The organism is Achromobacter sp. ACM03 (assembly GCF_014851665.1).
In the GTDB taxonomy this organism is placed as follows: domain Bacteria; phylum Pseudomonadota; class Gammaproteobacteria; order Burkholderiales; family Burkholderiaceae_B; genus Achromobacter; species Achromobacter aegrifaciens.
Genome location: NZ_JACVAD010000009.1, coordinates 111,291 through 206,141, shown reverse-complemented (window position 1 = coordinate 206,141; position 94,851 = coordinate 111,291). Strand labels below are relative to the sequence as shown.

The window sequence follows — 94,851 nt, the reverse complement described above, 5'->3', positions numbered from 1 at the left end:
TTGGCGCCGCCGGTTGCACCGCCCACGGCTCCGGTCACGTTGCCGAGCAGGCCCGTCACCGGCGCCAGCAGTCCGCCATTGGCGCCGCCGGTTGCGCCGCCCACGGCTCCGGTCACGTTGCCGAGCAGGCCCGTCACCGGCGCCAGCAGTCCGCCATTGGCGCCGCCGGTTGCGCCGCCCACGGCTCCGGTCACGTTGCCGAGCAAGCCCGTCACCGGCGCCAGCAGTCCGCCCGTACCACTCGCGCCGCCCGTCAGGCCACCGGTCACTCCGCCCAGGCCCAGGGTGCCGGTCAGCGAAGCTACGGCAGCCGTGGCGTTGTGTAGTGTCGAACCCAAGGGGTTGGGATTGGATGGCGAGGCATGGAGCAAGCCGCCCGCAGTGTTGAGCGCGCCGCCGAGGTTCCGTACGACATCGTTAAGCCCAGTCGCGTTTCCCGGCAAGGCGCTGCCCAGATTGGTGACGGTGCCGCCCAGGCTGCTTAGCAGCCCCGCCACCGGTGCGCCCAACTTGGCGCCATCGCCCACTTGCTGCGTCAGACCAGTAACCTTGGCGACCAGCGGACTGGCGGTCGAATCGAGTGCGTGGCCTACGCCGCCCAGCACGGGTTGGAGGCCCAGCGGCAACACGTTATCGACGGCCTGACCTGTGTTGCCCAATGAGGGTTCCAGCACTCCCAACGCGGGGCCGCTCAAGACCTCTCCCGTCAGGCTGCCAACCACCTGGGTCAGGGGCTGCAGCAGGCCGCCCTGGCCCGATAGCGCCCCAGTCAGGGCGCCTATAGCGCCTGTGGTGTTGCCCAGCACTGTGGTCAGAGGATTCGGGTTGTTCGGGTTCGCACTCAGCAGGCCGCCGGTGCTGGCCACGGTTTTGCCCAGGCCATCCACCAGGCCTCCGACGCCGGTGCTCAGACCTCCAGGCAGTCCCGTGCCCTTGACGCTTGCGCCCAGGTCGCTGACCAGGCCGCCCACCTGCTTGACGACGCCGTCGGCGGGCTGGCCCAAGCCGGTCGTGGCGCCGATCTGCTGGGTCAGGCCGACGACGGTGTCGGCGACCGGCTTGATCGTGGGATCCAGCGCCTTGCCCACGCCGCTCAAGGTCGTGTCCAGATTGAGGGGCAGGGTGTTGTCGAGCGCCGCGCCGGTATTGCCCAACGTGGTTTCCAGCAGGCCGCTCACGCGCGGCGGGTTGGTGCCGCCGCCAGGATCGGTGCCGCCTCCGGGGTCAGTGCCGCCGGGGTTGGTCCCGCCGCCGGGGTTGGTCCCGCCACCGGGATTGGTACCACCGCCCGGGTCGGTGCCGCCGCCAGGGTTGGTACCGCCGCCGGGGTTCAGACCGCCGCCGGGATCCAGGCCGCCACCGCCAGGATTGGTCGGAATGTCCGTCCCGGGCAGGCCCGCGGTTTTCTTTCCGCCGCCGCCACCGCCGCAGGCGGCCAGGGCGCTTACCAGCGCGGTGGCAAGGACGGTGGCGGTCAGGACGCGTTGCAGGCGGCGCGTGTCGGAATGGGTATGCATGGCGAGCTCCTTTGGTTGGAAGAGTCAGGCGTCGAAACAACCCGATACGCTTCCTCATGCACAAACCATGCCAAGATTTTTCAGGCCCGCTTCAAGACGCCTGCTTCGGTAAACTCTGAGGAAATAAATCGCTTCATTATCAATGGGATATGGCGGTGATTAAGGGTTTTCCTTAAATCTGGAAAATCCTCACTTTTGCGATCGCCAGGAGCCTGCGAATGTTACGGAAAGCCGCCCATCCGACGTAACGTTACGGCGGGCGTTACGTAACGCCGGTGGCGTCGCCCAAGGAAAAACGCCCGTCATGGCGGGCGTTCATCGGCTTGTCGGGCGCGCTGTTCAGGACGGCTAGAACGCGTCGTAAAACAGCGAATAGTTGGCGTTGAAGCGCACGTCGCGGTTGTCGTTCACGGTGGCCGATCCCACCGGCTTGGCCACGTTGAAATCGAACAGATAGTATTTGTCGTCGGTAAAGCGCAAGCCGAGAGCCACGGAAGACAGGTGCCGCTGGTTCAAAGTCTGCAGGTCCTTGTTGTTGTACCAAGTGCGTGCGTAGTCGACCAGGGCGTAGGGCTGCACGCTGGAAAGGTATTCCCAGCCCACGCCGAAGCGGCGATTGATTTCCGCCGATACGCCGACGCCCTTGTCGCCGCTTTGGTCGCCCTGCGGATAGCCCATGGCGTAGCGCCAGCTACCGTACGAGATCTGTTCGGACGACGGCAGGATATTGCTGGAGTACTGCGCCGCACCCGAGAAAACCAGGCCGATCTGGGCGGGCAGCACGAAGGTCTGCCTGGCGTTGAGGTTGTAGCGGGTGAAGTCCAGGTCCAGCAGCGGGGTGGCGGAATAACCGTAGTTGGTCGCGATGTCCTTCTTTGCCCCCGCCGCGTCGAACCCCTTGGCCACGCTCAACGTGACGTCGGTGGCCTTGGTCTCGGACACCTGGATGTAGCGCATTTCGGCGGTCGCCGCACGCACCTGCGCATCCTGCTGCAGCCACCGGTCGGTGCTGTGTGCCTCGTACCGGTCCTTCGAATTGGCCGCGTATACGCCCAGCGTTCCCGTCAGCGATCGGGTGTTGTTCAACAGGAATGGATAGCTCACGCCAACCCCGATGCGGTCGTTCTTCACGCGGCGTTCGAAGCCCAGCATTTCGATCGCGTCGTCCTGGGGCCGGGCGTCGTAGTGGTAGCCGTCGATCTTGATCGCCAGGCCGTCCGCACCAATCGGCACGCGGATTTCACCCGACACGTACTTCACGTCATCGGTATTGAAGGGCACCGAGGCTGTCAGCTTCACTTGCTCGCCCAGGGGCGTCAGGCTGTTGGTCGCCAGGTTCACGATGGGCTGCATGCCGGTGCCCAGGTCTGCGATGCCGCCGGTCAGGCTGACGGGCTGGCGGCTGGCCGCCAGCACCAGTTCGGTCGCGCCGTCCGCGCGGCGCGGCAAATCCAGGCTGGGCGTGAACTTGACGCCGGGCACGGTGCGCATCAGGTTCAACTGACGTTCCAGCGTGGCCTGCTTGAGCGGCCTTTCTTCCTGCATCGGCGCGGCCAGCGCTTCAAGCCGGTCCTGCGCATTGCCGATGTCGCCTTCGATCCGCACGTTGGCGATGTAGCCCTCGACCACTGTCACTACCACCAGGCCGTTGGCGAAGGTCTGGTTCTGCAGTAGTGCGAAGGAAAGCGGAAAGCCCTTGTCGCGGTAGAGCTGCGTGATCTTGTCGACTTCCTGGACCAGCTCGCCCAGGCTGATTTCCTTGCCAGCCAGAGGGCTGAGCAATCCGGACACTTCCTCGAATGGAATGGCGCGCACGCCGCTGACGTCGAAATTGCGCGGCACGATGCGTTGAGCCAGCCGGGCCTGCAAGGCCAGTTGTTCTGGCGTTGCGGTCTGGACGTAGGGCGGGGGTTGCGTTGCCGACGGCGGACGCTCCAGCCGCGGCATGGCGTCCACCGGGTTGCCGCGTAGCGGGCCTTCCGCCCTGGCCTGAGAGCTGGCCGCCAATATGCACAAGAGGGCGAGGCAAATCGGACTCGCCGGAAACATGCGTCTCTTGCCTTTTTCGTCTCTCATTTCCGCTGGCGCTTCTGAACGGATAGCTGATCCCGATCGAGTATCGGATGGAAAAGGGCTGCAACAGTGTTAGGAAAAAGTTGCATTTGCCGGTGCGCATATGGTGCCAGCAATCCCGGCAGAATGACAATTAATTTCAAATTCCGCCTCCCTCGGCTCATCGCGTCGACATTATTTCGGAATATTCTTCCGTTGCGGAAACTATTTTCGGGCCAAGATAACCGCCGTTCAGCCGGATTTAATAATGTTTTCGAAAACTTAGGAGCGTTCGTTACACATCTTATGTCGCAATATAGCGAAATTCAGTGAAAACCCTGATGTGTATGATTTGGCAATATATAAACTAAAGATACGTATCAAAAATACGCAAAATGTGTGGCCCGCCCGGAGGTCAAGATGGCTGGGGATTACCGCAAGAATTGCTGCAACTGCCTGACGGCCGCGTATTGCCGTCATGGCTCGCCACAAGCGGGGCATTCATGAGCCCGGGCGATATCGTTCCGCTTTCATTCAATGGCGGTCTGGTGGCGCTTTCGTTCCTGATCGCCGCCTTGGGTTCGTATGTGGCCCTGCTGGCCGCAGCCGGTATTCGGGCAGAAACCCAGGACGGCGAAATCCGCATCGGCTATATCGTCATCGGCGCGGTGGCGATGGGCGGCGTGGGTATCTGGAGCATGCATTTCATCGGCATGCTGGCGCAGAACCTGCCGTTTGAAGTGGGTTACCAGGTCGGCCTGACGATACTCAGTTTCGTGGTCGCCGCAGGATTTTCCGGCTGGGCGTTTTGGTATGTCGGCCGCGAACGTTTCAGCTTTCTCCGATGCCTGGTCGGTGGCTGTGCCGCAGGGTTTGGCGTGGCCTCCATGCATTATGTCGGCATGAGCGCGGCGCGCATGCCGGCGGTATTGCTCTGGAACCTGCCGCTGGTGGTTTTGTCGGTGCTGATCGCCGTCATCGCGGCTACCGCGGCCTTGTGGCTTGCCTTCAATACCCAGAATGAACGCCAGCGCATCGGCGCGGCCGTTTTGATGGCCATCGCGGTTTGCGGCATGCACTACACCGGCGCGGCCGCCGGCGCCGTCATCTGCACGACCCAGAATGACGCCGTCGGCCTGCATATCGGCGGCGCCAAGCTGCCATACATCGCTTTCGCGCTCTCGATCGTCACCTTGTTCCTCATGCGTTGGCATTTGCAGCGCGCTTCCGAACGCTTTCGCGCGCGCACGGCGCAGCGCATCGACTCGATCATTGAATCGGCACCTGGCGCGGCTCCGGACAGATTGCCCGGAGCCACGCCAGGGCCGGGTTAGCTGGACCCTGGACGCGCGCCGCGGGAATCACGGCGGCGCGCAGGCAGTTCCAGGCTTTAGGGGGCCCTGCTTCTTGAAGAATGTTGAAGAACGGCCCCGGTCATCAATCGAGACCCATGGAGCTCGACATGAAAGCAACACTCTCGCAGTTCTGGAATGACGAAGAGGGCATCACTGCCCTGGAGTACGGGCTGATCGCGGGCATGGTGGCGGTAGCCCTCATTGTCGCGGTGGGGGCGTTTACCGGCGCTTTGCAATCGATGTTCTCGGACCTCGGGACCAAGCTCGACACTGCCCGGACCACGCCTCCCGCGGAGTGAGCCGCAAGCCGATCCGCGCCGCGGCGGCAGCGTATCCATAGCCGCCGCGGCGCGTGCCCGCAACATCGCATCACTTGATTGAAGGAGTCCGCGCCGATCCGGCGCGCCCGTTGTCGCATTCGTTTTTTCAGAAGGTCTTAGCCTTGTATCCAGGGGTAGTGCTGTGGTGGCTGTTGTTCACATGCTGGATTCTGGCGCTGATCCACGCCGATCTGCGCTATCGCCGCGTCCCCAACCGGCTGATCATCGCGGGACTTGCGGGCCAATTGCTATGGCTGCTGGCGGCCTTGCTGGCGCCTGGCTGGGCCTATCCGCCGCGATGGTCGGGATGGTGGATGGCGCTGGCCGGCTTTTTGGTCGCGGCGCCATTCCTGCCCTTGTGGCGCAGGCGTCTCATGGGAGCAGGGGATATCAAGGCCATCGCCGTGCTCGGACTGCTGCTGGGCTTCGCGCCGCTGATGGTGACGCTGGCGCTGGCCAGCGTGCTGGCCGGCCTGCATGGCTTGCTGTATCTGGCGGTGTCCCGGGTCTGGGCGCTGAGCAACCGGGCGCGGCAGATCCCCTATGCCGCGTATCTGGGCCTCGCCGCCGGCATCGCGGTTCTTATTCCGTGGAGTTCGCCTTGGTATTCGTGGTGTTCTTCCTGGTGTTTTACGGGATCCTGACATATTCCCTGGTGGTCGCCGCGCAGCATTCCGTGACCTTGGCCGCGCAGGATGGCGCGCGCAAGGTCTTGCAGTGGCAGGCGGGTTCCGCGTCGCTGACGGCGCGAGCCGACGCCGGCCGCGATTCCGCGCTGTACCAGGCGGAGTGGATCAGCACGATGTCCGCCGCGCCGGTCCAGGTGGCGGTTTGCGGCAGCGCGGGCGCGCTCAGCAGCGCGGCCGGCGGCGCCTGCAGCGGCATGCCGTTGGCGCAGGACCAGATCGAAGTCACCGTGTCCTACGCCTATGGGGCCCATCCGCTCATCCCCTCGGTGCCGCTGCTGCAGGCGGCGTTGATGCCGGCCTCCAGCGTGCTGAGTGCGCGCGCCACGGTGCATCTGGGCAATGCCCTGGGCGGGGGAGGCTGAGATGCGAGCCTGCGTGCAACTCCCTGCCGGCCAGACTTCACGCAAGCGCCAGCGCGGCATCGCGGCGTTGGAGTTTTCGCTGACGCTCACCTTGCTGCTGCTCTTCATCTGCGGCGTGGTCGGATTCGGCGCGCTGTTCTGGATGCAGCAGCAGTTGGCCGCCGCCGCGGCCGACGGCGCGCGCGCCGCGGTCTACGCCCGCTTCAGTGGTCAGGCCGATGTGCCTGCGGCGGCCTGCCTGGCGGCGATGGGCACCTTTTCCGCCGGCTCGGCGGTGCTGTGCAGCACCACGCGCGCGCCGTGTGCATGGACTGGGGCGGGCGGCAGGCCAGCCGATTGCGCCACCGTCGCCATGACCTACAACACGCAGTCCTGGCCGCTATTGGAGACCGTGCGAGGGCTGATCACGGCGTTGCCGGGCACGAACCGGAACTGGATACCCAACAGATTGCATTCGCAGGCCGTCGTGCAGATATCGCAGGGGACACCATGAGCAGTCTGAGCAAGATCATCGCGGGCATGTTGCTGGTGGCGGGCCTGGTGCTGGCCTTCGTGGCCTGGCGGCTGGCCTCGGCGCCCGCGAGTCCCCCGACCAGCGTGGCGCCTGCGCCTGTCGCGGCGACGCCGGCGGAACCGCTCAAACTCCATCCGGTGGTGGTGGCGCGAGAGCCGATTCCGGCCGGTTCGCGCATCGACAGCGCAAGAATGCTGACGGTGGCGCAGTGGCAGGTTGCACTGTCCGGCGGGTTTGCCGACGTCGCTCCGCTGGAGGGCGCGGTGACGAAGGTCGACATCGCCGCAGGCGATCCGATAGTACCCAGCCTGCTGACGCAGGGCCTGGCGCGCCAGCTCAAACCGGGCGAACGCGCGGTCGCCATCGCGGTGGACGAAGTGATCGGCGGCGGCAATCGCATCGTTCCCGGCGACATGGTGGACGTGTTCTTCATGATCGAGAAAAGCGCCGAAGTGGCCGTCGGCCAGGCCCGCCTGCTGCAGTCGCAGGTGCGCGTGCTGGCGTATGGCAAGGCGACGGTGGAAGGGCCGGACGAAAAGTCGGCGCTGCAACAGGGCGGTCCCGGCCAGCCGGCGCGTACCGCGGTGCTGGCCGTGCCGGTCGATCGCGTCAACGAGCTGATGCTGGCCAGCCGCGCCGGGCGCCTGCAGTTGGCTTTGCGCCCGGTGGGCGATGACAGCATGCCCGACGCGCAGTTGTTCGCCCAGCGCGGCACGGTGCTGCCGGTGCGGGCCGACTTGACCCCTGCGCAGCGCGAATCGCTGCTGACGGGACCGAACCGCGCCTATGCCGGCGAGAGCCTGGTGCAACTGGACGGCACGACGGCCGCGGCGCTGGCGCCCGCCGCCCGCGCCGCCGGCCGGCCCCAGGGTTCCGGCGGCGGCAGGACTGTGGAAATCATCCGAGGAGAGAAATCCGAGCGCGTGCGCTATTGAACGGGGCTGCGGGCGGACCAGGCGCTGGCCGCAGCCGGACTTATTCCATCATCGGGTCCAGCACTATGAAGAAACATCAGCGCACCACCATGATTTGCCTGCTGTCGGGCGCGGCAGCGATGATGCATGGCGCCCTAGGCCTGGCACAGACCGCAGCGCCCGCGGCAGGCGCGAATGCGCCGGCCCGCGACATCTCGATGGCGGTGAAGGGACAGCAGACCCTCATGCTGGATGGCGGCGCGCCCACGCGCATCGCCATCGGCGACCCGGATGTGGCGGACGTGAAGGTATTGCCCGCTTCCGGCAAGCGCGCGGGCTCAGTACTACTCTATGGCAAGAAGCCCGGCACCACGCAATTGCAGGTCTGGACCGGCAACAATGCGGCGCCGCAGATATGGAACGTCCGCGTCGGCGGCAGCGTGCAGGGCGCATTGGCGAGCCGCGGCCTGGGAGGCGGCGCCAACGTGGACATCGCCGACGGCCATGCCGTGGTGTCGGGCCACGCCGAATCGCAGCTGGGGCAGATCGCGTCAGCCACCATGGCAGCATCCGCCGTGGGCGGGGAAAAGAACGTGGTGGACATGTCCACCGCAGGCGCCGGCGGCGTGGTGCAGGTGGAAGTGAAGGTCGTGGAAGTGTCGCGCTCGGTGATGAAGGCGGCCGGCATCAGCTTCACGGCCAGCAACGGCCCCTGGAGCGGCGGCAGCTCCACGATGCCCGCCAGTCTGGGCGGCGCGCTGGCTTCGGGTTTCTCGCTGTTCTACGACTCCAACAACTTTGCGGCGCGGCTGCGCCTGCTGCAGACCAATGGCATGGCGCGCGTCCTGGCCGAGCCGACCCTGGTGGCCCTGACAGGGCAGAGCGCCAGTTTCCTGGCCGGCGGCGAGCTGCCGATTCCGCAGGCCGGCGGCCTGGGCACGGTCAATGTGACCTTCAAGCCCTTCGGCATCGGCCTGACCGTCACGCCGACCGTGCTCTCGCGCGACCGCATCTCGCTGAAGGTCGCGCCCGAGGCCAGCGAACTCGACTACACCAACGGCATCGCCATCAATACCAGCGCGGACACCAGCACCATCATTCCCGCGTTGCGTACGCGCCGCGCTGATACCACGGTGGAACTGGGCGATGGCGAAAGCTTCGTGATCAGCGGCCTGGTATCGCGCCAGACCAAGGCCATGGTCAACAAGGTGCCCATGCTGGGCGACCTGCCCATCATCGGCGCGTTCTTTCGCAGCGTTGATTACTCCCAGGAGGACACCGAGCTGGTCATCGTCGTGACGCCGCGCCTGGTGCGCCCCATCGCGCGCGGCGTGGCCCTGCCGCTGCCGGGAGCCAAGCAGGAACAGACGGACACGGCATTCAACGCTTGGGGCTATTACCTGACCGGCCCGGTGGGCGGCCAGCAGATGCCGGGCTTTTCACGGTGAGCAATATGAAGACACATGCCAGCGAATGGGTGGGCCTGCAAAACGGCACGCGGTTCCTGTTCTGCTCCCAGGGCAACGCGGTTGCGGCGCAGTTGGGACAGGCTTTGGGCGACCTGGGGATGCTGACCCAGGAATCGCCGCGCATAGAGGAACTGGCGCGGCGCCTGACGGAGATCGCGCCGCAGGTGGTGTTCCTGGACTTCACCCTGAGCGACGACGAGCCCGGCAAACTGTTCAAGTCCGCCGAACTGGCGCGCTTGCTGGCCCGCATTGCGCCGACGTTGCCGCGCGTGGCGGTGGGCTTCCTGAGCCAGCCGGAAGGGGCGATCGCCGCCTTGCGGGCAGGCGTCAGCGATTTTGTCGATCCCTCGGTTGCGCCGCAGGAAATCAAGGAAGTGGTGCAGCGCCTGCTCGACCGGCCGTCCGATGGCCGCATGGACGGCACGCGCCGCAGCGTCGTGCTGCTGGGCGCGCGTCCGGGCGTGGGCGCCAGCACCCTGGCCGTGCATCTGGCGGGCATGGTGCAGGACCGCCTGAAGCTTGCGCACGGCCAGCGCGCCGCTGCCTTGGGAGCCAAGGCGGCCAAGCCTTCCGGCGAACCGCTGCCCTTGTCCAGCCGCGTGGCGCTGATGGACCTGGGCTGGCCCGTGGGCGATTGCCAGCTCTATCTGAATATCGGCGGCGACTTCGATTTCGCCGAGGCGGCCCGCAACCTGCGCCGCCTCGACTCGACGCTGCTGGGATCGGCCATGGCGCATACGGCAAACGGCTTGAGCGTGCTGTCGCTGCCGCGAGACCTGGGCCAGATGCGTGACGTGTCGCAGTCGGATTCGCTGCTGGTGTTCGAGCGCATGCGCCAGCACTTCTCGGTCGTGGTGGCCGATGCGGGCGGTTTCAGCAATCCCGAATTCGTGTCGGGGTTGGCGCGCGCCTCGCAGCTGAACTGGATCGTGACCGACCAGAGCGTCGGCGCGCTGGTGTCGCTGGCCGGCGTACTGCAGGAGCTGGAGCAGCAGCACGTGGACCGGCGCAGCCTGGGCCTGATCGTCAACCGCTATGACGAACGCTACGGCATGACGGCGCAGCAGATCGCCGAACGCTTCCAGCTGGAACTGGTGGGCACGCTGCCGGACCGCACGCTGCCCTTGATGGTGTGCACGAACCGGGGCCATCTGCTGCACGAAGAGGCCGAACGCGATGTCTACGTGCGCGCGGTGCAGGCGCTGGCGGAACGCCTGTGCGCCGAAGAGAACTCGCCTGGCGGGCGTGCAGGCTGGCTGGCCACCTGGCTGCCCGGCGTGCACCGCCGCATGGTGGTCGGTTGACGGACAGACAGACGGACGGCTACGGGATCCGACATGATCATGACAGCGACGATAGAGTTCGGCGGCGATGGCGACAAAGGCTTTTCGGCGTCGGACCGCTACCAGGAAGTGAAGACGGCGGCGTACGAGCACCTGCTGTCCCGCATCGAGGAGCTGGGTGCGGAGTTCGGCCGCTGGGCCAGGTCGGCGATCCAGGAATTCGTGGACATCGAGGTCGCGAGCTTCGTACGCCTGCGCCGGGTGCCGATCAACGAAGGGGAAATGCGCGCCATTGCCGAAGCGCTGACCAAGGAACTGGCCGGCCTGGGGCCCCTGGAGGATCTGCTGGCGGACCCGGCCGTGGAGGACATCCTGATCAACGGCTATGACAATGTCTTCGTCTCGCGCCGCGGCGTGCTGGCCCGCGAGACGCTGCGCTTCACCGACAATCAGCATGTGCTGCGCATCGTGCGCCGCATCCTGGCGCCGATCGGCCGGCGGCTCGACGAGTCCAGCCCCATGGTGGACGCGCGCCTGCCCGACGGCGGCCGCCTGAACGTGGTGATCGAACCATTGGCGGTCGACGGCCCCATGGTGTCGATCCGCAAGTTCCGCCAGGACCCGCTCAAGCCGGCGGACCTGCTGACCTTGGGCAGCTTCGATGAAGAGATCTACCGGCTGCTGAACGAGGCCGTGAAGAACCGTTGCAACATCCTGGTGTCCGGCGGCACCAGTTCGGGCAAGACTTCGCTGCTGAACGCGCTGGCGTTCTTCATTCCGGAAACGGAACGCGTGGTGACGGTGGAGGACACCGCCGAACTGTCGCTCAACCATCCCCACGTGGTGCGGCTGGAGTCGCGTCAGGGCGGCTTTGACGGCAGCGGCGCCGTCAGCATCCGCGAGCTGATCCGCAACAGCCTGCGCATGCGGCCGGACCGCGTGGTGGTGGGCGAAGTGCGCGGCGCCGAGGTCATGGACATGCTGCAGGCCATGAACACCGGACACGAGGGATCCATGGCGACCATCCATGCGAACTCCCCGCGCGAATGCCTGTACCGGATCGAGATGCTGGCCGGTTTCGCCGGATTCCAGGGCAGCGAGGACAGCCTGCGCAGGCAGATCGCCAGCGCGCTGGACTTCATCGTGCAGATCGGCCGCCTGTCCAACGGCAAGCGCCGCGTGCTGTCGGTGACCGAGATCACGGGCATGGGCGACAACGTGATCTCCACCCAGGAACTCTATCGCCACGAATCCTACGCAACGCAGGATGGCGAGGAGAAAGATCGCTGGAACTGGCTGGGCATTCATCCTCACACGCCCAAGCTGACCAAGCTGCGCAACGAGGCGCGCGCCAGCGACAACCCGCCGGACGACCGCGATGGCGGGGGTGGCGGATTCTGGAGCAGGAGGCGCTGATGCAGGAAGCCCTGGCGCTTGCGAGCCTGGCCGTGGTGCTGGCCATAGGAGCGGTGCTGCTGTGGCGCCATGCCGACCGCCGCGCCCGCCGGGCGGCCAGTTCCGCCTTTCTGGAGAGCCAGCTGCAGCGGGGCCGCGACGAGGCCGCCGCCGACGCGCCTTTCGCTGAGAACACACGTGAGTTTCGCAGCGGGTTTTCCGGTTGGGACCGCTTGCTGCGCCTGGCCGGCCTGCGGCAAAGCGCCGGCTTGTATGTGCGCATCGCGCTTCCCGTCGTGGTCGGCGCGGCGCTGGCATGGACATTCCTGGGGGCGCTTTCCGGCGCGGTGACCCTGCTGCTGCTGGCGGTGTTCGCCTACTTCCTGCTGTGGTTGAAGGCCGACAAGCGCCAGCGGCGCATGATCTCGCAGCTGCCCGCGTTCCTGGACAACATCGTGCGCCTGCTCACCATCGGCAACAGCATGGGCGCCGCGTTCCAGACGGCCGCCGCCGCTGCCGACGAACCTTTGCGCGAAGTGGTGGAGACGGCGGCCGGCCTTAGCCGCTCCAAGGAGCTCGACGCGGCCCTGGCGCACGTGTCGCGCCTGTATGGGCTGAAGGAGCTGTACATGGTGGCGGCGGTGGTGTCGTTGGCCCTGCGCTTCGGCGGCCGCAGCGACCAGGTGCTGGAACGCATGGCGGCCTTCATGCGCGACGTGGCGCAGGCGCGAAATGAACTGACCGCCAGTTCGGCCGAGGTCCGCTTGTCGGCCTGGATTCTGGCCTTGCTGCCGGTGGGCATCGCGGGCTTCATCATCGTCGCCAACAACAACTTGTTCATGGGCCTGTGGCAGGACCCGCAAGGCTTCAGGATGCTGCTGACCGCGGTCTGCCTGCAGATCGGCGGCTGCTATTGGCTCTATCGCATGGCCAAGGCCATTTGACCGGAGGGGCGCCATGCAAATCCTGCAATCCTGGAATGCTTCCACCGTGCTGGCGATGGCGCTGATGCTGGTGGCGGCTGGCCTGGTGGTGCTGGGCCTGGGCATGGCGCGGCGCCTGCGCAGCCAGGGCCGCAGTCGCCAGGTGGTGGATCAGGCGCTGGCCGCGCGCGACGGCGCGAGGGCGTCGGCGGCCGCGCGCAGCGAAGGCGGGCAGGGCAGGCTGGCGGCGGCCGCGCGGGCGGCCGACACGTTCGGCAAGCGCCTGAGCGAAGGCCGGCTGGCCGATGCGCTGCTGGCCGCCGAGGACCGCAAGCTGGTGGACATGGCCGGCTATGCCAACCCCGGCACCGCGCGTTCGCGCTTCGTCCTGATCCGGCTTGGCCTGGCGATCCTGCTGCCCGTGGCGGCGGTCATGCTGGACTGGCACAAGCATCTTCCGGATATGCCGCTGGGCGCTTTTGTCGTGGCCTTCGTGGCTTTCACTGTCGGCTACATGCTGCCCAAATGGATCGTGCAGCGGCGCCTGGCGCGCCGTCGCAGGCAAGCGGCCGATGAGTTGCCCTTGCTGATTGACCTGCTGCGCCTGTTGCAGGGCGTGGGCCTGTCGATCGACCAGAGCCTGCAGGTGCTGGTCAAGGAGTTCGGCCAGGTGCTGCCGGTGCTGTCATTCGAATTGCGGCTGGCGTCCGAGCTCTATGTACGTGGCCGCACACGCGAACAATCGCTGGCCAGGATGGCCACGGGCTTCGACAACGACGACCTGTCCGCCATTTGCCGCCTGATCGCGCAGGTGGACCAGCACGGCGGCGCGGTGCAGGAGCCCTTGAACCGCTTCGGCGAACGCCTGCGCGACAAGCGGCGCCTGGAACTGAAGGAGAAGGTAGGCAAGACCACGGTCAAGATGACCGGGGTCATGATCGTGACGCTATTGCCCGCGCTGTTGATCGTGACGGGCGGGGCTGGGTTCATCGCGGTGTTGCGCGGTTTGTCGCGCATGGGGGGGATGTAATGAACGGCGCAACGGAAAGCAGCTCGCGCGCATGGCGCTGCGTGCTTGTCGTCACGGTGCTGGCGGCGGGCGCGGGTTTGAGCGGATGCAAGACCAACAACGCGGAATCCGCCTGGCAACTGATCCAGCAACAGCAGCAGGAGCAGGCGCTGTTGCGGCAGAAGGAGGACGAGGCCCAGAGCAAGAGCCGGCCCAAGGAACCCGAGATGATGCTGTCCATGATCGTCGAGGCGCAACGCCAGGAACGCTATTTCGCGTCGCTCGCGTACATCGACGGCTATCAGCAGAAGTACGGCAACGACGCGCGCGTGGCCGTGCTGCGCGCCGAGGCGCTGCGCCAGACCGGGCAGGCGGCGCTGAGCGAACAGGCCTATCGCGCGCTTACCGCCACCGACCAGGCGGCCGAGGGCTGGCACGGCCTGGGTCTGATCGCCGGTTCGCGCGGGCAGTTCGACCAGGCGGCCGATTATTTTTCGCGGGCGGCCAAACTGGCTCCCATGGACGCGCGCATCCTGGGCGACCTGGGCTATGCGCGCCTGCGCGCGGGCGATCCGGCGGGCGCGCGCGTGCCGCTGGGGCAGGCGGCCGAACTGACGCCGGAAAGCGGCAAGGTGCTGGCGAACCTGGCGGTGTTGCTGCTGGTCGAGGGCGATCCGCTCAAGGCGCAGCGCCTGATGGAGCGGGCGCAACTGAATGAAGAGGCGCGCGGACAGGTGCTGCGCCTGGCCGCCGAGATCCGCGGCCAGCTGGCCCCGGCGGCGGGCGCTTCCTATGCGCCTGCCACCCGGGTGTCCAGCGGCGAACAGGCCGTCATGCCGTTGATGAGCCCCTTGATGGACGGCTTGGGTAACGGACCCATCGTGCGCTAACCCCGTTTTGAGGAAGACTGCCATGTCCCATTCGACCCAGCACGCCTTGTTCATCGTGGCCTGCGCGCTTGCGGCGCAGGCGCCCGCGGCCGTCCTGGCGCAATCCAATGCGCCGTTGACGGGCAGCATGTCGGGCGCCGCGGGCAGCGCGCCGTCCGCTCAGGCGCCTGCCGCCGTGTCGGCGCCGGAACCTGTGTCCGCCATGCCGGAGCGGGCCGTGGTGCAGCAGGTGCAGACTCCGCTGCCGCAGGCGCCCGCCGCCGCGCCTGCGGCGCAAGAAGGCTTTGGCGACGTGACGCGCGGGCTGCTGGCGGCGCAGGCCGACGGGCGGCGCGCTGGCAATGCCTTGCCCGTGCTGGGGCCGGTGTCTACCGCCGCCTGGAACCGCTATCTGGAGAGCTTCAAGCATCCCATTCCCGTGTGGTTCGACCGGAATGTGGAAATTCCCAACGTCCAATAGGTTCCGGGCGTTGGTATTCCCCGCCGCATGCGGGTATGGAGTCGCAAGAGCATGTCAGCCGGCCGTCCACATCCTTCCTCGCCGTCGCGGCAACGCGGCAGCATGACCGTCGCCGTCGTCTTCGCGGTGCTGGTGGGGGTGGTGTTGCTCGGCGTGCTGCAGCTTGGCTACGGCTTCTACATGAAGCGCGAAATGCAGAAGGCGGCGGACCTGGCGGCGCTGTCGGCCGTCCAGGTGCTGAACCTGGGCTCCAGCGCGGATTGCGCCCGGGCCGCCGCCGCTGGCCGCGCTTCCGCCCTGGCCAATGTGCCGAACATCCTGGATGCGTTCACGGCCGCCGATTTCACGGTGGAATGCAAGGTGTGGGATCCGACGCGGTCCGACCCCTCCGGCATGCACGTCTTCGACGCGGCGGGCGGGCAGGCCTATAACGCAGTGCGGGTAGCGGCGCGCAAGCAACTGGCCAATCTTATCCCTGGCGTGGGCGGCGTCACGGCGTCGGTGGCGGCGGTGGCGACCAACACCCAACCCGTGGCGACCTTCACAGTGGGGTCGCGGCTATTGCGCCTGGAACGCGGCGGCCTGCTGTCGCAGCTGCTGGCCACGGTGGGGGCGTCGCCCACGCAACTGGACGTGCTGGACGCCGCCGGCCTGGCCAATGTCGGCATTACGCCGGCCGGCCTGCTGGAGGCGCTGGGCCTGCCGCTGTCGGTTGCTGCGGGCGTGGGCACGCCCGAGCAATTGACGGCGCTGAGCAACCTGACCCTGGGTCAGCTCTTGCGCGCCACGCTGAGCGTCATCGACAAGCAGAGAACCGCCAACGCCGATGTCGGATTGTTGAGCGAAGCCATCAACACGGTGTTGGACTTGATGCCGCTGAACCTGCCTGTGAAGCTGTTCGGCGATGGCGGCGTGCTGAATCTGAACGTGGTGGGCGGCGACCCCACCGCTGCCTTGCAGGCCCAGGTCAACGCGCTGAACATCCTGGAAACCGGACTGGCCATCGCCAACGGCAGCAACCTGATCAATCTGGGGCTGAGCGTGCCGCTGCTGGGCCTGGACGCCCGGGTGCGCATCGTCGAGCCGCCTGCCGTGGGCGTGGGCGGTGTCGGCGCGCAAGCCATCAGCGCCGGCATACGCGTGTATCTGCGCGTCAACACCGGCAACATCCCGCTGGTCGGGCCCTTGCTGGCCAACACCCTGAATACCAAGGTGGATCTGCCCATCATCATCGACGTGGCGCAATCCACAGGTACGCTGCGCAAGCTGTGCGAAGCGCCGCTGGCCGAGAACCAGGCGATGATCGATGTGACGTCGGCTGCGGCCAGCGTCTGTCTGGGCCGCTTCCCCGGCATGGCGTCAGCCACCGACCCGAGCGCCGCGAATTTCCAGTCGCTCACGAACCGCTGCGAGCCCAGCGCATTCGGCGCCATAGGACGGCATCAGGTCTTGAACGTACTGGGCATATTGCCGCTTACCGCCCGGTTCACGCTGCCGGTGTTCAGTTCTTCGGCGCCCGTGTCGGTGACGCTCACTGCGCCGCCATCGCCCAACGCCACCGCCACCGTCAATGCCACCAACGTGGACCTGTCCAAGCTGGCCTCCAACCTGACGGACGCGCTGATCGGGGGCATCCTGGGGGATCTGTTCAACACCGGCACCCCGCTGACCGAAACGCAACGCACAGAGCTGGCGACGCAGTTGGTGGGCGGAGACAAGAACAACGCCGGCAAGACCATCTCCAAGGTCGTCAACGACATGCAGTGGTCCAAGACGGCGATGGACCAGCTCGGGGCGCGTCTGACCACGGGTGGCTTGACGGGGGTATTGGGCGGCACGCTGCAACTGGTTGGCGGCATCCTGAACTCGCTCTTGTTGGCCCCCCTCAGCGACGTGACCTGCGCGCTGGCGCTGGTGCCGGACGCGATTCGGCAGTGCCGCGTCAACGCCGTCGGCGCGCTGGCCTTGAACGGCAGCGGGCAGGTGGGCGGCGTGCTGTCGGTCGTCATGGTGCTGCTGGATCCCTTGCTGAGTTCGTTGTCCGTGGCGTTGCAGCAACTGCTTAATGTGCTGGGCCTGAGCGTGGGCCAGACCGACGTAGCGCTGATTTCCGTGGATTGCGGCAAACCCCGCCTGGTGTATTGATGATGAAGCCTCTGACCCCTGTCCTTTCCATCCCCGCATGGTCCAAGCGATGAGCCAGAATTTCGCGCGCGAAGAATTCGACGTGTACGTCTGGGAAGGCACCTCCGACATTGCCAGCCGCGCCGAGCGTTGCCTGGCGGGCATGGACGTGTCGCTGCTGCGGGCGGACGCCGGCACCGCGTTTCCGCCGCCCCGCGACCTGGCGCGGCCTGCGGTGGCCCTGGTGTCGGTGTCGGTGATGGGCGACAAGCGCTTCAGCGGCTACGACTGGCTGGCGGCCCAAGGCCTGCCGGTCATCTGGGTCGCCGCGGAAGCGCGCGGACGCGACCCGCGCTACTACCCGCCGGAATACTCCTACACGCTGCCGCTGACCTTCACCACCGCGGACCTGCGCAAGCTGTTGTATGAGCTGCTGGGCACGCTGAATCAACTCAATCGCGCCGCGCCCCGGCGCGAACAGCCGCTGATTGCCGTCTCCGCGACCATGCGGGACCTGCTGGCGGAAGTGGACATGTATGCAGACTGCCGCAGCAACGTGCTGATCCATGGTGAAACCGGCGTGGGCAAGGAACGCATTGCGCGCCTGCTGCATGAGCAGGCCGCCTGGTTCGACGGCCCCTTCGTGGCGGTCAACTGCGGCGCCATTCCGGAGGGCCTGTTCGAGGCGCATTTCTTCGGCCATGCCAAGGGCGCATTCACCGGCGCGATCGGCGCGCACAAGGGGTATTTCGAGCAGGCCAGCGGCGGCACGCTGTTCCTGGACGAAATCGGCGACCTGCCGCTGTACCAGCAGGTCAAGCTCTTGCGCGTCCTGGAGCAGAACACGGTGACGCGGCTGGGCTCGACCGTGGAAGTGCCGGTGGACTTCCGCCTGGTCGCCGCGACCAACAAGGATTTGCGCGTGCTGGTGGGGCAGGACGAGTTCCGCGCGGACCTGTATTACCGGCTGGCGGTGATCGAACTGCGCATACCCAACCTGGAGCAGCGCGGCCCGCAGGAGAAGGCGGCGATCTTCCGCGCCTTGCTGCAACGCCTGGGCGTGGAGGAGGAACCGCCGCAGTGGTTGCTGGAGCGCGTCTCGCGCACGCGCTACGAGGGCAATGTGCGTGAACTGTCCAACGTGGCCGAGCGCGTCGCGATCGTGCGGCGGCAGCTCCAGGCCTGGGACCCGCCGCGCATCGAACGCATCTTCGACCAATTGGCCGAGCCGCTGCACTCTGCTCCAGCCTCGGCAGCCGCGAGGGTCGAGCCCGCCGCCTTCACCGATGCCGAGCGCGCAGAACGCGAGCGCGTGCTGGCGGCGCTGGACGCCAACGGCTGGCGCCGTCAGGATACCGCCCACACCTTGGGCATCAGCCGCAAGGTGTTGTGGGAAAAAATGCGCAAGCTGCAACTCGGGACGGGCCAGGGAGAACCCGCCGATGGTCTCGCCGAGACGACGATGTGAACACGCAATAGGTAATGCCCCGTAGTGGGCGACAGTTGCGGAGCCGGCGCATGTAAGCGGGTCTGTCCCGGCCGAAATAAATTGCTATAGTTCCGCAACGATTTTTTTGGGGAAGGCATGAACGTCCAATTTATCCGTGGCGCCGCCCGCATGGCGCTGTTGGGCACGGCCCTGTCCGGCCTGGCCGCTTGCGCCAGCGCACAATCCGAAGCGCCCCGGGCCACGGTTAAACAGGTCGAGGACACGCAGGCGGCCTCCACGCCCGTGACTCCCCCCGCGCCGCCGCCCGCCGCGCGTCCGGCATCCACGCTGTCGGAGCTGCAAGGCCTGATCCAAAGCCGCCAGGTGTCGGAGCTGCGTACTGCCTATAACGGCACCTACGGCGCCAGCCTGCTGTTCAAGCCGGACGACCTGACCTATTACGTTGCCTTGTTCCAGCAGAAGGATTTCTGGCGCGTGGTGAAGAGCAAGTCGGACAAGCAGGCCGAAGCCACCTACCGCGCCTTCGTCGCCCAATCCGCCGAGCTGGCCGAGGTGGACATCAAGCGCATCAAGATGCAGGCTGAATACGCGCACGCCGAGAAGCTGCTGGCCAGCCGCAGCGCCGAACTGAGCACCCTGCAGGCCGACCGCGCGGTGCGCCTGCAGCAGGAAGAGCAGGTCGCGGCCCGCCAGGAGCAGTCGCGCCAGGAAGCCACGGCGCTGGCTGACCAGCAGAAGGACGTGCGCCAGCAATTGCGTGATCTGCAACGCCAGATCGACGCCTTGCAGGCGCAGCAGGCGCAAGTGGGAAACCCGGTGGCCCAGAACCGCGGCAAGTAACCCGCTGGGCAGGCTGAGTAGCGGGCCTGCGGGCCCGCTTTGTCTTGGCCGGCCGTGAATAGGCATTGCGCACGCAGGGGCTAAGCGCCTGCCCTGGGGCGCTTTCTTGTATTCTGGGAGTTGCACCCCATATAGACGCCATGGCACTTAAAGTTTTCGACCTCCAGTGCGAACACAGCCACATTTTCGAGGGCTGGTTCGGTTCGCACGAAGACTATGACGCGCAGCAGGCGCGTGGCCTGGTCACGTGCCCGGTTTGCGGTTCGGCCAGCATCACCAAGCGGCTGTCCGCGCCGCGCCTGAACGTCGCCCACCTGCACACGCCAGCCGCCCAGCCGCCGGCGTTGCCGGCCAACGCGTCTGACGCGGAAAAAATGGCCGCATTGCAGGCAGTCGTCATGCGCCAGGTGCGCGCCTTGCTGCGCAACACCGAAAACGTCGGGCCGCGCTTCGCCGAAGAGGCGCGCCGCATCCACGAAGGCGATGCCGACGACCGTCCCATCCGCGGCACGGCAACGCCGGAAGAGCGCGAATCGCTGGCCGAGGACGGCATCGACGTCATGGCGGTGCCGGATTTCCTGGATGACGAGCGCCTGCAGTGACCCGCTGCGCCGCCCCTAGCCGATTCGGACAGGAAAACGGGCGTACGGAATGTCAGGTGGTATGCCTGCGTTCACCGATCTTGGCCGAGAAGCGCAGCAGATAACCATCAGGGTCCTGAACCAGGAACTCGCGCACGCCGATTTTAACGTCATTGCCCCGATACCACTGCTCTACCGGATTCCGGAACAGTGGCCATTTGGCGTTAGCAAGCGCGGCAAGAAAGGGCTCCACAGAGGGCGCATCGATTTCGAAATTGATTCCCCTGCCCAGCGGCACGCTCAACGGACCTGTGATCCAACCGTTGTCGCCGCGCCGTTCGACGAGCATGACTTGCGCTCCGTCGAGGTCCAAATATACGAAGCCGTCTTCCTCGCGGCTGTACATGATCGAGAATCCACAGAGACCAACCCAGAATTGCAGACTTGCCGCGATATCTGCGACAAGCAACTCGGGCACCAGCTTTGCACGGCGAATTTCCACAGTCGCAGTTCTCCAGCTTAGGCAGAGTGTTGCCGCGGTCAGCGCAAGCATTCCGCTTCGTCAGGAAGTCGTCGATGAATGAGCGCGTTTCAGTTATTAGGCGTGAGCCGGTGGCCGAATAAGGCTTTCTGCGGGAATGCCGAGCTCGGTGTGCAAACGCCAGATCATTGGCAATGTCAAACCGCGCTTGCGGTTCAGCACTTCGTATACACGGTTGCGCTTGCCGATCATAGGCTCCAGATCCTTAGGGGTCAGGCCGCCTTGCTCCATCCGGAATTTAATGGCCTCGACAGGGTCTGGCAGATCGACCGGATAGTGCTTCATTTCATACGCTTGCACCAAGGTGGCCAGCACGTCCAGGCGGTCACCGTCAGGTGTGCCCAGTTCAGGATCAGACTCCATCAACCGGGAGATTTCCTTGAGCGCCGACTTGTAATCGGCCTCGGTATGTACGGGGCGGATTTCCATGTTCATTCCATTTCCACGGTTTCGGCGTCAATCTTGTCGTACTCCGCGTGAGTGCCGATGAACTTCACGTAGACGATGCTCAAGTTGAATGCGATTGCCACAATCAGGCGGAAATCATTGCCTTTGATGTTGAGCACCACACGCCGATTCTTCAGGATGCTGGCGTGGCAATACTGAGCCTTGATATCCGCAGGCTGCTTCCATTGCGCCTTGCTGGCCTCGTCCACCCACGCCTTGAGGGGGTGTTCTGCCGCTGGGTACCTTTCCCAGAACTGGCGGAGGGCGCTTAAGGCTATGAGTCGCATAGCGCAATGTTAGTCCCAATTTGGGACTAGGGCAGGTCCCATGTGGTCCGGCTATATGCCTTCAAGCAAGGGCCGCAAGATTGGTCAGGCAGACGGCAATAAAAAAGCCAGACCCGAAGGTCTGGCTTTTTCTTGCCTGCTTGCCGGATCAGTTGTTGACGCGGCTGCGGTATTCGTTCGTGCGGGTGTCGATTTCGATCTTGTCGCCGATGGCGCAGAACAGCGGCACGTTCAGTTCGTAGCCGGTGTTGATCTTGGCGGGCTTGGTCACCTTGCCCGAGGTATCGCCACGCACGGCGGGTTCGGTGTAGGTGATTTCGCGCACGAGCGTCGTGGGCAGTTCAACCGAAATGGCGCGGCCGTCGTAGAAGACCACTTCCACGGGCATCGCTTCTTCCAGGTAGTTCAGGGCGTCGCCCATGCTCTCGGCTTCGATTTCGTACTGGTTGTACTCTTCGTCCATGAAGACGTACATCGGGTCGCCGAAGTAGGAGTAGGTGCACTCCTTGCGGTCGAGCTGGACGACTTCGAACTTTTCGTCGGCCTTGTAGACCGATTCGCTGGCCGAGGCGGTCAACAGGTTCTTGAACTTCAGCTTCACAACAGCGGCGTTACGGCCCGACTTGTTGTATTCGGCTTTCTGGACCACGAGGGGATCCTTGCCGACCATGACCACGTTGCCGACTCGCAATTCCTGAGCGGTTTTCATCGATAAAACTCCGGGGGTGATGGGTGCACTCGCCGTGCTTGCAAAAAGCCGCCGCAGCTATAGCGTCTAGCGGCTTCGTGCACACCCCGGGAGGCGTCATAGTTGAGGCCCGACAAATACAGGGCGCTCGGAAAACTCTCTATTCTAACGTTTCTTGGCCAAGTCTGCGCAAAAATCAGCCAGATTTTCGGCAAGATCTGGTAGCGCGGCCTGGCTTGCGTCCCAGGCCCGCGCGGCGGCGGCCCAGTCCCCCCAGGCGGCTGGCGCCAGGGCGGCAGACAGCGCCGCAGCGGTTGCGCCCGTTTCCGGCTCGTTCCAGGCCCGGATCAGCGTCTGGGCGGTTTCCGGGGCCGGATAGCGCGCCAGCCACGCTTCCAGTTTCTCCAGATGCACGTTTTCGTCCTGGGGATAGATCTGCCAGACGAGCGGGCGCGCGGCCCAGGCGGCGCGGACGAAGGAATCCTCGCCCCGCACGAAATTCAGGTCGCAGCACCACAGCAGACGGTCGAAATCCGGCTGCGCCACGAAGGGCAGCCGGGCCACCGCCGGCGCGCCCGGCGCCGCACAGGCGGCTTCCAGCCCGGGGGCCACGCCTTCGGGGGCAAGCAGCAGGGTGGGCCGCGGATCCGCCGCCAGAGCCTCGGCCAGCGCCGTTACCGGCGCCGTTGGATAGCAAAACAGGGACACGGTGCGCGCGCCGTCGCGGCGGCGCAACAGCAGGTCCTGTGGCACGCCCAGCGACCGCAGGAAGGCTTCCTGGTCTTGCGGCGATGTCTGCAGGGCGTCGCGCTCGGACGACAGGCCCGGCTCGCGCAGCAGTCCGCCGGTGGCGCTGGTGAAGCCGGGAAAGAAAAAGTGCTTGATCAGCCCGTCCGGCCGCTGCGAGGGCAGGCCGTGGCAGCTTTCCACCCAGGATTCGGCGCTCAGGTATTCCAGGTTGACCCAGGCCGGATGCTCACGCCGCATGCTCTCCAGGAATGCCTCGGGGGGATCGCAGGCGAATGCCTCGATCACCACATCGCGCGCGGCGAGCGCCGGATCCGGGGATTCGGTCCAGTGCACGATGTCGATGCCCGCCAGTTGCTGGCGCGGGCTATCCGTGGCGATCCCGGGCTGGATGCGGGCGAAGCTGGCCAGGTCGTCGACCCACAGGCGCACATCCCAGCCGCGGCCATGCGCCAACCGGCGCGCCAGCCGCCAGCAGACGCCGATGTCGCCATAGTTGTCGACGACCCGGCAGAAGATGTCCGCTTGCATTGCCGCCTAGTGGAACTTGGCCGGCGAGGCTTCCGCGTCCTCGGGCAGTTCTGCGTGCACCAGTTCGCCCAGCGGATTCGGGAAGTAGGGCGCGCCGCAGTCTTCACAGTACTCGGGAGGCAGCACGCCGGGGATGCGGCGCACTTCGGTGACGCCGTATTCCTTGAGCAGCGCGGCGATCTCGTCCACCACGTCGAGCTGGCCTTCGTCAGCCGGCAGGTCTTCCTCGCGCCCATACAGCGGCCAGACGCAGCCGTAGTACACGTCGTTGCTGCTGCGCGCGGTGAAGCCGATGCGGTACTCGTCGATGCGGCTTTCGCCGCAGCCGGCCACCACCGCGCGCAACTGGGAGGCTTCCAGGCTGACCGCGCCCTCGAGCCAGCTGACCGCTGCACGCAGCGACAGCGGGCGCACGCGCCGGTCGGCTTCACGGTTGCTGACATAGTAGGCGTCGGGCAGCAGGGCTTCGAAACCGCAGCCCGGCAGCAGATTGGCGAGGGTCGGCTGGGCCTGCGCCGCCCATTGTTCCTGGCAGGCATCGCGGCTGGCGTCGGCTTCGCCCAGCTGTTCCTGCCAGCGGAAGATCGGCTCGCCTTCGGGCACCGCGACGGCCGCCACGATGTAGCGCGTATCGGCCAGCATGTTGGCCGTTTCGGTCTCGGTGTTCAAGGCGGGCTTGGCGGTTTCTGCGCCCAGCGCCTGGGTGCCCAGGCGCTGCAGCCATTGCCAGGTTTCGGAGAAGGTGCGCGGCATCTGGTCCACGCTGACCAGCACCGGCATCAGCGAGCTGCGGGCCTTGCTGGACAGGACATGCCCATGCAATTGCGCCATCAGGGCCTGTTGCGCGCCGGCGGCGATCGGGCCGGTCGGAATGGCGTAGCGGGTCCAGGCGACGATGGGGGCCACGACCAGCAAAATGTCGTAGTGGACGCCATTTTTCTCGATCTTCATCGATTCGGACAGGGTTTCGGCCTGTTCGATCAGGATCTCGTATGCGCCCACGTCGCTCTGGGCGAGGTGGTCCAGGGCCGCTTCCAGGGGGGCATCCTGCCCCGCCTTCAGCAGCTTCGGAATCGCTACGCCAAGCTGGTTCTCCCAGAACACGTCTTCGAGGCGGCTGCCCGAGCGGTTGAGCGCCTGGGCAAGCGCGACCAGTTTGGCGGCGTCACGGGTGAGGCGGGGAGCGGATTGGCTGCGGGATCGGGCCATAACTTCGGGGAGCGTCCAGTAAGTGTGCAACTGTGTAGTTTAACGCTCGGCGCGGACGGCGGCGCGCACCTCCGGCGGCGGGGCGCAACAACGGCGCCAGGGTGTGATTGATGCTAAATAAGCAACAGATAATGCCGAGTCAAGGGGTTTATTGCTGAGAAGAATCGGCGGAAAATCTAGCCATCTACTCAATATCAGGAGGCACCGCCATGCGTTGGCCTACGCTTTTCGTATCCCATGGATCCCCCATGCTCGCCGTGGAACCCGGACTGACCGGCCCGGCGCTCGCCGCCTGGAGCGCCGAGCAGGGCCGCAAGCCCAAGGGCATCCTGGTGGTCTCGCCGCACTGGATGGGCGAGGGCCTGGCGCTGTCCACCCGCGACCGCCAGGTGGCCTGGCACGATTTCGGCGGCTTTCCGCCGGAACTCTATGAATTGCAGTACACGGCCCCCGGTTCGCCGGAGTTGGCGGCGCGGGTGCAGGCCCTGCTGGCCGACTCGGGTATCGCTGCAGACCTGGACCCCCGACGGCCGCTGGACCATGGCGCCTGGGTGCCACTGCGCTACCTCTATCCGGAAGCGGACGTGCCGGTGGTGCAACTGTCCCTGGACATGGGGCGCGACGCGGCTGGCCAACTGGAACTGGGCCGCGCGCTGGCCCGGCTGCGGGACGAAGACATCCTGGTCATCGGCTCCGGTTCGCTGACGCATAACCTGCGCCACGTGCGCATGCCGCAAGACGCGCCCGCGCTGCCTTACGTGCCGGCTTTCCAGCAGTGGTACGCGGACAAGCTGGGCGGCCATGACCTGCCGGCGCTCTTGGATTGGGAGGCCCAGGCGCCGGGCGCGGCGCAGGCCCATCCGCACGACGACCACCTGATGCCCTTGTATGTGGCGCTGGGTGCGGGCGGAGCCGGTTTCCGGCGCCTGACCGACGAAATCTCCTACGGCGCGCTGGCGATGGATGCCTACGAGTTCGCGGACTGATCCCAAGCGCGGCCGCGGTGCCGCGCAGGCCGCAATGAAAATGGCCCGGGAACCTCGCGGTTCCCGGGCCATTGCTTTGCCTGTCAGAAGATCAGGCAGCCAGCAGCTGGCGCAGCACGAAGGGCAGGATGCCGCCGTGCTGGTAGTAGTCCACCTCGATCGGGGTGTCGATGCGCAGCAGCACCGTGACGTCCTGCTTCGATCCGTCCTTGCGGGTGATCGTCAGCGTCACGTCCTGCATCGGCTTGATGCCGTTTTCCAGACCGGAAATGTCGTAGGTTTCCTCGCCGGTGATGCCCAGCGACTGCACGCTGTCCGCGCCCTTGAACTGCAGGGGCAGCACGCCCATGCCGACCAGGTTGCTGCGGTGGATGCGTTCGAAGCTGCGGGTGATAACGGCCTTCACGCCCAGCAGCTGGGTGCCCTTGGCCGCCCAGTCGCGCGACGAGCCGGTGCCGTACTCTTCGCCGCCGAACACCACGGTGGGGGTGCCCGCGCCGACGTACTTCATGGCTGCGTCATAGATGGACATCTGTTCGCCGGTGGGCTGGAACAGGGTGTCGCCGCCCTCGAAGCGGCTGCCGTCCGGCAGCGCCGGAATCATGAGGTTCTTGATGCGCACGTTGGCGAAGGTGCCGCGCATCATGATTTCGTGGTTGCCGCGGCGTGAGCCGTAGCTGTTGAAGTCGGCCTTCATGACGCCGTTTTCCTTCAGCCACTTGCCCGCGGGCGAGGTCTCCTTGATGGAGCCGGCCGGCGAGATGTGGTCGGTGGTGACCGAGTCGCCGAACACGCCCAGCGCACGGGCGTTCTTGACCGTCGGCATCGCGCCCGGCGTCATGCCGAAGCCGTCAAAGAAGGGCGGCTCGGCGATGTAGGTGGAATCAGGCCAGTTGTACGTGTCGCCGGTCACGCCCTTGATGTTCTCCCAGAGTTGGCCGGGATTGCTCTTGACCTGGCCGTAGTTGGCCTCGAAGGCCTTGGGATCCAGGGCGTACTTCAGCAGCGATTCGATTTCCTCGGTGGTCGGCCAGATGTCGCCCAGCCACACGTCGCCGTTCTTGCCGCGGCCCACGGGCTCGGTCATCAGGTCGCGCGTGACGGTGCCGGCCAGGGCGTAGGCCACGACCAGCGGGGGCGAGGCCAGGAAGTTGGCCTTGATGTTCGGGTGGATGCGGGCCTCGAAGTTGCGGTTGCCCGAGAGCACGGCCGAGCAGATCAGGTCGTTGCCGGTGATGGCTTCGTTCAGGTCCGGGGTCAGGTCGCCGGCGTTGCCGATGCAGGTCGTGCAGCCGTACGCGGCCACGTCGAAGCCCAGCTTTTCCAGGTAGGGCAGGAGACCCGTCTTGGTCAGGTATTCGGTGACCACGCGCGATCCGGGGGCCAGCGAGGTCTTGATGTGCTTGGGCACCGTCATGCCGGCTTCCACGGCCTTCTTGGCCAGCAGGCCGGCCGCCAGCAGCACGCTGGGGTTGGAGGTGTTGGTGCAGGACGTGATGGCGGCGATCAGGACGTCGCCGTTCTTGACCTGGGTGCCAGCGCTGGTGGTGAAGGTCTGGCCCAGCTTTTCGGCGGGCTGATTGAAGCCGTTTTCAGCGACCGGCTTGGAGTACAGGTCGATGAAGGTGTTCTTGACGTTGCCGATCTCGATGCGGTCCTGCGGACGCTTCGGGCCCGCCAGCGACGGCGCGACCGTGGACAGGTCCAGCGTCAGCAGCTTGGTGAAATTGATGTCCTTTGCCTTGGGCACGCCGAACATCTTCTGGGCCTTGAAATAGGCCTCGAAGGCGGCGATTTCGTCTTCGGTGCGGCCGGTGCCGCGGAAGTAGTCGATGGTGCGCTCGTCGACCGGGAAGAAGCCCATGGTGGCGCCGTACTCCGGCGCCATGTTGCCGATGGTGGCGCGTTCGGCCACCGACAGGCTGGCGGTGCCTTCGCCGCAGAATTCGACGAACTTGCCCACCACCTTCTCGCGGCGCAGCATTTCGGTGATGGTCAGCACCAGGTCGGTGGCGGTGACGCCGCCGCGCAGCTTGCCCTTGAGTTCCACGCCGACCACGTCGGGGGTCAGGAAGTACACGGGCTGGCCCAGCATGCCGGCCTCGGCTTCGATGCCGCCCACGCCCCAGCCCACCACGCCGATGCCGTTGATCATGGTGGTGTGGCTGTCGGTGCCCACCAGGGAATCCGGGTAGTAGACGTTGTTCTTCTTGTCCAGGTGCACGCCGCGCGCCAGATATTCCAGGTTGACCTGGTGGACGATGCCGAAGCCCGGAGGCACGACGCCGAAGGTGTCGAACGCCTGCATGCCCCACTTCATGAACTGGTAGCGCTCTTGGTTGCGCTTGAATTCCAGCTTCATGTTCAGGTCCAGCGCATTCTTGGTGCCGAAGTAGTCGATCATGACCGAGTGGTCCACCACCAGGTCCACCGGCACCAGCGGTTCGATGCTCTTGGGGCTCTTGCCCATCTTGTCGGCCACGGAACGCATGGCGGCGATGTCGGCGAGCAGCGGCACGCCGGTGAAGTCCTGCAGCACCACGCGGGCCACCACGAAAGGAATTTCGTCTTCGCGCTTGGCATTGGCCTGCCAGTTCGCCAACTGCTTGACGTGCTCTTCGGTGACCTTCTTGCCGTCGCAGTTGCGCAGCACGGATTCCAGCACGATGCGGATCGAAACCGGGAGCCGCTGCACGTCGATGCCGAGGGACTTGCCCAGCGCCGGCAGCGAATAGTACTGACAGGATTTATTGCCGATCTTGAAATTCTTGAGGGTGTCTAGGGTGTTGTGCGGCATGATGGACTCCGTGGTTTTGCCCGGTTGAAGCCGGCATTTTCTGGCGTTTTTGCGCATTTGTCATTCTATGTGAGACTGGCGCCTGCGCGGCCGTATGTCTTATATCTTATATAAGACTTGAGCGAACCGCCAAAGTTCCCCTACTGCGATCAGGGGCGGGCGGCCGTTGGCCCAAACCGATACTCTGGCCGAGGCGTGCGCGGGTCGCAAGCCTCTTTTATCAAGAAAGTCCTACGCGGATGTTGCGGCCCTGCGAGGGAAGGCGGGTCTACGCAAGGAATTCGCGGAGCAGCACGGTCAGCTCGCTGCGCAGGAAATCGACGACCGCGCGCTGGGCGGTCGACGGATAAGGGTTGGGCGTGGTCAGGATGAACAACTTGTCGCCTGGCCCCAGGGCTTGGTATGCGGGCAGCACCGGCGTCAGCCGGCCCGCGGCAAGGTCCTCATGCACCACGTAGGCCGGCAGCAGCGCGACGCCCGCGCCGGCGCGCGCGGCTTGCGCCAGGAACGGGAAGTACTCTGATTGCAGCCGCGGCGCGAGCTTGGCCTCATGCAGCTGGTCCTTGCGGCGCAGCCGCAGCGTGACCTGGGGCCTGGGGTCGGGCGGGCCCAGGAAGTGGAGGCGGCCGAGATCGCGCGGATGAGCCGGCGGGCCGAACTGCTGCAGATAGGAGGGCGCCGCGCACAGCACCCATTTGACGTCGCCCAGCGCGCGCGCCACGTAATCCTGCGGCGGGGTCGTCATGACCCGCAATGCCACGTCGATTTCCGACGAAATCAGGTCGCTCACCCGGTTTGAGAACAGCACGCGCAAGGTCAGCGACGGATGGCGCAGGGCGAAGCTCACCAGCAGCGGACGCAATTGGTCCAGTTCCCCCAATCCGGTGGGGATGCTCAGCCGGACGTGGCCCGCGGGCTCGGAACCGAGCTTCTGCAACGCATGGCGGGCGGATTCGACTTCGTGCGCCATGCGCGCGCCGTGCTCGTACAGCACCGAGCCTTGTTGCGTCAGTTCCAGCCGCCGGGTGCTGCGGCGGATGAGCTGGGCGCCGAAGGCGCGTTCCAGCTTCTGCAGATTGCGGCTTACGTGCGAACGGGTCACGCCGTGGCGCACCGCCGCCTCGCTCAAGGTGCCGGCGTCGACGATGGTGACGAACAGCTGTATCAGGTTGAGGTCCAGCGCGGGCAGGGCGGGCATGCGCAGTCCTATTGTTGACTGTGAGGAAACATAGTTTACGCAAGCTGCGGGATTGTCGCGGCATGGCGGCGGTTGATATTCTGGCCACCATCGCAAAGGAGACCAGACCATGCCCCAAAACCCATCCGGCGGGATGTCCCCGCAAACCATGTTCCGCGCCGATCTATTTCGCGGCGAGCGCATCCTCGTCACCGGGGGCGGCACCGGCCTGGGCTACGCCATGGCCGAGCGCCTGGCGTCGTTGGGCGCCGCGCTGCACCTGTGGGGACGCCGCGCCGCCGTGCTGGAAGAAGCCGCCGCCGGGCTGCGCGCACGTTACGGCGCCGAGGTCCACGTTCAGGCGGTGGATATCCGGGATGCCGAGGCCGTGGACGCCGCCGTCGACGCCATCTGGACCGGGCACGGTCCGCTGACGGGCCTCATCAACAACGCCGCGGGCAATTTCATCAGCCCCACTGAAAAACTGTCGCCGCGCGGCTTCAACGCCATTGCCGACACCGTGTTCCGCGGCACCTTCTACACGACCCAGGCCGTGGGCAAGCGCTGGATCGCGCAAGGCACGGGCGGGGCGGTGCTGTCCATCGTGGTGACCTGGGTCTGGACCGGTTCGCCCTTCGTGGTGCCCTCGGCCATGTCCAAGGCCGGCATAGACGCCATGACCAAGTCGCTGGCCATCGAATGGGGCCGCCACGGCATCCGGCTGAACGCCATCGCGCCGGGCGTGATTCCGACCGAAGGGGCCAGCGCGCGGCTGCGGCCCAAGGACTCGGGCGCGGACGCGCAGACGCAGCAGAATCCGATGCGGCGCCTGGGCACCGGACATGACATCGGCGAGCTGGCGGCCTTCCTGCTGAGTCCGGGCTATGACTGGATCAACGGCCAGACCATTGCGCTGGACGGCGGCGACTATCTGGCCAACGGCGCTTACTTCAAGCAGTACGCGGAATGGAGCGACGCGGACTGGGCCGCCGCGCGCCAGGCCATCGAAGCGCGCACCGCGCAGGACAAGGCGCAGCGCAGCACGGGGGGCGCATGACAGGCAGCACCATCCACGCGGGCGGCGACCGCCTGTCGGGCGCGGCGCTGGCCGCACGCGGCGAACAGGTTGCCGCCGGGCTGGCGGCAATGGGCGTGCGAGAAGGCGACGTGATCGCCGTGCTATTGCGCAACGGCCTGCCTTATCTGGAGATCATCCAGGCCTGCAAGCGGCTGGGCTGCTACTACTGCCCGATCAATTGGCATTTCACCGCGGCGGAAGTGGCATTCCTCATCGAAGACAGCGGCGCCCGCCTGCTGGTCGCGCACGACGACCTGTGGCTTCCGCTGCGCGATGCGCTGCCCGCCGGCCTGCCGGTGCTGCTGGCCGGTCCCGGCGCGGCGCAATCATGGCATGCCGACTACGACGCCTGGCGCGACCGCCAACAGCCCTACGACGGCCCGCGCGTGGCGCCGCGCGGCCATATGGCCTATACCTCGGGCACCACCGGCCGGCCCAAGGGCGTGGTGCGCGCGCCGTTCCCGCTGGAACACCTGGGGCGCCACCTGCAACAGGTCGAAGCGGTGGTGGAGGCGGCCTACGGCCTGCGTCCGGGATCGCGCGCGCTGCTGCCCGCGCCGATCTACCACAGTGCGCCCAGCGTATTCGCGCAGGTCGCCCTGCGGGTCTGCGAGACCTTCGTGCTGACGGACAGGTTCGATCCCGTGGAAGTCCTGCGCCTGATCGAGGCGCATCGCATCGATACGGTATATCTGGTGCCCATCATGTACGTGCGCCTCTTGAAGCTGGACGCCGCCACCCGCGCGGCGCACGACCTGTCGTCGCTGCGCTTCGTGGCCTCGACCGGCGCGCCCTGCGCGCCGGAAATCAAGCGCGCCATGATCGAATGGCTGGGACCGGTCATCCATGAAACCTATGCGTCGAGCGAGGCGGGCATGGTCACCGTCATCGATTCGCACGAAGCGCTCGCCCGTCCCGGTAGCGCCGGCCGGCCTATCGGCGGCGCGCAGGTCAGGATCTATGGCGAAGACGGATCGCCTTGCGCGGCGGGCCAGGTCGGGCGGATCTACGTGCGCCAGCCGGCCTACGCGGACTTCACCTATCGCAACAACCCGCAGGCCCGCGCCGACGTGGAGAAGGACGGACTCATCGGTCTGGGCGACCTGGGCTATCTGGACGCGGACGGCTATCTCTATGTGTGCGACCGCGAATCGGACCTGGTGATCTCGGGCGGCGTGAACATCTATCCCGCCGAGGTCGAGCACCAGCTGATGCAGTATCCGGGCGTGGCGGATTGCGCGGTGTTCGGGGTGCCCGACGACGAATACGGCGAGCGGCTGATGGCGCTGGTGCAGCCCTCGGCGGGCGCCGCGCCCGACCCCGAGGCGCTGAGGCTATGGCTGGGTGAACGGATCGCGCGCTACAAGGTGCCGCGTGAACTGCAACTGCGCGCGGAACTACCGCGCGACGACAACGGGAAGATCGCCAAGCGCCGGCTGCGCGCCGAATTCTGGGCGGGCAGGCAGCGCCAGGTATAGCAGGGCGGCGCATCGCCGCAACAACAAAACCCACAAGGGAGACAGGCATGGCAATCAGGCTGAACCTCAGGCTGCGTCGCATCGCGACCGCGGCGATCGTCGCGCTCGCGGCTCCGGCCGCCGCGCTGGCGGCATTTCCGGACAAACCGGTCAAACTGGTCGTGCCCTATACGCCGGGCGGCTCCGCGGACCAATTGTCGCGGGTGCTGGCCGAAGGCATGTCGCGCGACCTTGGGCAACCCGTGGTGGTGGAGAACAAACCCGGCGCCAATACCATGGTCGCGGCGACCCAGGTGGCCAGGTCGGCGCCGGACGGATACACGGTTTTCCTCGCCAGCAACGCCAGCATGGTGCTCAATCCCATGCTTTATCAACGCATCGCCTATGACGCCGCGCGCGACTTCCGCGTGTTCGGCATCGCTGCCGAGCTGCCGCTGGTGGTCGTGGCGAACAACGAGGTCCCAGCGGGCACGCTGGCCGAGTTCGTCACTTATGCCAAGGCCCGGCCCGGCAAACTGAACTACGCCTCCGTGGGCATAGGCAATCCGCTGCAGTTGGCGACCGAACTGCTGAAATCGCGCACGGGCATGGACGTGGCGCATATCCCGTATAACGGCAGCGCGCCGGCCCTGACCTCGCTGATGGGCAATGACACGCAGCTCATGGTGGACGTGATCAGCACCTCGCTGCCGCTGGTGCGGGAACGCAAGATCAAGGCGCTGGCCGTCACGACCAGCGAGCGGCTGGCCGTGCTGCCGGAGGTGCCGACCGTGGCGGAAAGCGGCTTTCCGGGATTCCGCGCCGCCACCTGGTTCGGTCTGGCCGTGCCGCGCGCCGTGCCGCAGGCCGAAGCGCAGCGCTTGCAGGCGGCGCTGGACAAGGTGCTGAAGGATCCGGCATTCCGCGGCCGTTTTGAACCCCTGGGCCTGGTGATCCAGGCGCCCCGCAGCCAGGCAGAGATCGATGCCTACGTGCAGGAAGACCGCCAGCGCTGGGGCGCGGTGATCGAAGCCAATCACATCAAGTTGGACTGAGGCGGCCACGGCCGGCCGGCCCACGCCGCCTGGCCGTCGGCGCCGTCAGGCCTTCTTGCCGCCGCGGCGCGCCTTGCGCGTGACATTGCGCCGCGACATCTCGGAGTCCAGGATCAACCGGCCTTCGAGCTTGCCGTGCATGCGCTTGACCGAACGCATCGCGTCCTGCATGTGTTCGCTCATCAAGTCGCGCACCTTTTCCACGTCGCGCTCGCGCGCCGCAGCCAGGATCTTGCGGTGAAAGCCCGTATTGGCGCTGCCGAAACGCTGCTGCTCGGATAGTGGCATCTCGTTGTCGAACACGGTCAGCTGCCGGATCATTTCATTGGTCATCTCGCAGCTGAAGCGCAGGAACGGGTTGGGGCAGGCCGCCGCGAAGATGTCGTGGAAATTGATTTCTTCCTGGCGCTGCGCCAGCGGGTCATCGACGTGCTCGGCCGACGGATCGCAGCAGGCGATGTTCTCCTCCAGCGCAGCGAAATGCGCGTCCGTCAGGAACGGCACCGCGCTGGCCGCGAGCTCGGGCTCCAGCAGCTTGCGCACCTGGTAGATGTCCTCGATCCGCACTTCCTTGAAGAACAGGTAGTTCTGCATCAGCTGGAAGGTGCGGTCCAGCGGCACCTCGACCACGGTGCCGCCGCCGCCCGGTCCGGTGCTGACCTTGACCAGCCCCTGCACCTCCAGCGACTTGAGCGCTTCGCGCATGGTGCTTTTGCTGACCGAGAACATGCTTTGCAGCTCGCTTTCGCGCGGCAGCTTGTCGCCCGGCAACAGGTTCTTGGCCGTGATCAGCCGCTTGATCTCTTCGGCGACCAGGTCGCTGCGCTTGGGCGGACTCGACGCGCCCGCGGCTTGTAGGTCGTGACTGTTGAACGCCATTGCGTTCCTCCGTTGCTGCGTGGTGTGCGCGGGGCATGCCCCGGGCGGGTTCTGCGCGGACCCCGGGTTATACCTGATGCGCCCGCTATTGACAGAGCCGGCTCGCCAAACTGATCATGATAATAATCCTATTTATCATGATAAATAGGATGGTAGTCGCAGTATAGGCATGAGCGCCGGGACTTGCGAATACGCCCACGCGGCGGCAGCCCTGGCACGGGAGCTTGGAGCAGACAGAGTCGGTATGGGGACGCGCATGGTGCGCGCTCGACATCGTCAATATGCCGCGGCACCGCCAGCGGCAGCCAGGGAGAACCATCTTGAATCGCCGCAACCTGCTGAAATTGGCCGCGCTTGGCGCCGTGCCCGGATCACTCTGGACCGCCCGGTCCGCGCTGGCGCAAGCCGACGCCATCCAGTTCGGGTGTCCGGTGCCCATGTCGGGCGCCTTTGCCGCCAACGGCAAATACGCCGACCTGGGCATGAAACTGGCGCTGGAGCAGTATGGCCGCGCGCTGGACCGGCCGCTGGCCTATACCGTGCTGGATACCGAGGGCAAGCCGGCCACGGCGGTGCGCAAGGTCCAGGAAGTCTCGCAACAGAAGGGCGTCAAATTCTTCGCCGGCGGCATCCTGTCGTCCGAAGCGCTGGCCATGGGCAAGGAAGTCGAGCGCGCCGGCGGCGTCTTCATCACCACCGCGGGCGCGGACGAAATCACCGGCAAGGACTGCAACCGGGCCACCTTCCGCTGGTCCGTGCCCACCTTTGGCGCCATCGAGCAGACCGTGCGTCCCTTGCTCGAAAAGCTGCCCAACGCCAAGCGCTGGTACACCATCACGCCGCAATACGTGTTCGGCGACGGCCTGCTCAGCGCGGCCAAGGCGATCTTCAAGGAAAAGGGCATCGAGCATGTGGGCAACAGCTATCACTCGCTGACCGAGAAGGAATTCAGCGGCTACCTCACCAACGCCATGGCCGCCAAGCCGGACGTGCTGCTGATCCTGAACTTCGGCTCGCAGTCCTCCGACACGCTGCGCCAGGCCGTCAGCTTCGGCATGAAGCAGAACTGCACCATCCTGGTGGCCTGGGCTTCGGGCCTGGAACAGTTCGAAGGCCTGGGCGCGGACCTGTGCGAAGGCGTGTACTTCGGGGCGCAGTACTGGCACGGCATCGACTCGCCGCTCAACAAGGAACTGGTACAGCTGTCCCGCGACAAGACGCGCGCCAATCCCAATTACAGCCTGGCGGGCTCCTACATCTGCACCCGCATCATGCTGGACGCCATCGCCCGGGCCGGCAGCGCCGACCCGGCCAAGGTGATCGCCGTCATGGAGGGCATGGCCTACGAGGGCCTGACGGGCAAGGAGGAAATCCGCAAGGAAGACCACCAGGTCCTGAAGAACTACTACCTGCTCAAGGGCCGCGCCAAGAAGGACATGAAGGACAAGGACGATTACGCCGAGATCGTGCATAGCGGCCGTTCCTTCCTGCCGCCCGCGGAAACCGGCTGCAAGCTGTAGCCCGCCCCTGAGGCGGGCGGCCGTGGGCGCGCCGCGTCCGCGGCCGCCGCGCGCCCCGCGGCCTTCCGTTACCTCCATCGGGCATACCCATGAACGTCTATCTCCTCCAGATCATCAATGGGATCGGGGTAGGCATGCTGTACTTCCTTCTGGCAGTCGGCCTGTCCATCGTCTTCGGTCTGTTGCGCTTCGTGAACTTCGCCCACGGGGCGTTCTATCTGCTGGGCGCCTACTTCTGTTTCCAGGCCATCCAATGGGGCCTGAATTTCTGGCTCGCGCTGGCCATCGTGCCGCTGCTGGTGGGCGCCGGCGCCTGGGTCGTGGAGAAAGTGCTGCTGCGCCACGTCTACGCGCAGGCGCATGAATTCCACATCCTGATCACCGTCGGCCTGGCGCTGGTCCTGCAGGAACTGGTCATCGTGATCTGGGGGCCGATAGGCGACAACGTCGCCGCACCCTCGGCCCTGCAGGGCGTGGTCATGTGGGGCAGCTTCATCTATCCCAAGTACCGTCTGTTCGTGATCGGCTTCACCGCTGTCTTCTCGTTGCTGCTCTGGTATGTGCTGGAAGGCACGCGGCTGGGCAGCGCGGTGCGCGCGGGCAGCGAATCGACCGAAATGGTGTCCATGCTGGGCATCAATGTGTTCCGCATGTTCAGCCTGGTCTTCGCGCTGGGCGCGGCGACCGCCGCCCTGGCCGGGGTGTTGGCCGCGCCCATACGCGGCGTCGAACCCTTCATGGGCATCGAGGCCCTGGGCATCGCCTTCGTCATCGTGGTGGTGGGCGGCATGGGCAGCTTCTTCGGCGCGCTGGTCGGCGGCCTCCTGATCGGCGTGGTGCAGAGCGTGATGAGCACGCTCTGGCCGGAAGGCGCGCGGCTGATGATCTATGTGGCGATGGCGGCGGTGCTGCTGCTGCGTCCCCACGGCCTGATGGGGAGAGGATGATGACGCGCTTGAAATCTCATGCCCAATTGCTGCTGGCGCTGGCCGTGGTGCTGCTGTTGCCGCTGTGCATGCAGTCGGGCTCGCTGGCCACGGAAGTGCTGATCTACGCGCTGGCGGTGCTGGGCTGCAATCTGCTGCTGGGTTTCACCGGGCTGTTGTCGTTCGGCCAGGGCATCTTCTTCGGCCTGGGCAGCTATGCCGTCGGCATCCTGTTGACGCGTACCGGCCTGCCGATGCCGCTGGCGTTGCTGGCGGCGATGGCGGTGGGCGCGCTGGGCGCGACGCTGGTGGGCTGGTTCGCCATCCGCCAGCGCGGCACCTACTTCGTGATGCTGACGCTGGCCTTCGCGCAGATGTTCTACTTCCTGGCGTACAGCCTGCCTGACCTGACCGGCGGCGACAATGGCCTGCTGGACGTGCCGCGTCCGGCGCTGTCGGTGGCGGGCCTGCAGCTCATGCCGCTGGCCACGCCCTGGCAGTTCTACGCCTTCGTGGCGGTGTGCTTCCTGGCGATATTCTGGCTGCTGCTGCGCGTGACCAACTCGGTGTTCGGCCGCACGCTGCTGGCGATCCGCGACAACGAGGCGCGCGCCATGGCGGTGGGCTACAACGTGCGCCTCTTCAAGTTGGCGGCTTTCGCCATCTCGGGCGCCGTCACCGCGCTGGCGGGCGCCTTCCTGGCGATGATGACCGGCATCGCGCCGCTGTCCAGCATTGAATACCACAGCAGCGAGATGATCCTGGTCATGACGGTCATCGGCGGCACCGGCAACCTGTTCGCTTCAGTGCTGGGGGCAGCTTTCTACGTGCTGTTCGCGGACTGGCTTTCCACCTTGTGGCCGCGCTGGCTGATGCTGCTGGGCTTCCTGCTGATCGCGGTCAGCCTGTTCATGCAGAAGGGGCTGTGGGGGCTGGGAGAACGCATCTGGCTGGCGCTGCGGCGCAAGCCTGCCGGCGGCGAGCCGGCCGCCAAGGAGGGACGCGCATGAATCCGCAACATTCCGCGCCGCTGCTGCAGGCCAGGGGCATCGTCAAGCGCTTCGGCAAGTTCGTGGCCCTGCATGGGGTCGATCTGCAAGTGCAGCCGCGCACGGTGCACTCCGTCATCGGCCCGAACGGCGCGGGCAAGACCACACTGTTCCATACGCTGACGGGCACCTTGCGCACCAGCGAGGGTAGCATCGTGTTCGACGGCCATGACGTGACGCAGGAGGCCGATTATCAACGGGTGCAGCGCGGCATCGCGCGCTCTTTCCAGGTCACCAGCCTGTTCGCCAACCTGTCGGTGCAGGAGAACCTGCGGCTGGCGGCGCAGGGCGCGCATCGCGCCGGCGCCTTCGACTGCTGGCATCCGCCCACCGGCCCGCGGGCGCAGCGCGAGATCGTCGACGCGGCGCTGGAACGGCTGGGCCTGTCGCGGCTGGCCAAGGTGGCGGCGGGCGCGCTGTCGCACGGCCAGCAGCGGCGCCTGGAAGTCGGCATGGCGCTGGCCGCCCGGCCGCGCGCGATTTTCCTGGACGAGCCCACCTCGGGCATGGGGGTGGACGACCTGGATGAGATGAAACGGTTGATCCGCAGCCTGCGCGACGATCACACGGTGGTGCTGATCGAGCACAACATGAACATCGTGATGGATATCTCCGACACGATCACGGTGATGCAGCAGGGCCGCGTGCTGGTCGAAGGCACGCCTGCCGCGATCCGCAGCGACGAGCGGGTGCGCGCCGCGTACCTGGGCAACATGATCACGGGAGGCCGGGCATGATGCTGCATGTCGACGCCGTACACAGCTATTACGGCAAGAGCCATATTCTGCAAGGCGTGTCGCTCGAGCTGCCGCAGGGCGAGGTGATCACGCTGCTCGGGCGCAACGGCGCGGGCAAGTCGACCACGCTCAAGACCATCGCCGGCGTGATCGCGCCCAAGGGCGGCGCGGTGCGCTACGGCGGACGCGACATCGCCGGGCTGCCGGCGCACAAGATCGCGTCCATGGGGATCTGCCTGGTGCCCGAGCACCGCGGCATCTTCAAGCTGCTGACGGTCGAGGAAAACCTCAAGCTGGGCATGCGCCGCGATTCGCCCTGGCAGCTGGAAGACGTCTACCGCATCTTTCCCCGCCTGAAGGAGCGGCGCAGGAACGGCGGCGGCCAGTTGTCCGGCGGCGAACAGCAGATGCTGGCCATCGGGCGCGCGCTCATGAACCATCCGCGCGTGCTGATGCTGGACGAACCGGTCGAAGGCCTGGCGCCGGTGATCGTCGAGGAGATCGTGGCGCAGATCAAGTCCATCAAGCAGGCCGGCGTCACCATCCTGCTGGTGGAGCAGAACCTGGAAGTCTGCACGCAGCTGGCCGACCGTCATTTCATCATCGAGCAGGGATCCATCGTCTACCAAGGCAGCAACGCGGCCTTCATGGCGGACGAAAACGTGAAGGACCGATACCTGGGCGTGGGCGTCTAGGGACCGCCTGCGCCGCGCAACCGAAGCAAGGGAAACACCATGGAAATGAACACATTGGAGGCCGTCAGCGGCATCCGCATCGATGGCAGCCGCCTCTGGAATTCGCTGATGGAATTGGCCCGCATCGGCGCCACCGACAAGGGCGGCGTGTGCCGGCTGGCGCTGAGCGACCTGGACCGGCAGGGCCGCGACCTGGTCTGCGCCTGGGCTCGTGAGCTGGGCTGCAGCGTGCGCGTGGACGCCATCGGCAACATCTTCATGCGTCGTCCCGGCCTGCGCGATGACTTGCCCGCCGTGATGACCGGCAGCCATATCGACACCCAGCCCACCGGCGGAAAATTCGACGGCAACTATGGGGTGCTTGCAGGCATCGAGGTCCTGCGCACGCTGCACGAACGCGGCATTGCCACCGAGGCGCCGCTGGAAGTGGTGGTGTGGACCAACGAGGAAGGCTCGCGCTTCGTACCCGTGATGATGGGTTCCGGCGTGTACGCCGGCGCTTTCACGCTGGAGCACGCGCTGGCTGCGCGCGACCGCGACGGCGTCAGCGTGGATGAAGCGCTGCGCACCATCGGCTACGCCGGTCCGGAACCCGCGCGGCCCGGGGATGTCGGCGCCTACTTCGAGGCACACATCGAGCAAGGCCCCATCCTGGAGGACCGCGGCATCACCATCGGTTCGGTGCAGGGCGCCCTGGGGCAGCGCTGGTACGACGTCGCCATCACCGGCCAGGAGGCGCATGCGGGGCCCACGCCCATGGAACTGCGCCGCGACGCCTTGCTGACCGCGTCCAGGCTGGTGCTTGAGGTCAACCGGATCGCGCTGGAGCATGCGCCGCATGGCCGCGGCACGGTTGGCTGCATCGACAGCTTCCCGAACTCGCGCAACGTGATTCCCGGCCGCGTGGCGCTTACCGTAGACCTGCGCGCCGCCGACGACGCCACGTTGGACAGCATGGCCGCGGCGTTTGCGCGCGTCTGCGAGGAACTGGCCGAGCCGGGCCGCTTCCAGGTCGACAGCAAGGAGGTCGTGTACTTCCCGCCGCAGCCCTTCGAGCCGCGCCTGGTGCAGGCGATCCGCGACGGCGCGGCCACGCTGGGCCTGGATTCGCTGGACGTGATCAGCGGCGCGGGCCATGACGCCGTCTACATGGCGCGGGTGGCGCCCACCGCCATGATCTTCGTGCCGTGCAAGGACGGCATCAGCCACAACGAGATCGAGGACGCGCAGCCCGAGCACCTGGAGGCGGGCTGCAATGTGCTGCTGCACGCCATGCTGCGCTGCTGCGGGCGCATCCAGTTTTCCGATGGGGGCGCGCAATGAAGGCGCTGATCGCGAGGTTGAACCACGAGACCAACACCTTCTCGCCGGTTCCCACGCCGCTGTCCGCCTTCGGCAACGGCGGCCCCGCCTACGATGCGGCGGCCTATGAAGAGAACAAGGGCAAGCGCACCGCGATGTCGGCGTTCATCGACCTGGCCGAAGCGCGCGGCGCCGAACTGGTCACCCCCGTGTCGGCCACCGCCTATCCCAGCGGCCGCGTCGATGGCCAGGCCTATGCCGAGCTATGCGACCGCATCGTGGCCGCAGCGCCGGGCTGCGACGTCATCCTGCTGGACCTGCATGGCGCCATGGCGGTGGAGACCACCGATGACGGCGAGGGCGACCTGCTTGAACGGCTGCGCGCCGCCGCGCCTGGCGTGCCGGTTGCCGTGGCGCTGGATCTGCACGGCAACGTCACGCAGAAGATGATGGACAACGCCGACGTCATCGTCAGCTTCAAGACCTATCCCCACATCGACATGTACGAAACCGGCGAACACGCCGGCAGGCTGCTGTTTGCGGGCATCGACGGCCGATGCAAGCCGGTCATGGCGTGGCGCCGGTTGCCGCTGGTGTCGCATTCCCTGCGGAGCAACACGGCCGAAGGCGCCATGCGCGCCGCCGTCGTAGCGGCGCGCATGGCAGAGGCCGCGGGGACGCTGGGCGTGTCGGTGCTGGCGGGCTTCGGCCTGGCCGACATCCCGCATCCCTGCGTCAGCGTGGTCGTGGTGGCCGACGGCGACCGCGCCGAGGCGGAGCGCGTGGCGGGCGAGATCGCCGCGCTTATCTGGGAGCAGCGCGACGGATTCTTCTATGACAGCGAGTCGCTGGCCGAGTCGCTGGCGCGCGCCAAGATCCTGGCCGAAGGCGCAAGCAAGCCGGTGCTGCTGCTGGACCATGGCGACAATTGCATGAGCGGCGGCACTTGCGACACCCTGGACGTGCTGATGGCCGCGCTGGATGCGGGCCTGGAAGGCATACAGGCGGGGCTGTACTGCGATCCCGAGGCGGTGGCCGAATTGACCCGCGCCGGCGTCGGCGCCACGGTCGAGCTGCCGGTAGGCAACAAGCGCGCCATCGGCGAAATCGGCCGGGAGGCGCAGCCCGTCACGCTGCGCGGCACCGTGCGCGCGCTGAGCAATGGCGAGTACCTGATCACCGGGCCGACCTATACCGGGCAATTGGCCTGCATGGGCCGCAGCGCGGTGCTGGACATAGGCGCCGCGCAGCTGGTGCTGACCGAGCAGACCCACGAACCCTGGGATCTGGGCGTGTTCCAGAGTCTTGGACTGGATCCGTCCCGCGCCCGTTACGTGCTGGTGAAGTCGCGCATGTACTGCCGCCCGGTGTTCGTGCCGATCTCCCAGGCGCTGGTCGAATGTGACAGCCCCGGCGTGACCAGCTCCGACTGGTCGCTGTTCGAATTCCGCAGACGCGCGCGGCCGCTGTACCCGCTGGAACCCATGGCGGCGGCGGACTACGATCCTCGCGCGGGCCGCCGATAGACCCGTCGGAAAGACCAGGGCGCCACAAGCGGCAGCTGTGGCGCCCGGGCAACGAACATTCTCAAACAAAAAGTAACATAAATGAGAATGATTCCGTTTGCCGTAGAATGGGGCGCTCAGCAATTCCAGTCCCCTTTGGTGCAGCCGGCCCGGCAAGGCCCTGGCCTTCCGGCACATTCCAGACGCATCCGTAATTCTTAGTGCGCGCGTGACCCCATCGGGATTTTGATCTCTGCCTGCGAACTTCCCGACATGAAAATCCGAACTCTTGCCTGCATGGCCGCCGCGCTGCCGTGCTATCTCCCCGTTGTCCACGCCCAATCCGCGTCCGATCAGGCCGGCTCCGTCGTTTCCATGGACGCCATCAAGGTCGAAGCCAGCGCCGATGCCTCGGCCGGCGGCCTGGCCGAACCCTTTGCCGGCGGGCAGGTCGCCCGGGGCGGCCGCGTCGGTTTGCTGGGTACGCAGGACCTGATGGACACGCCATTCAGCATCACCAGCTACACCAATGAACTGATCCAGGACCGGCAGGCCCGCAGCGTGGGCGACGTGCTGCAGAACGACCCGGGCGTGCGCGTGGCCCGCGGCTTCGGCAACTTCCAGGAGTCGTACTTCATCCGCGGCTTCATCCTGGGTTCGGACGACGTGGCCTACAACGGCCTCTACAGCCTGCTGCCGCGCCAATACATCGCCACCGAACTGTTCGAACGCGTGGAGGTCCTGCGCGGCGCGTCCACCTTCCTGACGGGCGCGGCGCCCGGCGGCGGCGGCATCGGCGGGGTGATCAATCTGGTGCCCAAGCGCGCGCCGAACGAACCTCTGACCCGTGTTACCACCGGCGTGTCCAGCGGCGGGCAGTTCCAGTTGTCCACCGACATTGCTCGCCGCTTTGGCCCGGGCGACAGCACCGGCATCCGGCTCAACGCCGCACAGCGCAGCGGCGATACCGGTATCGACGATGAACATTCCCGTACCAGCCTGGTATCGCTGGGCCTGGATTGGCGTTCGGCCGACACCCGTTTGTCTGCCGACATCGGCTGGCAGGAGAACAAGCTCAAGCGCGCGCGTCCCAACGTGACGCTGGGCGCCGGCGTCACCAAGGTGCCCGACGCGCCCGACGCCAGCTCCAACTATGCGCAGCCCTGGTCGTATTCGAACGAGCGCGACGTCTTCGGCACCGTGCGCGGCGAACATGATTTCAGCGACAAGCTGACCGCCTACGCGGCCTTTGGCATGCGCCGCAGCGATGAAGCGAATTCGCTGGGCAACGTCACGCTGACCAACGGCAGCACGGGGGCGGGCACCTTCTACCGCTTCGACAATACCCGCGAAGACAGCGTGAACACGGGCGAACTGGGCCTGCGCGGCAAACTGCGCACGGGGCCGGTAGGCCACGAGTTCGTCGTGTCGGCATCCTTCTTCGACCTGAAGAAGAAAAATGCCTATGTGATGGACTGGCAGAACACGTATCCCACCAATATCTACAACCCGATTTCGTATGACAAGCCGCCATTCAGCGCCACCGCGCTGCGTGGCAACGACCTGGACGATCCGGCGCTGCAAGGCCGCACCCGCCTGAGCAGCTACGCCATCGGCGACACGCTGTCGTTCCTGGACGACAAGGTGCTGCTCACGGCGGGCATCCGCCATCAGCGCTTGTCGCAACGCGACTACGCGTACAACACCGGCAAGGAAAACGGCGCCTACGACGCCAGCCATAATTCGCCCGCCGCAGGCCTGGTCGTCAAGGTCGCGCCCAGCGTTTCGCTGTACGCGAACTACATCGAGGCGCTGGTCGCGGGACCGACCGCCCCGGCCAATGCCGGCGGCAAGCCGGTGCCCAACGCCGGCCAGAGCCTGCCGCCCTTCGTCTCCAAGCAGAAAGAAATCGGCGCGAAGTATGAAGGCGACGGACTGGGCGCGGGACTCGCGCTGTTCTCGACCGACAAGCCGCGCGCCATGTACAACGCCAGCAACGAACTGACCACGTCCGGCAAGGACCGCCATCAGGGCGTGGAGCTCACCATGTACGGCGAGCCCGTCAAGAGCGTGCGCCTGTTGGGCGGCCTGACTTGGCTGGACGCCACGCAGCGCTCCACCGGCAACCCGTCCATCGACGGCAACCGCGTGATCGGCGTGCCGCGCTTCCAGGCGAATATGGGCGTGGAGTGGGACATCCCCGGCGTGCCGGGCCTGGCGGTGGATGGCCGCGTGGTCTATACCGGTTCGTCCTACGCGGACGACGCCAACACGCTCAAGGTGCCGGGCTGGACCCGCTTCGATGCGGGCCTGCGCTACATGATGGACGTGGACGGCCACGTCGTGACCCTGCGCGCCCGCGTGGACAACATCGCCAACCGCAACTACTGGTCGTCGGTGGGCGGTTATCCGGGCAACGGCTATCTGGTGCTGGGCGGACCGCGCACCTTCTCGCTCAGCGCGAGCATGGACTTCTGAGTTCAGGCGGCGGCGTTCACCAGAACCAGCCGCCGCGCGTGAGGTCGCTCTCGCAGCTCTTGTACTGCGCGGCGAACTTCTGGGCCCGTGCCTGCACTTTCTGCGACACGGTCTTGAGCCAGGCCTTGCGGTCGTAGCTGCGGTTGCGGTAGCCGGTCCAGCCTTCGTGGTAGTTCAGGTATTGGCCATAGGCGTCGGACTTGGACACGCCGTTGATGCGCTGGGTCTTGTTCATGTACCAGCCCATGAAATCTAGCGCGTCGGCGAAGTCGTCGCGGCTGGAGCCCCAGCCGCCGGCATCTTTCTTGTAGTCGTCCCAGGTCTCGTCCTTGACCTGGGCGTAACCGTAGGCGGAACTGACGCGTCCCCAGGGGATGAAGCCCAGGAAGTAATAGCGCGGCGGCACGGCGTCATGCTTGAAGGAGGACTCCTGGTACATCATGGCCATGGGCACCGGCACGGGCGCACCCCATTTCTTCTGCACCTTCAGGGCGGCATCGTGCCAGTCCGGCTTTTCGCGAAAGATGGCGCAGATGTTCTCGGGATTCGAGGGCGGCGCGGTGGCGCAGCCGGCAAGCGCCAGCAATAGCAGCGGCGGCAGCAAAAGCCGGGTCATTGGCGGTCTTCCTCCGGAGATCGGGGCAGGGTTGGGGGCGGATGTCACAAGTTACCGCGATTGTATGAAAACGTATCGCGAAAAAAGTTCCGTCCCTGAAATTCTCCGACCTGTGCCGCATGCGCCAGGCAAAGAAAAACGGCCCCGGATTGCTCCGGGGCCGTGTTGCAGGCGATGCAGCCAGGCTGCGCTGCCCGATGCTTAGACTTCGATGACGTCAGCCACGTCCTTGTAGTCCGCGATCTTGTCGAAGTTCAGGTACTGGTAGATCTGGTCGCCGCTCTTGTTGATGACGCCCATGTCGGCCATGTACTCGTCCTTGGTCGGGATGCGGCCCAGCTTCGAGCAGATGGCGGCCAGTTCGGCCGAACCCAGGTACACGTTGGTGTTCTTGCCCAGGCGGTTCGGGAAGTTGCGGGTGCTGGTCGACATGACGGTCGCGCCTTCGCGCACCTGTGCCTGGTTGCCCATGCACAGCGAGCAGCCCGGCATTTCCGTGCGGGCGCCGGCGGTGCCGAACACGCCGTAGTGGCCTTCCTCGGTCAGCTGGGTGGCGTCCATCTTGGTCGGGGGGGCGACCCACAGCTTGACCGGGATGTCGCGCTTGCCTTCCAGCAGCTTGGAGGCTGCGCGGAAGTGGCCGATGTTGGTCATGCAGCTGCCGATGAACACTTCGTCGATCTTGGCGCCAGCGACTTCCGACAGCGTCTTCACGTCGTCAGGGTCGTTCGGGCAGGCCACGATGGGTTCGTGCACGTCGGCCAGGTCGATCTCGATCACGGCGGCGTATTCGGCGTCGGCGTCCGGCTCCAGCAGCTTGGGGTCGGCCAGCCAGGCTTCCATGGCCTTGATGCGGCGGCCCAGCGTGCGCTCGTCTTCGTAACCGTTGGCGATCATCCACTTCAGCATCACGATGTTGCTGTTGATGTACTCGATGATCGGTTCCTTGTTCAGGCGCACCGAGCAGCCGGCGGCCGAACGTTCCGCGGAAGCGTCCGACAGTTCAAAGGCTTGTTCGACCTTCAGGTCGGGCAGGCCTTCGATTTCCAGGATGCGGCCGGAGAAGATGTTCTTCTTGCCTTGCTTGGCAACCGTCAGCAGGCCTTGCTTGATGGCGTACAGCGGAATCGCGTTGACCAGGTCGCGCAGGGTCACGCCGGGCTGCAGCTTGCCCTTGAAGCGGACCAGCACCGATTCCGGCATGTCCAGCGGCATCACGCCGGTGGCGGCGGCAAAGGCGACCAGGCCCGAGCCGGCCGGGAACGAGATGCCGATGGGGAAGCGGGTGTGCGAGTCGCCGCCGGTGCCGACGGTGTCGGGCAACAGCATGCGGTTGAGCCACGAGTGGATCACGCCGTCGCCCGGGCGCAGCGAGACGCCGCCGCGGGTGCTGATGAATTCCGGCAGCGTGTGGTGCGTCTTGACGTCCACGGGCTTCGGATAGGCGGCGGTGTGGCAGAACGACTGCATCACCAGGTCGGCCGAGAAGCCCAGGCAGGCCAGATCCTTCAGTTCGTCGCGGGTCATGGGGCCGGTGGTGTCCTGGCTGCCGACCGAGGTCATCTTCGGTTCGCAGTAGGTGCCCGGGCGGATGCCCTTGCCTTCGGCCAGGCCGCAGGCGCGGCCGACCATCTTCTGGGCCAGCGTGTAACCGCGGCCGGTGTCGGCGGGGTCCTTGGGCAGGCGGAACAGCGTCGAGGCCGGCAGGCCCAGCGCTTCGCGCGCCTTGGCGGTCAGGCCGCGGCCGATGATCAGCGGAATGCGGCCGCCGGCGCGCACTTCGTCGAACAGCACGTCGGACTTCACTTCGAATTCGGCGATGACTTCGCCGTTCTTCAGGGCGCGGCCTTCATAGGGGCGCAGTTCGACCACGTCGCCCATTTCCATCTTGGAAACGTCGAGTTCGATCGGCAGGGCGCCGGCGTCTTCCATGGTGTTGTAGAAGATCGGGGCGATCTTGTTGCCCAGGCACACGCCGCCGAAACGCTTGTTCGGCACGAAGGGGATGTCTTCGCCGGTGAACCACAGCACCGAGTTGGTGGCCGACTTGCGCGACGACCCCGTACCCACCACGTCGCCGACGTAGGCGACCAGGTGGCCCTTTTCCTTCAGGGATTCGATGAACTTGACCGGACCGCGCTTGCCGTCTTCTTCCGGTTCGAACGCGGCGCCGTCGCGCTTGTTCTTCAGCATCGCCAGGGCGTGCATCGGGATGTCGGGGCGGGTGGTGGCGTCGGGAGCCGGCGACAGGTCGTCGGTGTTGGTTTCGCCAGGCACCTTGAAGACGGTGATGGTCAGGCTCTGCGGCAGTTCCGGACGGCTGGTGAACCATTCGGCGTCGGCCCAGCTCTGCATCACGGACTTGGCGTTGGCGTTGCCCTTGTCCGCCTTTTCCTTCACGTCGTGGAAGGCGTCGAACATCAACAGGGTCTTCTTCAGCGCATCGGCGGCGATGGTGCCGATTTCAGCGTCGTCCAGCAGGTCGACCAGCGGGCCAATGTTGTAGCCGCCCAGCATGGTGCCGAGCAGTTCAGTCGCCTTGGCGCGGCTGATCAGCGCACAAGCTTCCTTGCCCAGCGCCACGGCAGCCAGGTACGAAGCCTTGACCTTGGCGGCGTCGTCCACGCCGGCGGGCACGCGGTGGGTCAGCAGGTCGACCAGGTTCTGCTCCTCGCCAGCGGGCGGGTTCTTGAGCAGTTCGATCAGTTCAGCGGTTTGTTTGGCCGTAAGGGGCAGCGGGGGGATCCCCAGAGCCGCGCGTTCGGCAACGTGTTGGCGGTAATTATCCAGCATGTGAGGCCTGCTCAAAGTCGGGTTGGAAGAAGGGTTGTTCGCCGAATTGTAGAGGGAACAGGGGGACGCAAGCAAATGTCTTATATCTTATATAAGACTTGAGCCCATAGCTGTTGCTTAAGGGCGACGCAGGACGGCACCCTAGCGCGGCCCGGCGTCGTACACCACGCCCACCCGGGCGAAGTTGCCGCCGTATTGCTTGACGTCGACCTGGAACGGCGCGCTTTCCTCCGGCTTGAGCTTGGGCAGCCGCAATTCCTGGAAAACCGCGCCTGTCAGCTTGTCCTGGGCGTCGTAAAGGCTGATCCAGACCTTGACGTTCTCGACCTCGGCCTGGCTGTCATTGCGCACGCGGCCGTGCACGGTCACGTACTTGTAGCGGAAGCGGTGGGTGAAGTTCAGGGTGCCGGTGCCGACCTGGGCCTCGGTGTTCTCGACCGTGACCGCCAGCTTGGGGCGCGGGCCGGGCAGGGCGGCGCGCTTGGCGGGCAGCCAGTCGGTCTTGACCTCGGTATAGCGGTCGACGCGGCCGGTCAACGCCACCGGCACCCGCTCGCCGGGGTACAGGCGCGCCGGCAGGCTCCAGCTCTGGCGCAGGTCCAGCCGGTTGGAACCGTCGAACACCGTAATGTTGGCTTTCGGCGACAGGACAACGTACTGGTCGCTGGTGTTGACCAGTTCGGCGTACAGGACCGGGCGCTCGATCTCGTCGAGCAGGCGGCGCGGCGCGGACAGCTTGAGCGCGCTGGCGTCGAACAGCGCGAAGTCCGGATCCAGCAGTTCCGCGGTCGTCAGGCGCACGTGCTCGATGATTCGCGGGTCGGCCGGGCTGACGCGCACGATGCGGCTGGCGGGCGTTTCCGCCTTGGACGCGGCAGACGCTGCGGTGTGGGTCTCGCTTTGCACCATGTAGTCGTAGGAGGCGACCCGGCCCTCGGTCAGCATCTCGCAGCGCACGTCAAAGGAGGTCAGCGCGTTCGGCGCCAGCGGGCTGGCGGCGCCGTAGCCGTTGCCGGTGCCGATCAGCTTGCCGTCCTCGTCGTACAGCATCACCGTGATCTGGCTGCTGTTGGCCTCGTTGGCGCCGTTGTTCTTCAAGAGGCCGACCAGGCGGTAGGCGCCGTCGTTGCGCACTAGCTGCACCTTGCTGGCGGCCACGTCGTTGTTCCTGTCCCGCGCCAGCGTCGGCTGCGAGACCTGCAGCGTATAGCGGCTGTAGGCCTGGCTGGGCGTGGAGATGATGACAGGTGTGTACTCGCCCGGCTGCAGCGAACGCGCCGGCGCCGAGCCGGAGTTCGACGGCAGCGACAGGTCGCCCTGGAAGAACGAAGCCGTGACGCGCGGCACGTCGATCTTCTTGCCCGTCTCGTTGCGCATGATCATGACCAGCTGCGTGCGGTCGCGGACCCGGATCTCCTGCACGTCCGTCAGCTTGACCAGCGAGGCGTCGATGGGAGGCGGCGCAGGCGGCTGCCGTGTGACGGTCGGTTTGGACCCGATCATGGAGGCGACCAAAGGCACGGCGATTACGGCGGCGACGGCGACTGCCACCGCCGCGATGGCGCGCGGACCGAGCTGCGGCTTGGGAGCCGGCTGCTGCATCCCGCGCAGGATCTTCTCCAGCCGTTGGGCGACGTTGTCTTCGACCAGCGTGACCGCGTGGCAATGGCTGCAGCGGTATTCGTTGGTGTCCAGCTTGGTGAATTGGGCGCTGCCGCAGGTCGAGCAGGTCAGCGTCACCGTGTTGATCGTGGTCTGTTTGGGCGTCATTCTCGCAGCCGTGCGCGCCGTATCCAGACGGCGCGGCGGATGGCGCGGCGGGAGCAAGGCGCAAGGGATTTACAGGGCGGCAAGGATAGCGGCAGGGCGCGCCGGTCATGGTGCACGAGCGCATCCAGTTGTGACAAAGTGTGAGTCGGCGCGTCCCGGTGCTATGATCGCCGGCGGAAAAAACCCGATCCCAAACCCCTAACGCTGTTCCCCGTCGATCCGCTCCCGCGCCGCGCAACGCGCCGCTCCGGGCAGAGCCGAGGCAGGTCAGGCTCTCCCATTAGCATGAGCATTTCCCAATATTTGCTGTTCCTCGCCTGCGTGGCGCTCGCCACCTATGCGCAGACCATGACGGGCTTCGCCTTCGGGCTGGTGTTGTTGGGCCTGTCGGGCGTGTTCCAGCTGGCTTCCGTGTCCGAAGTGGCCAACGTGGTCAGCGTGCTGTCGCTGGTGAATGCCGCCGTGACGCTGGCACGCGCCAAGCCGCAGGTGAACTGGTCGTTGATGCGGCCCGCGATGGCCAGCAGCCTGGTCGGCGTGGGGGCGGGCGTGGCGGCGCTGGCCTGGATCAGCGGCTCCATGGGCGTGCTGCTGCAACTGCTTTTGGGCTGCACCATCCTGGGCTGCGCGGTGCTGTTGATCGCGCGTGCGCAGCCGCTGGCGCATGTGTCCTCGCGCGGTTCGTTCGTGTTCTTCGGCGCGATTTCCGGCGTGCTGGGCGGATTGTTTTCCAGCGCGGGTCCGCCCATGGTCTATCACCTGTACCGCCAGCCCCTGCCGCTGGCCGCCATCCGCAACAGCCTGCTGATTCTGTTTTCGCTTAACGCGGTCGTGCGCCTGGCGCTCGTGACCGGGCAGGGGGCCTTCATGGCCTCGTCGTTCTGGTTGAGTCTGCTGGCGTTGCCGGTTGTGATCGGCGTCACCTGGGTGGCTCGCCGCTACAGCACGGCGGGCTCGATGAAGACCGTCAAGCGCATGGTGTTCGTGCTGTTGCTGGCGGCCGGCATGGGTTTGATCGTGCCGGCATTCAAGGCGCTCGCGGCGGGCTAGCCGCGAGTCCGTCGCATGGACCGCGCGGCGTCAGCCGCGTTCGCCGGTGATGTAGCGTTCGAGTTCGTGGATGATGAACTTCTGTTCGCTCATGACGTCCTTGACCAGGTCGCCGATGGAAAGCAGGCCGACCAGCTTGCCGTCCTCGATGACAGGCAGATGACGGAAGTGGCGTTCCGTCATCATCGCCATACAGTGTTCGCGCGTGTCCGCGCGGCTGACGTAGTAGACGGAATCGGTCATGATGTCGCGCACCTTCGTGGTACGCGAGGAGCGGTCCTGCAGCACGATCTTGCGGGCGTAGTCGCGCTCGGTCAGCATGCCCAGCACCGCGTCGCCCTGGACCACCACCACGGCGCCGATGCTGCGTTCCGCCATGATTCTGACGGCTTCGAAAACCGACGCGTCGGGTGAAACCGTCACGACGGAATGATTGGCTTTTTCCCTGAGTATCTCAGCAACTGTCTTCACGATGCGCTCCCGGATCGCTGGTGAGGATAAAACCCATGCTCCATCCTAAGCCTGGCGGCCGTGTTGCCGCAAGCGGCGCGCTTATTTCGCGTTCTTGTCCCGGAACGCCTGACTGGCCATTTCGCGCAGGTTGCGCGTGGCGCTGCGTTCGGTCGCGGGGTTCCATGCCAGCGAAATGCCGATCGTTGCATCCGCGGGAAAATCGGCCAGCGTCTTGTAGACGACGTTGGTGCCGGGCAGGCGCCGGCCGCCGGCTGGTACCAGGGCCACGCCCAGGCCGCTTTCCACCAGGCTGAGCAGCGTCTGCACCTGCACCGCCTCCTGCGTGATGCGGGGCGTGAAGCCGCGTAGCTGGCAGGCGTTGATGGCGGCCATGCGCAGGCCGGCAGCCTCGGTGGCGGTGTACATGATGAAGGCCTCGTCGGCCAGGTCCGCCAGGCGGATGCGGCCGCGCCGCGCCAGCGGATGCGTCTTGGGCACGGCCAGCGCGAAGTTCTCGGTCGTCAGCGGCGCGAGCCGCACGTTCGATCCCATCGCCACCGGCACGCGCACGATGCCGATCTCCAGGGTGTCTTCCTCGAGTTCCTGCATGATGCGTATGGAGGTGGCTTCGCGCAGCACCACGGTGACGCCGGGATAGCGTTGCCGGAACTGCGGCAGGATGCGTGGCAGCACGCCGTGCGTGGCCGAGCCCACGAAACCGATGCGCACGGTGCCGCCTTCGCCCGCGGCGCCGGCGCGCGCCGCCTGCCGGAACTGTTCGGCATGGAACAGGGCGCGGCGCGCCTCGTCCAGCGCGGCCAGGCCGGCTTCGGTGAGTTTCACGCCCTGGCGTCCGCGCAGGAACAGCGGCACTCCCACCATCTCTTCGAGCTTGCGTATCGAGACGGACAGGGGCGGCTGCGACATGTGCAGTTTTTCGGCAGCGCGGTGGAAATTCAGCGTTTCGGCCAGGACCAGGAACTGCTGCAGATGACGGAAATCCATGCGGGCGCTCCAGATGGCATTGGGCATGGATGATATGAAGTTCGTATCGATGAGGGTATTGGTGCTATCCCTTCGGTATCAGGAAGTCACGCCGCGCAAGCCCCGGGCGCAAGATGGCGGCGGTATGATGGAACGCATTACAAGGAGGAAACACCATGAATGAAGTCATCGTCGCGTCCGCCGTCCGCACCGCCATCGGCGATTTCGGGGGCGCGCTGAAAGACGTGCCGCCGTGCGACCTGGGCGCAACCGTCATCAAGGCCGCGCTGGAACGCGCCGCCGTCAAGGGCGATGAGGTCGGGCACGTCGCCGTGGGCCACGTCATCAACACCGAACCCCGCGACATGTACCTGTCGCGCGTGGCGGCCATGAACGCCGGCATCGCCAAGGAAACCCCCGCCTTCAACGTCAACCGCCTTTGCGGTTCGGGCTTGCAGGCCATCGTGTCGGCTGCGCAGACCATCATGCTGGGCGATGCCGAAATCGCCATCGGCGCGGGCGCCGAAAGCATGAGCCGCGCGCCGTACATCGCGCCGGCGCAGCGCTGGGGCGCGCGCATGGGCGATAGCGTGATGCTGGACATGATGACCGGCGCGCTGTCGGATCCGTTCGGCCGCATGCACATGGGCGTGACCGCCGAGAACGTGGCGGCCAAGTTCGGCATCAGCCGCCAGGACCAGGACGCCGTGGCCGCGGAATCGCATCGCCGCGCCGCGGCCGCCATCGACGCGGGCTACTTCCGCGACCAGATCGTGCCGGTGGTCATGAAGTCGCGCAAGGGCGAAGTGGTGTTCGACACCGATGAGCATGTGCGCCGCGACGTCACGGCCGAAAACCTTGCGGGCCTGAAGCCGGTGTTCCAGAAGGAAAACGGCACGGTGACGGCGGGCAACGCCTCGGGCCTGAACGACGGCGCGGGCGCCGTGGTGCTGATGAACGCCTCGGTCGCAGCCAAGCGGGGCGTCAAGCCGCTGGCGCGCCTGGTGGCCTATGCCCACGCGGGCGTGGACCCCAACATCATGGGCATCGGTCCTGTGCCGGCCACGCAGGCCGCGCTCAAGCGCGCCGGCCTGACGGTGGATCAGCTGGACGTGATCGAAGCCAACGAAGCGTTCGCGGCGCAAGCCTGCGCGGTGTCGCGCGAACTGAAGCTGGATCCGGCCAAGGTGAACCCCAACGGCAGCGGCATCGGCCTGGGCCACCCCATCGGGGCCACCGGCGCGATCATCACCGTCAAGGCGCTGCACGAACTGCAGCGCGTGGGCGGGCGCTACGCGCTGGTGACCATGTGCATCGGCGGCGGCCAGGGCATTGCCGCCATCTTCGAGCGGATCTGAAGCGCCTAGGGGCGCCTCTGGGCGCCCGGCCGCAAGACTGCCCCCTCGCTGCGCGAGGGGGCTTTATTTTTCCAGGTAATCCTTGGCCCACGCCTGGCACTCGGCGCGCAGCAGCGCGCCCATCTGCGCCCGCCGCGGCGCGTCCAGCCGGCTGCTGATCGCGCCGAAGCTGAATGCCACCCAGGTCAGTTCCGACACCCGGAACGCCACGCCCACGCCCGATACGCCGGGCGTGATGGTGTCCACGATTTCCGAATAGCCCGCTGCGCGCGCCTGCCTGACCGATTTCATCAGGGCAGCGCTGGATGCGCCGATCTGCGCGTAAGTGGCGGAGTGCCGCGCGTACAGCGCAGCGATTTCCTCGTCGGGCAGGGTGGCCATCAGCGCCAGGCCGCCCGCGCCCACGCCCAGAAGACGCCGCTCCCCCTGGTCGATGGTGAATACCTTGACGGGGAACGAGCCAGCCTCGCGCAGCAGGCATAGGGCGTAGTCGCCCTGGCGTATCACCAGGAACACCGTGTCGCCCGACAGGCGCGCGAGCTTCTGCGCAAACGGACGCAGCGCGTCCAGGAGCGGCGTGCGCCGCAGCGCCGCGAATCCCAGTTGCATGGAATCCACGCCCAGGCGGTAGCGCCGGGTCGTGGCGTCGCGCTCGGCGAATTGCTCTTCCAGCAGGCAACTGAGCAGCCGGTGCGCGGTGGAGCGTTCCAGTCCGGCCTCGGCCATGACGCCTTGCAGGTCTATGCCGTCTTCCTGGTGCTGCGCCAGTACGCGCAGCAGGCCCAGGGCGCGCCGCATGCTCTGGGTACCGCCTGTGGATCCACTGTTGTTCATAATGTGGGAAATATTGATTGAATATTTTGTATTTTAGGATTCCAGGTGCGTTAATTCAATCCAGTCGACCGCGCCGCCTCTCAAGGCGCGGCGGAACAAGGACGAGGAGACCATGGAATACGCCACCCTGGCCGTCGAGCGGCACGACTCGGTATGCCGCATCAGCCTGGCGCGCGAATCCGCGCGCAATGCCCAAAGCCAGCAGATGCTGGACGAACTGGATGACGCGTTGACGCGCGCAGAACAGGACGACTCGGTACGGGTCGTGGTGTTGGCCGGGCGCGGCGCGCATTTTTCCGCGGGCCATGACCTGAAGGAAGCCCAGGCCAAACGCGCCGACTTCACGGTGGAGGAGCGCTGGGATTACGAGTCGCGCCGCTACTACGGCTATTGCATGCGCATCTGGGACTTTCCCAAACCGACGGTGGCGCAGGTGCAGGGCGCCTGCGTGGCGGGCGGTTTCATGATCGCCAATATGTGCGATCTGGTGGTGTGCTCCGACACCGCCTATTTTTCGGATCCCGTCGGCCACACGCTGGCGGCCGCCGCCACCGAGGTGCTGATCCATCCCTGGGTCATGGGGCTGCGCAAGGCCAAGGAAATGCTCTACACCGGCGAAAAGGTGGACGCGCAGGAAGCGCTGCGCATCGGCATGGTGAACCGCGTGGTGCCCGAGGCCGAGCTGGACGCCGCGACCCTGGCGCTGGCGCAGCGCATCGCGCAGGCGCCGCCTTTCGGCCTGCGCCTCATCAAGCGTTCGCTGAACCGCACCGCGGACGCACAGGGTTTCCGCACCGCTCTGTCGGCGCATTTCGATACGCACCAGCTGTCGCATCTGAGCGAGGAGTTCCAGGCCGTCCGTGCACGCGGCCTGGCGCAAGCCATCCAGCGCAACAAGCAAATGGCCCCACGCGACGCAAGCGCGCTGCCCCCCGAGGGGGCGCCTTTTGCCTTGGGGCGGCCCGGCGGCAAAACGGGTGAGGCAGCATGACTCTGGACCCCTTGCTCAACCCGCGCTCCATCGCGATGATCGGCGCCAGCGCCGACGCAGGGCGCATCGGCGGCATGCCGCTGGATCTGCTGACGCGCTTCGGCTATGCGGGCGGCATCTATCCCGTGAATCCGAAGTACCAGGAAGTCTTCGGCCGCCGCTGCTGGCCGGACATCGAGTCCGTGCCCGAGGCGGTGGACCTGGCGGTGCTGGCCATCGCGGCCGCGGACGTCACGCCCATGCTGCGCCGCTGCCACGCAAAGGGCGTGCGCGCCGCCATCGTCTACGCCGCGGGCTTTGCCGAAGCGGGCGGCGAGGGCGCGCGCCTGCAGGACGAGCTGGAGGCCTTCGTGGCCGAAAGCGGCATGGCCGTGGCGGGCCCGAATTGCATGGGCTTCGCCAACCTGAACACGCAGGCCTACACGGCGTTCGCCTCGGTCTTCAAGACCGCGCCGGCGCAGACGGGGCCGGGCAAGGTCAGCCTGCTGACGCAAAGCGGCAACGTGTGCGCGGCGGTGTACGCGATCGCGCGCCGGCTGGACCTGCCGTTCTCGCATTTCATCAACACCGGCAACGAAGCCTGCCTGGATTTCTCGCAATACCTGGAGTACCTGGCGGCCGACCCGCAGACGGAAATCGTCCTGGGCTACATAGAACAGTTGCGCGATGGCGAGCGCTTCAAGCGCGCCTGCCGCGAACTGGAGCGCCAGGGCAAGTTGCTGATCGCGCTGAAGGCCGGCACCACGGACAAGGGCGCGCAGGCGGTGCAGTCGCATACCTCGGCGCTGGCCGGGGACCGGCGCGTGTACGGGGCGGCCTTCCGCCAATTGAATGTGATCGAGGCCACCGATTTCGCGCAGATGGCGCATCTGGCCAGCCTGGCCACGCTGCGTCACCGCTCGGCGGGCAAGCGCGTCGCGGTGCTGACCATGTCGGGCGCGCTGGGCGCCATCCTGGCGGACAAGTTCATCGGCGCAGGACTGGAGTTGCCCGATCTGCCGCCGGACCTGCAGGCGGTACTGCGCGGCGGGATTCCCGACTACGGCATGGTCGGCAATCCGGTGGACGTGACCGGCAACGTGGTCAACGATCCAGCCTTTGTGCATACCGTGCTGGAAGCGCTGGCCACCACCGATGCGATCGACGCGGTCGTCGTGTATGCGCCCGGCTACATGCTGGACCGCATGGCCGACGCGCTGACGGACGTGTCGCGCCGGCACAAGCGCCTGTTCGTTGCCATTGATACCGGCCTGGCCCAGAGCCGCGCGGCCTTGCGCGACGCCGAGGTGGCCGTGTTCGAGGACTTGGGTCTCGCGGTCGCGGCCCTGGCGCCTTACCTGCTGTGGTGCGAGGCGCGCGGCGCCAAGCGCATCGCGGCGGCGCCGCAACTGGACGCGCCAGCGGTGCCGGCTGTGCCCTGCAATGAAGCGGATGCGCGCGGGTACGTGGCTGCTTTCGGCCTGCCGCAAGCGCGGACCAAGGTGGCCGCGAACGCGGATGAAGCCGTCGCGCAGGCGCGGGAGGCCGGATATCCGGTTGCCCTGAAGATACTGAGCGCCGACATCGCCCACAAGACCGAGGTGGGCGGCGTGGCGCTGAACCTGGCCGACGACGACGCCGTGCGCCGCGCGTACGGCGAGGTGACGCGGGCGGCGGCCGCGGCGCAGCCAGGGGCGCGGATCGACGGCGTGATGGTGCAGAAGATGGAGCGCGGCGTGGCCGAGATCATCGTCGGCGCCACGCGCGATCCCGTCTTCGGTCCGGTGCTGACCGTGGGGCTGGGCGGGGTACTGACCGAGCTGTACCAGGACACCAGCCATCGCCTGCTGCCGGTGGACGAGGACATTGCGCTGCAAATGCTGCAGGAGCTCAAGGCCTACGCGCTGCTTGACGGTTATCGCGGCAAGCCCCAGGCCGACGTGGCGGCCGCGTGCCGCAGCATCGTGGCCGTGGGCAATGCCTTGCTTGCCGCGCCCGCGCATGTGGCGGAAATCGAAGTCAATCCATTGCTGATCAAAGAGGCTGGACAGGGCGTTGCGGTACTGGACGCGCTGATCCTGCCCGCAACCCGTAGCGCCTAGCGCGCAATCCATCCCAGGAGGAGACAAGCATGATGAAGAAACTATTGGCCGGCGTCGCGCTGGCTTGCATCGGCGTCACGGGTCCGGCCATGGCCCAGGACAGCTATCCCAACCGTCCGATACGCATCGTGGTGCCGTTCTCGCCAGGAGGCGCGACCGACATCATGAGCCGCCTGCTGGCGGAAAAGCTCAGCGGCAAGCTGGGCCAGCCGGTAATCGTGGAAAACAAGCCGGGCGGCGGCACCATGATCGCGTCCGACTACGTGTCGCGCGCCGAACCCGACGGCTATACCTTGCTGATGGCGGCTTCGTCGCTGGGCATCGCGCCCAGCATCTACGCCAAGGTGAACTACGACCCGATCAAGGACTTCGCGCCCATCAGCCAGGTGGCCTCGGTGGTGCACGTGCTGGAAGTGCATCCCTCGGTGCCGGCCAAGAACGTGGGCGAGCTGATCGCCTACCTGAAGGCGAATCCGGGCAAGGTCAGCTACGGTTCGGTCGGCACCGGCAGCTCGACCCATCTGGAAGCTGAACTCTTCAACAGCATGGCGGGCGTGCAGATGACGCACATCCCGTACAAGGGCAGCGCGCCAGCGCTCAACGATCTGGTGGCGGGCCGCCTGCAGGTCATGTTCGACGCCTGGGCCTCGTCCGGCCCCTTCGTGAAGGACGGCAAGCTGCGCGTGTTGGCGGTGACTACCGCCCAGCCCTCGGCCTCGGTGCCGGATCTGCCGACCGTTGCGGCCTCGGGCCTGCCGGGCTATTCCGCCATGCCCTGGCTGGGCCTGGTGGCGCCGGCGCGCACGCCGCAGCCGGTGGTGGACAAGATCTACAGCAACCTGGCGCAGATCCTGCAACAGCCTGACGTCAAGGCGCAGTTCACCGGCCTGGGGCTGGACATCATCGGCAGCGATCCCAAGACTTTCGCCGCTTTCATCCGCCAGGACGTGACCACGTGGGCCAAGGTCGCGCGCGATTCGAACATCCGCCTGGAGTAATGGCATGACGCAGTTGGAAAGCGCCGCGCGGGAAGACGAGACGTTCCGCCTGGACTTGCGCGGCTGGCTGGCATCGGCCTACGCCGGTTTCGTCAAGGATTGGCCGGGCGGGGCCGAGCCGCGCAACCTTGATTTCCGGCGGGCATGGGAAGACACCCTGTGCGCCAACGGCTGGTCCGGTTTGGGCTGGCCCAAGGAGCATGGGGGCCGCGCCCTGCCGCTGTCGCGGCAGGCGGTGTTCCATGAAGAGCACGCGCGCTGCGGCGCGCCGCTGGGCGTGAACCTGATCGGACACGGCATCCTGGCGCCGACGCTGCTGCATTTCGGCACCGAGGCGCAGAAGCGCCGCTTTTTGCCCGGAATCCTGTCGAACCGCGAGGTCTGGTGCCAGGGCTATTCGGAGCCTGGCGCCGGCTCCGACCTGGCGTCGGTGCGCACGCGGGCGGAGGCAGCGGCGGGCGGCTATCGCTTGAACGGCCACAAGATCTGGACCTCGTTCGCCGACCGCGCGCAATGGTGCTTCGTGCTTGCGCGCACCGATGCGCAGGCGCCCAAGCACAAGGGGCTGAGCTTCCTGCTGGTCGACATGCGCAGCCCCGGCGTGCGGGTCGAACCCATCCGGCAGATTACGGGCGAGGCCGAATTCTGCGAGGTGTTCTTCGAGGATGTGTTCGTGCCCGAAGACTGCCTGCTGGGCGCGCCGAACCAGGGCTGGAAGATCGCCATGGCCGCGGCCAGCTTCGAGCGCGGCACCTACTTCATCCCGCGGCTGGTGCGCTTCGCGCAGGAACTGCGCCAGGTGCGCGAACTGGCGTTGCGCGCCGACGCCTACGGCCACGTTCCGGCGTCCTCGGCCGCGGTGCGCCATCAGTGGGCGCGGCTCGCGGCCGACAGCCATGTGCTGGCGTTGAAGTCGCAGCGGGCGCTGGCCGGCGCGATGCGCGGCGATCCGCCGGGGCCCGAGGGGTCTTCCACCAAGATCCATTGGAGCGAAGCGCATCAGCGGCTGCTGGAACTGTCGCTGCAACTGCTGGGCGAGGATGCCTGCCTGGCGGACGACGCGAGCGACGCGCATGCCGCCGAACTGACGCATGCCTATCTGTGGTCGCGCGCCGAAACCATATTGGCCGGCACCTCCGAAATCCAGCGCAATATCATCGCCGAGCAGATGCTCGGCCTGCCCAAGGCTTGAACCTCATGGATCTGCATCCGACCGAAGACCAGCGCATGCTGGACGACGCGGCCCGGCGCTTTCTGGCCGACCGCCATCCGCCCGCTGCGGCCCGCGCCGCGGCCGGCAAACCCTATGAAGCGCGCCTGGCGCAATGGCGCGAGATCGCCGCCCAGGGCTGGCCGGCGCTGTTGGCGCCGGCCGCGCAGGACGGGCTGGGGCTGGGCATGCGCGAAGCCTGGATCGTGGCTGAAGCCGCCGGCCGGCACCTGTTGAGCCTGCCGCTGGCGGCCAACATGGCGATACTGCCGACCCTGTGCGCGGCGGGGCCGGCCGCGGGATGGGCTGCCGCCGTGATGGCGGGCGACACCTACTTTGCTGACGCTGCCGTGCGTCCCGACGGATCGGTCTTCATCGAAGGCGCGGGCGAGGGCGTGCGTGCACTGGCCGTGCGGCGCTTGAGCGCCACCGCCCTGCGCCTGGAGGCGCTGGCGCCCGTATCCGGCGAGGCGCGGCTCGATCCCACCATGCCGGTGGCGCGCGTGACCCGCCCGCAAGTGCTGGACAGCGTCGATCTGGAGGTCGAGGCGGGAACCTGGGAGCGCCTGCGGACGCGCCTGCGCCTGTTGCGTTCGGCGGAGCTGCTGGGCGCTGCCTCGGCCGCGCTGGACATGGCGGCGGCCCATGCACGCGAACGCCGGCAGTTCGACCGCGCCATCGGCGCCAACCAGGCGATCAAGCACCGGCTGGCGGAAGACTGGATGGCCCTGGACGACGCCAGGCTGGCGGGCGTGGCAGCGGTTGCGGCGCATGACGCGGGCGCGGCTTCGGCGGAACGCGACAGCCTGTTCGCGCCATTGCTTGCGGTGGAGGCGGGCCGGCGCGCGGCGCAGAACGCCATCCAGGTCCACGGCGCGTTGGGCGTCACCTGGGAGTGCGATGCGCACCTTTACCTGAAGCGGGTGCTGCGGCTGGCGGCCGGCCTGCAAGCCGAAACGTCCCGCGCGGAACTGCTGGAACGCATCTGGGAGAGCGGGGACGGCCGGCTGGCCGCCTGACGCAGAGGCGGCGTCCGACCTACAATCGCCGCCATGCATAAATCGAACTTTCCTTCCGAGCTGGACCAGCCGACCCTGTCCGAGGTGGACGGCGTCCGCTATCTGCACTTCAACACCGTCTGGGTCCAGGGCGCCATGCGCATCAAGAACCCGTCGGAGCTGGTGCTCGAGTACACCGCCCAGATGATGGCCTGGCTGCTGTTCCTGGAGCCGCCCAAGGACGAAGCCATCGGCATGCTGGGCCTGGGCGCCGGCTCGCTGGCGCGCTACTGCGTGAAGCACACGCGCAGCCCCTTGCTGGCGGTGGAATGGAATCCGCGGGTGACGGCGGCTTGCCATATGTTCTTCCGCCTGCCCGGCGCGAACCGCCTCGAAGTCGAACACGCCGACGCCGGCGCCTGGGTGGCCGATCCGCTCAACGCGGGGCGTTGCCCGGTGCTGATGGTGGACTTGTACGACGCCATGGCCGAGGGACCGGTGCGCGACAGCGTCAAGTTCTACCGCGACTGCCGCCGCGTGCTGGGCGAGGTCGGCGTGCTGGCGGTGAACCTGTTCGGCCGCCACGAGAGCTTCGGCAAGAACATCGACAACCTGTCCAAGGCCTTCGACGATCGCATCGTGCTGCTGCCCGAGGTCGAGGCGGGCAACCAGATCGTGCTGGCGTTCTCCGGCCCGCGCCTGGAAGTCACCCCCGCCGAGCTGTTGGCCAGGGCCGAGGTGGTGGAGGCCAAATACGGCCTGCCGGCGCGCCGCTGGGCCCGCTCCCTGACCCGCCACGCGGTCGATGGGGTGCTGCACTTCTGATTTTGTCCCCATTTTTCGGGATGAATCGACGGGCCTCCGGATGCCGGAGGCCCTTTTTATTCCTAGGGTAGCTACCGAGGAGCAAGGGGTTTTCTTTTTCCCACATCCAGCACTATCATGGTCTTATTCATAATTATGAATTACGGTGCAGTCCAGGCCGCTGACCCATGACTCTTCCCATCGTCCGGCAAGCCCTCTACCTGGAAGTCGCGGATCGCCTGCGCGGCATGATCCACGCGCGCTCCCTGCGCAACGGCGAATGGATAGACGAACTGCGCCTGGCGGGCGAGCTGGGCATCTCCCGCACCCCCTTGCGCGAGGCGCTCAAGGTGCTGGCCACCGAGGGGCTGGTGCGGCTGGAGCCGCGCCGCGGCTGCTTCGTCAATGAACTCTCGGCGCAAGACCTGGAAGACATCTTCCCGCTGATGGCCATGCTGGAAGGGCGCTGCGCCTTCGAGGCCGCGCGCAAGGCCAGCGATGCCCAATTGGCCGAGCTTGAACCCCTGCACGCGGCGCTGGCGGGCCATGCCCAGGCTGGCCGCATCGATGCCTACTACAAGACCAACTACCTGATCCACGAAGCGGTGCAGGCCCTGGCCGGCAACCAATGGCTGTCGGACATGGTGGGCAATCTGCGCAAGGTGCTGAGCCTGTCGCGCCACCGCAGCCTGTCCCAGCCCGGCCGCATCCAGCAGTCCTGCGCCGAGCACCTGGCCATATTCGAAGCGCTCAAGGCGCACGACAGCGAGGCCGCGCAGGCGCTCGCGCACAACCACCTGATGCGCCAGCTGGAAGCGCTGCGCGCATTGAGCCATGCGGACGCCGCCGATGCGGCGCCGTCCGATCCCATCGTCATCGAGGAGCCCGCCCATGTCCGCACCCGCCAATCTCGCGCCCGCGCGCGGCGCACGCACGCCTGAGCCCGAGGCCGATGCCATCGATGAAGCGGCCGCCGCCGAAAGCGCGGGCCTGATGTCCCGCCTGGGCAAGCTGTGGGAACGCGGCCGGCTGCCCAGTGAATCCGAAGTCCGGCGTTTGTTCGAAGCGCGCCTGACCGACGTGGCCGCCAACAAGCTGGCCCGCCGCTGGTGCGAGCAGTACAGCGCCGCGGACGGCAAGGACCGCCGGCTGATGCTGACCGCGCTGGCGCAGGCGCGCGGCAGCTACGCTGGCGAAGGCGGCGAGGGCGTGCGCCTCTTCAAGCGCTTCAATGCGCAGCCCCAGGGCCTGCGCTTCCTGGTGGAGCTGCGCGCGGACATGCTGCGCTGGCGCAAGCAGGTGGCGGGCATTCAGATGCTGGACAAGGACCTCGAGGGTCTGCTGTCCGCCTGGTTCGACGTGGGCCTGCTGGAACTGCGGCCGCTGACCTGGGATTCGCCTGCGTCGCTACTGGAAAAGTTGATCCTTTACGAAGCCGTGCACGAGATCACCTCCTGGGACGACCTGCGCCGCCGCGTTTCGCCGGACCGTCGCTGCTACGCCTATTTCCATCCGCAGATGCCGGGCGTGCCGCTCATCTTCGTGGAAGTCGCCTTCGCCAGCCAGATGGCCGACAACGTGCAGGTGCTTTTGGACAGCACCCTGCCGCCGCAGGACCTGGACAAGGCGCGCTGGGCCATCTTCTATTCCATCTCCAACACGCAACCCGGCCTGAAGGGCATCAGCTTCGGCAACTTCCTGCTCAAGCGCGTGGTGGAGCAGCTGCTGCATGAACTGCCCAAGCTGAAGTCCTTCGCCACGCTGTCGCCCATCCCGGGCTTCGCCGACTGGCTGGGCAAGCTGGACGCCGAGGCGGTGGAGGCCATCGTGCGCGAGGACAAGGTGCGCGCCAAGGCGCGCAAGCGCGAGGGCGTGCCCGACGGGCGGCGCTGGGTTGCGCGCCTGGCCAAGGCGGCCCAGGGCAAGGCCGCCGACGTGGTCAAGCGCGCGGGTTTCCGCCTGACAGCCAATTATCTGCAGTCCATGAAGAACGGCATGCCGGTGGACGCGGTGGCGCGTTTCCACCTGGGCAATGGCGCGCGCATCGAACGGCTCAATTGGGCCGCGGATACCTCGCCCAAGGGACTCAAGCAGTCCTGCGGCTTGATGGTGAACTACCTCTACGACCTCGACGAGCTGGATGACAACCTGGCCCGGCTGGGCGAGGGCAAGCCCCAGGTCAGCCGCGGCGTGGGGCGGGTGGCATAGGCGTCGCGCCCGCGGCGCAACTACATAAGAAAGAGGGCAGGAGACATGACGGACAACGTGGCCGGCCGCGTGCTGCTGGAACGCGAGGGCGATCTGGCGCGGGTGACGCTATCGCACCCGGGGCGCCTGAACGCGATCACCGTGGGCATGTGGCATGAACTGCGGGACGTATTCACGCGCATTGCGCAGGACGATACCGTGCGCTGCGTGATCGTGCGCGGCGAGGGCGGCAACTTCGCCGCCGGCGCCGACATTCGCGAGTTCCCCGCGCAGCGCGGCGACATGGCCGGCGTGCAGCGCTACCACCGCCAGGTGCTGGCGCCTGCCTTGCAGGCGGTCGCCCTGTGTCCGCATCCGGTCGTCGCGCAGATCGAAGGCGTATGCGTGGGCGGGGGGCTTGAGATCGCCAGCCAGTGCGATCTGCGGATCGCGGGCGAATCCGCGCGTTTCGGCGTGCCGATCAACCGCCTGGGATTTCCCATGGCGCCGGACGAAATGAGCGGCCTGCTGGCCTTGGTCGGACGCGCCGCCACCCTGGCCATCCTGCTCGAAGGCCGCGTGTTCGGCGCGGCCGAGGCCCGCGAGCTGGGCCTGCTGACGCGCGTCGTTCCCGACGACCAGGTGGTCGACGCGGCCAAACGCAGCGCCGAGCGCATCGCGGCTGGCGCGCCGCTGGCCGCCCGCATCAACAAGCGCCTGTCGCGCAGGCTCGCCGCCGGCGGCGCCTTGACCGAAGACGAATACCAGGATTATTTCTCGTACGCCGACAGCCGGGACCACAAGGAGGGCGTGCGCGCCTTCCTGGCCGGCGTGGACCCTTCCTTTTCCGGAGACTAGACAAGGTGAGCAACGCTAATCTATATGCTGTCCTGCAAGGCGGCTTTCCCAAAGACCGCAGCAAAGTCGCGCTGGAAACGCCCGACTTGCAATACACCTGGGACGACATCGATCGCGCCACCGCGTGCCTGGCCAATCTGCTGACCTCGCTGGATCTGCCGGCCGGTTCGCGCGTGGCGGTGCAGGTCGAAAAGTCGCCCGAAGCGCTGCTGCTGTACCTGGCCACCTTGCGTGCCGGCCTGGTCTACCTTCCGCTGAATACCGCCTACCGCGAATCGGAAATCGAGTACTTCCTGGGTAATGCCGAGCCGGCCGTGGTGGTCTGCGCCAGCAAGAACCTGGACTGGGTGCAGCGCGCGGCAGACAAGGCGGGCACCGCGCACGTGTACACGCTGAATGAAGACCGCAGCGGCACGCTGCTGGATGCCGCGGGCGGCCTGCCGCAGACTTTCAAGACCGTCGCGCGCAAGCCCGACGATCTGGCCGCCATCCTGTACACGTCCGGCACCACCGGGCGCAGCAAGGGCGCGATGCTGTCGCACGGCAACCTCGCCGCCAACGCCCGCGTGCTGCACGACTATTGGGGTTGGCGCCCGGACGACGTGCTGCTGCACATGCTGCCGATCTTCCATGTGCACGGCCTGTTCGTGGCCTCGCATGGCGCCTTGCTGGCAGGGGCCAGGATGATCTGGCTGCCCAAGCTCGACGTCGACCAGGCCTTGCACTACCTGCCGCAGAGCACCGTGATGATGGGCGTGCCAACGTACTACGTGCGTCTGCTGGCCGACCCGCGCTTTGACCGCAGCGTCTGCGCCAACATGCGCCTCTTCATTTCGGGCTCGGCGCCCTTGCTGGCCGAGACATTCTCGGACTTCCAGAAACGCAGCGGCCACGCCATCCTGGAACGCTATGGCATGAGCGAGACGGTCATGCTTACCTCCAATCCCTATGACGCCAAGCTGGGCGAACGTCTGGCGGGTACCGTGGGCCGCGCTCTGCCGCAAGTGCAGGTGCGCGTGGTCGACGATGCCGGCATCGCGCTGGCGCCGGGCGAGATCGGCAACGTGCAGGTGCGCGGGCCGAACGTGTTCTCGGGCTACTGGCGCATGCCGGAAAAGACCGCCGAGGAATTCACCGCCGACGGCTGGTTCAAGACGGGCGACGTGGGCCGCTGGGGCGGCGAGTCCGCGGGACGCGACGTGCCCGCCGACTACCTGTCCATCGTGGGCCGCAGCAAGGACCTGATCATTTCCGGCGGCTTCAACGTGTACCCCAAGGAGATCGAAACGCTGATCGACGACATGCCCGGCGTGGCCGAATCGGCGGTCATCGGCGTGCCGCACGCAGACTTCGGCGAGGCCGTGGTGGCCGTTGTGGTGCCCAAGGACGGCGCGGCGCTGGACGCGGACGCGATGCAGGCCGAGCTGAAATCGCGCATCGCCAATTTCAAGGTGCCCAAGCGCGTGCACATCATCGGCGAACTGCCGCGCAACACCATGGGCAAGGTGCAGAAGAACGTGCTGCGCGAAACCTACAAGGCGCTCTGACGTACGCGCCGACCGCTCCCCGATCTGGGGAGCGGGTTTTCTTCAGGCCCGGCGTGTGATGCGCAGGCCATCTTTCAGGAGCGCTCGCCCCCAAAAAAACCGCAAGTCCCAGCAGCCCATTCCATACAAAAACTTCAAGAGACGAGACGCACATAACCGCGCCGTCCCCATGCTGCAGCAAGAGGAGACAATATGAAATATCGCACCACCGCCGCGGCCGTATTCGCCGTGGCCGCCCTGGGCTTTGGCGGCGTCGCCGCCGCACAATGGCCCGAACGCCCGATCACGCTGATCGTCCCGTTCCCCGCAGGCGGCGGCACGGACACCTTTGCCCGTCCGCTGGCCCAGCAACTGACCACGCAGCTGGGCCAGCCCGTGGTCATCGACAACAAGGGCGGGGCGGGCGGAACCGTGGGCGCGGGCGTCGCGGCCAAGGCCAGGCCTGACGGCTACACCTTCTTCATGGGCGGCGCGCACCATGCGCTGGCCCCCTCGTTGTACAAGAACCTGAACTACGACATCCAGAAGGACTTCGTGCCGGTCGCGCTGGTCGCCCAGCCGCCGCAGGTCATCGTCATCAATCCGTCCAAGCTGCCGGTGAAGACGGTGCAGGAATTGATCGACTACGCCAAGAAGCGTCCCGGAGAAATCAACTTCGGCACTGCCGGCAAGGGCAGCACGCATCACCTGGCCGGCGAGCTGTTCGCCATGCAGACCGGCATCAAACTGGTGGACGTGCCCTACCAGGGCGCCGGGCCCATGCTGTCGGCCCTGATCGGCGGACAGGTGGACCTGGCGTTCGACGGCCTGGGTTCGTCCGCCGGCCATATACGCTCCGGCACGATCAAGCCCCTGGCCGTGGCTGCCACCGAACGCTCGCAATCGCTGCCCGACGTGCCCACCGCCGCCGAGGCCGGCGTGCCGAACTACGTGGTGTCGACCTGGTACGCGATCTGGGCGCCCGCTGGCACGCCCAAGGAAGCGGTGGACCGGATGAGCGCCGAGATCACCAAGGCCCTGAATGCGCCGAAGATCAAGGAAACCTGGGCCGGCAACGGCTCGGCCGTGCCCACCCTGACCGGCGCCGAGTTCGGCAAGTTCGTCGATAGCGAGGTTGGGCGTTGGGCCAAGGTGGTGAAGGACTCGGGGGTGAAGCTGGATTGATGAGCCGGCGCTTTCTTGTCCGTCACTCCGGCAGGACAAGGAAGCGCCGCCTGCACCCCTGGTGGATCTTCGCCGCCAGAGCTCTGTGCTCCCGTCGTGATTGATCCACCAGCCTGGCCAGCTTGCGCGGGGAATGGATCTTGCGAGACTGAAGCCGATGTTGGAAACGGCGGATTTCAACCGAGGTGCAGGCCCGGCGCGCATCGCGCAGCAGGCCATGGATCTGCTGCAACCGCAGATTCTCCGGGTGGATCAACGCCAAGAGGCTTTCCGCTTTGTCGATCTTCTCGTGCAAGTGTTGCAGGGCCTCGGCTTCCGTCTGGACGCCGTACCGCTTCCAGGCAGGTTCGTGATGAAAAAGACGATTGCGGAACTCCCTCAGCGTCGCAACCAGGTCTCTGCCGTGGGCCAGTACGGCGCTCGCCTGGCGCGTGGGCCAAGGTCCGCGAAACACGGTGGATAGATGCTTGGGCCAGATCAGGCCCCGTCCCATGAAATCGGCATTGAGCAGGAACTTCCAGGATGAGAATTCAGTCTTGGAAATCACGCCTGCATGGTTAGGAATGATGTGACCGCGTAGCCGGTGACGACTGCGGACCTCGCTGATGTACTTGCGCGTTGCCTTGACAAAATTGTCATGCACCGCCTGCACGGCGTAAGGTGGCGCGGCGCCGGGCGCATACGAGCGATACAGTAGCCGCGGACCCGACCACCAGAACGACCCCAGGTCCGCGGTCAGCGCCCGGTCGATGGCATTGCGCAAGGTGATTTCAACCGCGCTGATCAACGGGTACAAGGCGCCGCTGGCATGGGTGTTCCATAAATAGGCGCCCATCAGTTCCACATCATTGGCTGGGCTGAAGACGGTCTGATAACTGCTCATGCGCTCGTTGCTAATGAGCGTGTCTATCAGAATCGGCCGATATTGCAGTGTTGTTGGCATGTCACTCACCCTGGAAAGATCCGCAGGTGTCCAAGATTGACTCTGGACAGCCTCGCGGAATAAGATCTCTCTAAGGTTGGTGATGGCTTCCAATTGGCGCAAGCCTACGACCCATCATGTAAGACCTGATGTCACCCCGGCCTTGAGCCGGGGATTTCTTTTTCAGCCCTGTAAAGTTTGTCCTATTCGGGGCGCGGACGTGCCGTTGCGGCTCGTCCGGTATTTTCACCCCTCCCTCACCGCCATTCACTCGCCTGGCTCAGCTTGGCCAACTGATCATGCGTCAGCGCCAGGCTGGCCGCCTTGACCAGTTCGTCCAGTTGCTCGAGCGAGGTCGCGCTGACGATGGGCGAGGTGATGCCGGGTTGCGCGATCTGCCAGGCCAGCGCGGCCTGGGCGGGCGTGCAGTTGGCGTCCTCGGACACTTCGTCCAGCGCTTTCAGGATCCGGTAGCCGCGGTCGTTGAGATAGGTGTCGACGATCTTGCGTCCGCGCGGGCTCTTGCCCGCGTCCGCGGGGCTGCGGTACTTGCCGCTGAGGAATCCGCTGGCCAGGGCGTAATAGTTGATCGTGCCCATCTGCTGCGTCTTCACCAGGCTTTGCAACCCGGACTCGAAGGGTTCGCGGCGGTACAGGTTGTATTCCGGTTGGATGCTCTCGTAGCGCGGCAGGCTGTGCCGTTCGCTCGCGATCAGCGCTTCGGACAGCCGCACCGCAGTGTAGTTGGAGGCGCCGATGGCGCGCACCTTGCCGGACTCGATGTGCTTGGCGTATTCGGCCAGGGTGTCGGTCAGCGGTGTGTCGGGGTCGTCCTGGTGCGACTGGTAGAGGTCGATGTGGTCCGTCTGCAGCCGGGCCAGCGAGGCTTCCAGCGAACGGCGGATGTAGGCGGGCGCCAGGCCCTTGGCGTCGGGTCCCATTTCCATGCCGACCTTGGTGGCGATCAGCACGCGGTCGCGCTTGCCGGAGCGCTTCAGCCATTTGCCGATCAGGGTCTCGGATTCGCCGCCCTGATTGCCTGGAACCCAGCGCGAATACACGTCCGCCGTGTCGATGAAGTTCAGGCCGGCGTCCACCAGCGCGTCCAGCAGCGAGTACGTGCCGGCTTCGTCCACGGTCCAGCCGAAGACGTTGCCGCCGAAGGTGAGGGGAGGAATCTGCAGGCCGGAACGGCCCAATGCGCGTTTGATCATGGTGAGGCCTCTGGATGCTGCGGTTGGCGGCGCGAAAGAAGTCCGGTTTCTGCGGATCCGGCCGCTGCGATTCCGGGCTTTTCAGTATATTGACGCCGCTGCGCCCCGCTGCGGGGCATGCTGTTGCGGCATGCACCATTTCAGGGATTCCCCCGAAACGCTTTGGGTGGGCGGCAAGTTAGACTATACGGCTTTATGGCTAGTCCGGCCGGCGGGGAGCCGCCAGCGGCGCCGTAATAATGAGCAAAAACAAGGGTTCAAGGAGCTTATCTATGCTGATCGGAAAAAAACATTTTCTGACGGTTGGCGCCATGGCGCTGGCGATGGCTATCGCCGCGCCTGTGTCCGCGCAGCAGAAATCCGTGGCGGTCACCGCCATCGTCGAGCATCCGGCGCTGGACGCCGTGCGTGACGGGGTGCAGGATGCCCTCAAGCAGGCCGGCTACGAGCCGGGCAAGAACCTGAAGTGGCAATACCAGAGCGCCCAGGGCAACAACGGCACCGCCGCCCAGATCGCGCGCAAGTTCGTCGGCGACAAGCCCGACGCCATCGTCGCGATCGCCACGCCGTCGGCACAGGCCGTCGTCGCCGCTACCAAGGACGTGCCGGTGGTGTATTCCGCCGTGACCGATCCGGTCGCTGCCCAACTGGTCGCCAGCATGGACGCCTCGGGCACGAACGTGACCGGCGTGTCGGATCTGCTGGCCCTGGACAAGCAGGTCGAACTGATCAAGAAAATCGTCCCTAACGCCAAGCGCGTGGGCATCGTCTACAACCCGGGCGAGGCCAACTCGGTCGTGGTCGTGAAGAAGCTGCAGGAAATCCTGCCGAAGTCTGGCATGAGCCTGGTCGAAGCGGCAGCGCCGCGCTCGGTGGACGTGGCTTCCGCCGCCCGCAGCCTGATCGGCAAGGTCGACGTCATCTACACCAACACCGACAACAACGTCGTGTCGGCCTATGAGTCGCTGGTCAAGGTCGGCAACGACGCCAAGATCCCGCTGATCGCTTCCGACACCGACAGCGTCAAGCGCGGCGGCATCGCCGCCCTGGGCATCAACTACCGCGACCTGGGCGTGCAGACGGGCAAGGTGGTGGTGCGCATCCTGAAGGGCGAGAAGCCCGGCGCCATTCCCTCGGAAACCATCTCCAAGCTCGAGCTCTACGTGAACCCGGGCGCTGCCGCCAAGCAGGGCGTGACCCTGTCCGATGCGATCATCAAGTCGGCCGCGGTGGTTGTGAAGTAATAATCAGCCGTACCCGCCCCGCCATGCCTACCCGGCGTGAGCGGGGCTTGTTTTATGTTCTGGTGTCTTGCCTTACCCCATGGTCTTCAGGGCGGCAGCATTCACAAGATGCTCGCGGCCCGGCGCAATGTGCTGGTCTTGAATGGCCGGCGGCCCGCCTTACGGCGTTGTGCCCGCCCGGCGTTTTTGCTCCCTGAATGGTCCTGCAGACTCATGCTGGCGGCCCGGCCGTCCGGCACGGGAAGGCTTTGGCAGGAAACCGGAGAAAATCCCTCGCAGGGAAACGTTTCTTGCGAAAGCTGGGGTAAAACTGACCCCGAAACGCAAGATATCCGACGCGGCAACTCTTTAATATGCTCGTTTCTTGCCTTCGTGCAAGTTTTTAATATGCCCGCTTCTTACTGATTGGATTTGACCCATGTCATTGTTCTCGTTGTTAGGTGCGTTGGAGATCGGCCTGATCTTCAGCCTGGTGGCTCTGGGCGTGTATATCTCGTTCCGCCTGTTGCGCTTCCCGGACCTGACCGTTGACGGCAGCTTCCCGTTGGGCGGCGCGGTCTGTGCCACGCTGATCGCCTCGGGCACCGACCCGTTCATGGCTACCGTCATCGCCACCATCGCTGGCGCCGCAGCCGGGCTGGTCACCGGCTGGTTGAACGTCAAGCTCAAGATCATGGATCTGCTGGCCAGCATCCTGATGATGATCGCGTTGTACTCGGTCAACCTGCGCATCATGGGCAAGCCCAATGTCCCGCTGATCACCGAACCCACCGTATTCACCATCCTGCAGCCTGAGTGGTTGTCGGATTACGTCGCCCGCCCGTTGATCCTGATCGTGATCGTGATCCTGGCCAAACTGGCGCTGGACTGGTTCTTCGCCACGCAGACCGGCCTGGCGGTGCGCGCCACCGGTTCCAACGGCCGCATGGCCCGCGCCCAGGGCGTAAACACCGGCCGCATGATTCTGGGCGGCATGGCGCTGTCCAACGCGCTGGTCGCGCTGGCGGGCGCGCTGTTCGCGCAGACCCAGGGCGGTTCGGACATTTCGATGGGCATCGGCACCATCGTGATCGGCCTGGCCGCGGTGATCGTGGGCGAAAGCATCCTGCCGTCGCGCAAGCTGGTGCTGGCCACGCTGGCCGTCATCATCGGCGCCATTGTCTACCGCTTCTTCATCGCCCTGGCGCTGAACAGCGATTTCATCGGCCTGAAGGCGCAAGACCTGAACCTCGTCACTGCGGTGCTGGTCACGTTTGCCCTGGTCATTCCCATGCTCAAGCGCCGCCTGGTCGGCAAGAAAGGATGAGGCCCACCCCCGAAGCGCCTGCGGCGCTTCCCCCTCAAGGGGGCGCCGCGCGCGGACCGGCAAAGCCGGCTCCGCGGCGGCCCCGATCGGGCTGTATGGAATTGATGTGGCCTGTGTGCTGCGATTGCACAATGGAGTACTGAAACATGTTGTCCGCAAAAGACCTCAAGATCACGTTCAACGCGGGTACGCCCATCGAAACCCGCGCCTTGCGCGGCCTGTCGCTGGAGATCCCCTCGGGCCAGTTCGTGACCGTCATCGGCTCCAATGGCGCCGGCAAGTCCACCTTCCTGAATGCAGTGTCGGGCGACCTGCCGGTCGACTCCGGCCGCATCGACATCAATGGCGTCGACGTCACGCGCCAGCCGGTGTGGGCGCGGGCGGGCCGTGTGGCCCGCGTGTTCCAGGACCCCATGGCCGGCACCTGCGAAGACCTGACCATCGAAGAGAACATGGCGCTGGCGCAGATGCGCGGCGCGCGCCGCGGCTACAGCCGCGCGGTCAAGGCCTCCATGAAGGAGGGCTTTCGCGAGCGCCTGGCCACGCTGGGCCTGGGCCTGGAAAACCGCCTGACCGACCGCATCGGCCTGCTGTCTGGCGGTCAGCGCCAGGCGGTCAGCCTGTTGATGGCGGCCTTGCAGCCCTCGCGCATCCTGCTGCTGGACGAGCACACCGCGGCGCTGGACCCGCGCACGGCGGACTTCGTGCTGCAGCTGACCGCGCGCATCGTGGCCGAAAGCCAGCTCACCACGATGATGGTGACCCACAGCATGCGCCAGGCGCTGGACGTGGGCGACCGCACCGTCATGCTGCATCAAGGGCAGGTGGTGCTGGATGTGTCGGGCGACGAGCGCCGCGGCATGGACGTGCCGGATCTGCTGGCCATGTTCGAGCGCGTGCGCGGCGAGAAGATCTCGGACGACGCCCTGTTGCTGGGGTAAGCGCCAGGCGCCGGTTGTGTGAACCACAGCCGGCGGCTTCCTGCCGCACTAGATGAACCGACCGGGCCGGAAGGCCTCGTGGCGCGAGGCAGCGCCGCCATCACACATCAGTTCTCCCAGTATCCTGGCCGTGCCGGGCGCGGTGCTGAAGCCGATGTGCTGGTGGCCCAGCGCCAGCCACAGGCCGGGATGGCGCGGCGCTTCGCCTATCATCGGCCGGCTGTCGGGCAGCGTCGGACGCCGCCCCAGCCACGCCTCGGCGTCCAGCCGCCGGTCCAGCGGAAACGCCTCGCGGGCCCGCGCCTCCGCCAGGTCCAGCTGCAGCGGCCGGGCGGGCGCTTCGCAGGCGTCCAGTTCCACTCCCGTGGTCAGGCGCAGCCCGCGTGCCATGGGCGACAGCACGTAGCCGCCGCCGGTGTCGTAGACCGGGCGTGTCAGGCTGGCGCCGTCTGCGCCGCTGTAATGCATGTGGTAGCCGCGCTCGAACGCCATGGGCAGGTCTATGCCCGCCGTTTTCAAAAGGGCCTTCGACCAGGGACCCAGCGCCACCACCAATCGATCCGCCGCTACTGACCCGGACCCCTGCGCGCCTTGCACGATCCAGCCCTGGCCCTCGCGGCGGATGGCGCTGGCGGTCAGGCGTTGGAACGCGCCGCCCGAGCGCCGGAACAGGGCGGCATAGGCCGCGACCACTTCGTGCGGGTCATCGACAGAGTAGGAGCCCTGGATCCACAGGGCGCGGTGGAAGATGGGCGCAAGCGCGGGTTCGATCTCCGCGAGTTCCGCGGGCTGCAAGACCTGGGTCGGCACCTGGTACTGGGCAAAGGTCTTGCGCGACAGTTCGCCGCTGTTCCAGCCCTGTTCCGAGCGGTACAGGAAAACCCAACCCGTATCGCGCAGCCGGTGCGCCGCGCCCGATTCGTTCAGCAGCCGCAGGTGCTCGGGCGCCGAAAGCCGGATCAGGCCATCCAGCGCCTCCACGGTCTGCCTGAACACCGCCGGCCGGGCGTTGAGCAGGAAGCGGGCGGCCCAGCCCAGGTTCCGCGCCAGATAGCTCAGCTTGTAGCGGAACTGCACGGTGTCGTTCTTCAGCAGCCGCGGCAACTGCGGCCACAAGCCGGGGTGGTTGAACGGCATCAGCGAACTGCGCGCGATCACGCCGGCGTTGCCCAGCGAGGTTTCCAGGCCCGGCTCCTGCCGGTCCACCAGCGTGACGGACAGGCCGCGGCGCTGCAGTTCCAGGGCGCAGCAGACGCCCACGATACCCGCGCCTAGGACAACGACGTGCTTTCCCATGTCTTTTTATCTGAGTCCGGTCAGGAGGTGCCGTGATGCCCGGCAAGCTCGCGGAATTGTATTGCAGGCGGCCGGAGAAAATGCGGCGCGCGAACTTCAGGCCTGCGGCGGCTTCCGGCCCATGATCCGTCCTGCCGCGGCCACGCCCCACCACGAGGCCTCCTCGAATACGGAATAGCCTGAAAGGTCTGAGTGCGCGAACAGCACCGGACCGTCCACGTCGCGCAGCGCGGCCAATCCCCGATTGGACAGGTAGCCGCATAGCGGCGAGGCCATGGCGTGGCCGCGCACCGTGATTTCCAGCTGGCGCGCATGGCGCCAGAACTCCTTGCCGTAGGCCGCGACCAGGTCGGACGCGGCCTCGGCCCGCAGTTCTTCCGGACTGGCGCGGGTCAGCCACTCGCGCGCGGCCTGGGGCGTCTGTCCGCTGAGCGCGTGATACGCCGTGAAGACGCAGCGCGGCGTGCGGGCCACACGCAGCAGCTGGTGCGTGGAGACGACATAGCCCAGCGCCTTGCCCTGGTAGACGACGTTGTCCCAGGACAGCGGTTCGCCCGGGGCTTCGGCCGGATAGCCTTCCATGACGAAGTTCGACACCATCCAGGGCGCGTGCGGCGGCGCGTGCACCGCCGGATCGTAGCCATAGGAGCGGATGTCGGGCAGGATGCGCTGGGCCACGAACAAGGGCATCGCGCACACGGCGCGGCGCGCCTGCACCGTGTAGGCGCTGGAAGACGAGGCGAGGCAGGTGACCAGCGCGCCGGCAGGCGTCTCCTGTACCCGGACCGCCGTGCCGGCGGCCAGCCAGTCGGCATGGCCGAGCTTCTTCGTGATGGCGTCGCGCATGCGCTGCATCAACGTCGACAGGCCTCCAGGCCAGGTCAGCACCGCGCCTTCGCCGGCATTTTCGGCATGGCCGTCGCGGCTGGCGAAGTAGTGCAGGCCCGCCCAGGCCGAAATCGCGTCGTACTGTGCGCCGTAGTCGTCGCGGCAGCAATAGTTCAGGTACCAGTGCAGCGCGGGCGAGGTATAGCCCTCGCGGTCCAGCCATTGCTTGAACGTAATCGCGTCCAGCGCGCGCCAGGCCGGGTCCTGCGACGACAGCGTGAGCGGAATGCTGAAGACCTTGCGGCCGTCGTTGCCGGTCTGCGTGTGCAGACGATCGATCAGCGCAAGAAATTTGCGGTGCTGCGCCAGGTCCGCTTCCGGCAGCCCGCTCATGGGCAGCAGGTTCTCTTCCCAATGGCCGCCGCGCAGCAGGCGCTCCTGGGGCGAGTGCACCAGCGCGGTCTCGTCGTAGTAGGGACGGGGGGTACTTGCGCCGCGCTCGATGATGCCGAAATCGGCCAGCATTTCGCGTATGTGCGTGGAGGCCATCGAGGGCAGCGGCAGGTAGTGCGCGCCCAAGGGGTATTCCAGGCCGTCGCGCTGGCCGGCGGCCGCGTTGCCTTCGAGTTCGGGGCCCTGCACCACCAGGAAATCCGTGTGCCCTTCGCGCGCCAGCTTCCAGGCGCAGGACAGGCCTGCCACGCCCGAGCCCAGGATCACGACGTCGCGCTGGCGGCTGGCGGAGGGCTGCGGCCAGGCCGCTGCGTCGCGCAAGGCATGGCCTGCCTGCATGCCCGGGTAATGGATTTCCGGCGTGGTCTCGACGATGCGCGAACGGTAGTACCCGGCGGTGCCGGCGACGGCGGCCGTGGCCGCGCCCAAGAGGAAGCTGCGCCGCCGCATCAGCGGATGACCTTGCGCCAGTCCTCGTCGAAATAGCGCACGAGCGATTGCTCGTTCAGACGGTTCGGAGGCATCGCCAGCGCGGGCATGTCGGCGGGGAAGTGGAACAGTTCGCGCGTCGTGACCGGGTCCAGGTAGCGCGTGGGCACGGTAATCGCGGCGGGCGGCTCGTAGTCGCGGCGCTTGCTGGCCAGAATGAAGCCCCAGTCGCCAAAGGACGGCACGTAGGTATGGTACGGCCAGGTGTTCAGGCCGGCTTCCTTCAAGGTGGCGTCCACGCTCCAGAATGAGCGCGGCGCGAAGTAGGGCGAGGTGGACTGCACCACCATATAGCCGTTCTCGGCCAGGTGGCGCGCCATCAGGTGATAGACCGGGACCGAGTAGAGGCGGCCCAGGCCGAAGTTGGACGGGTCCGGAAAATCCACCACGATGTAGTCATAGACCTCGGCGTGGGTTTCCAGCCAGCGGCCGGCGTCGTCATTGATCACCGTGACCCGGGGATCCTTCAGCGACCCCTGGTTCAGCTTGACCAGCGGTTCGGAGCGGGAGAACAGGCCGGTCATGGCCGGATCCAGATCCACCAACGTCACATGTTCGATATTCTTGTACTTGAGGATTTCGCGCACCGCCAGGCCGTCGCCGCCGCCCAGCACCAGCACATTGCGCGCCCAGGGCAGGGCTTGCAGGCCGGGGTGCACCAGCGCTTCGTGATAGCGGTGCTCGTCGCGCGACGAGAACTGCAGGTTGCCGTTGATGTACAGGCGCAGGTCGTCGTGCCAGCGCGTGACCACCAGGCGCTGGTACTGCGTGGTTTCCGCGTGCACCACGTCGTCGCCGTACAGGCCTTTCTCGGCCCAGGCCGTCATGCTACCGGAATAGATGAAGCCCATCCCCAGGAACCCGATCACCACCCCAGCGCGGATGGCTTTTTCGCCGGGCCTGCGCAGTTCCGCGCGGAACAGCCAGGTGGTCCACAGCGCCACGCTGGCGTTCATGATGCCGAACAGGAAACTGGTGCGCAGCAATCCGAGCTTGGGCGCGAGCAGCAGGGGAAACACCAGCGACACGGCCAGCGCGCCCAGGTAGTCGAAGGTCAGCACGCGGCTGACGATTTCGCGGAACTCGGCCTTGCGCTGATTGAACACTCGCATCACCAGCGGAATCTCCATCCCGACCATCAGGCCGATGACGAAGACGCCGACATACAGGGCAGCGCGGAAGGGCGCGGAAAGCCAGGCGAAGACCAGGAACAGCACCGCGGCGGAGACGCCGCCCAACAGGGCGACCAGCAGCTCCACGTCGATGAAGCGATTCAAAACGTCTTCGTCTCTTACATATTTTGACAACCACGAACCTATGCCCATGGCGAAGAGATAGCAGCCGATGACGGAAGAGAACTGCAGTATCGAATCCCCCAGCAAATAGCTGGCCAGCGCGCTGCTGATGAGCTCATAGCCCAAACCGCAGGAGGCGACGATCAATACCGAAAGGATGAGAACGCGGTCGCGCATGAGGTGTCCGACACGAAAAATGCGTTCGCAGTATATCGAACGCGCCGTATATACTGCGCGCAATTAGGAGGGCGGCAATGGGAGAAGCAATGCATCCGGTGGTGACCTATCTTATCTACATGGCATCTGCGCTTGCCATGCTGGGTGTCTTCACCTTGGTCTACACGGCCGTCACGCGCTACAAGGAATTCGAGCTGATCCGCGAAGGCAATATCGCCGCCGCGCTGTCGTATGGCGGCGCGCTGGTCGGCTTCAGCTTCACCTTGTGCTCCAGCATCGCGATCCATGCCAGCTATGCCATGTTCCTGCTGTGGGGCCTGGTGGCCATGCTGGTGCAGCTGGTCGTGTACGTGGGCGTGTCCCAGACCGTGCGCGGCATGAACGAGGCCATCGAAGAAAACAACATCGCCATGGGCGGGCTGATCGGCTCGATTTCCATCGCCGCGGGCATCGTCAACGCCGCCAGCCTGACCTGACGCGGCCGCGCGCCGCACTCGATCTGACAGGAGAACGACTCATGAGTCTCGGTTCATTCATCCGCAAGCAGTTCATCGACATCCTGCAATGGAACGAGGACCGCGACGGCGTGCTCGCCTGGCGTCATCCCATGCAGGATTTCGAAATCCAGTACGGCGCCAGCCTGACCGTGCGCGAATCGCAGATGGCGGTGTTCGTCAACGAAGGCAAGGTGGCCGACGTGTTCGGCCCCGGCATGTACAAGCTGACCACGCAGACGCTGCCGATCCTGACCTACCTGAAGAACTGGGACAAGCTGTTCGAGTCTCCCTTCAAGTCGGATGTGATCTTCTTCAGCACGCGCCTGCAACTGGGCCGGCGCTGGGGCACGGCGCAGCCGGTGACGCTGCGCGACAGCGAATTCGGCATGGTGCGGCTGCGCGCTTTCGGCGTGTATTCCTATCAGATCTCCGATCCCGCCAAGTTCTACCGCGAGATCAGCGGCACGCGCGACGAATACACCGTCGACGACCTGGAAGCGCAGCTGCGCAACATGGTGGTCGCGGCGATGACGACGGCGCTGGGCGGCTCCAAGGTGCCGTTCCTGGACATGGCCGGCAACCAGGGGCTGATGTCGCAAAGCATCGCTGAACAGCTGGCGCCGGTGTTCGACCGATACGGCGTCAAGCTGGACAACTTCACGGTCGAGAACGTGTCGCTGCCGGAAGAGCTGCAGAAGGCGCTGGACACGCGGATCTCCATGGGCATGGCCGGCGACCTGGGCAAGTTCACCCAGTACCAGACCGCCACGGCCATACCGATGGCCGCGCAGAACGAAGGCGGCATCGCCGGCATCGGCGCGGGCCTGGCGGCCGGCGCGGCGCTGGGCCAGACCATGGCCGCAGGGCTGGCAGGCGCCCAGGGGCAGCCGCAGGCCGCGCCGCAGCCCGCCCAGCAGGCGCCCGCCGCCGCGGGCGCGGATCCGGCGCAACGGCTGCAGCAGCTCAAGGATCTGCTGGACAAGGGCCTGATCACGGCCGCGGACTACGATTCGGCCAAGGCCGAAGTGCTGAAGAAACTCACCAGCTAAGGCTCCATGCAGCAGGTTCTGTGTCCGCAGTGCGGCGCCCCAGTCAAGTTCACGTCCGCGGCATCGGTCATGGCGGTCTGCGGCGCCTGCCGCAGCACCTTGCTGAAGGACGCCGAGTCGGTCAAGCGCATCGGCGAGGCGGCCGAGGTCCTGGAGGACTACTCGCCCTTGTGCCTGGGCGCGGCCGGCACTTATGAAGGCAAGCGCTTCGACCTGATCGGCCGCGTCCAGCTGCGCTACGACGACGGCTTCTGGAACGAGTGGTACCTGTGGTTCGAGGACGGTTCCGACGGCTGGCTGTCGGACGCGTCGGGCCAGTACGCCGTGACCCGGCGGCGCAAGGTCAAGTCTACGCAGGGCATGCCGGCGTTCGACGACATCGCGCCCGGCGATGAACTGAAGCTGGACGGCCAGCGCTTCACGGCCGCCGACGTGCGCGCCTGCCAGGCGGGCGGCACGCAAGGCGAGTTGCCCTTCGTGCCGGGCGAAGGTTGGCTGGCCAAGGTGGCCGACTACCGCTGCCTGGACGCGTTCCTGACGCTGGACTTTTCCGACGGGCCCGAGCCCGAGCTGTACATCGGCAAGGCATTCGACCTGTCCGCGATGCAGGCGGCCTCGCTGCGGACCAACGAGCAGGTCGAGGAGACCGCCGGCCGTTTCCGCGGCCAGATCAAGGCGCTGGACTGCCCCAACTGCGGCGGCCCGATAAGCTTCGTGGCCGCCATGGCCACGCAAGTGGTCTGCCCCTCGTGCGCCGCCGCGGTCGACTGCTCGGGGCCCACGGCCGAGGTCATCGAAAAGGCCCGCAAGGTCAAAGCCATCAAGACCACCTTGTCGCTGGGCGCGGTGGCCAAGATCGATGGCGCGTCCTATACGCTCATCGGCCTGATGAAGTGCGCCGATCCGGATCCCGAGGAACCGTCCGACTGGATCGAATACCTGCTGTTCAATCCCGCAAAGGGTTTCATCTGGCTGGTGGAAACCGACGAGGGCTGGGAGCGGGTGCAGGTATGCGACACCTGGCCCAGCCACAACAACGCCAGCAGCGTGCGCTGGCGCTCCAAGCTTTATCAGAAGCTGTACGACTACACCTCGCGCGTGGAACTGGCCCTGGGCGCCTTCAACTGGCGCGTCAAGGTCGGCGACAGCACCAAGATCACGGATTACAAGGCCGGCAACCTCAAGCTGACCCGCGAACTGAGCGAGTCCGAATTGGGCTGGTCCGCCTCGGGGCCGGTGGCGCCGGCGCAGTTGGCTGAATGGTTCGGCGATCCTGAACTTGCCAAGCAGAAGGCCATGCCGCTCAGCGGCAAGCCCGGGGGCTATCGCAAGTTCGCCTGGACGGCCATGATCGTGCTGGCCTTCCTGAATATCGACACCATTTTCAGTGGCGGCATCGTTCCGATCCTGATCGGCGCGGCGTTCCTGTGGATTCCGGCGGCGGTGGCGGACAAATTATCTGGCAAGGACGAATAACAGGATGGGCAAGCTCTTTTACACCGTCTACGCCATCGTGGTGGTGATTTTCGCCACCGGCTTTAACACCCCCGGTGCGCGCATGTCCAGCGGCGGCTCCGGCAGCAGCTGGGGCAGCAGTTCTTCGGGCGGATCGGGCTGGTCCTCGGGCGGGTCCCACAAGTGACCCCGCACGCCACACCCGGCCGCCACGTGCTGGCGGATTTCCGCGGCGTGCCGGCGGATCGCCTGACAGACGCGCAAGCGCTGGAACGCGACCTGATCGCCGCGGCGCAGGCGGCGGGCGCGCACGTGCTGAGCGCGCACTTCCATCATTTCGGCGAGGGCGCGGGCGTGACCGGCGTGGTCCTGCTGAGCGAATCCCACATCAGCATCCACACCTGGCCCGAGCATGCGTTCGCGGCGCTGGACATCTTCATGTGCGGCGCGGCGCGGCCCGAGCTGGCGCTGGAGCACCTGCAGGCGCGGCTGGCGCCCGAGGCGGTGCACGCGACCACGGTGGCGCGCGGCTGAAGCCCGCGCCCGCCACTCCTTGATATTGCTCAATGCTCCCTGGGCAGCCAAATTGACGAGCGTTATATACCTATATATATTTCGTTACCGACTTAGCGATTTCCCCGGGAGAAGAACATGTTCCGCAAACGTCCGATCGTGGCGCTGTCCTTGGCGCTGGCCGCCGCATGGAGCGCCAACGCCGCTGCCGGCGACCTGGTGGTGTCGGCCGCCGCCAGCCTGACCAACGCCTTCAAGGAAGTCGCGCAAGGCTACGAAAAAGAGCATGCCGGCACCAAGGTCATCCTGAACTTCGGCGCGTCCGACGTGCTGCTGCAGCAGATCGTCAAGGGCGCGCCGGCCGATGTGTTCGCCTCGGCGGACCAGAAGGCCATGGACAAGGCGGTCGAGGAAAAGGCCGTCAAGCCAGCCTCCCGCGTGGACTTTGCCGCCAATCAGGTGGTGCTGATCGTCCCGACGGACAGCAAGGCCAACATCACCGCGCTCAAGGACCTGACCCGCGACGACATCAAGCGCATCGCCTATGGCAACCCGGCATCGGTGCCGGTGGGCCGCTACACGCAGGGCGCGCTGGAGACGGCCGGCCTCTGGAGCGCGGTGCAGGCCAAGAGCGTGCTGGCCCAGAACGTGCGCCAGAGCCTGGACTACGTGGCGCGCGGCGAGGTCGATGCGGGCTTCGTGTTCGCGACCGACGCGGCCATCATGGCGGACAAGGTCAAGGTCGCGGTTCGCGTGCCTTCGCAGACGCCGGTCACTTATCCCATCGCCGTCACCACCCGTGAAGCCGCTGCCAAGGAAGCCGAAAGCTTCGTTGCCTATGTGCTGTCTCCCGCAGGTCAGGCGATACTGTCGCGCTACGGCTTCCAGAAGCCCTGATATCCGTTGAATCGTAGGCATTGATGAGTGATCCGGTTTGGGTGCCCCTGCTGCTTTCCCTGAAAGTGGCGGGCTGGGCAACGCTGTTGGCGACCGTGGCGGGCACCGCCGCGGCCTATGGCCTGTCGCGCTGGCGCTGGCCGGGGCGCGACCTGCTGGACGCGCTGTTGACCTTGCCGCTGGTGTTGCCGCCCACGGTGCTCGGCTACTACCTGCTGGTGCTGCTGGGGCGCCGCGGCATCATCGGCGAGACGTTGGCGGGCTGGGGCATCGAACTGGTCTTCACCTGGCAGGGCGCGGTGATCGCGGCTTCGGTGGTGGCTTTTCCGCTGGTGTTCAAATCCGCCCGGGCCGCCTTCGAGAACGTTGATAGCCAACTGGAAAGCGCGGCGCGCGTGTTGGGCGTGTGCGAAGCGGGGGTCTTCTTCCGCGTCACCTTGCCGCTGGCCGCGCGCGGCATCGCCGCCGGGGTGCTGCTGGCCTTCGCGCGGGCGCTGGGCGAATTCGGCGCCACGCTGATGATCGCCGGCAACCTGCCGGGACGGACACAGACTCTGTCGGTCGCCATCTACGAGGCGGTGCAGGCGGGCGACGACGCCACGGCCAACATGCTGGTGCTGGTCACCTCGGTGACCTGCGTGGTGGTCCTGCTGCTGGCCGGCAAGCTGGTGCCCGTCAGCAGCGGCCGGCGCAACGGGAGCGCGCTATGAGCGTCAGCATCCAGGTGCGCAAGCAGATGGTGTCCGGCGACCGGCGCTTCGCGCTGGACGTCGCATTCGATTCGTCAGCCAAGCGTATAGCGCTGTTCGGCCCCTCGGGCGCGGGCAAGAGCCTGACCCTGCGCGCGGTGGCGGGCCTGCTGCGCCCTGACGCGGGCCGCATCGAGATCAACGGCCGCGTGCTGTTCGACACGGACGCCGGCGTCAACCTGCCGGCGCAATCGCGCCGGGTGGCCTACCTGTTCCAGGACTACGCCCTGTTTCCCCACCTGACAGTGGCGCAGAACATCGCTTTCGGGCTGCGCCGCGGCTGGCGCAACCCGCCCCGGCGCGACGTTGGGCCCGAGGCGCAGCGCTGGGTGGACGCGTTCGAGCTGGGTTCCATCGTGGGCAGCTATCCCAGCGAGATATCCGGCGGCCAGAAGCAGCGGGTGGCGTTGGCGCGAGCCCTCATGCTGCGGCCCGACATCCTGCTGCTGGACGAGCCCTTTTCAGCGCTGGATTCGCAGTTGCGCGGCAAGATGCGGCTGGAACTGAATGCCTTGCAGCGCCAGCTGGACGTGCCGATGCTGCTGATCACGCACGACCCGGCGGATGTGGATGCGCTGGCCGACGAGGTGTTCGAAGTGCGCGAGGGCAGGGTGCGACGCCACGACGAAGACGTGGGCGTCTGATCGGCTCAGTCCAGCACGCCCAGAATCACGCTGGAAGCCTTGAAGATCGCCACCGCGTCGGCGCCTACGTCCAGGTCCAGGTCCTGCGCGCTTTCGTTGGTGACGATGGCCGCCAGCGTCATGCCGCCGTCCAGTCCGATCAGGATCTCGCTATTGACGGCGCCCGGGCGCAATGCCGTGATCTTGCCCGGCAACTGATTGCGCGCCGACAGGCGCAGGCCGGGGCCGGGCGCGCCCACGATGACGGACGACGCCTTGATCAGCGCGATGGCTTCCTTGCCGGTCGCCAGCCCCAATTCCTGCGTGCTTTCACGGGTGATGGTGGCCGTGATGGTCAGGCCCCCCGCGATGCGCAGCACGATTTCGTCATTGACGGCGCCGGCGCGGATCTGGATGACGGTGCCTAGCAGTTTGTTGCGTGCGCTGGTCTTGAGCATGAAACGCCTCATGAGATCGATGTCGCCACTGGCGTTCACGCCAGCGCGGGTCAGGTTTTCCATGAACTTGCGGTGTTCGGCTTCCAGGGCGCGGAAGGTGCCGATCAGGCCGCGCGCGCGGTCCGTCAGGCGCGTGCCGCCGCCGCCTTTGCCGCCGGCGGCCCTGATCACCAAAGGCTCGCCCGCCAGATTGTTCATGGCGTCGATGGCGTCCCATGCGCCCTTGTAGCTCATGCCCACGGCGCGCGCGGCGGCCGTGATGGATCCCGTGGCGTCGATCTGCGCCAGCAGGTCTATGCGGTTTTTTCCGCCCCAGGTCTGGGCGCCGGAGCGAAACCAAATCGAGCCGTCGAGTTCCAACATCTTTGTCGTGCCGTGGTCAGGGTATGGGATAGCTGAAAGTGTAATGGACGGGGGCTGTGCCCGTGGTTCACGGCGGACGCGATGCGAATGAGATTCTGTTGAAATTTTGCAGGCTTCGCGGCACTATGTTCAGGCATCGGGCTCACGGAGAAAACGACATGAAAGCGTTCAAATTGCTGGCTGCGGGTTCCATGACGGCATTGTTGGCGGCCTGCGCTACTGGCCCTGACGTCAAGAGCGACTACGATCATCAGGCAAATTTCGCGCAGTACCGAACCTTCGGGTACATGACGCCGTTGGGCACCGACAAGGCCGGCTACAGCACCTTGCTGACCGAGCGCCTGAAGAACGCCACGCGCGGCCAGATGGAAATGCGCGGCTATACCTATAGCGCAGCAAATCCCGACCTGCTGGTCAACTTCAGCGCCAAGCTGCAGCAGAAGGTGCAGGTCACTCCGGCCGCGCCGCCCATGGGTCCGTACTACGGCTATCGCGCCGGCTTCTATGGCGGCTGGCCCGGCTACGGCTGGGGCGATGACGTCTACCAATATACTGAGGGCACCTTGAACATCGACCTCGTCGACGCGCGCCGCAGACAGCTGGTGTGGGAAGGCGTGGCGGTGGGCGAGGTCCAGCCCGATGCCAGCGCCTCGCCCGAGAACACGGACAAGGTGGTAGCGCAGATCTTCTCCAAGTATCCGTTCCGCGCCGGCGTGGCTGCGCCGCAGTTGCCGGACAAAAGCAAGTAGGGCGGTCCGCCGGCCCTGCCTAGAGGAAGCCGCATGAGTACTCGCCGCAAGGCTCCGAAGCAAGACACCGGCGATACGCCGCCCTATGAAGTCGTCGCCCTGGTGCTGCAAGGCGGCGGGGCGCTGGGGGCCTACCAGGCCGGGGTGTACCAGGGGCTGCACGAAGCGGGTATCCGGCCCAACTGGATTTCCGGCATTTCCATCGGGTCGATCAACGCGGCCATCATCGCGGGGTCGCCCGAGGACGAGCGCGTGGAGCGCCTGCGCGGCTTCTGGGAAGCCATCTGCCGGCCTGCGGGTTTCGCTTCGGTACCCTGGGGCGAGACGCTCGGCCCCATGTTCGAAGGCTTGCCGTTCGGCTTTGGTTCGCCGGTCATGAACGGGCATGTGTCAGCCTTCCAGGCCTTGTTCTCGGGCCAGCCAGGCTTCTTCAAACCGCGTTTTCCGCCGCCCTACCTGGTGCATGGCAGGGGCGCGGCGTCCACCAGCTTCTATGACACCACGCCGCTGGCTGCGACCTTGCGGGAGTTCGTGGACTTCGATCTGCTCAATAGCGGGGCCGTGCGCGCCAGCTTTGGCGTGGTCAACGTGCGGACCGGCAACTTCGCCTACTTCGACAGCCTGAAGGACACGCTGCGGCCCGAGCACATCATGGCCTCGGGCGCCTTGCCGCCAGGCTTCCCTTCCGTCGAGATCGACGGTGAACACTATTGGGACGGCGGCGTCGTGTCCAACACGCCGCTGGCACAAGTACTGACCACCGACAGCATGCGGGACACGCTGGCGTTCCAGGTCGATCTGTGGCCCGCGCGCGGCGGCCTGCCGAGCAACCTGGAGGAAGTGGCCGAGCGCCAGAAGGATATCCAGTACTCCAGCCGCACCCGCCTGGTCACGGACCAGCTGCGGCGCGTGCTCAAGCTGCGCCACGGCCTGCAACGCCTGCTGGCGAAGCTGCCGGCGGCCGAGCGCAACGCGGCGGAGTTCGCCGAGATCCGCAAGCTGTCCCATACGCCAGCCACCAACATCATCAACCTAATCTACGAGTCCAAGCACCGCGAGCGTTTTTCCAAGGACTACGAATTCGGCACCGAGGCCATGCGCGAGCACTGGGAGTCGGGCCTGGCCGACATCCGCGCCACGCTCGCCAAGCCCGGGATCCTGGCCCGTCCGACCCAGGACAGTTGTTTCGTCACTCACGATATCCATCGCAACGGCAAGCGCACCTGAGCTGGCGGGCAGGGGGGGCGAGTGCGGCACATCTGGACAAAGTCCGGACGGATTTCCTGCCGGATTGGTCTTATAGATGCCTAGCGATGTCAACGCCCACGGGTTCCAGCGGTAGGCTTTCGGGGCCAATTGCAACCTTGTTCCGGGAACCGGCCGCCACCCCGCGCGGAGCGGGCCTTCCTGGTGGAGATCCGTCGTGAATGCCCCCGCTCGCCTTGCACAGGTCGCGCCCGCCCGCGCGGCCGACACTTCTTACGCCATGGACGGCTGGTGGTCCCTGGTCTACCAGGGCTGGACACTGCTTACGCCCCATGGAGCCCGCATCGGCCTGACAGCCCTGGAGCGTACCTGCCTGCTTTGCCTGGCGAGCAATCCCGCCAGGGAATTGCGGCGCGATGAATTCATGGCGGTGCGCAAACGCACCACCATGCGCACACTGAATGTGGCGATCTGCCGCCTGCGCGGCAAGGTCCTGCTGGCCGGCGCCAGGCTGCCGCTGCATACCGTGCACGGCATGGGCTATGTGTTCCTGGGCAAGTTGCGGGAGCTTTCCGAGAGCTGATCTGTTGTATGAAATCCCCGCGCGCGTGGCATTTGAAGCACTAAAAATCAGTGATTTCCCCAATAACTGAGTTACATTACTGGGCTGATTACGTGCCTTGATGACGCATGCTTCTTATTTAACGTGGCCAATGCCGCGCTTAAATACTGCGATTACATGACGCGATTACGGTTAATTACGCTACGCGGGGGTTTCAATGCGGTTTTCGCCTAAACGTGTTTCAGGGCTGGCTTTTTCCGGCGGGGTCCTCGCACTGATATTGGCTGGTTGCGGCGAAAAGCCGCACATGAATCCAGGCATGCCCCAGGTCAGCGTCATTACGATCCAGCCGCAGCGCGCACCCATCGTGTCCGAATTGCCCGGCCGCGTCGACGCCGTCCGGGATGCGCAGATCCGTTCGCGGGTCACCGGCATCGTCCAGAAGATCGCCTTCGAGCAAGGCGGCGACGTCAAGGAAAACCAACTGCTCTTCAAGATCGATCCGGCGCCCTACAAGGCTGCCTACGATCAGGCGACGGCGCAGCTCAAGCAGGCGCAGGCCAACCTGTTCAGCGCCAAGCTGCTGGCCGACCGTTACGCCCCGCTGGTCAAGGCCAACGCCGTCAGCAAGCAGGAATACGACAACGCCGTGGCTTCGTACCGCCAGGCCGACGCCTCCGTCGCCGCCGCCAAGGCGGCGCAGGACAATGCCGCCATCAACCTCGGCTACACCGACGTCACCTCGCCCATTACCGGCCGCATCGGCAAGCCGCTGGTCACCGAAGGCGCGCTGGTCGAGGCCACTTCGGCCACGCAGATGGCCACGGTGCAGCAGCTGGATCCGATCTACGTCGACTTCACCCAGTCCACCGCGGAACTCGCATCCTTGCGCCGCGCCTTCGCCAGCGGCCAACTGCAACAGGTCGGCAAGGATACGGCGCGCGCCACCATCGTGCTGGAAGACGGCTCCGAATACGGCCAGCCGGGCAAGCTGCTGTTCACCGGCATCACCGTGGATCCGACCACGGGCCAGGTGAACCTGCGCGCCGAAGTCCCCAACCCCGATGGCATCCTGCTGCCCGGCATGTACGTGCGCGTGCGCCTCGAGCAGGGCGTGGACGACAAGGCCCTGATGGTGCCGCAGCAAGCGCTGCAGCGTACCGCGGACGGCCTGCAAAGCCTGATGCTGGTCAAGGACAACAAGATCGAGCAGATTCCGGTCACCACCGGCGGCGCCCTCAAGAGCAACTGGATCGTCACCAGCGGCCTGAAGGCCGGCGACGTGGTCGTGGTGGAAGGATTCCAGAAGGTTCGCCCGGGCGCTCCGGTTCAGGCCAGCGAATGGAAGAACGGCACGCCCGCCCCGGGCGGCCAGGCGCCCGCGCAACCGGGTGCCAAGCCAGCGGAATCCGCCCCGCAGCCTGGCGCCAAGCCGGCCGAACCTGCGCAGCAGGACAAGGCCGCAGGCCAGAAATCTTAAGCGGCACGCGGCGCAAGCGCCGCGTTCCTCTTTGGTGAGCATCGCTTTCAGAGTCAGCCCACATGCCGCAATTTTTTATTGATAGACCGATTTTCGCCTGGGTAGTCGCCCTGTTCATCCTGCTGGCCGGGGTGCTGGCGATCCCGAACATGCCGATTTCGCAGTACCCGGACGTAGCGCCGCCCGCGATCACGATCACGGCCACGTACCCCGGCGCGTCGGCCAACGAAGTGGCCGAGCAGGTCACCAGTATCATCGAAGACCAGCTCAACGGCGCCAAGGGCCTGATCTACTACGAGTCGGTCAGCGATTCCTACGGCACCTCGACCATCACCGCGACCTTCGCTCCTGGCACCAATCCAGACTTGGCGCAGGTGGACGTGCAGAACCGCGTGTCCAACGTGGTCGCGCAGTTGCCCACCGCCGTGCAGCAGCAGGGCCTGCAATATGAGCAGACCAGTACCGGCTTCCTGATGGTGGCGGCGGTGTCGTCCACGGACGGTTCGCTGGACCAGACGGCGCTGGCCGACTACATCACCCGCAACATCAAGAACCCGGTTTCCCGCGTGCCCGGCGTGGGCCAGTTCCAGCTGTTCGCGGCGCCGCGCGCCATGCGCGTGTGGGTCGATCCCGCCAAGCTGGTCGGGTTCAACCTGAGCATGTCGCAGGTCAACCAGGCCATCGCTCAGCAGAACGTGGTGATTTCCGGCGGCAGCATCGGCGCGCCGCCCAACCCGGATTCGCAGCGCATCACCGCCACGGTCACGGCCAACGGCCAGCTGAGCACGGTGGAGGGCTTCGGCAAGATCGTCCTGCGCGCCAACACCGACGGCTCCAAGGTGCTGCTGCGCGACGTCGCCCGCATCGAAGTCGGCGCGGACAACTACCAGTTCGGCGCCCGCCTGAACGGCAAGCCGACGGCCGCATTCGCCATCGTGCTGTCGCCCAACGCCAACGCGCTGGCCACCGCCCAGGGCGTGCGCCAGCAGATGGAAGAGCTGTCCAAGTACTTCCCGGGCAACATCACGTACTCCATTCCGTACGACACGGCGCCCTACGTCAAGGTGTCCATCGAGCAGGTGGTCCACACCCTGGCGGAAGCCATGGTGCTGGTGTTCCTGGTGATGTACCTGTTCCTGCAGAATGTCCGCTACACCCTGATCCCGGCCCTGGTGGTGCCGGTGGCCATGCTGGGGGCGTTCGCGGTGATGCTGGCGCTCGGGTTCTCCATCAACGTGCTGACCATGTTCGCCATGGTGCTGGCCATCGGGATTCTGGTGGACGACGCCATCGTGGTGGTGGAAAACGTCGAGCGGATCATGTCCACAGAGGGCTTGCCACCCAAGGAAGCCACCAAGAAAGCGATGCCGCAGATCAGCGGCGCCATCATCGGCATTACGCTGGTGCTGGTGACGGTGTTCCTGCCACTGGCCTTCATGAGCGGTTCGGTGGGTGTGATCTACCGCCAGTTCTCGATCGCGATGGCCGTGTCGATCTTCTTCTCGGCACTGCTGGCCCTGACCTTCACCCCGGCGCTGTGCGCCACCATCCTCAAGCCGGTGCCCAAGGGCCACCACGAGGACAAGAAGGGCTTCTTCGGCTGGTTCAACCGCAAGTTCGACGCCACCACCCACAACTACCAGAACTGGGTGTCGCGCATCCTGCACAAGGGCGGCCGCATGATGCTGGCGTTCCTGCTGCTGGTCGTGCTGCTGGGCTGGCTGTACCTGCGCCTGCCTTCGTCCTTCCTGCCCGAGGAAGACCAGGGCTACGTGGTCAGCAACATCGAGCTGCCCACCGGCGCCACCGCCAACCGCACGGTCGAGGTCATCGAGCAGGTCGAGAAGTACTTCTCGGACGTGCCCGCGGTCGAGAACATCATCGCCGTGCAGGGCTACAGCTTCAACGGCAACGGCCTGAACGCCGCTATCGCCTTCGTCACGCTGAAGGACTTCAGCGAGCGCAAGTCGCGCCAGGACTCGGCGGGCGCCATTGCCTTCCATGCCTTCGAAAAGCAGCTGATGGGCATCCATGACGCGCAGGTGTTCACCTTGGTGCCACCCGCCATTTCGTCCCTGGGCAACGCGACCGGCTTCGACTTCCGCCTGCAGGATCGCGGCGCGGCGGGTTCCGCCGCCCTGGCCGCGGCCACCGGCGAACTCATGGGCTTGGTCATGAAGAGCCCCGTGCTGTCGCAGGTGCGCATCACCGGCCTGGGGCCGGGCGCGCAGCTCAGCCTGACCATCGACCGCGAGAAAGCGGCTGCGCTGGGCGTGGACTTCAACGAGGCTGCCTCGCTGATTTCCACCGCGGTCGGCTCCGCCTACCTGAGCAAGTTCCCCAACCTGGGCCGGATGCAGAACATCTGGGTGCAGGCCGACGCGCCGTATCGCATGCAGCTCAATGACGTGCTGCAGCTGAACGCCCGCAACAGCCAGGGCGGCATGGTGCCGCTGTCCACCTTCGTCAAGGCCGAGTGGAAGCAGGGTCCGGTGCAGGTGGTGCGCTACAACAGCTACGAGTCCATGCGTATCGGCGGCGACGCCGCCCCTGGTTACACCACGGGCGAGGCGATGGCCGAGATGGAGCGTCTGGTGGGCCAGTTGCCGCAGGGCTTCGGCTACGAGTGGAACGGCCTTTCCTACCAGGAACGCCAGGCCGGCAACCAGGCTCCGATCCTGATGGGCCTGTCGCTGCTGGTGGTGTTCCTGGTGCTGGCCGCCCTGTATGAAAGCTGGGCCATCCCGATTTCGGTGATGCTGGTGGTGCCGCTGGGTATGCTGGGCGCGGTGGCGTTGATCAGCGCGCTGGGCATGTCCAACGACGTGTACTTCCAGGTGGGCATGGTGACCGTGATCGGCTTGGCGGCCAAGAACGCCATTCTTATCGTGGAATTCGCCAAGGATCAGTACGCTCGCGGCATGGGGCTGTATGAATCCGCGGTGGAAGCCGCGAGGCTGCGGTTCCGTCCCATCCTGATGACGTCGCTGGCCTTCATCCTGGGCGTGGTGCCCCTGGCCATGGCGACCGGCGCAGGCGCCGCCAGCCAGCGCGCCGTGGGTCTGGGCGTGCTGGGCGGCATGTTGGCCGCCACGCCGTTCGCGGTGATTTTCGTGCCGACCTTCTTCGTGGTTGTGCTGGGCCTGTTCAAGACCCGTCCGCGCCTGTTGGGCGCTGAACTGCGCGCCTTCGAAGAAGAGCAGGCGGCCAAGAAGGCCGCAGCCGGACAGGCTGCGCCGGACGCGCCCGCGCAACATCCCGCACAACCCAACGGTGGCCAGGAGGGCAAGGAATGAAAGCCCTGAAGTTCAAACAGACCGCCTTGTCCGCTTTCGTGGCGGTGGCGTTGGCCGGCTGCTCGCTGGCGCCCGATTACAAGCGCCCCGATGCGCCGGTTTCCGGTACGTGGCCCGATCAGCCCAAGGTGCAGTATGGCGGCTACGCCAAGCCCACCTCGCTGGGCACCCAGCCGTCCACCGCGGTCATGCCGCAGGACGGCACGCCGGCGGCCAATCTGGGCTGGCGCGAGTTCTTCCGCGATCCGCGCCTGCAAAGCCTGATCGAGCTGGCGCTGGTCAACAACCGCGACCTGCGCGTGGCGGTGGAGCGCGTGGAAGAGGCTCGCGCCCAATACGGCATCCAGCGCGGCGCGCAATGGCCCAGCATCGGCGCCGGCATCCAGGGCCAGCGTCAGCATCTGCCCCAGAACATGCGGCAGCCCGGCGCGGGTTCGATCAGCAGCTCGTACCAGGCAGGCATCGGCCTGACCACCTTCGAGATCGACCTGTTCGGCCGCCTGCGCAACCTCTCCGAGGCGGCGTATCAGCAGTACCTGTCGACCGAGCAGGCGCAGAAGAGTGCGCAGATCACGCTGGTCGGCGCGGTCGCGCAGTCGTACTTCAACCTGCGCGCCGCCGAGGTCCAGCTGGACCTGACACAGCGCACCCTGGCGTCGCGCCAGGAATCCTATGACTTGGTCAAGCGGCGTTTCGACGGCGGCGTGGCTTCGGAGCTGGACCTGAACCAGGCCAAGTCGCTGCTGGATACGGCCTCGTCCGATCTGGCGCAACTGGCCCGCGCCCAGGCCCAGGCCATGAACGCGCTGGTGCTGCTGGTCGGCACGCCCTTGCCGCCGGACCTGCCGGCGCCGGCCGTGTTCGGCCGCGACCAGCTTCTGGCGACGGTGCCAGCCGGCCTGCCGTCCGATCTGCTCGAGCGCCGTCCGGACATCATGGCCGCGGAAAACCAGCTGCTGTCCGCCAACGCCAATATCGGCGCGGCGCGCGCGGCGTTCTTCCCGACCATCTCGCTGACCGGCCTGCTAGGGGTGGCCAGCCCCTCGTTGGGCGACCTGTTCAAGGGCGGCCAGGGCTATTGGAGCTTCTCGCCGTCGATCACCACGCCGCTGTTTGCCGGCGGCAGCATCCGCGAAGGGCTGAACCTGGCCAAGGCGCGCGACAATATCGCCGTGGCGCAGTACGAACAGTCCATCCAGCAGGCGTTCCGCGAAGTGTCGGACGCGCTGGCCGGCGAAGCCACCTACGGGGCGCAACTGGATGCCCAGCGCGCCCTGCAGGACGCGTCCGGCCGCACGCTGGAACTGTCGAATCTGCGTTATACCAATGGTATCGACAGCTACCTGCAGGTGCAGACCGCGCAGGTGGACTTTTTCAATGCCCAGCTCGCCCTGGTCCAGACTGGCCTGGCCGCGCTGATCAACCGCGTGGAGCTGTACAAGGCCCTGGGCGGCGGCTGGGAAGAAACAACGAAAGTGCAATGATAGAACTTGGTGTAAACATCGATCACGTTGCCACGCTGCGGCAACAGCGCCACACGACCTATCCGGACCCGGTGCTCGCAGCGCTGCGCGCGGAGGACGCCGGCGCCGATCTGATCACGCTGCATCTGCGTGAAGACCGGCGCCATATCCAGGACAAGGACGTCTACGCCATGCGTCCGCAATTGCGTACGCGCATGAACCTGGAATGCGCGGTGACGGCGGAAATGCTGGAGATCGCCTGCGCGGTCAAGCCCAGCGACGTTTGCCTGGTGCCCGAAAAGCGCACCGAACTGACGACCGAAGGCGGCCTGGAAGTCGCGGGCGCCATGGGGCCGGTGTCGGATGCGGTGGGCCTGCTGGCCGAGGCCGGCATCCGCGTGTCGCTCTTCATCGATCCGGATCCCGTGCAGATCGCGGCCGCGGCCAAGGCCGGCGCGCCGGTGATCGAATTGCACACCGGCGCCTACGCCGAAGCTGAAGGCGAGGCCGCCGAGGCCGAACTGCAGCGCTTGCGCCTGGCCGTGACCGAAGGGCTGCGCCACGGCTTGCGCGTGAACGCAGGCCACGGCCTCCATTACGGCAACGTCAAGCCGGTGGCCGCGCTGGAAGGCATTTCCGAACTCAACATCGGCCACGCCATCGTGGCGCAGGCGGTGTTCGACGGCTGGGAAAAAGCGGTGCGCGACATGAAGGCGCTGATGGTGCAGGCCCGCCTGCAAGCGCTGCGCGGGCTGTGACCGCGAGCCCGGCATCCCGTTTTTTCCTGCGGCCGCGCGCTGATTCCCATGTCTGACGCTTCCCGCCCCGCTGCGCCCGCAGGCGCCATTGCCGGCATCGGCATGGACCTGCTGCGCATCGACCGCATCGAGCGCGCGCTGGCGCGCCACGGCGACCGTTTCGCCGAAAAGATCCTGGGCGTCGAAGAACTGCAGAAGTTCCACGCGCGCCGCGCCCGCGACCCGGTGCGCGGCCTGCGTTTCCTGGCTACGCGCTTCGCGGCCAAGGAGGCGTTTTCCAAGGCCATAGGCCTGGGCATGCGCATGCCCATGACATGGCGGCGCGTGCAGACGCTGAATGCGCCCGGCGGGCGTCCCGTGCTGGTGATCGCGCCCGAACTGCTGCAATGGTACGAGCAGCGCTTTGGTGCGGCCCACGTTTCCATTACCGACGAATCCGACATGGCCGCCGCTTACGTGGTGGTCGAACGCAAGCCCTGATCGGCGGACTCGTGTCTGCCGCCGGCTTGCCAGACTTAGACAGAAGGACAGCCTGACATGGCCAAGAAGAAATCCAGGGCGGTCCTGCCGCCCGGCCCCGTGATGGTCGATGTGGCGGGACACTCGCTGACGAAGGCGGAGAAGAAGCGCCTGCGCCATCCGCTGGTGGGCGGCGTGATCCTGTTTGCGCGCAACTTTGAAAGCCGCAAGCAACTGACCGAGCTGACGCGCCAGATCCACAAGGCCCGCAAGGAACCGCTCTTGATCCTGGTGGACCACGAAGGCGGCCGTGTGCAGCGCTTCCGCGACGACGGCTTCACGGCGCTTCCCGCCATGCGCGACCTGGGCGCGTTGTGGGACCGCGATCCGCTGCAGGCCATGCGCCTTGCGACCGAAGCCGGCTACGTGCTGGCCGCCGAGCTGCGCGCCTGCGGCGTGGACATGAGCTTCACGCCGGTGCTGGACCTGGACTACGGCGTCAGCAAGGTGATCGGCACCCGCGCCTTCCACCAAGACCCGCGCGTGGTCACGATGCTGTCGCGCGCGCTGATCCAGGGCTTGCAGCTGGCGGGCATGTCGGCCTGCGGCAAGCATTTCCCCGGCCATGGTTTCGTGGAGGCGGATTCGCACCACGAGATCCCGGTGGACCCGCGTCCGCTGGACAAGATCCTGCAGGACGATGCCGCGCCGTACGCCTGGCTGGGCGATGCAGTGCTGCCGTCGGTGATGCCTGCGCACGTGATCTATCCCAAGGTCGACAAGCACCCGGCCGGCTTCTCCAAGCGCTGGGTGCAGGACATCCTGCGCACCCGCCTGGGCTACGATGGAGTGGTGTTCTCGGACGACCTGACCATGGAAGGGGCCTCGGTCGCGGGCGACATCCTGGACCGCGCCAACGCGGCGCTGGGCGCCGGCTGCGATATGGTGCTGGTGTGCAACCGGCCGGACCTGGCGGACGAATTGCTCGAACGCCTGAAGTTCGAGCACGCGCCCGAGTCCGTGGCGCGCATCCGCCGCCTGATGCCGCGCTTTGACGCGCCGGACTGGGATACCTTGCAGGCTGAGAGCCGTTATCAGAATGCCCGACGACTTCAATCTCAAATCGTTCCTGGCTGACCTGCCGCATCTGCCGGGCGTGTACCGGCATCTGGATG

At 66.3% G+C, this 94,851-nt stretch carries 86 protein-coding genes (1 of these 86 cut by a window edge); 63 read left to right on the top strand and 23 right to left on the bottom strand.

Going from position 1 to position 94,851, the window contains the following annotated elements; all coding sequences use genetic code 11:
* On the bottom strand, positions 1-1,517 hold a 1,517-nt coding region (locus tag IB257_RS28570), incomplete at its 3' end, for a collagen-like triple helix repeat-containing protein (RefSeq protein ID WP_192355130.1).
* A 348-nt stretch (positions 1,518-1,865) separates the two neighbouring features.
* Positions 1,866-3,464, bottom strand: coding sequence for a ShlB/FhaC/HecB family hemolysin secretion/activation protein (locus tag IB257_RS28565; protein WP_370126546.1), 1,599 nt, complete (start codon positions 3,462-3,464; stop codon positions 1,866-1,868).
* Positions 3,465-4,072: 608 nt separating this feature from the next.
* Here IB257_RS28565 and IB257_RS28560 point away from each other — a divergent pair.
* From IB257_RS28560 to IB257_RS28480, 17 genes are all read left to right on the top strand, one after another.
* Positions 4,073-4,903: an MHYT domain-containing protein gene (locus tag IB257_RS28560; protein ID WP_054453023.1), complete on the top strand. Its 831-nt coding sequence runs from the start codon at positions 4,073-4,075 to the stop codon at positions 4,901-4,903.
* 128 nt (positions 4,904-5,031) lie between these two features.
* A complete protein-coding gene (locus IB257_RS28555; RefSeq protein ID WP_192355131.1) occupies positions 5,032-5,223 on the top strand; it encodes a Flp family type IVb pilin in 192 nt (63 codons plus the stop codon).
* A 143-nt stretch (positions 5,224-5,366) separates the two neighbouring features.
* Entirely contained in the window at positions 5,367-5,888 is a 522-nt protein-coding gene (locus IB257_RS28550) for a prepilin peptidase (protein WP_082400946.1), read from the top strand.
* Positions 5,834-6,295 carry a TadE/TadG family type IV pilus assembly protein gene (locus IB257_RS28545; protein ID WP_082400878.1) on the top strand — a complete coding sequence of 154 codons (462 nt, stop codon included), beginning with the start codon at positions 5,834-5,836 and terminating at the stop codon, positions 6,293-6,295. The genes IB257_RS28550 and IB257_RS28545 overlap by 55 nt, the downstream gene beginning before the upstream one ends.
* A 13-nt stretch (positions 6,296-6,308) precedes the next feature.
* A complete protein-coding gene (locus tag IB257_RS28540; protein ID WP_244958701.1) occupies positions 6,309-6,788 on the top strand; it encodes a TadE/TadG family type IV pilus assembly protein in 480 nt (159 codons plus the stop codon).
* A complete protein-coding gene (gene cpaB / locus IB257_RS28535; protein ID WP_119450018.1) occupies positions 6,785-7,744 on the top strand; it encodes a Flp pilus assembly protein CpaB in 960 nt (319 codons plus the stop codon). Before IB257_RS28540 ends, cpaB begins: the two co-directional genes overlap by 4 nt.
* Positions 7,745-7,809: 65 nt before the next feature.
* Positions 7,810-9,171, top strand: coding sequence for a type II and III secretion system protein family protein (locus IB257_RS28530; protein ID WP_125471893.1), 1,362 nt, complete (start codon positions 7,810-7,812; stop codon positions 9,169-9,171).
* Positions 9,168-10,496 (top strand): pilus assembly protein CpaE, encoded by a 1,329-nt coding sequence (locus IB257_RS28525; RefSeq protein WP_192493178.1) that lies wholly within the window; start codon positions 9,168-9,170, stop codon positions 10,494-10,496. Before IB257_RS28530 ends, IB257_RS28525 begins: the two co-directional genes overlap by 4 nt.
* 33 nt (positions 10,497-10,529) lie before the next feature.
* Positions 10,530-11,891 carry a CpaF family protein gene (locus tag IB257_RS28520; RefSeq protein ID WP_192493177.1) on the top strand — a complete coding sequence of 454 codons (1,362 nt, stop codon included), beginning with the start codon at positions 10,530-10,532 and terminating at the stop codon, positions 11,889-11,891.
* Complete coding sequence (locus IB257_RS28515) at positions 11,891-12,814, top strand: type II secretion system F family protein (RefSeq protein WP_054453011.1); 924 nt, start codon at positions 11,891-11,893, stop codon at positions 12,812-12,814. The genes IB257_RS28520 and IB257_RS28515 overlap by 1 nt, the downstream gene beginning before the upstream one ends.
* A 13-nt stretch (positions 12,815-12,827) precedes the next feature.
* On the top strand, positions 12,828-13,823 hold the full coding sequence (locus IB257_RS28510) for a type II secretion system F family protein (protein WP_192493176.1): 996 nt from the start codon (positions 12,828-12,830) through the stop codon (positions 13,821-13,823).
* Positions 13,823-14,692 carry a tetratricopeptide repeat protein gene (locus tag IB257_RS28505; RefSeq protein WP_054453006.1) on the top strand — a complete coding sequence of 290 codons (870 nt, stop codon included), beginning with the start codon at positions 13,823-13,825 and terminating at the stop codon, positions 14,690-14,692. Before IB257_RS28510 ends, IB257_RS28505 begins: the two co-directional genes overlap by 1 nt.
* A gap of 22 nt (positions 14,693-14,714) precedes the next feature.
* A complete protein-coding gene (locus IB257_RS28500; RefSeq protein ID WP_054453004.1) occupies positions 14,715-15,152 on the top strand; it encodes a DUF3613 domain-containing protein in 438 nt (145 codons plus the stop codon).
* A 102-nt stretch (positions 15,153-15,254) separates the two neighbouring features.
* On the top strand, positions 15,255-17,297 hold the full coding sequence (locus tag IB257_RS28495) for a pilus assembly protein TadG-related protein (protein WP_192493175.1): 2,043 nt from the start codon (positions 15,255-15,257) through the stop codon (positions 17,295-17,297).
* A gap of 49 nt (positions 17,298-17,346) precedes the next feature.
* Positions 17,347-18,744 carry a sigma 54-interacting transcriptional regulator gene (locus tag IB257_RS28490; RefSeq protein ID WP_175163168.1) on the top strand — a complete coding sequence of 466 codons (1,398 nt, stop codon included), beginning with the start codon at positions 17,347-17,349 and terminating at the stop codon, positions 18,742-18,744.
* 117 nt (positions 18,745-18,861) lie between these two features.
* Complete coding sequence (locus IB257_RS28485) at positions 18,862-19,566, top strand: DUF2968 domain-containing protein (RefSeq protein WP_192355134.1); 705 nt, start codon at positions 18,862-18,864, stop codon at positions 19,564-19,566.
* 140 nt (positions 19,567-19,706) lie between these two features.
* Positions 19,707-20,168: a DUF1178 family protein gene (locus IB257_RS28480; protein WP_125471861.1), complete on the top strand. Its 462-nt coding sequence runs from the start codon at positions 19,707-19,709 to the stop codon at positions 20,166-20,168.
* A gap of 52 nt (positions 20,169-20,220) precedes the next feature.
* Here the strand turns inward: IB257_RS28480 and IB257_RS28475 are convergent, their stop codons facing one another.
* From IB257_RS28475 to IB257_RS28450, 6 genes are all read right to left on the bottom strand, one after another.
* Complete coding sequence (locus IB257_RS28475) at positions 20,221-20,700, bottom strand: VOC family protein (protein ID WP_225589274.1); 480 nt, start codon at positions 20,698-20,700, stop codon at positions 20,221-20,223.
* 45 nt (positions 20,701-20,745) lie between these two features.
* Complete coding sequence (locus IB257_RS28470) at positions 20,746-21,117, bottom strand: type II toxin-antitoxin system HigA family antitoxin (RefSeq protein WP_346546232.1); 372 nt, start codon at positions 21,115-21,117, stop codon at positions 20,746-20,748.
* A gap of 2 nt (positions 21,118-21,119) precedes the next feature.
* Positions 21,120-21,422 (bottom strand): type II toxin-antitoxin system HigB family toxin, encoded by a 303-nt coding sequence (locus IB257_RS28465; RefSeq protein ID WP_192493174.1) that lies wholly within the window; start codon positions 21,420-21,422, stop codon positions 21,120-21,122.
* Positions 21,423-21,570: 148 nt separating this feature from the next.
* On the bottom strand, positions 21,571-22,131 hold the full coding sequence (gene efp / locus IB257_RS28460; RefSeq protein ID WP_006225610.1) for an elongation factor P: 561 nt from the start codon (positions 22,129-22,131) through the stop codon (positions 21,571-21,573).
* 144 nt (positions 22,132-22,275) lie between these two features.
* Positions 22,276-23,388, bottom strand: a complete 1,113-nt coding sequence (gene earP / locus IB257_RS28455) for an elongation factor P maturation arginine rhamnosyltransferase EarP (protein WP_192493173.1) — start codon at positions 23,386-23,388, stop codon at positions 22,276-22,278.
* Between the two features lie 6 nt (positions 23,389-23,394).
* On the bottom strand, positions 23,395-24,597 hold the full coding sequence (locus IB257_RS28450) for a DUF2863 family protein (protein WP_192493172.1): 1,203 nt from the start codon (positions 24,595-24,597) through the stop codon (positions 23,395-23,397).
* A gap of 209 nt (positions 24,598-24,806) precedes the next feature.
* Between IB257_RS28450 and IB257_RS28445 the strand changes: the two genes are divergently transcribed.
* Entirely contained in the window at positions 24,807-25,583 is a 777-nt protein-coding gene (locus IB257_RS28445) for a class III extradiol ring-cleavage dioxygenase (protein WP_119450010.1), read from the top strand.
* Between the two features lie 91 nt (positions 25,584-25,674).
* Here the strand turns inward: IB257_RS28445 and acnA are convergent, their stop codons facing one another.
* The gene (acnA, locus tag IB257_RS28440; RefSeq protein ID WP_054452985.1) at positions 25,675-28,380 is read right to left on the bottom strand and encodes an aconitate hydratase AcnA; all 2,706 of its coding nucleotides are present in this window, start codon (positions 28,378-28,380) and stop codon (positions 25,675-25,677) included.
* 268 nt (positions 28,381-28,648) lie between these two features.
* Positions 28,649-29,578, bottom strand: coding sequence for a LysR family transcriptional regulator (locus tag IB257_RS28435; RefSeq protein ID WP_082400873.1), 930 nt, complete (start codon positions 29,576-29,578; stop codon positions 28,649-28,651).
* Positions 29,579-29,726: 148 nt separating this feature from the next.
* On the opposite strand from IB257_RS28435, the gene IB257_RS28430 reads away from it, so the two are divergent.
* From IB257_RS28430 to IB257_RS28420, 3 genes are read left to right on the top strand one after another with little or no spacing between them, the layout of a single operon-like run.
* Positions 29,727-30,614, top strand: a complete 888-nt coding sequence (locus IB257_RS28430) for an SDR family oxidoreductase (protein ID WP_054453670.1) — start codon at positions 29,727-29,729, stop codon at positions 30,612-30,614.
* Positions 30,611-32,113, top strand: a complete 1,503-nt coding sequence (locus IB257_RS28425; RefSeq protein ID WP_192493171.1) for an AMP-binding protein — start codon at positions 30,611-30,613, stop codon at positions 32,111-32,113. The genes IB257_RS28430 and IB257_RS28425 overlap by 4 nt, the downstream gene beginning before the upstream one ends.
* 47 nt (positions 32,114-32,160) lie before the next feature.
* Complete coding sequence (locus tag IB257_RS28420) at positions 32,161-33,147, top strand: tripartite tricarboxylate transporter substrate binding protein (protein ID WP_054452981.1); 987 nt, start codon at positions 32,161-32,163, stop codon at positions 33,145-33,147.
* 45 nt (positions 33,148-33,192) lie between these two features.
* On the opposite strand, the gene IB257_RS28415 is transcribed toward IB257_RS28420, so the two are convergent.
* Positions 33,193-34,026: a FadR/GntR family transcriptional regulator gene (locus tag IB257_RS28415; protein WP_054452979.1), complete on the bottom strand. Its 834-nt coding sequence runs from the start codon at positions 34,024-34,026 to the stop codon at positions 33,193-33,195.
* Between the two features lie 320 nt (positions 34,027-34,346).
* On the opposite strand from IB257_RS28415, the gene IB257_RS28410 reads away from it, so the two are divergent.
* From IB257_RS28410 to IB257_RS28375, 8 genes are all read left to right on the top strand, one after another.
* Positions 34,347-35,546, top strand: coding sequence for an ABC transporter substrate-binding protein (locus IB257_RS28410; protein ID WP_054452977.1), 1,200 nt, complete (start codon positions 34,347-34,349; stop codon positions 35,544-35,546).
* An 89-nt stretch (positions 35,547-35,635) separates the two neighbouring features.
* Positions 35,636-36,493 carry a branched-chain amino acid ABC transporter permease gene (locus IB257_RS28405; RefSeq protein WP_054452975.1) on the top strand — a complete coding sequence of 286 codons (858 nt, stop codon included), beginning with the start codon at positions 35,636-35,638 and terminating at the stop codon, positions 36,491-36,493.
* Positions 36,493-37,482 (top strand): branched-chain amino acid ABC transporter permease, encoded by a 990-nt coding sequence (locus tag IB257_RS28400; RefSeq protein WP_054452973.1) that lies wholly within the window; start codon positions 36,493-36,495, stop codon positions 37,480-37,482. Before IB257_RS28405 ends, IB257_RS28400 begins: the two co-directional genes overlap by 1 nt.
* Positions 37,479-38,258 (top strand): ABC transporter ATP-binding protein, encoded by a 780-nt coding sequence (locus tag IB257_RS28395; RefSeq protein ID WP_054452971.1) that lies wholly within the window; start codon positions 37,479-37,481, stop codon positions 38,256-38,258. The genes IB257_RS28400 and IB257_RS28395 overlap by 4 nt, the downstream gene beginning before the upstream one ends.
* Positions 38,255-38,953 carry an ABC transporter ATP-binding protein gene (locus IB257_RS28390; protein ID WP_054452969.1) on the top strand — a complete coding sequence of 233 codons (699 nt, stop codon included), beginning with the start codon at positions 38,255-38,257 and terminating at the stop codon, positions 38,951-38,953. Before IB257_RS28395 ends, IB257_RS28390 begins: the two co-directional genes overlap by 4 nt.
* A 39-nt stretch (positions 38,954-38,992) precedes the next feature.
* Entirely contained in the window at positions 38,993-40,276 is a 1,284-nt protein-coding gene (locus IB257_RS28385) for a Zn-dependent hydrolase (RefSeq protein ID WP_192493170.1), read from the top strand.
* Complete coding sequence (locus IB257_RS28380) at positions 40,273-41,781, top strand: M81 family metallopeptidase (protein ID WP_192493169.1); 1,509 nt, start codon at positions 40,273-40,275, stop codon at positions 41,779-41,781. The genes IB257_RS28385 and IB257_RS28380 overlap by 4 nt, the downstream gene beginning before the upstream one ends.
* A gap of 252 nt (positions 41,782-42,033) precedes the next feature.
* Positions 42,034-44,238 (top strand): TonB-dependent siderophore receptor, encoded by a 2,205-nt coding sequence (locus IB257_RS28375; RefSeq protein WP_054452964.1) that lies wholly within the window; start codon positions 42,034-42,036, stop codon positions 44,236-44,238.
* A 16-nt stretch (positions 44,239-44,254) separates the two neighbouring features.
* Here the strand turns inward: IB257_RS28375 and IB257_RS28370 are convergent, their stop codons facing one another.
* From IB257_RS28370 to IB257_RS31665, 3 genes are all read right to left on the bottom strand, one after another.
* Positions 44,255-44,854 (bottom strand): hypothetical protein, encoded by a 600-nt coding sequence (locus IB257_RS28370; protein WP_054452962.1) that lies wholly within the window; start codon positions 44,852-44,854, stop codon positions 44,255-44,257.
* Positions 44,855-45,055: 201 nt separating this feature from the next.
* On the bottom strand, positions 45,056-47,647 hold the full coding sequence (gene acnB / locus IB257_RS28365; protein WP_054452959.1) for a bifunctional aconitate hydratase 2/2-methylisocitrate dehydratase: 2,592 nt from the start codon (positions 47,645-47,647) through the stop codon (positions 45,056-45,058).
* 141 nt (positions 47,648-47,788) lie between these two features.
* Positions 47,789-49,417 (bottom strand): FxLYD domain-containing protein, encoded by a 1,629-nt coding sequence (locus tag IB257_RS31665; protein ID WP_225589273.1) that lies wholly within the window; start codon positions 49,415-49,417, stop codon positions 47,789-47,791.
* Positions 49,418-49,702: 285 nt separating this feature from the next.
* On the opposite strand from IB257_RS31665, the gene IB257_RS28350 reads away from it, so the two are divergent.
* Positions 49,703-50,467 carry a sulfite exporter TauE/SafE family protein gene (locus IB257_RS28350; RefSeq protein WP_054452957.1) on the top strand — a complete coding sequence of 255 codons (765 nt, stop codon included), beginning with the start codon at positions 49,703-49,705 and terminating at the stop codon, positions 50,465-50,467.
* A 30-nt stretch (positions 50,468-50,497) separates the two neighbouring features.
* Here IB257_RS28350 and IB257_RS28345 read toward each other — a convergent pair whose 3' ends face one another.
* Complete coding sequence (locus IB257_RS28345; protein ID WP_054452955.1) at positions 50,498-50,938, bottom strand: CBS domain-containing protein; 441 nt, start codon at positions 50,936-50,938, stop codon at positions 50,498-50,500.
* A gap of 81 nt (positions 50,939-51,019) precedes the next feature.
* Entirely contained in the window at positions 51,020-51,925 is a 906-nt protein-coding gene (locus IB257_RS28340; protein ID WP_054452953.1) for a LysR family transcriptional regulator, read from the bottom strand.
* 155 nt (positions 51,926-52,080) lie between these two features.
* Here IB257_RS28340 and bktB point away from each other — a divergent pair, with 155 nt between their 5' ends.
* Positions 52,081-53,262 (top strand): beta-ketothiolase BktB, encoded by a 1,182-nt coding sequence (bktB, locus tag IB257_RS28335; protein WP_054452951.1) that lies wholly within the window; start codon positions 52,081-52,083, stop codon positions 53,260-53,262.
* Positions 53,263-53,325: 63 nt separating this feature from the next.
* On the opposite strand, the gene IB257_RS28330 is transcribed toward bktB, so the two are convergent.
* Complete coding sequence (locus IB257_RS28330; RefSeq protein WP_054452949.1) at positions 53,326-54,096, bottom strand: IclR family transcriptional regulator; 771 nt, start codon at positions 54,094-54,096, stop codon at positions 53,326-53,328.
* A 112-nt stretch (positions 54,097-54,208) separates the two neighbouring features.
* Between IB257_RS28330 and IB257_RS28325 the strand changes: the two genes are divergently transcribed.
* From IB257_RS28325 to IB257_RS28275, 11 genes are all read left to right on the top strand, one after another.
* The gene (locus tag IB257_RS28325) at positions 54,209-55,087 is read left to right on the top strand and encodes an enoyl-CoA hydratase (protein WP_225589271.1); all 879 of its coding nucleotides are present in this window, start codon (positions 54,209-54,211) and stop codon (positions 55,085-55,087) included.
* Complete coding sequence (locus tag IB257_RS28320; RefSeq protein WP_192493168.1) at positions 55,084-57,168, top strand: acetate--CoA ligase family protein; 2,085 nt, start codon at positions 55,084-55,086, stop codon at positions 57,166-57,168. The genes IB257_RS28325 and IB257_RS28320 overlap by 4 nt, the downstream gene beginning before the upstream one ends.
* 29 nt (positions 57,169-57,197) lie before the next feature.
* Positions 57,198-58,166: a tripartite tricarboxylate transporter substrate binding protein gene (locus tag IB257_RS28315; protein ID WP_125473428.1), complete on the top strand. Its 969-nt coding sequence runs from the start codon at positions 57,198-57,200 to the stop codon at positions 58,164-58,166.
* A gap of 4 nt (positions 58,167-58,170) precedes the next feature.
* Complete coding sequence (locus IB257_RS28310) at positions 58,171-59,358, top strand: acyl-CoA dehydrogenase family protein (protein ID WP_192493167.1); 1,188 nt, start codon at positions 58,171-58,173, stop codon at positions 59,356-59,358.
* Between the two features lie 5 nt (positions 59,359-59,363).
* On the top strand, positions 59,364-60,395 hold the full coding sequence (locus IB257_RS28305; RefSeq protein ID WP_192493166.1) for an acyl-CoA dehydrogenase family protein: 1,032 nt from the start codon (positions 59,364-59,366) through the stop codon (positions 60,393-60,395).
* Between the two features lie 33 nt (positions 60,396-60,428).
* Complete coding sequence (locus IB257_RS28300) at positions 60,429-61,199, top strand: hypothetical protein (protein ID WP_059372341.1); 771 nt, start codon at positions 60,429-60,431, stop codon at positions 61,197-61,199.
* A 167-nt stretch (positions 61,200-61,366) separates the two neighbouring features.
* Positions 61,367-62,119 (top strand): GntR family transcriptional regulator, encoded by a 753-nt coding sequence (locus tag IB257_RS28295; protein ID WP_175163182.1) that lies wholly within the window; start codon positions 61,367-61,369, stop codon positions 62,117-62,119.
* Entirely contained in the window at positions 62,070-63,386 is a 1,317-nt protein-coding gene (locus tag IB257_RS28290; RefSeq protein ID WP_192493165.1) for a malonyl-CoA decarboxylase domain-containing protein, read from the top strand. Before IB257_RS28295 ends, IB257_RS28290 begins: the two co-directional genes overlap by 50 nt.
* A gap of 45 nt (positions 63,387-63,431) precedes the next feature.
* Positions 63,432-64,223, top strand: a complete 792-nt coding sequence (locus IB257_RS28285; RefSeq protein ID WP_119449998.1) for an enoyl-CoA hydratase/isomerase family protein — start codon at positions 63,432-63,434, stop codon at positions 64,221-64,223.
* 5 nt (positions 64,224-64,228) lie between these two features.
* Complete coding sequence (locus IB257_RS28280) at positions 64,229-65,770, top strand: malonyl-CoA synthase (protein WP_192352260.1); 1,542 nt, start codon at positions 64,229-64,231, stop codon at positions 65,768-65,770.
* A gap of 192 nt (positions 65,771-65,962) precedes the next feature.
* Positions 65,963-66,934, top strand: coding sequence for a tripartite tricarboxylate transporter substrate binding protein (locus IB257_RS28275; RefSeq protein WP_119449996.1), 972 nt, complete (start codon positions 65,963-65,965; stop codon positions 66,932-66,934).
* Between the two features lie 22 nt (positions 66,935-66,956).
* On the opposite strand, the gene IB257_RS28270 is transcribed toward IB257_RS28275, so the two are convergent.
* Both IB257_RS28270 and IB257_RS28265 read right to left on the bottom strand, forming a co-directional pair.
* Positions 66,957-67,970, bottom strand: a complete 1,014-nt coding sequence (locus IB257_RS28270; RefSeq protein ID WP_225589270.1) for a CAAX protease — start codon at positions 67,968-67,970, stop codon at positions 66,957-66,959.
* A gap of 143 nt (positions 67,971-68,113) precedes the next feature.
* Entirely contained in the window at positions 68,114-69,070 is a 957-nt protein-coding gene (locus IB257_RS28265; protein WP_054452926.1) for an aldo/keto reductase, read from the bottom strand.
* A 272-nt stretch (positions 69,071-69,342) separates the two neighbouring features.
* On the opposite strand from IB257_RS28265, the gene IB257_RS28260 reads away from it, so the two are divergent.
* The 3 genes from IB257_RS28260 to IB257_RS28250 all read left to right on the top strand — a co-directional run bounded on the left by IB257_RS28260 (position 69,343) and on the right by IB257_RS28250 (position 72,561).
* The gene (locus IB257_RS28260; RefSeq protein WP_054452924.1) at positions 69,343-70,314 is read left to right on the top strand and encodes an ABC transporter substrate-binding protein; all 972 of its coding nucleotides are present in this window, start codon (positions 69,343-69,345) and stop codon (positions 70,312-70,314) included.
* 418 nt (positions 70,315-70,732) lie between these two features.
* On the top strand, positions 70,733-71,620 hold the full coding sequence (locus IB257_RS28255) for an ABC transporter permease (RefSeq protein ID WP_054452922.1): 888 nt from the start codon (positions 70,733-70,735) through the stop codon (positions 71,618-71,620).
* 146 nt (positions 71,621-71,766) lie between these two features.
* Positions 71,767-72,561: an ABC transporter ATP-binding protein gene (locus IB257_RS28250; RefSeq protein WP_013395026.1), complete on the top strand. Its 795-nt coding sequence runs from the start codon at positions 71,767-71,769 to the stop codon at positions 72,559-72,561.
* Between the two features lie 48 nt (positions 72,562-72,609).
* Here IB257_RS28250 and IB257_RS28245 read toward each other — a convergent pair whose 3' ends face one another.
* From IB257_RS28245 to IB257_RS28235, 3 genes are all read right to left on the bottom strand, one after another.
* Positions 72,610-73,857, bottom strand: a complete 1,248-nt coding sequence (locus IB257_RS28245; protein ID WP_192493164.1) for an FAD-binding oxidoreductase — start codon at positions 73,855-73,857, stop codon at positions 72,610-72,612.
* Between the two features lie 96 nt (positions 73,858-73,953).
* Positions 73,954-75,588, bottom strand: a complete 1,635-nt coding sequence (locus IB257_RS28240) for an NAD(P)/FAD-dependent oxidoreductase (RefSeq protein WP_192493163.1) — start codon at positions 75,586-75,588, stop codon at positions 73,954-73,956.
* On the bottom strand, positions 75,588-77,099 hold the full coding sequence (locus IB257_RS28235) for a polyamine aminopropyltransferase (protein WP_192328750.1): 1,512 nt from the start codon (positions 77,097-77,099) through the stop codon (positions 75,588-75,590). The genes IB257_RS28240 and IB257_RS28235 overlap by 1 nt, the downstream gene beginning before the upstream one ends.
* An 89-nt stretch (positions 77,100-77,188) precedes the next feature.
* Between IB257_RS28235 and IB257_RS28230 the strand changes: the two genes are divergently transcribed.
* From IB257_RS28230 to IB257_RS28195, 8 genes are all read left to right on the top strand, one after another.
* Complete coding sequence (locus tag IB257_RS28230) at positions 77,189-77,575, top strand: DUF350 domain-containing protein (RefSeq protein ID WP_054452914.1); 387 nt, start codon at positions 77,189-77,191, stop codon at positions 77,573-77,575.
* Between the two features lie 41 nt (positions 77,576-77,616).
* The gene (locus IB257_RS28225; RefSeq protein ID WP_054452912.1) at positions 77,617-78,645 is read left to right on the top strand and encodes an SPFH domain-containing protein; all 1,029 of its coding nucleotides are present in this window, start codon (positions 77,617-77,619) and stop codon (positions 78,643-78,645) included.
* Between the two features lie 6 nt (positions 78,646-78,651).
* Positions 78,652-80,121 carry a DUF4178 domain-containing protein gene (locus tag IB257_RS28220; protein ID WP_119449992.1) on the top strand — a complete coding sequence of 490 codons (1,470 nt, stop codon included), beginning with the start codon at positions 78,652-78,654 and terminating at the stop codon, positions 80,119-80,121.
* 4 nt (positions 80,122-80,125) lie between these two features.
* Entirely contained in the window at positions 80,126-80,287 is a 162-nt protein-coding gene (locus tag IB257_RS28215; RefSeq protein ID WP_166738458.1) for a hypothetical protein, read from the top strand.
* Positions 80,284-80,634 carry an adenosylmethionine decarboxylase gene (gene speD / locus IB257_RS28210; protein WP_054452908.1) on the top strand — a complete coding sequence of 117 codons (351 nt, stop codon included), beginning with the start codon at positions 80,284-80,286 and terminating at the stop codon, positions 80,632-80,634. The genes IB257_RS28215 and speD overlap by 4 nt, the downstream gene beginning before the upstream one ends.
* Before the next feature lie 117 nt (positions 80,635-80,751).
* Complete coding sequence (gene modA / locus IB257_RS28205; protein ID WP_119449991.1) at positions 80,752-81,510, top strand: molybdate ABC transporter substrate-binding protein; 759 nt, start codon at positions 80,752-80,754, stop codon at positions 81,508-81,510.
* 23 nt (positions 81,511-81,533) lie between these two features.
* Positions 81,534-82,220 (top strand): molybdate ABC transporter permease subunit, encoded by a 687-nt coding sequence (gene modB / locus IB257_RS28200; RefSeq protein ID WP_054452904.1) that lies wholly within the window; start codon positions 81,534-81,536, stop codon positions 82,218-82,220.
* Positions 82,217-82,903, top strand: coding sequence for an ATP-binding cassette domain-containing protein (locus IB257_RS28195; RefSeq protein WP_175214113.1), 687 nt, complete (start codon positions 82,217-82,219; stop codon positions 82,901-82,903). Before modB ends, IB257_RS28195 begins: the two co-directional genes overlap by 4 nt.
* A gap of 5 nt (positions 82,904-82,908) precedes the next feature.
* Here IB257_RS28195 and IB257_RS28190 read toward each other — a convergent pair whose 3' ends face one another.
* On the bottom strand, positions 82,909-83,703 hold the full coding sequence (locus tag IB257_RS28190; RefSeq protein ID WP_175214112.1) for a TOBE domain-containing protein: 795 nt from the start codon (positions 83,701-83,703) through the stop codon (positions 82,909-82,911).
* Positions 83,704-83,861: 158 nt separating this feature from the next.
* Here IB257_RS28190 and IB257_RS28185 point away from each other — a divergent pair, with 158 nt between their 5' ends.
* The 10 genes from IB257_RS28185 to uvrC all read left to right on the top strand — a co-directional run.
* Positions 83,862-84,452, top strand: coding sequence for a DUF4136 domain-containing protein (locus tag IB257_RS28185; protein ID WP_054452898.1), 591 nt, complete (start codon positions 83,862-83,864; stop codon positions 84,450-84,452).
* A 33-nt stretch (positions 84,453-84,485) separates the two neighbouring features.
* Positions 84,486-85,679 carry a patatin-like phospholipase family protein gene (locus IB257_RS28180; RefSeq protein ID WP_054452896.1) on the top strand — a complete coding sequence of 398 codons (1,194 nt, stop codon included), beginning with the start codon at positions 84,486-84,488 and terminating at the stop codon, positions 85,677-85,679.
* Between the two features lie 196 nt (positions 85,680-85,875).
* Positions 85,876-86,241, top strand: a complete 366-nt coding sequence (locus tag IB257_RS28175) for a helix-turn-helix domain-containing protein (RefSeq protein ID WP_192493162.1) — start codon at positions 85,876-85,878, stop codon at positions 86,239-86,241.
* Positions 86,242-86,437: 196 nt separating this feature from the next.
* Positions 86,438-87,700 carry an efflux RND transporter periplasmic adaptor subunit gene (locus IB257_RS28170; protein WP_054452892.1) on the top strand — a complete coding sequence of 421 codons (1,263 nt, stop codon included), beginning with the start codon at positions 86,438-86,440 and terminating at the stop codon, positions 87,698-87,700.
* A 62-nt stretch (positions 87,701-87,762) separates the two neighbouring features.
* Positions 87,763-90,996, top strand: a complete 3,234-nt coding sequence (locus IB257_RS28165) for a multidrug efflux RND transporter permease subunit (RefSeq protein ID WP_054452890.1) — start codon at positions 87,763-87,765, stop codon at positions 90,994-90,996.
* Positions 90,993-92,480, top strand: coding sequence for an efflux transporter outer membrane subunit (locus IB257_RS28160; RefSeq protein ID WP_054452888.1), 1,488 nt, complete (start codon positions 90,993-90,995; stop codon positions 92,478-92,480). The genes IB257_RS28165 and IB257_RS28160 overlap by 4 nt, the downstream gene beginning before the upstream one ends.
* On the top strand, positions 92,477-93,217 hold the full coding sequence (gene pdxJ / locus IB257_RS28155; RefSeq protein ID WP_054452886.1) for a pyridoxine 5'-phosphate synthase: 741 nt from the start codon (positions 92,477-92,479) through the stop codon (positions 93,215-93,217). The genes IB257_RS28160 and pdxJ overlap by 4 nt, the downstream gene beginning before the upstream one ends.
* A gap of 48 nt (positions 93,218-93,265) precedes the next feature.
* The gene (acpS, locus tag IB257_RS28150) at positions 93,266-93,697 is read left to right on the top strand and encodes a holo-ACP synthase (RefSeq protein ID WP_054452884.1); all 432 of its coding nucleotides are present in this window, start codon (positions 93,266-93,268) and stop codon (positions 93,695-93,697) included.
* 57 nt (positions 93,698-93,754) lie between these two features.
* Positions 93,755-94,813, top strand: coding sequence for a beta-N-acetylhexosaminidase (nagZ, locus tag IB257_RS28145; protein ID WP_054452882.1), 1,059 nt, complete (start codon positions 93,755-93,757; stop codon positions 94,811-94,813).
* On the top strand, positions 94,776-94,851 hold the beginning of the coding sequence (gene uvrC, locus IB257_RS28140; protein ID WP_054452880.1) for an excinuclease ABC subunit UvrC. The gene runs 1,751 nt beyond the window's last position; only the first 76 of its 1,827 coding nucleotides appear in the window; its start codon is at positions 94,776-94,778; the stop codon falls past the right edge of the window. The genes nagZ and uvrC overlap by 38 nt, the downstream gene beginning before the upstream one ends.

What these genes read in the sequence shown, in the direction of transcription:
- IB257_RS28565 (WP_370126546.1), bottom strand. Translation starts at nt 3,464, where the DNA reads ATGCCGCGGCTGGAGCGTCCGCCGTCGGCAACGCAACCCCCGCCCTAC.
- IB257_RS28560 (WP_054453023.1), top strand. Translation starts at nt 4,073, where the DNA reads ATGAGCCCGGGCGATATCGTTCCGCTTTCATTCAATGGCGGTCTGGTG.
- IB257_RS28555 (WP_192355131.1), top strand. Translation starts at nt 5,032, where the DNA reads ATGAAAGCAACACTCTCGCAGTTCTGGAATGACGAAGAGGGCATCACT.
- cpaB (WP_119450018.1), top strand. Translation starts at nt 6,785, where the DNA reads ATGAGCAGTCTGAGCAAGATCATCGCGGGCATGTTGCTGGTGGCGGGC.
- IB257_RS28530 (WP_125471893.1), top strand. Translation starts at nt 7,810, where the DNA reads ATGAAGAAACATCAGCGCACCACCATGATTTGCCTGCTGTCGGGCGCG.
- IB257_RS28520 (WP_192493177.1), top strand. Translation starts at nt 10,530, where the DNA reads ATGATCATGACAGCGACGATAGAGTTCGGCGGCGATGGCGACAAAGGC.
- IB257_RS28515 (WP_054453011.1), top strand. Translation starts at nt 11,891, where the DNA reads ATGCAGGAAGCCCTGGCGCTTGCGAGCCTGGCCGTGGTGCTGGCCATA.
- IB257_RS28510 (WP_192493176.1), top strand. Translation starts at nt 12,828, where the DNA reads ATGCAAATCCTGCAATCCTGGAATGCTTCCACCGTGCTGGCGATGGCG.
- IB257_RS28505 (WP_054453006.1), top strand. Translation starts at nt 13,823, where the DNA reads ATGAACGGCGCAACGGAAAGCAGCTCGCGCGCATGGCGCTGCGTGCTT.
- IB257_RS28500 (WP_054453004.1), top strand. Translation starts at nt 14,715, where the DNA reads ATGTCCCATTCGACCCAGCACGCCTTGTTCATCGTGGCCTGCGCGCTT.
- IB257_RS28495 (WP_192493175.1), top strand. Translation starts at nt 15,255, where the DNA reads ATGACCGTCGCCGTCGTCTTCGCGGTGCTGGTGGGGGTGGTGTTGCTC.
- IB257_RS28490 (WP_175163168.1), top strand. Translation starts at nt 17,347, where the DNA reads ATGAGCCAGAATTTCGCGCGCGAAGAATTCGACGTGTACGTCTGGGAA.
- IB257_RS28485 (WP_192355134.1), top strand. Translation starts at nt 18,862, where the DNA reads ATGAACGTCCAATTTATCCGTGGCGCCGCCCGCATGGCGCTGTTGGGC.
- IB257_RS28480 (WP_125471861.1), top strand. Translation starts at nt 19,707, where the DNA reads ATGGCACTTAAAGTTTTCGACCTCCAGTGCGAACACAGCCACATTTTC.
- IB257_RS28475 (WP_225589274.1), bottom strand. Translation starts at nt 20,700, where the DNA reads ATGCTTGCGCTGACCGCGGCAACACTCTGCCTAAGCTGGAGAACTGCG.
- IB257_RS28470 (WP_346546232.1), bottom strand. Translation starts at nt 21,117, where the DNA reads ATGGAAATCCGCCCCGTACATACCGAGGCCGATTACAAGTCGGCGCTC.
- IB257_RS28465 (WP_192493174.1), bottom strand. Translation starts at nt 21,422, where the DNA reads ATGCGACTCATAGCCTTAAGCGCCCTCCGCCAGTTCTGGGAAAGGTAC.
- efp (WP_006225610.1), bottom strand. Translation starts at nt 22,131, where the DNA reads ATGAAAACCGCTCAGGAATTGCGAGTCGGCAACGTGGTCATGGTCGGC.
- earP (WP_192493173.1), bottom strand. Translation starts at nt 23,388, where the DNA reads ATGCAAGCGGACATCTTCTGCCGGGTCGTCGACAACTATGGCGACATC.
- IB257_RS28450 (WP_192493172.1), bottom strand. Translation starts at nt 24,597, where the DNA reads ATGGCCCGATCCCGCAGCCAATCCGCTCCCCGCCTCACCCGTGACGCC.
- IB257_RS28445 (WP_119450010.1), top strand. Translation starts at nt 24,807, where the DNA reads ATGCGTTGGCCTACGCTTTTCGTATCCCATGGATCCCCCATGCTCGCC.
- acnA (WP_054452985.1), bottom strand. Translation starts at nt 28,380, where the DNA reads ATGCCGCACAACACCCTAGACACCCTCAAGAATTTCAAGATCGGCAAT.
- IB257_RS28435 (WP_082400873.1), bottom strand. Translation starts at nt 29,578, where the DNA reads ATGCCCGCCCTGCCCGCGCTGGACCTCAACCTGATACAGCTGTTCGTC.
- IB257_RS28430 (WP_054453670.1), top strand. Translation starts at nt 29,727, where the DNA reads ATGTTCCGCGCCGATCTATTTCGCGGCGAGCGCATCCTCGTCACCGGG.
- IB257_RS28425 (WP_192493171.1), top strand. Translation starts at nt 30,611, where the DNA reads ATGACAGGCAGCACCATCCACGCGGGCGGCGACCGCCTGTCGGGCGCG.
- IB257_RS28420 (WP_054452981.1), top strand. Translation starts at nt 32,161, where the DNA reads ATGGCAATCAGGCTGAACCTCAGGCTGCGTCGCATCGCGACCGCGGCG.
- IB257_RS28415 (WP_054452979.1), bottom strand. Translation starts at nt 34,026, where the DNA reads ATGGCGTTCAACAGTCACGACCTACAAGCCGCGGGCGCGTCGAGTCCG.
- IB257_RS28405 (WP_054452975.1), top strand. Translation starts at nt 35,636, where the DNA reads ATGAACGTCTATCTCCTCCAGATCATCAATGGGATCGGGGTAGGCATG.
- IB257_RS28400 (WP_054452973.1), top strand. Translation starts at nt 36,493, where the DNA reads ATGACGCGCTTGAAATCTCATGCCCAATTGCTGCTGGCGCTGGCCGTG.
- IB257_RS28395 (WP_054452971.1), top strand. Translation starts at nt 37,479, where the DNA reads ATGAATCCGCAACATTCCGCGCCGCTGCTGCAGGCCAGGGGCATCGTC.
- IB257_RS28390 (WP_054452969.1), top strand. Translation starts at nt 38,255, where the DNA reads ATGATGCTGCATGTCGACGCCGTACACAGCTATTACGGCAAGAGCCAT.
- IB257_RS28385 (WP_192493170.1), top strand. Translation starts at nt 38,993, where the DNA reads ATGGAAATGAACACATTGGAGGCCGTCAGCGGCATCCGCATCGATGGC.
- IB257_RS28380 (WP_192493169.1), top strand. Translation starts at nt 40,273, where the DNA reads ATGAAGGCGCTGATCGCGAGGTTGAACCACGAGACCAACACCTTCTCG.
- IB257_RS28375 (WP_054452964.1), top strand. Translation starts at nt 42,034, where the DNA reads ATGAAAATCCGAACTCTTGCCTGCATGGCCGCCGCGCTGCCGTGCTAT.
- IB257_RS28370 (WP_054452962.1), bottom strand. Translation starts at nt 44,854, where the DNA reads ATGACCCGGCTTTTGCTGCCGCCGCTGCTATTGCTGGCGCTTGCCGGC.
- acnB (WP_054452959.1), bottom strand. Translation starts at nt 47,647, where the DNA reads ATGCTGGATAATTACCGCCAACACGTTGCCGAACGCGCGGCTCTGGGG.
- IB257_RS31665 (WP_225589273.1), bottom strand. Translation starts at nt 49,417, where the DNA reads ATGACGCCCAAACAGACCACGATCAACACGGTGACGCTGACCTGCTCG.
- IB257_RS28350 (WP_054452957.1), top strand. Translation starts at nt 49,703, where the DNA reads ATGAGCATTTCCCAATATTTGCTGTTCCTCGCCTGCGTGGCGCTCGCC.
- IB257_RS28340 (WP_054452953.1), bottom strand. Translation starts at nt 51,925, where the DNA reads ATGGATTTCCGTCATCTGCAGCAGTTCCTGGTCCTGGCCGAAACGCTG.
- bktB (WP_054452951.1), top strand. Translation starts at nt 52,081, where the DNA reads ATGAATGAAGTCATCGTCGCGTCCGCCGTCCGCACCGCCATCGGCGAT.
- IB257_RS28330 (WP_054452949.1), bottom strand. Translation starts at nt 54,096, where the DNA reads ATGAACAACAGTGGATCCACAGGCGGTACCCAGAGCATGCGGCGCGCC.
- IB257_RS28325 (WP_225589271.1), top strand. Translation starts at nt 54,209, where the DNA reads ATGGAATACGCCACCCTGGCCGTCGAGCGGCACGACTCGGTATGCCGC.
- IB257_RS28320 (WP_192493168.1), top strand. Translation starts at nt 55,084, where the DNA reads ATGACTCTGGACCCCTTGCTCAACCCGCGCTCCATCGCGATGATCGGC.
- IB257_RS28315 (WP_125473428.1), top strand. Translation starts at nt 57,198, where the DNA reads ATGATGAAGAAACTATTGGCCGGCGTCGCGCTGGCTTGCATCGGCGTC.
- IB257_RS28310 (WP_192493167.1), top strand. Translation starts at nt 58,171, where the DNA reads ATGACGCAGTTGGAAAGCGCCGCGCGGGAAGACGAGACGTTCCGCCTG.
- IB257_RS28305 (WP_192493166.1), top strand. Translation starts at nt 59,364, where the DNA reads ATGGATCTGCATCCGACCGAAGACCAGCGCATGCTGGACGACGCGGCC.
- IB257_RS28300 (WP_059372341.1), top strand. Translation starts at nt 60,429, where the DNA reads ATGCATAAATCGAACTTTCCTTCCGAGCTGGACCAGCCGACCCTGTCC.
- IB257_RS28295 (WP_175163182.1), top strand. Translation starts at nt 61,367, where the DNA reads ATGACTCTTCCCATCGTCCGGCAAGCCCTCTACCTGGAAGTCGCGGAT.
- IB257_RS28290 (WP_192493165.1), top strand. Translation starts at nt 62,070, where the DNA reads ATGTCCGCACCCGCCAATCTCGCGCCCGCGCGCGGCGCACGCACGCCT.
- IB257_RS28285 (WP_119449998.1), top strand. Translation starts at nt 63,432, where the DNA reads ATGACGGACAACGTGGCCGGCCGCGTGCTGCTGGAACGCGAGGGCGAT.
- IB257_RS28275 (WP_119449996.1), top strand. Translation starts at nt 65,963, where the DNA reads ATGAAATATCGCACCACCGCCGCGGCCGTATTCGCCGTGGCCGCCCTG.
- IB257_RS28265 (WP_054452926.1), bottom strand. Translation starts at nt 69,070, where the DNA reads ATGATCAAACGCGCATTGGGCCGTTCCGGCCTGCAGATTCCTCCCCTC.
- IB257_RS28260 (WP_054452924.1), top strand. Translation starts at nt 69,343, where the DNA reads ATGCTGATCGGAAAAAAACATTTTCTGACGGTTGGCGCCATGGCGCTG.
- IB257_RS28255 (WP_054452922.1), top strand. Translation starts at nt 70,733, where the DNA reads ATGTCATTGTTCTCGTTGTTAGGTGCGTTGGAGATCGGCCTGATCTTC.
- IB257_RS28250 (WP_013395026.1), top strand. Translation starts at nt 71,767, where the DNA reads ATGTTGTCCGCAAAAGACCTCAAGATCACGTTCAACGCGGGTACGCCC.
- IB257_RS28245 (WP_192493164.1), bottom strand. Translation starts at nt 73,857, where the DNA reads ATGGGAAAGCACGTCGTTGTCCTAGGCGCGGGTATCGTGGGCGTCTGC.
- IB257_RS28240 (WP_192493163.1), bottom strand. Translation starts at nt 75,588, where the DNA reads ATGCGGCGGCGCAGCTTCCTCTTGGGCGCGGCCACGGCCGCCGTCGCC.
- IB257_RS28235 (WP_192328750.1), bottom strand. Translation starts at nt 77,099, where the DNA reads ATGCGCGACCGCGTTCTCATCCTTTCGGTATTGATCGTCGCCTCCTGC.
- IB257_RS28230 (WP_054452914.1), top strand. Translation starts at nt 77,189, where the DNA reads ATGCATCCGGTGGTGACCTATCTTATCTACATGGCATCTGCGCTTGCC.
- IB257_RS28225 (WP_054452912.1), top strand. Translation starts at nt 77,617, where the DNA reads ATGAGTCTCGGTTCATTCATCCGCAAGCAGTTCATCGACATCCTGCAA.
- IB257_RS28220 (WP_119449992.1), top strand. Translation starts at nt 78,652, where the DNA reads ATGCAGCAGGTTCTGTGTCCGCAGTGCGGCGCCCCAGTCAAGTTCACG.
- IB257_RS28215 (WP_166738458.1), top strand. Translation starts at nt 80,126, where the DNA reads ATGGGCAAGCTCTTTTACACCGTCTACGCCATCGTGGTGGTGATTTTC.
- modA (WP_119449991.1), top strand. Translation starts at nt 80,752, where the DNA reads ATGTTCCGCAAACGTCCGATCGTGGCGCTGTCCTTGGCGCTGGCCGCC.
- modB (WP_054452904.1), top strand. Translation starts at nt 81,534, where the DNA reads ATGAGTGATCCGGTTTGGGTGCCCCTGCTGCTTTCCCTGAAAGTGGCG.
- IB257_RS28195 (WP_175214113.1), top strand. Translation starts at nt 82,217, where the DNA reads ATGAGCGTCAGCATCCAGGTGCGCAAGCAGATGGTGTCCGGCGACCGG.
- IB257_RS28190 (WP_175214112.1), bottom strand. Translation starts at nt 83,703, where the DNA reads ATGTTGGAACTCGACGGCTCGATTTGGTTTCGCTCCGGCGCCCAGACC.
- IB257_RS28185 (WP_054452898.1), top strand. Translation starts at nt 83,862, where the DNA reads ATGAAAGCGTTCAAATTGCTGGCTGCGGGTTCCATGACGGCATTGTTG.
- IB257_RS28180 (WP_054452896.1), top strand. Translation starts at nt 84,486, where the DNA reads ATGAGTACTCGCCGCAAGGCTCCGAAGCAAGACACCGGCGATACGCCG.
- IB257_RS28170 (WP_054452892.1), top strand. Translation starts at nt 86,438, where the DNA reads ATGCGGTTTTCGCCTAAACGTGTTTCAGGGCTGGCTTTTTCCGGCGGG.
- IB257_RS28165 (WP_054452890.1), top strand. Translation starts at nt 87,763, where the DNA reads ATGCCGCAATTTTTTATTGATAGACCGATTTTCGCCTGGGTAGTCGCC.
- IB257_RS28160 (WP_054452888.1), top strand. Translation starts at nt 90,993, where the DNA reads ATGAAAGCCCTGAAGTTCAAACAGACCGCCTTGTCCGCTTTCGTGGCG.
- pdxJ (WP_054452886.1), top strand. Translation starts at nt 92,477, where the DNA reads ATGATAGAACTTGGTGTAAACATCGATCACGTTGCCACGCTGCGGCAA.
- acpS (WP_054452884.1), top strand. Translation starts at nt 93,266, where the DNA reads ATGTCTGACGCTTCCCGCCCCGCTGCGCCCGCAGGCGCCATTGCCGGC.
- nagZ (WP_054452882.1), top strand. Translation starts at nt 93,755, where the DNA reads ATGGCCAAGAAGAAATCCAGGGCGGTCCTGCCGCCCGGCCCCGTGATG.